At 67.1% G+C, this 114,764-nt stretch carries 106 protein-coding genes, 3 tRNA genes and 1 pseudogene (1 of these 110 running past the window's edge); 59 read left to right on the top strand and 51 right to left on the bottom strand.

The window, feature by feature from the left end; genetic code table 11:
• A protein-coding gene (locus AC1U2B_RS11805; protein ID WP_480216941.1) for an LLM class F420-dependent oxidoreductase crosses the window boundary here: on the bottom strand, positions 1-300 show its 5' portion. Its footprint begins 552 nt before the window's first position; the window shows 300 of its 852 coding nt (coding positions 1-300); it begins with the start codon at positions 298-300; the stop codon falls past the left edge of the window.
• Between the two features lie 184 nt (positions 301-484).
• On the opposite strand from AC1U2B_RS11805, the gene sfnG reads away from it, so the two are divergent.
• The 5 genes from sfnG to purH all read left to right on the top strand — a co-directional run bounded on the left by sfnG (position 485) and on the right by purH (position 6,478).
• Entirely contained in the window at positions 485-1,615 is a 1,131-nt protein-coding gene (gene sfnG / locus AC1U2B_RS11800; protein WP_043390781.1) for a dimethylsulfone monooxygenase SfnG, read from the top strand.
• A gap of 129 nt (positions 1,616-1,744) precedes the next feature.
• Positions 1,745-2,674: a DUF5336 domain-containing protein gene (locus tag AC1U2B_RS11795; protein ID WP_480216940.1), complete on the top strand. Its 930-nt coding sequence runs from the start codon at positions 1,745-1,747 to the stop codon at positions 2,672-2,674.
• Between the two features lie 76 nt (positions 2,675-2,750).
• Positions 2,751-4,274, top strand: coding sequence for a cell division protein PerM (locus tag AC1U2B_RS11790; protein WP_480216939.1), 1,524 nt, complete (start codon positions 2,751-2,753; stop codon positions 4,272-4,274).
• A 9-nt stretch (positions 4,275-4,283) separates the two neighbouring features.
• Positions 4,284-4,913 (top strand): phosphoribosylglycinamide formyltransferase, encoded by a 630-nt coding sequence (gene purN / locus AC1U2B_RS11785; RefSeq protein ID WP_260932779.1) that lies wholly within the window; start codon positions 4,284-4,286, stop codon positions 4,911-4,913.
• Entirely contained in the window at positions 4,910-6,478 is a 1,569-nt protein-coding gene (gene purH / locus AC1U2B_RS11780) for a bifunctional phosphoribosylaminoimidazolecarboxamide formyltransferase/IMP cyclohydrolase (protein ID WP_480216938.1), read from the top strand. Before purN ends, purH begins: the two co-directional genes overlap by 4 nt.
• Positions 6,479-6,541: 63 nt before the next feature.
• Here the strand turns inward: purH and AC1U2B_RS11775 are convergent, their stop codons facing one another.
• On the bottom strand, positions 6,542-7,960 hold the full coding sequence (locus tag AC1U2B_RS11775; protein WP_480216937.1) for a malate:quinone oxidoreductase: 1,419 nt from the start codon (positions 7,958-7,960) through the stop codon (positions 6,542-6,544).
• 84 nt (positions 7,961-8,044) lie between these two features.
• On the opposite strand from AC1U2B_RS11775, the gene AC1U2B_RS11770 reads away from it, so the two are divergent.
• On the top strand, positions 8,045-8,950 hold the full coding sequence (locus AC1U2B_RS11770) for a LysR family transcriptional regulator (protein WP_480216936.1): 906 nt from the start codon (positions 8,045-8,047) through the stop codon (positions 8,948-8,950).
• A gap of 67 nt (positions 8,951-9,017) precedes the next feature.
• On the opposite strand, the gene AC1U2B_RS11765 is transcribed toward AC1U2B_RS11770, so the two are convergent.
• Positions 9,018-10,031, bottom strand: coding sequence for an alpha/beta hydrolase (locus AC1U2B_RS11765; protein WP_480216935.1), 1,014 nt, complete (start codon positions 10,029-10,031; stop codon positions 9,018-9,020).
• A 76-nt stretch (positions 10,032-10,107) separates the two neighbouring features.
• On the opposite strand from AC1U2B_RS11765, the gene AC1U2B_RS11760 reads away from it, so the two are divergent.
• Both AC1U2B_RS11760 and AC1U2B_RS11755 read left to right on the top strand, forming a co-directional pair.
• A complete protein-coding gene (locus AC1U2B_RS11760; RefSeq protein ID WP_480216934.1) occupies positions 10,108-11,502 on the top strand; it encodes a sigma 54-interacting transcriptional regulator in 1,395 nt (464 codons plus the stop codon).
• Positions 11,495-13,462 (top strand): vWA domain-containing protein, encoded by a 1,968-nt coding sequence (locus tag AC1U2B_RS11755; RefSeq protein ID WP_480216933.1) that lies wholly within the window; start codon positions 11,495-11,497, stop codon positions 13,460-13,462. The genes AC1U2B_RS11760 and AC1U2B_RS11755 overlap by 8 nt, the downstream gene beginning before the upstream one ends.
• A gap of 137 nt (positions 13,463-13,599) precedes the next feature.
• Here the strand turns inward: AC1U2B_RS11755 and AC1U2B_RS11750 are convergent, their stop codons facing one another.
• From AC1U2B_RS11750 to AC1U2B_RS11720, 7 genes are all read right to left on the bottom strand, one after another.
• On the bottom strand, positions 13,600-14,187 hold the full coding sequence (locus AC1U2B_RS11750) for a DUF1707 SHOCT-like domain-containing protein (RefSeq protein WP_043390795.1): 588 nt from the start codon (positions 14,185-14,187) through the stop codon (positions 13,600-13,602).
• A 90-nt stretch (positions 14,188-14,277) separates the two neighbouring features.
• Entirely contained in the window at positions 14,278-15,045 is a 768-nt protein-coding gene (locus tag AC1U2B_RS11745) for an enoyl-CoA hydratase family protein (RefSeq protein WP_480216932.1), read from the bottom strand.
• An 11-nt stretch (positions 15,046-15,056) separates the two neighbouring features.
• Positions 15,057-16,220 carry an acyl-CoA dehydrogenase family protein gene (locus AC1U2B_RS11740; RefSeq protein ID WP_043390799.1) on the bottom strand — a complete coding sequence of 388 codons (1,164 nt, stop codon included), beginning with the start codon at positions 16,218-16,220 and terminating at the stop codon, positions 15,057-15,059.
• Positions 16,217-18,175, bottom strand: coding sequence for an acetyl/propionyl/methylcrotonyl-CoA carboxylase subunit alpha (locus AC1U2B_RS11735; RefSeq protein ID WP_480216931.1), 1,959 nt, complete (start codon positions 18,173-18,175; stop codon positions 16,217-16,219). The genes AC1U2B_RS11740 and AC1U2B_RS11735 overlap by 4 nt, the downstream gene beginning before the upstream one ends.
• Before the next feature lie 7 nt (positions 18,176-18,182).
• A complete protein-coding gene (locus AC1U2B_RS11730; protein WP_480216930.1) occupies positions 18,183-19,778 on the bottom strand; it encodes an acyl-CoA carboxylase subunit beta in 1,596 nt (531 codons plus the stop codon).
• A 31-nt stretch (positions 19,779-19,809) separates the two neighbouring features.
• A complete protein-coding gene (locus tag AC1U2B_RS11725) occupies positions 19,810-20,958 on the bottom strand; it encodes an acyl-CoA dehydrogenase family protein (protein ID WP_480216929.1) in 1,149 nt (382 codons plus the stop codon).
• Positions 20,955-22,655 carry an acyclic terpene utilization AtuA family protein gene (locus AC1U2B_RS11720; RefSeq protein WP_480216928.1) on the bottom strand — a complete coding sequence of 567 codons (1,701 nt, stop codon included), beginning with the start codon at positions 22,653-22,655 and terminating at the stop codon, positions 20,955-20,957. Before AC1U2B_RS11720 ends, AC1U2B_RS11725 begins: the two co-directional genes overlap by 4 nt.
• A gap of 218 nt (positions 22,656-22,873) precedes the next feature.
• Here AC1U2B_RS11720 and rpmF point away from each other — a divergent pair, with 218 nt between their 5' ends.
• From rpmF to mspA (AC1U2B_RS11675), 9 genes and pseudogenes are all read left to right on the top strand, one after another.
• The gene (rpmF, locus tag AC1U2B_RS11715) at positions 22,874-23,050 is read left to right on the top strand and encodes a 50S ribosomal protein L32 (protein ID WP_043401019.1); all 177 of its coding nucleotides are present in this window, start codon (positions 22,874-22,876) and stop codon (positions 23,048-23,050) included.
• A 92-nt stretch (positions 23,051-23,142) separates the two neighbouring features.
• Positions 23,143-23,829 carry a response regulator transcription factor gene (locus tag AC1U2B_RS11710; protein ID WP_133763290.1) on the top strand — a complete coding sequence of 229 codons (687 nt, stop codon included), beginning with the start codon at positions 23,143-23,145 and terminating at the stop codon, positions 23,827-23,829.
• A 53-nt stretch (positions 23,830-23,882) separates the two neighbouring features.
• Positions 23,883-25,370 carry a sensor histidine kinase gene (locus AC1U2B_RS11705; protein ID WP_260937882.1) on the top strand — a complete coding sequence of 496 codons (1,488 nt, stop codon included), beginning with the start codon at positions 23,883-23,885 and terminating at the stop codon, positions 25,368-25,370.
• A gap of 111 nt (positions 25,371-25,481) precedes the next feature.
• Complete coding sequence (locus AC1U2B_RS11700) at positions 25,482-26,924, top strand: S1C family serine protease (RefSeq protein ID WP_480216927.1); 1,443 nt, start codon at positions 25,482-25,484, stop codon at positions 26,922-26,924.
• Positions 26,925-26,938: 14 nt separating this feature from the next.
• Positions 26,939-27,463 (top strand): MogA/MoaB family molybdenum cofactor biosynthesis protein, encoded by a 525-nt coding sequence (locus AC1U2B_RS11695; RefSeq protein WP_133763292.1) that lies wholly within the window; start codon positions 26,939-26,941, stop codon positions 27,461-27,463.
• A 601-nt stretch (positions 27,464-28,064) separates the two neighbouring features.
• Positions 28,065-28,703 (top strand): porin MspA, encoded by a 639-nt coding sequence (gene mspA, locus AC1U2B_RS11690; RefSeq protein ID WP_480216926.1) that lies wholly within the window; start codon positions 28,065-28,067, stop codon positions 28,701-28,703.
• Positions 28,704-28,843: 140 nt separating this feature from the next.
• On the top strand, positions 28,844-29,482 hold the full coding sequence (mspA, locus tag AC1U2B_RS11685) for a porin MspA (protein WP_480216925.1): 639 nt from the start codon (positions 28,844-28,846) through the stop codon (positions 29,480-29,482).
• A 149-nt stretch (positions 29,483-29,631) separates the two neighbouring features.
• Positions 29,632-30,237 (top strand): annotated as a pseudogene (gene mspA / locus AC1U2B_RS11680) (porin MspA); the annotation flags it as partial.
• A gap of 88 nt (positions 30,238-30,325) precedes the next feature.
• Positions 30,326-30,964 (top strand): porin MspA, encoded by a 639-nt coding sequence (gene mspA, locus AC1U2B_RS11675; protein WP_480216924.1) that lies wholly within the window; start codon positions 30,326-30,328, stop codon positions 30,962-30,964.
• Positions 30,965-31,030: 66 nt separating this feature from the next.
• Here the strand turns inward: mspA (AC1U2B_RS11675) and mscL are convergent, their stop codons facing one another.
• The 4 genes from mscL to AC1U2B_RS11655 all read right to left on the bottom strand — a co-directional run bounded on the left by mscL (position 31,031) and on the right by AC1U2B_RS11655 (position 33,443).
• Complete coding sequence (gene mscL / locus AC1U2B_RS11670; RefSeq protein WP_480216923.1) at positions 31,031-31,417, bottom strand: large-conductance mechanosensitive channel protein MscL; 387 nt, start codon at positions 31,415-31,417, stop codon at positions 31,031-31,033.
• Positions 31,418-31,558: 141 nt separating this feature from the next.
• On the bottom strand, positions 31,559-32,224 hold the full coding sequence (locus tag AC1U2B_RS11665; RefSeq protein WP_480216922.1) for an SAF domain-containing protein: 666 nt from the start codon (positions 32,222-32,224) through the stop codon (positions 31,559-31,561).
• Between the two features lie 63 nt (positions 32,225-32,287).
• Positions 32,288-32,593 (bottom strand): FmdB family zinc ribbon protein, encoded by a 306-nt coding sequence (locus AC1U2B_RS11660; RefSeq protein ID WP_260973204.1) that lies wholly within the window; start codon positions 32,591-32,593, stop codon positions 32,288-32,290.
• A gap of 271 nt (positions 32,594-32,864) precedes the next feature.
• Complete coding sequence (locus tag AC1U2B_RS11655) at positions 32,865-33,443, bottom strand: 5-formyltetrahydrofolate cyclo-ligase (RefSeq protein WP_480217291.1); 579 nt, start codon at positions 33,441-33,443, stop codon at positions 32,865-32,867.
• A gap of 132 nt (positions 33,444-33,575) precedes the next feature.
• Here AC1U2B_RS11655 and AC1U2B_RS11650 point away from each other — a divergent pair, with 132 nt between their 5' ends.
• The 6 genes from AC1U2B_RS11650 (at position 33,576) to hchA (ending at position 38,980) form a co-directional block, all read left to right on the top strand.
• Positions 33,576-34,490, top strand: coding sequence for a UTP--glucose-1-phosphate uridylyltransferase (locus AC1U2B_RS11650; RefSeq protein ID WP_071287862.1), 915 nt, complete (start codon positions 33,576-33,578; stop codon positions 34,488-34,490).
• Between the two features lie 86 nt (positions 34,491-34,576).
• Positions 34,577-35,815, top strand: coding sequence for a molybdotransferase-like divisome protein Glp (gene glp, locus AC1U2B_RS11645; RefSeq protein ID WP_480216921.1), 1,239 nt, complete (start codon positions 34,577-34,579; stop codon positions 35,813-35,815).
• A 3-nt stretch (positions 35,816-35,818) separates the two neighbouring features.
• A complete protein-coding gene (locus AC1U2B_RS11640) occupies positions 35,819-36,472 on the top strand; it encodes a GNAT family N-acetyltransferase (RefSeq protein ID WP_043398871.1) in 654 nt (217 codons plus the stop codon).
• A gap of 193 nt (positions 36,473-36,665) precedes the next feature.
• Complete coding sequence (gene sepX / locus AC1U2B_RS11635; RefSeq protein WP_480216920.1) at positions 36,666-37,859, top strand: divisome protein SepX/GlpR; 1,194 nt, start codon at positions 36,666-36,668, stop codon at positions 37,857-37,859.
• Positions 37,860-37,908: 49 nt separating this feature from the next.
• Positions 37,909-37,981: transfer RNA gene (locus AC1U2B_RS11630), tRNA-Ala, on the top strand.
• A gap of 123 nt (positions 37,982-38,104) precedes the next feature.
• The gene (gene hchA, locus AC1U2B_RS11625) at positions 38,105-38,980 is read left to right on the top strand and encodes a glyoxalase III HchA (RefSeq protein ID WP_480216919.1); all 876 of its coding nucleotides are present in this window, start codon (positions 38,105-38,107) and stop codon (positions 38,978-38,980) included.
• Between the two features lie 13 nt (positions 38,981-38,993).
• On the opposite strand, the gene AC1U2B_RS11620 is transcribed toward hchA, so the two are convergent.
• The 6 genes from AC1U2B_RS11620 to AC1U2B_RS11595 all read right to left on the bottom strand — a co-directional run bounded on the left by AC1U2B_RS11620 (position 38,994) and on the right by AC1U2B_RS11595 (position 44,141).
• Positions 38,994-40,250 (bottom strand): MgtC/SapB family protein, encoded by a 1,257-nt coding sequence (locus AC1U2B_RS11620; protein WP_480216918.1) that lies wholly within the window; start codon positions 40,248-40,250, stop codon positions 38,994-38,996.
• 14 nt (positions 40,251-40,264) lie between these two features.
• On the bottom strand, positions 40,265-41,062 hold the full coding sequence (locus AC1U2B_RS11615) for an enoyl-CoA hydratase/isomerase family protein (RefSeq protein WP_480216917.1): 798 nt from the start codon (positions 41,060-41,062) through the stop codon (positions 40,265-40,267).
• An 80-nt stretch (positions 41,063-41,142) separates the two neighbouring features.
• Positions 41,143-42,057 (bottom strand): lysophospholipid acyltransferase family protein, encoded by a 915-nt coding sequence (locus AC1U2B_RS11610; RefSeq protein ID WP_480216916.1) that lies wholly within the window; start codon positions 42,055-42,057, stop codon positions 41,143-41,145.
• A 60-nt stretch (positions 42,058-42,117) separates the two neighbouring features.
• Complete coding sequence (locus tag AC1U2B_RS11605) at positions 42,118-43,503, bottom strand: MFS transporter (RefSeq protein ID WP_480216915.1); 1,386 nt, start codon at positions 43,501-43,503, stop codon at positions 42,118-42,120.
• 18 nt (positions 43,504-43,521) lie between these two features.
• Positions 43,522-43,893 (bottom strand): WhiB family transcriptional regulator, encoded by a 372-nt coding sequence (locus tag AC1U2B_RS11600; RefSeq protein WP_480216914.1) that lies wholly within the window; start codon positions 43,891-43,893, stop codon positions 43,522-43,524.
• The gene (locus tag AC1U2B_RS11595) at positions 43,890-44,141 is read right to left on the bottom strand and encodes a type B 50S ribosomal protein L31 (protein ID WP_043398883.1); all 252 of its coding nucleotides are present in this window, start codon (positions 44,139-44,141) and stop codon (positions 43,890-43,892) included. The genes AC1U2B_RS11600 and AC1U2B_RS11595 overlap by 4 nt, the downstream gene beginning before the upstream one ends.
• Positions 44,142-44,289: 148 nt before the next feature.
• Between AC1U2B_RS11595 and AC1U2B_RS11590 the strand changes: the two genes are divergently transcribed.
• Positions 44,290-45,288 carry an acetyltransferase Pat gene (locus AC1U2B_RS11590; protein WP_480216913.1) on the top strand — a complete coding sequence of 333 codons (999 nt, stop codon included), beginning with the start codon at positions 44,290-44,292 and terminating at the stop codon, positions 45,286-45,288.
• The gene (locus tag AC1U2B_RS11585; protein WP_480216912.1) at positions 45,288-46,124 is read left to right on the top strand and encodes a shikimate 5-dehydrogenase; all 837 of its coding nucleotides are present in this window, start codon (positions 45,288-45,290) and stop codon (positions 46,122-46,124) included. The genes AC1U2B_RS11590 and AC1U2B_RS11585 overlap by 1 nt, the downstream gene beginning before the upstream one ends.
• Positions 46,125-46,136: 12 nt before the next feature.
• Here AC1U2B_RS11585 and AC1U2B_RS11580 read toward each other — a convergent pair whose 3' ends face one another.
• Positions 46,137-46,838: an LpqN/LpqT family lipoprotein gene (locus tag AC1U2B_RS11580; protein WP_043398886.1), complete on the bottom strand. Its 702-nt coding sequence runs from the start codon at positions 46,836-46,838 to the stop codon at positions 46,137-46,139.
• Between the two features lie 148 nt (positions 46,839-46,986).
• Here AC1U2B_RS11580 and AC1U2B_RS11575 point away from each other — a divergent pair, with 148 nt between their 5' ends.
• A complete protein-coding gene (locus AC1U2B_RS11575; RefSeq protein ID WP_480216911.1) occupies positions 46,987-47,661 on the top strand; it encodes a DUF5642 family protein in 675 nt (224 codons plus the stop codon).
• Between the two features lie 10 nt (positions 47,662-47,671).
• The gene (locus AC1U2B_RS11570) at positions 47,672-48,328 is read left to right on the top strand and encodes a DUF5642 family protein (RefSeq protein WP_480216910.1); all 657 of its coding nucleotides are present in this window, start codon (positions 47,672-47,674) and stop codon (positions 48,326-48,328) included.
• Here AC1U2B_RS11570 and AC1U2B_RS11565 read toward each other — a convergent pair whose 3' ends face one another.
• Positions 48,329-48,940: an alpha-ketoglutarate-dependent dioxygenase AlkB gene (locus AC1U2B_RS11565; protein ID WP_043398896.1), complete on the bottom strand. Its 612-nt coding sequence runs from the start codon at positions 48,938-48,940 to the stop codon at positions 48,329-48,331.
• Positions 48,941-48,981: 41 nt separating this feature from the next.
• A complete protein-coding gene (locus AC1U2B_RS11560; protein ID WP_418003407.1) occupies positions 48,982-50,520 on the bottom strand; it encodes a dolichyl-phosphate-mannose--protein mannosyltransferase in 1,539 nt (512 codons plus the stop codon).
• Positions 50,521-50,543: 23 nt separating this feature from the next.
• Here AC1U2B_RS11560 and rsmI point away from each other — a divergent pair, with 23 nt between their 5' ends.
• Positions 50,544-51,398: a 16S rRNA (cytidine(1402)-2'-O)-methyltransferase gene (rsmI, locus tag AC1U2B_RS11555; protein ID WP_480216909.1), complete on the top strand. Its 855-nt coding sequence runs from the start codon at positions 50,544-50,546 to the stop codon at positions 51,396-51,398.
• 75 nt (positions 51,399-51,473) lie between these two features.
• On the opposite strand, the gene AC1U2B_RS11550 is transcribed toward rsmI, so the two are convergent.
• The 5 genes from AC1U2B_RS11550 to metG form a co-directional block, all read right to left on the bottom strand.
• Positions 51,474-52,661, bottom strand: a complete 1,188-nt coding sequence (locus AC1U2B_RS11550) for an aminodeoxychorismate synthase component I (RefSeq protein ID WP_480216908.1) — start codon at positions 52,659-52,661, stop codon at positions 51,474-51,476.
• Between the two features lie 13 nt (positions 52,662-52,674).
• Positions 52,675-53,589 carry an RNA polymerase sigma-70 factor gene (locus tag AC1U2B_RS11545; protein WP_480216907.1) on the bottom strand — a complete coding sequence of 305 codons (915 nt, stop codon included), beginning with the start codon at positions 53,587-53,589 and terminating at the stop codon, positions 52,675-52,677.
• Positions 53,586-54,755 (bottom strand): NAD(P)/FAD-dependent oxidoreductase, encoded by a 1,170-nt coding sequence (locus tag AC1U2B_RS11540; RefSeq protein WP_480216906.1) that lies wholly within the window; start codon positions 54,753-54,755, stop codon positions 53,586-53,588. The genes AC1U2B_RS11545 and AC1U2B_RS11540 overlap by 4 nt, the downstream gene beginning before the upstream one ends.
• 124 nt (positions 54,756-54,879) lie before the next feature.
• A complete protein-coding gene (gene gdhA, locus AC1U2B_RS11535; RefSeq protein ID WP_480216905.1) occupies positions 54,880-56,235 on the bottom strand; it encodes an NADP-specific glutamate dehydrogenase in 1,356 nt (451 codons plus the stop codon).
• Between the two features lie 9 nt (positions 56,236-56,244).
• Entirely contained in the window at positions 56,245-57,822 is a 1,578-nt protein-coding gene (gene metG, locus AC1U2B_RS11530) for a methionine--tRNA ligase (RefSeq protein WP_480216904.1), read from the bottom strand.
• Between the two features lie 25 nt (positions 57,823-57,847).
• Between metG and AC1U2B_RS11525 the strand changes: the two genes are divergently transcribed.
• The 7 genes from AC1U2B_RS11525 to AC1U2B_RS11495 all read left to right on the top strand — a co-directional run bounded on the left by AC1U2B_RS11525 (position 57,848) and on the right by AC1U2B_RS11495 (position 64,931).
• Positions 57,848-58,681 carry a TatD family hydrolase gene (locus AC1U2B_RS11525; protein ID WP_480216903.1) on the top strand — a complete coding sequence of 278 codons (834 nt, stop codon included), beginning with the start codon at positions 57,848-57,850 and terminating at the stop codon, positions 58,679-58,681.
• 128 nt (positions 58,682-58,809) lie between these two features.
• The gene (locus tag AC1U2B_RS11520; protein WP_480216902.1) at positions 58,810-59,937 is read left to right on the top strand and encodes a resuscitation-promoting factor; all 1,128 of its coding nucleotides are present in this window, start codon (positions 58,810-58,812) and stop codon (positions 59,935-59,937) included.
• Positions 59,934-60,854: a 16S rRNA (adenine(1518)-N(6)/adenine(1519)-N(6))-dimethyltransferase RsmA gene (rsmA, locus tag AC1U2B_RS11515; protein WP_480216901.1), complete on the top strand. Its 921-nt coding sequence runs from the start codon at positions 59,934-59,936 to the stop codon at positions 60,852-60,854. The genes AC1U2B_RS11520 and rsmA overlap by 4 nt, the downstream gene beginning before the upstream one ends.
• A gap of 66 nt (positions 60,855-60,920) precedes the next feature.
• Positions 60,921-61,889 carry a 4-(cytidine 5'-diphospho)-2-C-methyl-D-erythritol kinase gene (locus tag AC1U2B_RS11510; protein WP_480216900.1) on the top strand — a complete coding sequence of 323 codons (969 nt, stop codon included), beginning with the start codon at positions 60,921-60,923 and terminating at the stop codon, positions 61,887-61,889.
• A 291-nt stretch (positions 61,890-62,180) separates the two neighbouring features.
• A complete protein-coding gene (locus AC1U2B_RS11505) occupies positions 62,181-63,818 on the top strand; it encodes a fatty acyl-AMP ligase (protein WP_043398932.1) in 1,638 nt (545 codons plus the stop codon).
• Between the two features lie 150 nt (positions 63,819-63,968).
• Positions 63,969-64,391, top strand: coding sequence for a hypothetical protein (locus AC1U2B_RS11500; RefSeq protein ID WP_043398934.1), 423 nt, complete (start codon positions 63,969-63,971; stop codon positions 64,389-64,391).
• Positions 64,392-64,667: 276 nt separating this feature from the next.
• Positions 64,668-64,931 (top strand): hypothetical protein, encoded by a 264-nt coding sequence (locus AC1U2B_RS11495; protein WP_110788919.1) that lies wholly within the window; start codon positions 64,668-64,670, stop codon positions 64,929-64,931.
• 101 nt (positions 64,932-65,032) lie between these two features.
• Here AC1U2B_RS11495 and pth read toward each other — a convergent pair whose 3' ends face one another.
• The 8 genes from pth to AC1U2B_RS11455 form a co-directional block, all read right to left on the bottom strand.
• Positions 65,033-65,608: an aminoacyl-tRNA hydrolase gene (gene pth, locus AC1U2B_RS11490; protein ID WP_133763328.1), complete on the bottom strand. Its 576-nt coding sequence runs from the start codon at positions 65,606-65,608 to the stop codon at positions 65,033-65,035.
• 6 nt (positions 65,609-65,614) lie between these two features.
• The gene (locus tag AC1U2B_RS11485) at positions 65,615-66,277 is read right to left on the bottom strand and encodes a 50S ribosomal protein L25/general stress protein Ctc (protein WP_020099098.1); all 663 of its coding nucleotides are present in this window, start codon (positions 66,275-66,277) and stop codon (positions 65,615-65,617) included.
• Between the two features lie 150 nt (positions 66,278-66,427).
• The gene (locus AC1U2B_RS11480) at positions 66,428-67,297 is read right to left on the bottom strand and encodes an oxidoreductase (protein ID WP_480216899.1); all 870 of its coding nucleotides are present in this window, start codon (positions 67,295-67,297) and stop codon (positions 66,428-66,430) included.
• 24 nt (positions 67,298-67,321) lie between these two features.
• Positions 67,322-67,972, bottom strand: a complete 651-nt coding sequence (locus AC1U2B_RS11475) for an LpqN/LpqT family lipoprotein (protein WP_480216898.1) — start codon at positions 67,970-67,972, stop codon at positions 67,322-67,324.
• Complete coding sequence (arsC, locus tag AC1U2B_RS11470) at positions 67,969-68,310, bottom strand: arsenate reductase (glutaredoxin) (RefSeq protein ID WP_480216897.1); 342 nt, start codon at positions 68,308-68,310, stop codon at positions 67,969-67,971. Before arsC ends, AC1U2B_RS11475 begins: the two co-directional genes overlap by 4 nt.
• Before the next feature lie 2 nt (positions 68,311-68,312).
• A complete protein-coding gene (locus AC1U2B_RS11465) occupies positions 68,313-69,293 on the bottom strand; it encodes a ribose-phosphate diphosphokinase (protein ID WP_043398950.1) in 981 nt (326 codons plus the stop codon).
• 159 nt (positions 69,294-69,452) lie between these two features.
• A complete protein-coding gene (glmU, locus tag AC1U2B_RS11460; protein WP_480217290.1) occupies positions 69,453-70,841 on the bottom strand; it encodes a bifunctional UDP-N-acetylglucosamine diphosphorylase/glucosamine-1-phosphate N-acetyltransferase GlmU in 1,389 nt (462 codons plus the stop codon).
• A 125-nt stretch (positions 70,842-70,966) separates the two neighbouring features.
• Positions 70,967-71,038 (bottom strand) — tRNA-Gln (locus AC1U2B_RS11455).
• Positions 71,039-71,123: 85 nt separating this feature from the next.
• Between AC1U2B_RS11455 and AC1U2B_RS11450 the strand changes: the two genes are divergently transcribed.
• Positions 71,124-71,717, top strand: coding sequence for a TetR/AcrR family transcriptional regulator (locus tag AC1U2B_RS11450; protein WP_043398953.1), 594 nt, complete (start codon positions 71,124-71,126; stop codon positions 71,715-71,717).
• Here AC1U2B_RS11450 and AC1U2B_RS11445 read toward each other — a convergent pair whose 3' ends face one another.
• The 3 genes from AC1U2B_RS11445 to AC1U2B_RS11435 all read right to left on the bottom strand — a co-directional run bounded on the left by AC1U2B_RS11445 (position 71,718) and on the right by AC1U2B_RS11435 (position 75,248).
• Positions 71,718-72,239 (bottom strand): LppA family lipoprotein, encoded by a 522-nt coding sequence (locus AC1U2B_RS11445; RefSeq protein ID WP_260937880.1) that lies wholly within the window; start codon positions 72,237-72,239, stop codon positions 71,718-71,720.
• 65 nt (positions 72,240-72,304) lie between these two features.
• Entirely contained in the window at positions 72,305-73,873 is a 1,569-nt protein-coding gene (locus AC1U2B_RS11440) for an alpha/beta hydrolase (RefSeq protein WP_480216896.1), read from the bottom strand.
• Between the two features lie 127 nt (positions 73,874-74,000).
• Complete coding sequence (locus tag AC1U2B_RS11435) at positions 74,001-75,248, bottom strand: diaminopimelate decarboxylase family protein (protein ID WP_480216895.1); 1,248 nt, start codon at positions 75,246-75,248, stop codon at positions 74,001-74,003.
• Positions 75,249-75,355: 107 nt separating this feature from the next.
• Here AC1U2B_RS11435 and mfd point away from each other — a divergent pair, with 107 nt between their 5' ends.
• Together mfd and AC1U2B_RS11425 are read left to right on the top strand one after the other, a co-directional pair.
• Positions 75,356-78,985: a transcription-repair coupling factor gene (mfd, locus tag AC1U2B_RS11430; RefSeq protein WP_480216894.1), complete on the top strand. Its 3,630-nt coding sequence runs from the start codon at positions 75,356-75,358 to the stop codon at positions 78,983-78,985.
• Positions 78,982-79,929, top strand: a complete 948-nt coding sequence (locus AC1U2B_RS11425; RefSeq protein ID WP_480216893.1) for a nucleoside triphosphate pyrophosphohydrolase — start codon at positions 78,982-78,984, stop codon at positions 79,927-79,929. Before mfd ends, AC1U2B_RS11425 begins: the two co-directional genes overlap by 4 nt.
• On the opposite strand, the gene AC1U2B_RS11420 is transcribed toward AC1U2B_RS11425, so the two are convergent.
• The gene (locus AC1U2B_RS11420) at positions 79,917-80,609 is read right to left on the bottom strand and encodes an alpha/beta hydrolase (protein ID WP_480216892.1); all 693 of its coding nucleotides are present in this window, start codon (positions 80,607-80,609) and stop codon (positions 79,917-79,919) included. The two genes, AC1U2B_RS11425 and AC1U2B_RS11420, sit on opposite strands and share 13 nt — an antisense overlap.
• Positions 80,610-80,643: 34 nt before the next feature.
• Between AC1U2B_RS11420 and AC1U2B_RS11415 the strand changes: the two genes are divergently transcribed.
• Positions 80,644-81,594: a cupin domain-containing protein gene (locus tag AC1U2B_RS11415; RefSeq protein ID WP_480216891.1), complete on the top strand. Its 951-nt coding sequence runs from the start codon at positions 80,644-80,646 to the stop codon at positions 81,592-81,594.
• A 98-nt stretch (positions 81,595-81,692) separates the two neighbouring features.
• Positions 81,693-81,983, top strand: a complete 291-nt coding sequence (locus AC1U2B_RS11410; protein ID WP_480216890.1) for a hypothetical protein — start codon at positions 81,693-81,695, stop codon at positions 81,981-81,983.
• Here AC1U2B_RS11410 and efeB read toward each other — a convergent pair.
• From efeB to efeU, 3 genes are read right to left on the bottom strand one after another with little or no spacing between them, the layout of a single operon-like run.
• Complete coding sequence (gene efeB / locus AC1U2B_RS11405) at positions 81,956-83,275, bottom strand: iron uptake transporter deferrochelatase/peroxidase subunit (protein WP_480216889.1); 1,320 nt, start codon at positions 83,273-83,275, stop codon at positions 81,956-81,958. The two genes, AC1U2B_RS11410 and efeB, sit on opposite strands and share 28 nt — an antisense overlap.
• Complete coding sequence (efeO, locus tag AC1U2B_RS11400) at positions 83,256-84,416, bottom strand: iron uptake system protein EfeO (protein ID WP_480216888.1); 1,161 nt, start codon at positions 84,414-84,416, stop codon at positions 83,256-83,258. Before efeO ends, efeB begins: the two co-directional genes overlap by 20 nt.
• On the bottom strand, positions 84,413-85,309 hold the full coding sequence (gene efeU, locus AC1U2B_RS11395; protein WP_480216887.1) for an iron uptake transporter permease EfeU: 897 nt from the start codon (positions 85,307-85,309) through the stop codon (positions 84,413-84,415). The genes efeO and efeU overlap by 4 nt, the downstream gene beginning before the upstream one ends.
• A 250-nt stretch (positions 85,310-85,559) precedes the next feature.
• Between efeU and AC1U2B_RS11390 the strand changes: the two genes are divergently transcribed.
• The 5 genes from AC1U2B_RS11390 (at position 85,560) to AC1U2B_RS11370 (ending at position 89,756) form a co-directional block, all read left to right on the top strand.
• Positions 85,560-86,228, top strand: coding sequence for a lytic transglycosylase domain-containing protein (locus tag AC1U2B_RS11390; RefSeq protein ID WP_480217289.1), 669 nt, complete (start codon positions 85,560-85,562; stop codon positions 86,226-86,228).
• Positions 86,229-86,328: 100 nt separating this feature from the next.
• Positions 86,329-87,618, top strand: a complete 1,290-nt coding sequence (gene eno / locus AC1U2B_RS11385; protein ID WP_480216886.1) for a phosphopyruvate hydratase — start codon at positions 86,329-86,331, stop codon at positions 87,616-87,618.
• Positions 87,619-87,641: 23 nt separating this feature from the next.
• Positions 87,642-88,322, top strand: a complete 681-nt coding sequence (locus AC1U2B_RS11380) for an FtsB family cell division protein (RefSeq protein ID WP_043398981.1) — start codon at positions 87,642-87,644, stop codon at positions 88,320-88,322.
• Positions 88,315-88,806 carry a DUF501 domain-containing protein gene (locus AC1U2B_RS11375; protein WP_480216885.1) on the top strand — a complete coding sequence of 164 codons (492 nt, stop codon included), beginning with the start codon at positions 88,315-88,317 and terminating at the stop codon, positions 88,804-88,806. The genes AC1U2B_RS11380 and AC1U2B_RS11375 overlap by 8 nt, the downstream gene beginning before the upstream one ends.
• Entirely contained in the window at positions 88,797-89,756 is a 960-nt protein-coding gene (locus AC1U2B_RS11370; protein WP_480216884.1) for a Ppx/GppA phosphatase family protein, read from the top strand. The genes AC1U2B_RS11375 and AC1U2B_RS11370 overlap by 10 nt, the downstream gene beginning before the upstream one ends.
• A gap of 437 nt (positions 89,757-90,193) precedes the next feature.
• Here AC1U2B_RS11370 and AC1U2B_RS11365 read toward each other — a convergent pair whose 3' ends face one another.
• Entirely contained in the window at positions 90,194-90,949 is a 756-nt protein-coding gene (locus AC1U2B_RS11365; protein ID WP_480216883.1) for a cutinase family protein, read from the bottom strand.
• Between the two features lie 255 nt (positions 90,950-91,204).
• On the opposite strand from AC1U2B_RS11365, the gene AC1U2B_RS11360 reads away from it, so the two are divergent.
• The gene (locus AC1U2B_RS11360) at positions 91,205-92,032 is read left to right on the top strand and encodes a class I SAM-dependent methyltransferase (RefSeq protein ID WP_480216882.1); all 828 of its coding nucleotides are present in this window, start codon (positions 91,205-91,207) and stop codon (positions 92,030-92,032) included.
• Between the two features lie 2 nt (positions 92,033-92,034).
• On the opposite strand, the gene AC1U2B_RS11355 is transcribed toward AC1U2B_RS11360, so the two are convergent.
• Genes AC1U2B_RS11355 through AC1U2B_RS11330 form a run of 6 tightly spaced genes read right to left on the bottom strand, consistent with a single transcriptional unit; the run spans position 92,035 to position 100,142 of the window.
• Positions 92,035-92,715 (bottom strand): response regulator, encoded by a 681-nt coding sequence (locus tag AC1U2B_RS11355; RefSeq protein WP_043398993.1) that lies wholly within the window; start codon positions 92,713-92,715, stop codon positions 92,035-92,037.
• Complete coding sequence (locus AC1U2B_RS11350; protein WP_480216881.1) at positions 92,712-95,240, bottom strand: DUF4118 domain-containing protein; 2,529 nt, start codon at positions 95,238-95,240, stop codon at positions 92,712-92,714. The genes AC1U2B_RS11355 and AC1U2B_RS11350 overlap by 4 nt, the downstream gene beginning before the upstream one ends.
• 11 nt (positions 95,241-95,251) lie before the next feature.
• Entirely contained in the window at positions 95,252-96,211 is a 960-nt protein-coding gene (locus tag AC1U2B_RS11345; RefSeq protein ID WP_480216880.1) for a potassium-transporting ATPase subunit C, read from the bottom strand.
• 2 nt (positions 96,212-96,213) lie between these two features.
• Positions 96,214-98,382, bottom strand: a complete 2,169-nt coding sequence (kdpB, locus tag AC1U2B_RS11340; protein ID WP_043399003.1) for a potassium-transporting ATPase subunit KdpB — start codon at positions 98,380-98,382, stop codon at positions 96,214-96,216.
• Positions 98,383-100,053: a potassium-transporting ATPase subunit KdpA gene (gene kdpA, locus AC1U2B_RS11335; RefSeq protein ID WP_480216879.1), complete on the bottom strand. Its 1,671-nt coding sequence runs from the start codon at positions 100,051-100,053 to the stop codon at positions 98,383-98,385.
• Positions 100,053-100,142, bottom strand: coding sequence for a K+-transporting ATPase subunit F (locus tag AC1U2B_RS11330; RefSeq protein WP_020099126.1), 90 nt, complete (start codon positions 100,140-100,142; stop codon positions 100,053-100,055). Before AC1U2B_RS11330 ends, kdpA begins: the two co-directional genes overlap by 1 nt.
• A gap of 479 nt (positions 100,143-100,621) precedes the next feature.
• Here AC1U2B_RS11330 and AC1U2B_RS11325 point away from each other — a divergent pair, with 479 nt between their 5' ends.
• From AC1U2B_RS11325 to AC1U2B_RS11295, 7 genes are all read left to right on the top strand, one after another.
• Complete coding sequence (locus AC1U2B_RS11325) at positions 100,622-101,200, top strand: hypothetical protein (protein ID WP_480216878.1); 579 nt, start codon at positions 100,622-100,624, stop codon at positions 101,198-101,200.
• Positions 101,201-101,288: 88 nt separating this feature from the next.
• Complete coding sequence (locus tag AC1U2B_RS11320; protein ID WP_480216877.1) at positions 101,289-102,935, top strand: acyl-CoA synthetase; 1,647 nt, start codon at positions 101,289-101,291, stop codon at positions 102,933-102,935.
• Positions 102,936-102,942: 7 nt separating this feature from the next.
• Entirely contained in the window at positions 102,943-104,298 is a 1,356-nt protein-coding gene (locus AC1U2B_RS11315) for an acetyl-CoA hydrolase/transferase family protein (RefSeq protein WP_480216876.1), read from the top strand.
• 12 nt (positions 104,299-104,310) lie between these two features.
• Entirely contained in the window at positions 104,311-104,688 is a 378-nt protein-coding gene (locus AC1U2B_RS11310) for a hypothetical protein (protein WP_043984098.1), read from the top strand.
• Positions 104,689-104,838: 150 nt separating this feature from the next.
• Complete coding sequence (locus AC1U2B_RS11305) at positions 104,839-105,852, top strand: AurF N-oxygenase family protein (RefSeq protein WP_480216875.1); 1,014 nt, start codon at positions 104,839-104,841, stop codon at positions 105,850-105,852.
• 125 nt (positions 105,853-105,977) lie between these two features.
• Entirely contained in the window at positions 105,978-106,373 is a 396-nt protein-coding gene (locus AC1U2B_RS11300) for a YciI family protein (RefSeq protein WP_043984100.1), read from the top strand.
• Between the two features lie 7 nt (positions 106,374-106,380).
• Positions 106,381-107,634, top strand: a complete 1,254-nt coding sequence (locus AC1U2B_RS11295) for an RNA polymerase sigma factor (RefSeq protein WP_480216874.1) — start codon at positions 106,381-106,383, stop codon at positions 107,632-107,634.
• Between the two features lies 1 nt (position 107,635).
• On the opposite strand, the gene AC1U2B_RS11290 is transcribed toward AC1U2B_RS11295, so the two are convergent.
• On the bottom strand, positions 107,636-108,223 hold the full coding sequence (locus AC1U2B_RS11290; protein ID WP_260932482.1) for a hypothetical protein: 588 nt from the start codon (positions 108,221-108,223) through the stop codon (positions 107,636-107,638).
• Positions 108,224-108,440: 217 nt separating this feature from the next.
• Here AC1U2B_RS11290 and AC1U2B_RS11285 point away from each other — a divergent pair, with 217 nt between their 5' ends.
• The 6 genes from AC1U2B_RS11285 to AC1U2B_RS11260 all read left to right on the top strand — a co-directional run.
• Positions 108,441-110,066 carry a hypothetical protein gene (locus AC1U2B_RS11285; RefSeq protein WP_480216873.1) on the top strand — a complete coding sequence of 542 codons (1,626 nt, stop codon included), beginning with the start codon at positions 108,441-108,443 and terminating at the stop codon, positions 110,064-110,066.
• Positions 110,067-110,070: 4 nt separating this feature from the next.
• Entirely contained in the window at positions 110,071-110,844 is a 774-nt protein-coding gene (locus tag AC1U2B_RS11280) for a DUF2510 domain-containing protein (protein ID WP_480216872.1), read from the top strand.
• A gap of 138 nt (positions 110,845-110,982) precedes the next feature.
• Positions 110,983-111,056, top strand: a tRNA-Leu gene (locus AC1U2B_RS11275).
• A 117-nt stretch (positions 111,057-111,173) separates the two neighbouring features.
• Positions 111,174-111,989, top strand: a complete 816-nt coding sequence (locus AC1U2B_RS11270) for a mycofactocin-coupled SDR family oxidoreductase (protein WP_480216871.1) — start codon at positions 111,174-111,176, stop codon at positions 111,987-111,989.
• A 537-nt stretch (positions 111,990-112,526) separates the two neighbouring features.
• The gene (locus AC1U2B_RS11265; protein WP_480216870.1) at positions 112,527-113,159 is read left to right on the top strand and encodes a cutinase family protein; all 633 of its coding nucleotides are present in this window, start codon (positions 112,527-112,529) and stop codon (positions 113,157-113,159) included.
• Between the two features lie 554 nt (positions 113,160-113,713).
• A partial coding sequence (locus AC1U2B_RS11260) for a hypothetical protein (protein WP_480216869.1) occupies positions 113,714-114,764 on the top strand: 1,051 nt, incomplete at its 3' end.

Genomic DNA, 114,764 nt, shown 5'->3' with positions numbered 1-114,764 from the left:
CGATTTCGCGAGCGTGATCGGGTCGTGCTCGACCGGCAGCGCCACCGCGGTCGACAGTCGCACCCGCGAGGTGACCGATGCGGCGGACCCGAGCGCGACCCACGGGTCGAGTGTGCGCATGTAGCGGTCGTCGGGCAGGGTCTCGTCACCGGTGGTGGGATGAGCGGCCTGGCGCTTGATCGGAATGTGCGTGTGTTCGGGCACGTAGAAGGTGGTGAAGTCGTGATCGTCGGCCAGTTTGGCGGCGGCGGCGGGCTTGATGCCGCGGTCGCTGGTGAAAAGTACGAGCCCGTAGTCCATACGGTGAATTAGAACGTGTTTCAGTATGGGGCGCAAGGGTGGGTGGCCAGAAAGCCGAACAATGCGTATTACCTGGTGTTTTGGCGGAGACGGCAGCCTCGAGACGCCCGTGAACCGAGATGGAGATAACTTCATCGCGAACGTTACCCACGACGTTGGGCACAGCACTTGCTGACATGGGCGCATGACGACTGAACGCATCGCCGACCACGTCAAGTTCGCCTACTGGGTGCCCAACGTCAGCGGCGGCCTGGTGACCAGTGACATCGAACAGCGCACCGACTGGAACTACGAATACAACAAGAAGCTCGCACAAACCGCGGAGAACAACGGCTTCGAGTACGCCCTCAGTCAGGTTCGGTACGAGGCCAGCTATGGCGCCGAATACCAGCACGAGTCAACGAGTTTCAGCCTTGCCCTGCTGCTGGCGACGGAACGGCTGAAAGTCATTGCGGCCGTTCATCCGGGCCTCTGGCAGCCGGCTGTGCTGGCCAAGCTCGGCGCCACCGCTGATCACCTGTCCAACGGGCGCTTCGCCGTCAACGTCGTCTCCGGTTGGTTCAAGGACGAATTCACGCACCTGGGCGAGCCCTGGCTGGAACACGACGAGCGCTACCGCCGCAGTGCTGAATTCCTCCAGGTGCTGCGCAAGATCTGGACCGAGGACGACGTCGACTTCCGGGGCGACTTCTATCGCATCCACGACTTCACGCTGAAGCCCAAGCCGCTCAACACGGCCGACCGTCCCAACCCGGAGCTGTTCCAGGGCGGCAACTCGAGCGCCGCACGACGCAACGGCGGCTACTACGCCGACTGGTACTTCTCCAACGGCAAGGACTTCGACGGCGTGACCGAACAACTCGTCGACGTTCGCGACCACGCCCGCCAGGTTGCCCGGGAAGTCCGCTTCGGGCTGAACGGCTTCATCATCGCCCGCGATACGGAGAAGGAGGCGAAAGAAGTCCTCCGGGAGATCGTCGCGAAGGCGAACCGGCCTGCTGTCGAGGGGTTCCGTCAGGCCGTGCAGCAGGCCGGCAACTCCACCGGCGACAAGAAAGGCATGTGGGCGGACTCGAGCTTCGATGACCTGGTGCAGTACAACGACGGTTTTCGTACCAAGTTGATCGGAACTCCGGAACAGATCGCCGAACGGATTGCTGCCTACCGCAAACGCGGCGTCGATCTGATCCTCGGCGGCTTCCTGCATTTCCAGGAGGAAATCGAGTACTTCGGGGCCAAGGTGCTGCCGTTGGTGCGGGAAATCGAGGAGGCGGAACAGGACGCGGCGCAGGGTCCGGTTCGCGTCCCGGCCTGACGTGTCGGCAAGTTTGCTCAGCACCGTCGCGGCCGGTCAGGCCGGTGGTCAGCGCGCTCAACTCATGCAGGGCACCCTTAATGAAGTGCGCTAGCGTGGTTGGTCGAGTCGACAGGTACAGGAGAGGTCATGACGTACCAGCCCGGTAACCCCGGCTATCCGCCCGCCCAGCAGCCCAACCAGTTCGGAGGGCCGACCCAGCAGTTCAACCGCCTGCCCGAGCAGATCCCGGCTGCGCCCGCCGCGCCGGCCGGCCCGAGCAAACTGCCGGAGTACCTGACCACCGCGGTGGCGGCGCTCGGCCTGCTCATCTTCGGGTTCAACTTCGCGCCCCAGTTGGGTGCCGGCGGCCTCGACGCGGGCACCGGCAGCATCCTGACCCAGGCTCCGATCGTGGTCGCTGTCCTGGCCGCGCTGCTCGCCGGTGTCAGCCTGCTGCCGAAGCAGAAGAGCTTCAAGTCGTGGGTCGCCATCCTGTCGGTGCTGGCATTGCTGCTGGTCATCAACGAGATCGTGCAGGCGCCCAAGGGCATCGAGGTCGAGTGGGGCCTCTACACCGTGCTGGTGCTGTCCGTGCTGCAGGCCGGTAGCGCCGTGGCTGCGCTGCTGCTCGACGCCGGCGTCATCCAGCCGCCCGCGCCGCGCCCGCAGCCCGATCCGTACAACTACGGCGGACCGGCACAGGGCTACAACCCGCAGGCGCAGTACTACGGCCAGCAGCCCCAGCAGCAATACGGCCAGCAGACCGGCCAGCACTTCGGTCAGCAGGGCGGATACCAGCAGCAGCCGCAGAACGGCCCCATCGGCGGCTACACCGGTCAGCAGGGTGCGCCGCAGCACGGTGCCGACTCGGGCCCGCCGACCCCTCCGACCGGTTTCCCCGCGTTCGGTCAGCCGCAGTCGTCTGCCGGTCAGTCTCAGGCCCCGCAGCAGTCATCGGCCCCGCAGCCGTCGGCGTCTGAGGCCGTCGCCGGATCGTCGTCGTACGGCTCGTCGCCGAGCGTTCCGGGTGCTTCCGAGCCGACAACGACTTTCCAGCAGCCCCCGGCTCCGCAGTAATCGGGTCCGGCGTCGTCATAATCGCTAGGGCACTCGCAACCGGCGGGTGAGACCTGCGCGAGGAGTGACCCAGCTAGTGGATAACCGACCAGTCGGTACGCGCCAAGCGCGTGACCTGCTTCGGGTTGCGTTCGGCCCGTCGGGCATCGCCCTGGCGATCATCGCTGCGCTGACGCTGATCCAGCTGGTCATCGCCAATAGCGATCTGACCGGCGCGTTCGGCGCGATGGCCAGCATGTGGCTGGGCGTGCACGGCGTGCCGGTGTCGATCGCCGGCGCCGAACTCGGCGTGATGCCGCTGGCCCCGCTGCTGGCGATGGTGTGGGGCACCGCCCGCACCACGGCGGCGGCGACGCGGCCGGGTGCGTCGTGGTTCGTCGTCCGGTGGATCGTCGCGTCGGCCCTCGGCGGACCTTTGCTGATCGCGGCAATCGCGATCGCGGTGATCCACGATGCGTCGTCGGTGCTCACCGAGCTGCAGACCCCCAACGCCCTCCAAGCGTTCGGCTGCGTGCTGGCTGTGCACGCGGTCGGCGCGGCCATCGGCGTCGGCTCGCGGCTGCAGGGACGACTCCTGACCGACGCCCACCTGCCCTACTGGCTCCCCGAAGCGCTGCGCGCGGCGCTCGCCGGGGTGCTGGCGCTGCTCGGCTTGTCTGGGCTGGTCGCGGTCGGTTCGATGGTCGTGCACTGGTCGACGATGCACGACCTGTTCGGGATTACCGACTCGGTGTTCGGCCAGCTCAGCCTGACCGTGCTGTCTGCGCTGTACATCCCGAACGTCATGGTCGGATCCGCGGCGGTGGCCGTCGGCTCGAGTGTGCACATCGGGTTGGCGACGTTCAGTTCGTTCACGGTGCTCGGCGGCGACGTCCCCGCGGTGCCGGTGCTGGCCGCGGTGCCGTCACCTCCGTTGGGTCCGGTATGGGTGGCGCTGCTGATCATCGCAGCGGCCTCGGCGGTGGCGGTGGGGCAGCAGTGCGCGCGGCGCCCGGCCCCGTGGCCGATTGCGTTCGCGAAGTTGGCGGTGGCGTCACTGCTGGCTGCGGTGATGATGGTCATGCTCGCGATCGCCGGCAGTGGTCGCCTTGGCAACTTCGGTGAGCTCGGGGTGGACCAGACGACGTTCGGGCCGGGGGTGTTCCTGTGGTTCGTGTCGATCGGCGGTCTCACGGTGGCGATGGCCGGCGGCCTGACGCGTCGCCCGGAGCGGCCGGTGCCCGTCGCGCCGGTGGCAGAACCGCATGACGACGAACCGGCCGACGCCGAGATCGTCGAGGACGACGAACCCGTGACCGAGGTGCTGTTCGGCGACGTCCCGGCCGCTGCCGTGGATGTTGACGACGATTCGCATTTCGCGGGCGGCCCGGCGTTCGAGTCCGCCCCAGAGTCGGCACCTGAGCCAGCGCCCGAACCCGATCCTGAGCCGGTGGCCAAACCCGCCGAACCTCGGCGGCCGGCCCGTCCCGAACCGGACATGACCCCGGCGCCGGCCGAGGCGTATCAGTCCGGCACCACCGATCGCATCGGCGAACACATCGCCTTCGACCCTGACGAGGACCCTGAGGCGCATTTCGTCGTCGACGACGACGGCCACTAGGCTGCTCCCGTGCAGCAACCGCTCCGTGTGCCCCCGACTGCGCCGGCGCGGCTCGTCGTCCTGGCCTCGGGGACCGGTTCGCTGCTCGAATCGGTGCTGGCAGCAGCGGTTGGTGACTACCCGGCGCGCGTCGTGGCGGTCGGAACGGACCGGGATTGCCAAGCGTTGGAGATCGGCGCGGCGGCCGGTGCGGCGACGTTCACCGCCCGGTTGCGCGACCACGCCGACCGGGCCGCCTGGGATGTCGCGCTGACCGAAGCGGTCGCCGCCCATGAGCCGGATCTGGTGGTGTCGGCGGGCTTCATGAAAATCCTCGGACCGACGTTTCTGGCGCGCTTCCAAGGCCGGGTGCTGAACACCCACCCGGCGCTGCTGCCGTCGTTCCCCGGAGCGCACGCGGTGCCCGACGCCCTCGCGTACGGAGTGCGCGTCACCGGCAGCACGGTGCACCTGGTGGATGCCGGTACCGATACCGGGCCGATCCTGGCGCAGGAGCCGGTGGCGGTACTCGACGGCGACGACGAATCGTCGCTGCATGAACGGATCAAGGTCGTCGAGCGACGACTGCTGGTAGATGTGATCGCCGCGGTGGCCCTCCGCGGCGTGACGTGGAGTGGACGAAAGGCGGCCATAGGATGACGCGACGACCGATTCGGCGCGCGCTGATCAGCGTGTACGACAAGACCGGCCTGGCGGAGCTGGCCCGCGGGCTGCACGCGGCCGGAGTGACCCTGGTTTCGACCGGGTCGACTGCGAACACCATTGCTGCCGAGGGTATCCCGGTCACGCCGGTGGAGGAGGTCACGGGATTCCCGGAGGTGCTCGACGGCCGGGTCAAGACGCTGCACCCGCGCGTGCACGCCGGTCTGCTGGCCGACACCCGCAAGGCCGAGCACCTCGCCGCGCTGGACGAGCTCGGCGTCGAGGCGTTCGAACTCGTTGTGGTGAACCTGTATCCGTTCACGCAGACCGTCGCGTCGGGTGCTTCCGAGGACGAGTGCGTCGAGCAGATCGACATCGGCGGCCCGTCGATGGTCCGCGCCGCGGCGAAGAACCACCCGAGCGTCGCCGTCGTCGTGGACCCGCTGGGCTACGACGGCGTGCTGGCTGCCGTCAACGCCGGTGGCTTCACGCTCGAAGAGCGGAAGAAGTTGGCGTCGTTGGCTTTCCGGCACACCGCCGAGTACGACGTGGCCGTCGCTTCCTGGATGGGATCGGTGCTCGTGCCGGGCGATGACGAGGCGTCTGCCGCGGGCATGCCGGCCTGGCTCGGTTCGACCTGGCGTCGCTCCGATGTGCTGCGCTACGGCGAGAACCCGCATCAGAAGGCCGCGCTCTACAGCGACGACGCCGGCTGGCCGGGGCTCGCGCAGGCCGAGCAGCTGCACGGAAAAGAGATGTCCTACAACAACTTCACCGATGCCGACGCGGCATGGCGGGCGGCGTTCGACCACGAGGACATCTGCGTGGCGATCATAAAGCACGCCAACCCGTGTGGCATTGCGGTGTCGTCGATCTCGGTTGCCGATGCGCACCGCAAGGCGCATGAGTGCGATCCCCTGAGCGCGTTCGGCGGCGTCATCGCGGCCAACACGGCGGTGACCGAGGAGATGGCCGAGACCGTCGCCGACATCTTCACCGAGGTGATCGTCGCCCCCGCCTTCGAGCCGGGTGCCGTCGAAATCCTGAGCCGTAAGAAGAACATTCGCATCCTGGTGGCTTCCGAGCCGCAGCCCGGCGGCACCGAGTTCCGTCAGGTCAGCGGTGGTCTGCTGGTGCAGCAGCGCGACGCGCTGGACGCGGCGGGCGATGACTCTGCCAACTGGACCCTGGCGACCGGCACTCCGGCCGATCCAGAGACGTTGGCCGACTTGGTGTTCGCCTGGCGCGCCTGCCGTGCCGTGAAGTCGAACGCCATCGTGGTCGCCGCCAACGGCGCCACCGTCGGTGTCGGCATGGGCCAGGTGAACCGCGTCGACGCGGCGCGGCTCGCGGTCGAGCGGGGCGGTGACCGGGTGCGCGGTGCTGTTGCGGCGTCGGACGCCTTCTTCCCGTTCCCCGACGGCCTGGAGACCCTGACCAACGCCGGCGTGAAAGCCATTGTGCACCCGGGTGGTTCGGTCCGCGACGACGAAGTCACCGCTGCCGCTGCCGCCGCCGGGATCACGCTGTACCTGACCGGAGCCCGGCACTTCGCCCACTAGGTCTTGCTGACTGAGTGGCCAGGTCTGCACGCAGGTGACTCGTGCAGACCTGGCCATTTGGCGTTAGAGGCCCAGCGCCGGAGCGGTATCTCGATCGTGGAGTGCGCCGTTCATCTGCTCCTGCCACGATGTGGTCCATTGCTCGGGGAAACACCGCTGCAAGAGGTCGAGCATGATCGGCACGGCGGTCGAGGCTCCCGGCGATGCACCCAGCAGCCCGGCGATGGTGCCGTCGGCCGAGGCGACCAGTTCGGTTCCTGATCGCAATGCGCCGATGCGTTCGGCGTCCGGAGTGACCAGTTGGGCTCGCTGCCCGGCCGGCACCAGTTCCCAGTCCTGCGGGTCAGCGCCGGGGTAATACCGTTGCAGCTGTTTGATTTTCCCGCTGCGTGGAGTGAGCAGCTCGCAGATCAGGTACCGCACCAACGGCAGGCTCTGCGCGGCCGCGGCGGCCAGCACATGCAGGTTGTGCCACCGTAGCGTCGTGAAGAAGTCGGTGAGCCGGCCGCCTTTGAGGAGCTTGGTGCTGAATGTCGCATACGGGCCGAACATCAGGTAGTCCTCGCCATCGACCACGCGTTTGTCCAAGTGCGGCACCGACATCGGCGGGGCACCTATCGCGGCTTGGCCGTACACCTTGGCGTCGTGCTGAGCGACGACGTCGGGTCGCGAGCATCGGAGGAAGGCGGCGCCGACGGGCAGGACACCGTAACCCCGGACCTCGGGCAGGTGGGCGCGCTGCAGCAGGCGGAGGGCGAATCCGCCGGCACCGACGAACACGTGCCGCGCCCTGAACTGAAACCTGTTGCGCGAGTCTGTACGTCGGCCACTGACCAGCCAGGTGCCGTCGGGTTCCTGGGCCAGTCGGCGCACGTCGTGGTTGAGTCGGACCTCGCCGCCGTTCGAGGCGAGAATTCGGGTCAGCCCGCGGGTGAGCGCTCCGAAGTCGACATCGGTGCCGCCGGGGTGCCGGGTCGCCGCAACCGGCTGTTCCGAGCCGCGACCGGCCATCACCAGGGGTGCCCAGCGCGCGATCGTCGTGGGATCGTCGCTGAACTCGAGCTCGGCGAACAGTGGGTCGGCGCTGAGGGTTTCGAACCGCCGTCGCAGGTATGCCACGTCGTGGTCGCCGAAGACCACGTCCATGTGCGGGGTGCCGTGGACGAAGGTCGCTGGGTCCAGCAGGCCCTGCTCGACCAAATGTGCCCACCATTGGCGGGACAGCTGGAATTGTTTGGCGATCTCAGTGGCCGCCGCGCCGTCTGCGGGGTCTGGCATGTAGTTGAGCTCGCAGTAGCCGGAGTGGCCCGTGCCGGCGTTGTTCCACGGTCCGCTGCTCTCGGTTGCGATGTCGGATGCCCGTTCGATCAACATGATTCGCCACTCGGGCTCCAGCACACTGAGCATGGCGCCGAGCGTGGCCGACATGATGCCGCCACCGATGAGGAGGACGTCGGCGACATCGGGTTCAACGGTATTCATTGTTGCTCCTTGTCTCGATGAATCCAGCATCACTCCGACAACTTCAATCCGTCCAATGAATGTTTTGGCGATTACCATCCGAATATGGATCAATGGATGAGTCTGCTTGCGCCACAGCTACGGGCGCTCGAGGAGCTTGACTCCCAAGGCGGACACATGACCCGCGCCGCGGATAGCCTGGGGATTCCGCAGTCGTCGATGAGTCGACGTATCCACGCATTGGAGAAGACGCTCGGCGTTCAATTGCTCACCCAGGAGGGCCGGACCGTGCGCCTGACACCGGCAGCGGTACACCTGGCCGAGCAGACTCGGCGCCCGCTGCGGGAACTGGAAGCGATCGTCGAAACCATCGCCGGTGAAGCCGACCCTGAACACGGCACCATTCGGTTCGGCTTCCCCTTGACGATGGGGGCCGGCGTGGTGCCGAACCTGGTCACTGAATTCCACCGGCGCGCACCAGGAATCCGGCTGCAGATCAAACAGGCGCACGGCAGTGAATTGGCCGCCGACCTCAAGTCCGGGATGCTCGACGTGGCGGTGGTGATCCCTCCGCCCGGCGACGTCGAGCATGCAGTTATCGGCGGCCAACAGATCAGGGCCGTGCTACCCGCAGCGCATCCGCTCGCTGCCCGCCGTCGTCTCCGTTTGGATGAGCTGCACGACGAGACGTTCATTGCCAACCCGGCCAGCTATCACCTGCGCCAAGCGACTGAAAGCTGGTGCCGTGATGCGGGTTTCGTGCCGCACGTGCCGGTGGAGATCACGGAGTTCTCGACCATCCGCGAGTTGGTCGGACGAGGTATGGGAATAGCGCTGCTACCGCATGACGAGCACACTTCGCGCAAGGTTCGAGAAATCCCGTTGACGCCCAACACCTATCAGCGAGAAATCGCACTGGCATGGGCGTCGACCGCGGTCACTCCGGCAGCCCGCAGGTTGCTCACCTTCCTGCGGGCTGAATGGTCAATCGAGTCTGGTCGTCGTCGTTGACCCTGAGGCTATGGCGACAAATGTCGAGTGGCTCACGCCGCTGGCGCAGGGTCAACGCTGTTGAGGGCTAAGAAGCGACCTCGTCGTGCTTCTGAGTGGTGGCGTATTCGAAGAACGCGACGATCTCGGAGACGGCCTTGCGGGCGTCCGGGTTGACGTCGAAGCTCAGCTGGAACATGTGCATTGCCGCGTCCCACACCTGAACCCAGGCCTGGGCGCCGGCCGCCCGCAGTGCGTCGGCGAGCGCGAAGGAGTCGTTGCGCAGCATCTCGTTGGTGCCGATCTGCAGCAGCGTCGGGCCGAGGCCGTGCAGGTCGGCTTCGGTGGGCATCTGGGGCACGGGGTGGGTGCCGTTCTTCGTGGCGAAGACCGTGTAGATGTACTTCACCGCCATGAACGGGAACAGCACGTCGCGCGATTCCAGCATGGCGTTGTACTTCAGGTTCATGTCCGACGACGTCAGGGCCGACAGCAGCACCTGTGCCGCGGGCACCGGCAGGCCGCTGTCGCGCGCGGCGATCGCGGTGTCGGCGGCGATCAGGCCGCCCGCCGAGTCGCCGGCGAACACGATCTTCGTGGAGTCCACCCCGGAGGCCAGCACCAGGCGGTAGGCGTCGAGTCCGTCGCTCACGGCCTCTTCGATCGTGGCCTGCGGGGCCAGCCGGTAGCCGACGTTCAAAACCCGGGCGCCCGTCGCTGCGGAGAGCTTGCTGGCCCAGCGCCGGTGCGAGTTCAGCCCGAGGGTGATCAGCGCGGAGCCGTGGAAGTACACGATCACCCGATCGGAATCCCGTGCGCCGGGCGCGACGATCCATTCGGCCGGGCAATTGGGCAGTGCGATGGACGTCACCTCGGTGCCCGGCAACGGGCGGAAGACGCGGAAGGCGGGGTCGATGATGTCGTAGCGACCCCGCTGCACGAGCGCGGGACGGAACCGGTTGACGACCATGCCGACCAGCGTGAGCAGGGCAATTACCGGTCGGACGAACACCGCGGTCAGTCCGCCGAGCAGTCGGCTCTGCCACGCGGCGGGGCCGAACTCGAGGTCTGTGGGGCGGTTCGTCCAGTCGAGCGAGTTCACGATACCGAGGGTACTGGGTAAAGCTCCGGAGCCCAAGGTGCTGCCGGTCACCGAGCACCGTCGTAGCGTGGAGGTCGTGACATCACCTAACGACCTGCCAGCCGATCTGCCGAAGACCGTCGGCGCGTTGAAAGCGACCGGCCACCGGGAACGGGGCATCAAGACCGAAATCCGCGAGAACCTGCTGGCTGCGCTGGCTGACGGCCAGGATGTGTGGCCCGGCATCTTCGGCTTCGAGGACACCGTGCTGCCGCAGCTGGAGCGCGCGCTGATCGCCGGGCACGACGTCGTGCTGCTGGGCGAGCGCGGCCAGGGCAAGACCCGCCTGCTGCGCGGTCTGGTCGGGCTGCTGGACGAATGGACCCCGGTCATCGAGGGTTCTGAGCTGGGTGAGCACCCCTACTCGCCGATCACACCCGAGTCGATCCGCCGGGCTGCGACTTCGGGCGACGACCTGCCCATCACCTGGAAGCACCGCAGCGAGCGCTACACCGAGAAGCTGGCGACGCCGGACACCAGCGTCGCCGACCTCGTCGGCGACATCGACCCCATCAAGGTGGCCGAGGGGCGCAGCCTGGGCGACCCGGAGACCATTGCCTACGGCCTCATCCCGCGGGCGCACCGCGGCATCGTCGCGATCAACGAGCTGCCCGACCTCGCCGAGCGCATCCAGGTCGCGATGCTCAACGTGATGGAGGAGCGCGACATCCAGGTCCGCGGCTACACCCTGCGGCTGCCGCTCGACGTGCTCGTGGTGGCCAGCGCCAACCCCGAGGACTACACCAACCGTGGCCGCATCATCACGCCGCTGAAGGACCGCTTCGGCGCCGAGATTCGCACGCACTACCCGCTGGAGCTCGACGCCGAGGTCGGCGTCATCAAGCAGGAGGCCCACCTGGCCGCCGAGGTTCCGGGGTACCTGCTCCAGATTCTGGGCCGCTTCGCGCGGTACCTGCGCGAGTCGCAGTCGATCGATCAGCGCTCCGGTGTCTCGGCCCGCTTCGCCATCGCCGCGGCCGAAACCGTTGGCGCCGCGGCTCAGCACCGTTCGGCGATTCTGGGCGAACAGGATCCGGTGGCCCGGGTCGTCGACCTGCAGACCATCATCGGCGTGCTGCGCGGCAAGCTGGAATTCGAGTCCGGTGAGGAGGGGCGCGAGCAGGCGGTGCTGGAGCACCTGCTGCGTCGCGCCACCGCCGACACCGCACAGCGACTGCTCGGCGGCATCGATGTCGGTTCGTTGGTCGCTGCGGTGGAAGGGGATTCGCCGGTGACGACGGGGGAGCGGGTGTCGGCCAAGGACGTCCTGGCTGCACTGCCCGACCTGCCCGTCATCGAGGCGATCGCTGAGCGGCTCGATGCCCAGTCCGACGGCGAGCGGGCGGCGGCCGTCGAGCTGGCGCTGGAAGCGCTGTATCTGGCCAAGCGCATCGACAAGACCTCCGACGACGGCGAAACGGTTTATGGCTGAACACCTCTCGCGGTATTCGCGCTACACCGGCGGCCCGGATCCGCTGGCGCCCCCTGTCGACCTGAGGGAGGCGCTGGAGCAGATCGGCCAGGACGTCATGGAGGGCGCGTCGCCCCGGCGCGCGCTGTCCGAACTCCTGCGTCGGGGTACCCAGAACATGCGCGGTGCCGACCGGCTGGCCGCCGAGGCCAACCGGCGTCGTCGGGAGCTGCTGTCGCGCAACAACCTTGACGGCACCCTGCAGGAGATCAAGAAGCTGCTCGACGGGGCCGTGCTTGCCGAGCGTAAGGAACTGGCCAGGGCGCTCGACGACGACGCGCGGTTCGGCGAACTGCAGTTGGAGTCGTTGTCGCCGTCGCCGGCGAAAGCTGTACAAGAGCTGTCCGAATACGACTGGCGTTCAGCGGAGGCCCGGCAGAAGTACGAGCAGATCAAGGATCTGCTCGGCCGGGAGATGCTGGACCAACGGTTCGCCGGCATGAAGGACGCGCTGGAGAACGCCACCGACGAGGACCGTCAGGCTGTCAACGACATGCTCGACGACCTGAACAACCTCTTGGAGAAGCACGCCAAAGGCGAAGACACCCAACAGGATTTCCAGGATTTCATGGCCAAGCACGGCCAGTTCTTCCCGGAGAATCCGCAGAACGTCGACGAGCTGCTGGACTCCTTGGCGCAGCGGGCCGCGGCCGCGCAGCGATTCCGCAACAGTCTGTCGCCCGACCAGCGCGCCGAGCTGGATGCGTTGGCACAGCAGGCATTCGGGTCACCGTCGTTGATGAACGCGCTCGACCGACTCGACGGCAACCTGCAGGCCGCCCGCCCCGGCGAAGACTGGACCGGGGAGCGGAGTTTCACGGGAAACAACCCGCTGGGCATGGGGGAGGCCGCCCAGGCGATGGCGGACATCGCCGAGTTGGAGCAACTGGCGGAACAACTTTCGCAGAGTTACGCCGGTGCCCAGATGGACGACGTCGATCTGGACATGCTCGCCCGGCAGCTGGGCGACGAGGCCGCTGTCGATGCGCGCTCGTTGGCGGAGCTGGAACGCACCCTGATGAATCAGGGCTTCCTGGACCGCGGCTCGGACGGGCAGTGGCGGCTGTCGCCGAAGGCCATGCGCCAGTTGGGTCAGGCGGCGCTGCGTGATGTCGCGCAACAACTTTCCGGTCGTCACGGCGAGCGGGACACTCGTCGGGCCGGTGCGGCCGGCGAGCTGACCGGGGCCACCCGGCCGTGGCAGTTCGGTGACACCGAGCCGTGGAACGTCACGCGCACATTGACCAACACGGTGCTGCGGCAGGCGGGCACGGACCCCGACGGGCCGTTGCGGATCAGCGTCGACGATGTGGAGATCTCAGAAACCGAGACCCGCACCCAGGCTGTGGTGGCGCTGTTGGTGGACACCTCATTCTCGATGGTGATGGAGAACCGGTGGCTGCCGATGAAGCGCACCGCCCTGGCGCTCAATCATCTGGTGAGCACCCGGTTCCGGTCAGATGCGTTGCAGATCATCGCTTTTGGCCGGCACGCCCGCACGGTGTCCGCGGCCGAGTTGACCGGGCTGGAAGGCGTCTACGAACAGGGCACCAACCTGCACCACGCACTGTTGCTGGCCGCCCGGCACCTGCGTCGTCATCCCAATGCGCAGCCGGTCATCCTGGTCGTCACCGACGGCGAGCCGACGGCCCACCTGGAGCAGTACCGCAACGGGACCGAGACGTTCTTCGACTACCCGCCGCATCCGCGCACCATCGCCTTCACGGTGCGCAGCTTCGACGAGGTGGCCCGAATGGGCGCGCAGATCACCATCTTCCGGCTGGGGAGCGATCCAGGCCTGGCCCGGTTCATCGACCAGGTGGCCCGGCGCGTCGAAGGTCGCGTCGTGGAACCCGAATTGGACGGGTTGGGTGCGGCGGTGGTCGGTGACTACCTGCGGTCAAGGCGTCGTCGCCGCTGATTTCCTGCGTGCGTGCGTCCGTCGTTGCGCGGCCATACCCGGGGCGGTGTTCATTTTGGGGTCGCTCGCCACTGACGAGTGGCCCCGAAGTGCACGCGAAAAGCGGCGTGTTGCCGTACAAACACGGCCGCTCGCGGTTAGGCGGACTCGAGTGGCTTGCGCTTCTTGGACTTGATGCCGACGCGGCCCCACAGCGAGAAGCCGCGGATGGTGACGCGCGGGGCGCCGGGGGTGCCCTGCTGCCCGAGGTGGTCGAACGCGCCCATCACACCGACACCGTGCACGTCGACGTTGACCTCCGGCGGCAGCAGGATGGTCTGACCGCCGAAGATCGAGTACGAGTGGATCTCGACGTCCGGTGACGTGAAATCGGCGTACCGCAGATCGATGACGCCGCCGCCGAACAACGAGAACGACGTCAACCGCTGCGGCACATTCCAGCGGCCCCGCCGCTCGAATCCGCTCATGATCGCCAACAACAGCGTCGAGGGTGCGGGGTGGCACTCGCCGCCCGCTTCCCACGGCGCGGTGGTGATGTACGGCAGGTCGGAACTCAGCTTCGACAGTTCGGCGTACGTCTGCGCGGAATAGGCGCGGTTCAGCCGGTCCTCGTACTCGGACATCGGCAGCCGTCCCTGCGCGGCCGCATCGCTGAGGAGGTGAGCGACCTGTATCCGGTCGGTATCGACGACGCGCATCTGTGCGCGCGAACCTGGGGTGCTCATCAAGTCGAGCCTACGACTATCACAGGGACTTGCAAGGCTGATGTTGCAAACTGTGGCCGCATCGATGTCGGATCCGTTACGGGATGTGGATCACTTATTCCAGTTCGGCTGCCGCTTCTGGAGGAAGGCCATCATGCCTTCGCGCGCCTCGTCGGAGACGAACAGCTTCGCCGACTGCTTGGCCAGCTTCTCGGCGTCGCGGTCGAAATCGGCCAGGATCGACGCCGTGGTCAGCGCCTTCGACGTGGCCAGGCCCTGCGGTGAGCCCTTGGTGATCTCGTCCGTCAGCTTCGCGACAGCGGCCGGCACGTCGTCGGTCGCGACCGTCACCAGGCCGATCCGTTCGGCCTCCTCGGCGCCGAACTTCTCGCCGGTGACGAAGTAGCGGCCGGCCGCGCGGGCCGTCATCTTCGGCAGCAGCGTCAGCGAGATGATCGACGGCGCCACCCCGATCCGGGCCTCGGTGAGCGCGAAGGTGCTGGCAGAACCGGCGACCACCAGGTCACAGGCACCGATCAGTCCCATGCCGCCGGCCCGGACATGACCGTCGATCGCGGCGATCACCGGAATGGGCAACTCCAGTATCGATCGCAACAGGTGTGCTGCCTCCAGGGCCCGGGCGGTCGCGAGGTCGCCGGGGCTGCGTCCGGCCGCTTCACTCAGGTCAGCCCCGGCGCAGAAGGTGCCGCCGGTGTGGCCCAGCACCACCACCCGGACGCCGGGTTCGGCAGCGGCATCGGTGAGGCCCTGCCGCAACTGGTCCACCAGCGCGGTCGACATCGCATTGCGGTTGTGCGGTGAGTCCAGCGTCAGCCGGGCGACACCGCTTTCGACGGAGTAATGGACCAGTGCGGTCATGAGGTCCCTCTTTAGTACGAGCGGGGCAGACCCAGCGAGGTCTGCGCCACGAAGTTAAGCACCATCTCGCGGCTGACCGGAGCGATCCGTCCCAGTCGCGACGCCGTGACGGCGGCAGCGATGCCGTACTCCTTGGTCAGGCCGTTGCCGCCGAGCGACTGGACGGCCTGATCGACCGCGCGCACCGAGGCCTCGCCCGCGGCGTACTTGGCCATGTTCGCGGCCTCGGCGGCGCCGAAGTCGTCGCCGGCGTCGTACAGCGTGGCGGCCTTCTGCATCATCAGCTTGGCCAGCTCGAGCTCGATGTGAATCTGGGCCAGCGGGTGCGAGATGCCTTGATGGGCACCGACCGGGACTTTCCAAACCTGCCGGGTCTTGACGTACTCGGTGGCGATCCGGATGGCGAGGCGACCGGTGCCGACGGCCATCGCCGCACCGATGATCCGCTCCGGGTTCAGGCCCGCGAACAGCTGCGCGATGGCGGCGTCCTCGGAGCCGACGAGGGCATCCGCGGGCAGCCGCACCTCGTCCAGGAACACCTGGAACTGGCTCTCGGGGCTGATGATCTCCATCTCGATCTTGGTCCAGCTCAACCCGGGCGCATCGGTGGGCACCACGAACAGTGCCGGCTTCAGGTTGCCGGTCTTGTGGTCCTCGGTGCGCCCGACGACCAGCACGGCGTCGGCCTGGTCGATGCCGGAGATGAAGACCTTCTGCCCGGACAGGATCCAATCGCCGCCGTCGCGGCGGGCCGTCGTGGTGATGCGGTGGCTGTTGGAGCCGGCGTCGGGTTCGGTGATCGCGAACGCCATGGTGAACGAGCCGTCGGCGAGGCCCGGAACCCAACGCTTCTTCTGTGCCTCGGTGCCGTACTTGGAGATGATGGTGCCGTTGATGGCCGACGAGACCACCATCATCAGCAGCGGACAGCCGTTCGCGGCCATCTCTTCCATGACCAGGCTCAGCTCGTACATGCCGGCACCGCCGCCGCCGTACTCCTCGGGCATGTTGACGCCCAGGAGGCCGAGTTTGCCTGCCTCAGCCCACAATTCATCGGTGTGCTGGCCGGCGCGGGCCTTCTCCAGGAAGTAGTCCTGGCCGAACTTGGAGGCCATGCCGACGACGGCCTCGCGCAGCGCCTGGCGCTCTTCGGATTCGATGAAAGACACGGTCATTCTCCTTCGGGGGTTTCTACGCGGGCCAGCACGGCGCCGACATCGACCTGTTGGCCGGGTTGCACGTTGAGTTCGGTGAGCACACCGGAATCCGGTGCGGCGATGGTGTGTTCCATCTTCATGGCTTCCAGCCAGATCAGGGGCTGGCCGGCCGTGACCGCGTCGCCGACGGCCGCGCCGACCCGGACCACCAGACCGGGCATCGGGGCCAGGAGCGAACCTTGGGCCACCGCCGCGTCCGGGTCGGGGAAGCGCGGCTGGGCCACGAGATGCACCGCGCCGGCGGGAGAGTCGACGAACACGTCGGCGCCGTAACGGGCGACGTCGAACGAACGTTCAACACCATTGAGCGACAACACGACCCGAGTTGGGTCAGTGGTCACCACGGTGACGTCGTCGCGGTCGGGCAGGTCGACGCCGTCGCGCGTGAACCGGTACCGCACCTGGTGCTCGGCGCCGGCCGCGTCAGCGTACGAACGACTCTGGTAGCCCGACGTGAGGTTCCGCCAGCCGCTGGGTGCGGCGCCGAAAACGGTTGCCGCGGCGCGGTTGTGTGCCGCATCGGCCAGCGTCGCCGCGACCGCGGCCAACGTGACATCGGTGTCCGCCGGTGCCGCCAGTTCGGCCAGGCCGTGCGTGTCGAAGAACGCGGTGTCGGTGTCACCGGCCAGGAAAGCGGGGTGCCGCAACACGTTCACCAGCAGGTCGCGGTTGGTGCGCAGGCCGTGAATGCGAGCCCGGGACAGCGCGTCGGCGAGGATCGCCGCGGCCCGGTCACGAGTCGGCGCGAACGAGATCACCTTGGCCAGCATCGGGTCGTAGAACACCGACACGACCGAACCGTCGACGATGCCGGAGTCGAGGCGCGTTCCGGCTCGGCCCAAAAGGCTGAACTCGGTTCGGACGCCCGGCACCTCGAATCGGTGGACCGTACCGGCCTGGGGCTGCCAGTCCTTCGCCGGGTCCTCGGCGTAGAGCCGGGCCTCGATCGAATGTCCTTGCGTGGCGGGCGGTTCCGCGGCGAGCGCGCCGCCGTCGGCCACCTCCAGCTGCAGCTCGACCAGATCGAGTCCGGTGGTCTCCTCTGTGACGGGGTGCTCGACCTGCAGGCGGGTGTTCATCTCCAGGAAGAAGAAATCGCCGTTCGCATCGGACATGAACTCGACGGTGCCGGCGCCGGTGTACCCGATCGCGGTGGCCGCCAACCGGGCTGCCTCGAAAAGCTTCTCGCGCATCCCGGGGGTCCGCTCGACGAGCGGGGACGGTGCTTCCTCGATGACCTTTTGGTGCCGGCGCTGGATGGAGCACTCGCGTTCGCCGACGGCCCACACCGTGCCGTGCGCGTCGGCCATCACCTGTACCTCGATGTGGTGCCCGCTGGCCAGATAGCGCTCGCAGAACACCGTCGGATCGCCGAACGCGGACTGGGCCTCGCGCTGCGCCGCCGCGACTTCGGCCGGCAGCGCGGACAATTCGCGAACCACCCGCATGCCGCGGCCGCCGCCACCGGCGGACGCCTTGATGAGCACCGGCAGCTGGTCGGCGGTGACGGTGTCGGGGTCCAGCTCGGTCAGGACCGGAACCCCGGCCGCCGACATCAGCTTCTTGGCCTCGATCTTGGAGCCCATGGCCTGCACGGCCGCCACCGGCGGGCCAATCCAGGTCAGCCCGGCATCCTGCACCGCGGCCGCGAAATCCGGGTTCTCGGAAAGGAATCCGTAACCGGGATGGATCGCGTCGGCGCCAGATGCCTTGGCCGCGGCGATCAGCTGCACGGCATCGAGGTAACCGGTGCGACCTTCCAGGCGCACCCGATCGTCAGCTTCGGCGACGTGCGGCGCGGCAGCGTCGGGATCGGTGTACACCGCGACGGTGCCGATGCCGAGCCGACGGCAGGTGGCGAAGACCCGGCGGGCGATCTCGCCCCGATTGGCAACCAATACTTTCGTGATCATCTGATACTCACATCCGGAAGACGCCGAAGTTCGACGTCCCCTCGATCGGGGCATTGGCAATGGCGGACAAGCACATTCCCAGCACGGTGCGGGTGTCACGGGGGTCGATGATGCCGTCGTCGTAGAGCCTGCCGGACAGGAACGCCGGCAGCGACTCAGCGTCGATCTGCGCTTCGACGGCGGCCCGCAGCGCCGCATCGGCGGCTTCGTCGACCTGGCCGCCCCGGGCCTCGGTGGCCGCCCGGCTGACGATCGAGAGCACGCCCGCCAGCTGCGCACCGCCCATCACGGCGGACTTCGCACTGGGCCAGGCGAACAGGAACCGGGGGTCGTAGGCCCGGCCGCACATGCCGTAGTGGCCTGCGCCGTACGAGGCGCCGATGAGCAGCGAGATGTGCGGCACCTTCGAGTTGGAGACGGCATTGATCATCATCGAGCCGTGCTTGATCATCCCGCCTTCTTCGTACGCCTTGCCGACCATGTAGCCGGTCGTGTTGTGCAGGAACAACAATGGCGTGTCGGAGCGGTTGGCCAGCTGGATGAACTGCGTGGCCTTCTGGGACTCCTCGCTGAACAACACGCCGCGGGCGTTGGCCAGGATGCCGACCGGGTAGCCCCACAGGTTCGCCCAACCGGTCACCAACGAGGAGCCGTACAGAGGCTTGAACTCGTCGAAGTCCGAGCCGTCGACGATGCGGGCGATGACGTCGCGCGGATCGAACGGGATCCGCAGATCGGCGCCGACGATGCCGAGCAGTTCGTCTTCGGGGTACAGCGGCGGTACCACCGGCGCCGGCGTCGGGCCCTGCTTGTGCCAGTTCAGCCGGGCCACGATGCGGCGGCCGATGCGGATGGCGTCGAGCTCGTCCTGCGCGAAGTAGTCACCGAGACCCGATGTCCGGGAGTGCATTTCGGCACCGCCGAGGGACTCGTCGTCGGACTCCTCGCCGGTGGCCATCTTGACCAGCGGCGGCCCGGCCAGGAACACCTTCGAGCGTTCCTTGATCATCACCACGTGGTCGGACATGCCGGGGATGTAGGCGCCGCCGGCGGTCGAGTTGCCGAACACCAGCGCGATGGTCGGGATGCCCTCCGCCGACAGCCGGGTCAGGTCCCGGAACATCGCGCCACCGGGGATGAAAATTTCCTTCTGCGTGGGCAGATCGGCGCCGCCCGATTCGACCATCGAGATCACCGGCAGCCGGTTTTCGCGGGCAATCTGGTTGGCGCGCAGGATCTTCTTGAGCGTCCACGGGTTGCTGGTGCCGCCCTTGACGGTCGGATCGTTGGCGACGATCAGGCATTCGACGCCTTCGACGACGCCGATGCCGGTGACCAGGCTGGCGCCGACGACGAAGTCGCTGCCCCAGGCGGCCAGGGGGCTCAGCTCCAGGAATGGCGAGTCCTGATCGACGAGCTGCTCGATGCGCTCACGCGCGGTCAGCTTGCCGCGGGCGTGGTGGCGGTCAACGTATTTCGCGCCACCGCCGGCGACGGCCTTGGCGTGCTCGGCATCGAGCTCGGTGAGCTTGGCCGCCATGGTGGCGGCGGCTTCGGTGTACCCGGTCGACGCAGAATTGAGTGTGGATTTGAGCTGGGTCATGATGCGCAATCCGCTCCGCTACTTGCTTGTGTCACGATTGGAATCCCAACGTCTTGGCGGCCAGCGAGGTGAGAATCTCGGTGGTGCCGCCGCCGATGCCGATGATGCGCATGTCGCGGTACTGCCGCTCGATTTCCGACTCGGCCATGTAGCCCATGCCGCCGAACAACTGCACGCCGGCGTTGGCCACCCACTCACCGGCCTCGACGGCGGTGTTCTTGGCGAAGCAGACCTCGGCGATCAGGTTCGTTTCTCCCGCCAACTCCCGCTCCACCAGGTGGTGCGTGTAGACCCGGGCCACATCGATGCGACGGGCCATGTCGGACAGGGTGTTCTGCACCGACTGCCGCGAGATCAGCGGCCGGCCGAACGTCTCCCGGTCCCGGCACCACTGCACGGTCAGGTCCAGGCAGCGCTGCGCGCTCGCATACGCCTGGGCGGCCAGGCCGACCCGCTCGGAGACGAAGGCGCCGGCGATCTGCAGGAAGCCGGAGTTCTCCGGCCCCACCAAGTTGGCGGCCGGGACGCGGACGTCCGCATAGGACAGCTCAGCGGTGTCCGACGAGCGCCAGCCCATCTTCTCCAGCTTGCGGCTGACGGTGAAACCGGGCGTGTTCTTGTCCACCACGATCAGTGAAACCCCGCCTGCGCCAGGGCCGCCCGTGCGCACCGCGGTCACCACATAGTCGGCCCGCACACCCGAGGTGATGTAAGTCTTGGCGCCATTGATGATGAAATCGTCACCGTCGCGCTCGGCGCGCGTCGTCAGGTGTCCGACGTCCGAGCCGCCGCCGGGTTCGGTGATGGCCAGTGAGCCGATCATCTTGCCCTGCAATGTCGGTCGCACGTAGGTGTCGATCAGTCGCTGGTCGCCGGAGGCGATCATGTGCGGCGTGGAGATGCCGCAGGTGAACAGCGACGCGAAGACACCGCCGGGCACGCCGGCGTAGTGCAGTTCCTCGCAGACGATCACCGCGTCGGCGCCGTCGCCGCCGCCACCGCCGACAGACTCGGGCGCCTGGGCGCCCAGCAGACCGGCCGCACCGGCTGCCTCATGCAGCGAGCGGGGCAGCTCGCCGCTGCGCTCCCACTCGTCGACGTGCGGCAGGATCTCGCGTTCGGCGAACGCGCGCACGGTCTTTCGCAGCGCATCGCGTTCGGGCGTGGTCCAGATGCTCACGAAATCAATTCCTCCGGTATGTCGAGATGACGGGTTCGTAGCCATTCCCCGAGGCCCTTGGCCTGGGGGTCGAATCGGGCCTGGTACGCAACGCCTTCGCCGAGGATGCCCTCGATGACGAAGTTGATGGCGCGCATATTCGGCAGCAGGTGCCGGGTCACGGGCAGATCGGCGGCCTCGGGCAGCAGCTCGCGCAGCTTGTCGACCGTCAATGTGTTTGCCAGCCAACGCCATTGGTCATCGGTGCGGACCCAGACACCGACGTTGGCCGAGCCGCCCTTGTCGCCGCTGCGGGCCCCGGCGATGGTGCCAAGCGGCGCCCGGCGGGTCGGTCCGGCCGGCAGCGGCTCGGGCAGCGCCGGGTCGGCGACCGGACCCAGCGCCAGCGTCTGCGCCGAGGGTGCGATGTCGACCCGCGAGCCGTCGGCCAGTACTGCCGCATGAGGCACCAAGGCCGCGTCGACGTAGCCGGGCTTGAACAGGCCGTACACCTGGCCGTCGCCGGGAGGCGCCGTCGTCGTGAATCCGGGATAGCTGGCCAGTGCGAGTTCGACTGCAGCCGCGGAGAATTGGCGTCCGACCTTGGCCGGATCGGGGTCGCGCACCACACAGTGCAGCAGCGCGCTGGCGCGCTCCTCGGTGTCGCCGTCGGGATGATCGGTCCGGGCCAGCGTCCACTGCAGCTCGGCCGGCCGCACCGCGATGCTGGCTTCCAGCTGGCGCTGCAGCAGATCCGCCTTCGCCTCGATGTCCAGGCCCGTCAGGATGAAGGACGCCGCATTGCGGAAGCCGCCGATGCTGTTGAGCGACACCTTCAACGTGGGCGGCGGTGCTTCGCCCCGCACGCCGGAGATGCGCACGCGGTCCTCGCCGTCGGCGGCCAGCTCCAGCGAGTCGACCCGCAGGGTGGCGTCGGGATTGGCGTAGCGCGCCCCGGTGATCTCGTACAGCAGCTGCGCGGTGACGGTGTCGACGCTGACGCGGCCGCCGGTGCCGGGGTGCTTGGTGATCACCGACGAGCCATCCGCGGAGATCTCGGCCAGCGGGAACCCGGGGCGGATGAGGTCCGGAATCTCGGTGAAGAAGCTGAAGTTGCCGCCCGTGGCCTGGGTACCGCACTCGATGACATGGCCCGCGGCGATCGCGCCCGCGAGCGCGTCGTAGTCGGTGCGGGTCCAGCCGAAGTGCGCGGCCGCCGGTCCGACGATCACCGAGGCATCGGTGACCCGCCCGGTGACGACGACGTCGGCGCCGGAGTTCAGGCAATCCACGATGCCCCAGGCGCCGAGGTAGGCATTCGCCGACAGCGGGGTGCCGAAGCCCAGCTCGGCGGCGCGGCCGACGAGGTCGTCGCCTTCGACGTGTGCGACGTTCACCGACAAGCCGAGGCGCTCGGCCAGCGCCCGCACCGCCGCGGCCAAGCCGGCCGGATTGAGGCCGCCGGCGTTGGCGACGATCTTCACGCCCTGGTCCAGGGCCAGACCCAGCGACTGCTCCAGTTGGCGCAGGAAGGTCTTGGCGTATCCGAGGTCGGCGTTCTTGGCCCGGTCGCGAGCGAGGATCAACATGGTCAGCTCGGCGAGATAGTCGCCGGTGAGGTAGTCCAGCTCACCCCCGGCGAGCATCTCGTGCATCGCCGCCAGCCGGTCTCCATAGAACCCCGAGCAGTTACCGATCCGGACTGCTGGTGATGTCACACACACTCCCGTCGTTCAACCAACCGGTAGGGAGGTTAGTCGGTACTGACGGTACCGAGTCAAGGGGGTTGTGAGTTGCGTGTTGCCCGGTTGGGGCGACGTTTTGGAGCCTACGCAGGTCGGCGGCTATCCTGAGGTGCAATCGCCGCTGGCCTTGTTCGTTTGTTCGTGGCGCGGCTGACCGCAAGCAATTCCGTTTAGCAAGAGAGGTGCACATCATGGCTGTGCCCAAGCGCAGGATGTCGCGCTCGAACACCCGTAGCCGTCGCGCGCAGTGGAAGGCCGAGGCCACCGGCCTGGTCAGCGTGAACGTCGCAGGTCAGGCGCACAAGGTGCCGCGTCGCCTGCTCAAGGCCGCGCGTCTGGGTCTCGTCGACCTCGACCGCCGCGTCTGAACCATCTCGACTTTCGGTCGTAACGGTTTTTCTCGCGCCCTCGTGGCGCGTCTTCTCAGTCCGCTCTCAGATGGTGGGGTGAGACTGTGCCTGTGCGAATCCTTGTAGTCGACGATGACCGCGCTGTGCGTGAATCGCTGCGTCGGTCACTGACTTTCAACGGGTACTCGGTCGAACTGGCCCAAGACGGTGTCGAGGCGCTGGAGCGCATCTCCAGCGACCGGCCCGACGCTGTGGTGCTCGACGACATGATGCCCCGGTTGGACGGCCGTGGCGTCTGCCGTCAGCTGCGCAGCAGCGGCGATGACCTGCCCGTGCTGATGCTGACGGCCCGTGACTCGATCGACGAGCGGGTGGCCGGCCTCGACGCCGGTGCCGACGATTACCTGCCGAAGCCGTTCGCGCTCGAGGAACTCCTGGCACGGATGCGGGCGCTGCTCCGCCGGACCGGACCCGATGACCGCACCGAGTCGGCGGCGCTGACCTTCTCCGATCTGAGCCTCGACCCGGTGACGCGCGAAGTCACCCGGGGTTCCCGGTCGATCAGCCTGACCCGTACCGAGTTCTCGCTGCTCGAGATGCTCATCCACAACCCCCGCCGGGTGCTCAGTCGTAGCCGGATCCTCGAAGAGGTGTGGGGCTTCGATTTTCCGACGTCGGGCAATGCCCTCGAGGTGTACGTCGGGTACCTGCGCCGCAAGACCGAGGCCGAGGGAGAACCGCGCCTGATCCACACCGTGCGCGGCGTGGGTTACGTGCTGCGTGAGACCCCACCCTGATGCTCGGCAAGGTTCGCGCAACGGTGGACCGGAAGATGCGGGAGGTGCCGCAGATGCCGGTGACGACTCCCGATGGCGCGGTGCAGCACGACGCCAGCTCGGTGTCTCTGAAATGGCGCGTCATGCTGCTCGCGATGTCGATGGTGGCGATGGTCGTCGTCCTGATGTCGGTCGCGGTGTACGTCGTGGTGTCCAAGGCGCTGTATGGCGACATCGACAACCAGCTGCACAGCCGCGCGCAACTGCTCATCGAGAGCGGCTCCCTCGCCGTCGACCCCGGCAAGGCCATCGAGGGCACCGCCTACTCGGACGTCAACGCGATGTACGTGATCCCGGGACAGTCCATCTACACCGCGAACCAGCAGGGGCAGACCCTGCCGCTCGGCACGCCGGAGAAGGACGTCATCGCCGGCAAGCTGCTGATGTCGTTGCGTACCACCAACTATCAGCGCGTGCTGGCGGTGCACCTGCAGTCGGGTAATTCGCTGCTGATCTCCAAGAATCTGTCGCCCACCGCCGAGGTGCTCAAGCGTCTCGGCACCATTTTGCTCATCGTGGGTGGAATTGGCATGGCCGTCGCCGCCATCGCCGGTGGCACGGTGGCGCGTACCGGGCTCAGACCCGTGGCCCGATTGACCGAGGCCACCGAACGCGTGGCCCGCACCGATGACCTGCGTCCCATACCGGTGTACGGCAATGACGAATTGGCCAGGCTGACAGAGGCTTTCAACATGATGTTGCGGGCGCTCGCCGAGTCGAGAGACCGGCAGGCCCGCTTGGTGTCGGACGCCGGTCATGAGTTGCGCACGCCGCTGACCTCGCTGCGGACCAATGTCGAACTGCTGATGGCGGCCATGGCGCCCGGAGCGCCGCCGTTTCCCGAGGAGGAGATGACGGGTCTGCAGTCCGACGTCATCGCCCAGATCGAGGAGCTGTCCACCCTGGTCGGCGACCTGGTGGACCTGACCCGCGACGACGCCGGAGTGACGATCCACGAGCCGGTCGAGATGGCCGAGGTCGTCGACCGAAGCCTGGAACGAGTTCGCCGCCGCCGCAACAACATTGACTTCGACGTCGATATCGCGGGCTGGCAGGTGTACGGCGACGGGGCAGGGTTGTCCCGGGCGGTGCTGAACCTGCTCGACAACGCCGCGAAGTGGAGTCCGGCCGGCTCGGTGGTGCGGGTCCGGCTGGGACGCATCAGCCCGACGCACGCGGAGCTGGTGGTGTCCGACTGGGGACCGGGAATTCCGCCGCCGGAGCGGGCGCTGGTGTTCGAGCGTTTCTACCGGTCGACCACGGCGCGGGCCATGCCCGGTTCCGGTCTGGGACTGGCGATCGTCAAGCAGGTCGTGCTGAAACACGGTGGCGCACTTCGGATCGAGGACACGGTGCCCGGTGGCACGCCGCCCGGCACGTCGATCCATCTGGTGTTGCCGGGGCGTCCCTCCGGGTTGACCGCAACACACCGCCCCTCCGGGCTGGACGTAACGGGCGTGACCACGGAAAATGAACCTGCCCGGACGGGGGAGGAAGTCTAGGGTGCGGCCAGTGGTGTCTCAGTGGATTCTCAGCCCGAATGGGCACCGTTCGGTCATGTCGTTCGTTGTCCCGGCAACGGATCTGAAATACAGGAAGAGTGTCGACCAGTAATGACGAATCACCCGAGGTACTCGCAGCAGCCCGAGTCCGGTCGGCGTTCTGATTCCTATCAGTCCGCGCCCGGCTACGGCGCATCGCAGCAGCAGGGGTCGTCATACGACTGGCGGTACGCCACGCATCAGCAACAGCAGACCACCGGGCAGTACCCCACGGGCAGCTACCCCACCGGCCAGTACCAGACAGGCCAGCATCAGACCGGGCAACACCAGACCGGACAGCACCAGACCGGGCAGTACTCGACGCAGCAGTACGGTTCGCAGCCGTACGACCCGTACCGGACGGGACAGCACAATGGCCGGCCGTCCATCACGCCGCGGCCGCAGGGCCAGAACCGTTCCCGCACAGGGCCTTTGATCGCCGGTATGGCGGCCGTGGCACTGGTGTCGGCGGGTATCGGTGGCGGCATCGTGATGCTGGCTCAGCCCGACTACTCGAATAGTTCGACGTCGCTGGGCGGTTCGGCACGCGGCCAGCACGCGGGGAACGCGCCGATCGGTTCGGTCGAGCAGGTCGCCGCCAAGGTGGTGCCCAGTGTCGTGAAGCTCGAGACCGACATGGGCCGGTCGTCCGAAGAGGGCTCGGGCATCATCCTGTCCGCGGACGGGCTGATCCTGACCAACAACCACGTGGTGGCCGGCGCCAAAGATGCCCCGCCCCCAGGGGCTCCGCCGGTCCAGACCAAGGTCACGTTCAACACCGGTAACACCGCGACGTTCCAGATCGTCGGCACGGATCCGAGCAGCGACATTGCAGTGGTGCGGGCCAAGGGTGTTTCAGGTCTGACGCCCATCGCGTTGGGTTCGTCGTCCAATCTGGTGGTGGGGCAGCAGGTGGTGGCCGTCGGCTCGCCGCTGGGTCTGCAGGGCACAGTGACCGAGGGCATCATCAGCTCGCTGAACCGTCCCGTCGCTGCGGGTGGCGATGCCAAGAACCAGAACACCGTGCTCGACGCCATCCAGACGGACGCCGCGATCAACCCCGGCAACTCCGGTGGTGCGCTGGTCAACATGAGCGGTGAGCTGGTCGGTATCAACTCGGCGATCGCGACGCTGGGCGGGGATTCCGGCCAGTCGCAGAGCGGTTCGATCGGGCTGGGCTTCGCCATTCCGGTGGACCAGGCCAAGCGCATCGCCGACGAGCTGATCAAGAACGGCATTGCCAGCCATGCCTCGCTCGGCGTGCAGGTCGGCAACGACAAGGCCATCGACGGCGCCCGGATCGTGGACGTCACCAGCGGTGGTGCGGCCCAGTCGGCAGGCTTGCCCAGCGGTGTGGTGGTGACCAAGGTGGACGACCGGGTGATCAGCAGTGCCGATGCACTGGTAGCTGCGGTGCGCTCGAAGGCCCCCGGAGACAAGGTCACGTTGACCTACCTCGACAACGCGGGCAAACCACAGACAGTTCAGGTCACGCTCGGGAAGGCACAGCAGTGACGGGCACGGGGAGCATGTCAGAGGCGGGATATACGGTGACAGGCATGGAACAGGCAGGGGAATTGGCCGGGCGCGCGCTCGTCGTGGTCGTGGATGACCGGACGGCGCACGGCGAAGAGGATCACAGCGGGCCGTTGGTCACCGAATTGCTCGGTGAGGCCGGCTTCCTGGTCGACGGGGTGGTCGTGGTCCCGGCCGACGAGATCGAGATTCGCAATGCCCTCAACACCGCGGTGATCGGTGGCGTCGACCTGGTCATCTCCGTGGGTGGCACCGGAGTCAGCCCCCGCGATGTCACGCCGGAAGCCACTCGCACCATGCTCGATCGTGAGCTGCTCGGTATCGCCGAGGCGCTGCGGTCGTCGGGCTTGGCCGCGGGCATTTCGGACGCGGGGCTCTCGCGTGGCCTGGCCGGAGTCTCGGGAAGCACGCTGGTGGTCAACATCGCGGGCTCACGCGCGTCGGTGCGCGACGGCATGGCGACGCTGGGGCCGTTGGCGGCGTACATCATCGCGCAGCTGTCGAGCCTCGACATCTGAATAGCTGAGCTCCGCTTGGGGCTATCGGTCGAACGGAGTCGTTATGAGTTCGTCCAACATGAACAATCGGATTTGGCAAAAGTGTGAGCTTGATCACACTGCGAGGGGGCTGTGATGGGTGATACACGGCCCTCTCGCGACCTAGTTAACAAGGTGTTCGGTGACGTTCTACCGGACGTAACTCGCGATGAATGTAACGAGCAGTCCCCGTCTTCGGATGGTGATCGAGATCGCTGGCTACGGGACAACGTCCCGCCGCACCACCGCTGAGCACGTAGTTCTCACAACGGCTGGTCGCTGATTAGGTTAACTCCTGATTACGCCGGTCAATGGCGTCATTGAGACCATGTTTCCGCCCTGTTTCGGGCCCGCGGGGCGCTGAGGTCGGCCCTATCTCGCAGGTGGTTCCCAGCAAACTTTTCCAGCTCGGGAATATATGCGAGGTCTTTACGTCGTTCGCATTGCCGGACGGTGCGCGCGCCGATATCTTCCTCGTGTCAACGATGAGCAAAAGGTAAGAGCAACATGTGAGATTCACATGGAGGTCTTGCGACGGTCGCGCGGTCAGCTTGCTGGCACCGCCTACTGAGCTAGGGAGAATATGAAGGCATTCAGTCGGGTGCTGGTAGCACTGGTAGCAGCGCTGGCGTCGCTGTTCCTCGGAGCAGGTACGTCCCATGCGGGTCTGGACAATGAGCTGAGCCTGGTCGACGGCCAGGATCGGACATTGACGGTGCAGCAGTGGGACACGTTCCTCAACGGCGTGTTCCCTCTGGACCGCAACCGCCTGACCCGTGAGTGGTTCCACTCGGGCCGGGCAAAGTACAACTGCGCAGGGAAGGGCTGCGACCAGTTCGGCGGCACGTTGGAGCTGGGGTACCAGATCGGCTTCCCGTGGTCGCTGGGTGTGGGTATCAACTTCAGCTACACCACGCCGAACATCCTGCTGGATGACTTCAACCCGGCGACGCTGGCCGGCACGGGTGGTGGCGGCATCATCACGCCGAACCTGTTCCCCGGTGTGTCGATCTCCGCTGACCTGGGCAATGGTCCGGGTATCCAGGAAGTCGCGACGTTCTCGGTGGACGTGTCCGGCCCGGCCGGTGCCGTCGCCGTCTCGAACGCCCACGGCACGGTGACCGGTGCAGCCGGTGGTGTGCTGTTGCGCCCCTTCGCCCGCTTGATTGCCAAGACGGGTGACTCGGTGACGACATACGGCGATCCCTGGAACATGAACTAGCCGATATTCGGCAGCGCCTAGGGCTTATGCTTGGCGCCGATGACGCATTCGGGGCGGCGTCGACAGGATCAGGTCATCTGGTTCTGTCGGCGCCGCCCTGCGTCATTTGTCAGGACTATCGAGCCCAGAAGGTGAGAATCATGAAGGCATTCAGTCGGGTGCTGGTAGCGCTGGTAGCGGCGGTGTCGTCGCTGTTCCTGGGCGCGGGAACGTCCCATGCGGGGCTCGACAATGAGCTGAGCCTGGTCGACGGTCAGGATCGGACGTTGACGGTGCAGCAGTGGGACACGTTCCTCAACGGTGTGTTCCCCTTGGACCGCAACCGCCTGACCCGTGAGTGGTTCCACTCGGGCCGGGCGAAGTACAACTGCGCAGGGAAGGGCTGCGACGAGTTCGGCGGCACGTTGGAGTTGGGGTACCAGATCGGCTTCCCGTGGTCGCTGGGTGTGGGTATCAACTTCAGCTACACCACCCCGAACATCCTGCTCGATGACTTCAACCCCGGCACGCTCGCCGGCACGGGTGGTGGTGGCATCATCACGCCGAACCTGTTCCCCGGTGTGTCGATCTCCGCTGATCTGGGCAATGGTCCGGGTATTCAGGAAGTCGCGACGTTCTCGGTGGATGTGTCGGGTCCGGCCGGTGGGGTGGCGGTTTCCAACGCCCACGGCACTGTGACTGGTGCGGCTGGTGGTGTGCTGTTGCGTCCATTCGCCCGCCTGATCGCCAAGACCGGTGATAGCGTCACGACCTACGGAGAACCCTGGAATATGAACTAGGTGAGAGCAAATCGCACCTAGGCCTTATGCTAGGCGCCGACGACGCATTCGGGGCGGCGTCGACAGACCAGCTAGCTGGCCTTGTCGGCGCCGCCCTGCGTCTGCAAGGAACTTCATATGAACATCATCAAGCCCAGAAAGTGGGAACCATGAAGGCATTCGGTCGGGTGCTGGTAGCGACGGTCGCGGCGGTGTCGTCGCTGTTCCTGGGGGCGGGAACGTCCCATGCGGGGCTCGACAACGAGCTGAGCCTGGTCGACGGTCAGGATCGGACGTTGACGGTGCAGCAGTGGGATACCTTCCTCAATGGTGTGTTCCCTCTGGACCGCAACCGGCTGACCCGTGAGTGGTTCCACTCGGGCCGGGCAAAGTACAACTGCGCGGGCAAGGGCTGCGACGAGTTCGGCGGCACGTTGGAGTTGGGGTACCAGATCGGCTTCCCGTGGTCGCTGGGTGTGGGTATCAACTTCAGCTACACCACCCCGAACATCCTGCTCGATGACGTCAACCCGACCACGTTTGTCGGCGGTGGTGGCGGCATCATCACGCCGAACCTGTTCCCCGGTGTGTCGATCTCCGCTGACCTGGGCAACGGCCCGGGTATCCAGGAAGTCGCGACGTTCTCGGTGGACGTGTCCGGCCCGGCCGGTGCCGTCGCCGTCTCGAACGCCCACGGCACGGTGACCGGTGCGGCCGGTGGTGTGCTGCTGCGCCCCTTCGCCCGGCTGATCGCCAAGACCGGTGACTCGGTGACGGCGTTGACAGACCGAATCGGTCAGTCAACGCCGCCCCGTCGTTTTGCCGGGAGCATGACAGTGAAGAACAAGGCCCGGGAGTGGAAAGTTGACGGCGTTCGGTCGTGTTTTGGTGGCGGTATTGGTCGGGGTGTCGTCGTTGTTCCTGGCGGCGGGTACGTCCCATGCGGGTCTGGATGATGAGCTGAGCCTGGTCGACGGTCAGGATCGGACGTTGACGGTGCAGCAGTGGGACACGTTCCTCAACGGTGTGTTCCCTCTGGACCGCAACCGGCTGACCCGTGAGTGGTTCCATTCGGGTCGGGCAAAGTACAGCTGCGCGGGCACGGGCTGCGATGAGTTCGGCGGCACGTTGGAGCTGGGCTACCAGGTCGGCTTCCCGTGGTCACTGGGTGTGGGTATCAACTTCAGCTATCAGACGCCGAACATCCTGCTCGACGACGTGACTCCGGCGACGTTCACCGGTCAGGGTTTCGGCGGCATCATCACACCGAACCTGTTCCCCGGTGTGTCGATCTCCGCTGACCTCGGCAACGGTCCGGGCATCCAGGAAGTCGCGACGTTCTCGGTGGACGTCTCAGGCCCGGCCGGTTCGGTGGCGGTGTCGAACGCGCATGGCACGGTGACCGGCGCGGCCGGCGGGGTGATGTTGCGTCCCTTCGCGCGGCTCATTGCCAAGACCGGTGACTCGGTGACCACCTACGGCGAACCCTGGAACATGAACTGATCCGAGCGGCTCGAACCGACATACGACAAAGCCGCCGGCCAGTGGCCGGGGGCTTTGTCGTTTCCGCTACTTCTTGTCGAGCGGGTCTTTCTTGTCCAAGAGGTCGCGGATCTGCGTCAGCAGTTCGACTTCCTGCTTGATCGCATCCTCCTTGGCGGCGCGGAACCTGCTGTACGGCAGCACGACCACGAAGTAGATGACGGCGGCGACGAGGACGAAGTTGATCGTCGCGCTCAAGACCGCGTTCAGGTCCATGTAGTTGTCGCCGAGCAGGTGGATGCGCAGGACGCCGTACGAGTGGTCGCCCCCGGCGCCGATGCTGGAGATCAGCGGCTGGATCACCTGGTCGGTGAATGACTTCACCAGCGTGGTGAACGCGGCGCCGATGACCACCGCGACCGCCAGATCGACGATGTTCCCCTGTGCGAGGAACTCTTTGAAGCCCTTAAGCATGACTGCCCTCCCTGTGATACGAGCTGTACCCACGAACGGTAAGGCTGGCCTGGGCTGCGCGCAGGAAGCAGCGGCCTGATGGTCGCAACAGATGCGGTCTGGTGACGAAATCGAAATCGGCCGCCAGGGAAATTTTGCGGGTCAGTGCAGGGTGATGGTGATCGCCCGGTGCAGAGCCGCCCCGGCGACGGCGTTGGCACTGTGCCGCGGCAGGGCGACGAGCACAACGCGTTCGTCGCCGGTCGTCGGTGACTTGAGGCGTTCGGATACCAGCACCACCCGGGCGTCGGTGGCGATGACCTCGGCCGACGACTCATCCGCTGCCGGGCCGGTGCTCTCTGGTCCCGCCAGGACGTCCACGACGTCGCCTGAGCGCAGCAGCTCCGGGAGCGCGGCGTCGGCCAGATGCAGTGGCACCATGCGGGCGTCGGGTCCGGCGGCAGCGGCCGTGAGCCGGGAACCGAGCAACCGCACGTCGGTGATGACCTCACCGCGTCGGGCTGGAGCGGCCAGAGTCGAGCCGACCGCGGCGCTTGATTCGCGCAGTGCGCCGTCGGGAATGCTTGGTGTAGAACGGGATTCGACGACGACGTCGTCAACAGTCAATGCTGAGCCGGGGGACAGGTCATGCTTGGCGACGACGACGGCGACCTGTCCGTCCCGTGGGTCGGGGCGAAATTCGATGACGGCCGCGAGGACCACCAGGAAGCCTGCGGCGACTCGGCGCGCGGCGGTGGTCCTGGCCCAATCGGGCCGCAGTTTCTGTGTCAGTCGGCCGATCAACGGCGCGTCGAGTGAATCCCCCATGCCGCAACGGTAGGGATTTTGCTCGGGAAACACAGGCCGGAAGGCGTCCGGCCTGTGGATAACTCAGCTGGACGCTGCGGCGGCCGGTGCGGTCGACGTCGTGCTGCTCGACGAGGACGACGACGACGAGTCCGACGAACTAGAGCTCGACTCGCTCTTGGCCGGTGCGGCCGCGGTGCTGGAGCTCTTCGAATCGCGGCTGTCGGTGCGGTAGAAGCCGCTGCCCTTGAAGACCACGCCGACGGAACCGAACAGCTTGCGCAGTCGGCCCTGGCACTTCGGGCATTCGGTCAGCGCGTCATCGCTGAATGCCTGCACGGCGTCGAACCGGTTGTCGCACTCGGTACACGCGTAGGAATAGGTCGGCACGGAAACCTCCGAGGTCGTCAAACTTGTTGGCACTCTACCGGGCTAAGTGCCAAAACAGCTATTCGGTCCCGGGCATTCCCGGGACGGCGGGATCCGCGGACCGGTGACGGCGGCAATTGCTTCCGGGAGTAGGGCGGGACACATAGCATTGTGTGCATGACTGGCAACATCACCAAAGGCAGCGGCTGCGACAACCCGGACTGCACCTGCGAGGACTGCAACTGCGGATCGGGATGTACCTGCGGCAAGGACTGACGTCCTCCCGTACCTCCTAGATACCTAGCCTGACCAGCCCTGACCTCGGCGACAGGGCGTGGGTCATCGGCACGTCGTGCGGTTCGGCGGGCAGCTCCGGCAGCAGGTCGTCGTCGTACACCACCGCCACGAGTAACGCGTCCGGCGCGGCCAGCGACAGCGAGCGGTCGTAGAAACCCGCACCGCGGCCCAGCCGGACACCGGCACGGTCGACGGCCAGCGCGGGGATCAGAATCACACCGGCCTGCCCGATCGCGTCGGGCGGCAGATGCGGTGTAGCCGGTTCGAGCAGCCCGAATTGAGCCTCCGTCAGGTGCCCGGGCCGATACCAGCCCCAGCTCAGTGGGGCGTCGGGGCGGGTCACCGGTAACAGCACTCGTGCTCCCGCCTCGATCAGGGCGTCCAGCATCGTGGGCGAACCGGGCTCGGTGCCGATCGGCACGTAGGCACACACAATGCCCCCGGGATCCACCACTTCCGGCACTCGCAGTGTCAGGGCTTCGGCGTCCGCCTGCCGCTGCTCGGGGGTCAGGGCGCGACGTCGACGCAGGATGGCGCTGCGCAGGTCACGCTTGCCGGCCTCGGGACTCACGATTACCACGGTGTCATATTTGCTCTTGCGGTGTTGTACACCTGTCCAGGTAATGGCTACTTTGACGTTGCCGCCGACCCCACCAATGCGCACCTTGGTGGGGCGGATCGAGGCAATGCCGTTATCGTGTGAACAATGACGACACAGACTTCAGTGCCGATGCCGCGCACCGCGGTGGTCCCGGCGGCTGGTCTGGGCACGCGTTTTCTGCCTGCCACCAAGACCGTGCCCAAGGAGTTGCTGCCGGTCGTCGACACCCCCGGTATCGAGCTGGTTGCTGCCGAGGCCGCTGACGCCGGTGGCGAGCGACTGGTGATCGTGACCTCGGAGGGCAAGGACGGCGTCGTTGCGCACTTCGTCGAGGACCTCATCCTCGAAGGAACGCTCGAGGCGCGCGGCAAGCACGTGATGCTCGAGAAGGTGCGGCGGGCGCCCGCGTTGATCAAGGTGGAGTCGGTCGTTCAGGCCGAGCCGCTCGGCCTGGGACACGCCGTCAGTTGCGTCGAGCCGGTGCTGCTGCCCGACGAGGATGCCATCGCGGTCTTGCTACCCGACGATCTGGTGCTGCCGACCGGCGTGCTGGTGACCATGGCGAAGGTGCGCGCCAAGCGTGGCGGTTCCGTGCTGTGCGCCATCGAGGTGCCCAAGGACGAGATCAGCGCCTACGGCGTGTTCGACGTCGAGACGGTGCCCGACGCGGCCAACCCGAATGTGTTGCGCGTCAAGGGCATGGTGGAAAAGCCCAAGGTCGAGGACGCCCCGTCGCTGTACGCGGCGGCCGGCCGGTACATCCTGGACCGCGCCATCTTCGACGCGCTGCGGCGTGTGCAGAAGGGTGTCGGCGGTGAGATCCAGCTGACCGATGCCATCGCGCTGCTCATCGAGGACGGCCACCCCGTGCACGTGGTGGTGCACCGCGGGTCCCGACACGACCTGGGAAATCCCGGCGGCTACCTTAAAGCTGCGGTTGACTTTGCGTTGGAACGCGACGACTACGGCCCGGAATTGCGGCGGTGGTTGGTCGAGCGATTGGGTCTTGCCGAGCGCTGAGCGCCTGACACCGGCGGTACGGTTGGCCCGAACATGCGCGAGCATGTGGTCAGCCACGGTGTACGAGGTATCCAGAAAGGCGAGCTGTGCGTTCGGTTGAAGAACAGCAGGCCCGGGTTGCGGCTGCGGCGGTAGCGCCGCGACCGCTGCGGGTGGCGATTGCCGAAGCGCAGGGCCTGATGTGCGCCGAAGAGGTTGTCACCGAACGACCGCTGCCCGGGTTCGATCAAGCCGCCATCGATGGCTACGCGGTGCGCAGTGTCGACGTGATGGGTGCGGACTCCGGCGGCGACAGTGACGTCACTCTGCCCGTGGTCTCGACCATCGCTGCTGGTGAACGCACTCCCACCCGGCTGCAGCCGCGTCAGGCCGCACGGGTGCAGACCGGTGCGCCGATGCCGACCCTCGCCGATGCGGTGCTGCCGCTGCGCTGGACCGACGGCGGCACAGCGCGGGTCCGGGTCCTGCGCGGTGTGCGGTCCGGCGCCTATGTGCGTCGTACCGGGGATGACGTGCAGCCGGGCGACGTCGCGGTGCGTGCCGGCACCATCATCGGGCCGGCGCAGGTCGGCCTGCTGGCGGCCGTGGGCCGCGAACGTGTGCTGGTCCACCCGAAGCCGCGGCTGACGATCATCTCCGTCGGCGGTGAGCTGGTCGACATCTCCCGGACGCCCGGAAACGGCCAGGTCTACGACGTCAACTCCTACGCGCTGGCCGCTGCCGGCCGGGACGCCGGCGCCGAGGTGAACCGGGTCGGCATCGTGGACGGCGATCCCAAGACGCTGCGCGACGTGGTCGAAGGACAGTTGAGCCGGTCGGAACTCGTGGTGATCGCGGGGGCCGTCGGTGGTGCGGCGGCCGAGGGCGTGCGTTCGGTCCTCGCTGAGCTGGGGGAGATGGAGGTCGCCCGGATCGCGATGCATCCCGGGTCGGTGCAGGGCTTCGGAACGCTCGGACGTGACGGCGTCCCGGTCTTCCTGCTGCCGGCGAACCCGGTGAGCGCCCTCGTGGTCTTCGAGGTGATGGTGCGGCCGTTGATCCGGATGTCGCTGGGCAAGCGGCAGCCGATGCGGCGCGTCGTGCCGGCCCGCACGTTGTCTCCCATCTCATCGGTGGTGGGGCGCAAGGGATTTCTGCGTGGCCAGTTGATGCGTGATCAGGACACCGGCGAATATCTGGTGCAGGCGCTGGGCGGCGCGCCGGGCGCGTCGCATCTGCTGGCGACCCTCGCCGAGGCGAACTGCTTGGTGGTCGTGCCCACCGAGGCCGAACAGATCCGTACCGGCGAGTCCGTTGACGTGGCCTTTTTGGCGCAGCGCGGCTGAGCCGTGAACCTGTTGCGATCGAGTGCTGTGCATCCGGGCTGGCCGCTGTCGGTGGGCCCGATCCGCGTGCATGCCGGAGTGATCCGGTTGCGTCCGGTGCGGTTGCGCGACGGCGCGGTGTGGAGCCGGATGCGGCTGACCGACCGTGCGCACCTGGAGCCCTGGGAACCGGTCGGTGAGGTGGATTGGACTGCGCGCCATGCTGTTTCGTCATGGCCGGCGCTGTGCTCGGGGTTGCGGTCGGAGGCCCGGCGCGGGCGAATGCTGCCGTACGTCATCGAGTTGGACGGTGAGTTCTGCGGTCAGCTGACCATCGGCAATGTGACGCATGGAGCGCTGCGGTCGGCGTGGATCGGTTATTGGGTGGCACGCCAGTTCACCGGCGGCGGGATCGCGACGGCAGCGCTGGCGCTGGGCGTCGATCACGCCTTCGGTCCGGTCGGGCTGCACCGCATCGAGGCGACGGTGCGTCCGGAAAACGGTCCGAGCCGGTCGGTGCTGGCGCGGGTGGGCTTCCGCGAAGAGGGCCTGCTGCAGCGCTACCTGGAAGTCGACGGGGCGTGGCGGGACCATCTGCTGGTGGCCATGACGGTGGAGGAGATGTCCCAGTCGGCGTCATCGGCGCTGGTCAGGGATGGGCGAGCCGCCTGGGTTTGAGTGATTTGTGCACGGTTTTGCCCGGTAGGCGCGGCAAATCGTGCACAAATCGGAAAACGGCCGTGTTGCAGATGTGACATCTGTGGCTGATGTGCTTGTAAGTAGCGAATTACAGGTGTGTAATTGACCCTGGCGCGTCGGCTTCGGATGCGCTGGTCACCGACCTAATCTGATGGGGAAAGGAGCCGGCGACATGCCAAGCATCCCCCAATCCCTCCTGTGGATATCCCTCGTCGTGTTGTGGCTTTTCGTGCTGGTGCCGATGTTGATCAGCAAGCGCGAGAACGTCCGCCGGACGAGCGATGTCGCGTTGGCGACCCGTGTGCTCAACACGAACGGCAACAGCCGACTGCGACGCCGCAGCGGGCCCGCCACCGGTCACTTCAGCGACCCGCACTGGAAACAGGATGAGGACCTCACCGCGTTCGAAGAGGACTTCGCGCGCAGCGATGCGACCACCGACTCGATCCCGGTCGCCGACCCGGAAGCCGATTCACCGCGTTCGGTGGTGCTGGCCGATCAGGTCGTCGTCGAGGAATCGGCGTATCTCGATGTCGAGGTCGTCGAGATGGACTCCGGTGCGCTGCCGATCGGCGCCTCAGGGCGCATGAAAGCGGTTCCCGAGCCTGAAACCCACGAGCAGCCAACACTTTTCGACGACGTCGCGACGCCGACCATGGCGATCCGGACCGTTTCCGAGGCCGACTTCGAGCCGGAGGAGGCGCACACCGACGAGATGACGGCGGCGGACTTCGACGAGCCCGAGGCCGAGCCGACCACCGACGTCCACGAGGCCGTCGCGGCTGACGAGGCTGCCGAAGCTGTCGAAGCTGTCGCGGAACAGGCCGAGGAAGAGGCCGAGGACGGCACCGAACACGACTACGAGTACGTCGACGACACCTCGGGTGTCGAGGCGGTGTCGGAGGACGAGCCGAAGCTGGCCGACTCGATGTCGCACGCGCGCCGCAACCGCTACGAGTCGAAGGCCGCCGTCGCGGCCGCCGAGCGCAAGTACCGGTTCCGCAGCCGGATGCTGTCCGGCATGGCGGTGGCGATCCTGTTCACCGGTATCGCCGCCTACGCGCTGTCGCCCGGCATGTGGTGGGTGTGCGGCACGGTCAGCGCCATCTCCGTGCTGTACCTGGCGTACCTGCGCCGTCAGACGCGGATCGAAGAGCAGCTGCGGCGCCGTCGTGCCCAGCGCATGATGCGGTCCCGGCACGGCGTGGAGAACACGCAAGACGAGGAATTCGACGTCGTGCCGTCCCGGCTGCGCCGCCCGGGCGCCGCCGTCCTGGACATCGACGACGAGGATCCGATCTTCGAACACCTGGAATATGCCCGGATGGGCAGGGAGTACGACCTGCCCCGGGCGGCCGGGCAGTAAGTCGGTTTTTATGTGACGGACCGGTGCTGGTAGCCTTTGCATCCGGTAAGGGGCTATAGCGCAGTTGGTAGCGCGTCTCGTTCGCATCGAGAAGGTCAGGGGTTCGATTCCCCTTAGCTCCACAGAGATTGAAATGGGGCCGGTGAATACCGGCCCCATTTCTGTTCTGCGGACCTACCGCGATAGTCGGGAAGTTCATAGGCTGGCAGGGTCGTCCCACATCCCCGCAAGGTCAGGACACCGTCGTGAGCGAATCCGAACTGAGCAAATCCCCGACACCCGATCCGGCTGAGGACAACGCCTTCTTTCCCTCGGCGTACTCGTTGAGCCAATACACCTCGGACAGAACCGATTTCGGTGGCGTCCAGCATGCCGGCGCCTATACCGGCGGGCGGTGGAAGGTGCTGATGATCGCCACCGACGAGCGATATCTGCTGATGGACAACGGCACGATGTTCTCCACCGGGAACCATCCTGTCGAGATGCTGCTGCCGCTGCACCATCTGATGGCGGCGGGCTTCGACGTCGACGTCGCCACCATCACTGGGAACCCGGCCAAGCTGGAGCTGTGGGCGATGCCGGGCAAGGACGAGGCGGTGCTCCAGACCTATGCCGCGCTCAAGCCCCAGCTCAAGGAGCCGTTGAATCTTCGTGACGTGATCGCCGACAAGCTGGGCCCCGACTCCGACTACCTGGCGGTGTTCATCCCGGGTGGCCACGGCGTCGAGGTCGGCATCCCGTTCAGCCCCGAGGTCGGTCAGGACCTCGACTGGGCACTGGCCAACGACAAGTTCATCATCACGCTGTGTCATGGTCCCGCGAGCCTGCTCGCGGCCGCGATCGGCAAGGAGGACTCGCCGTTCAAGGGCTACAGCATCTGCGTCTTCCCCGACGCGCTGGACAAGGGGCCCAACAAGGACATCGGCTACCTGCCCGGCGGGCTGCGGCTGTTCATCGCCGAGGCGCTGGAGGACCAGGGCTTGAAGGTGGTCAATGACCAGATGACCGGACAGGTCCATCAGGACCGCCGGCTGCTCACCGGGGACAGCCCGCTGGCCTCGAACAACCTGGGTCTGCTCGCTGCGGATGCGTTGGTCGAGGCGGTGTCGACCGAGGGCTGACCGGCGATCAGAATTACGTCGCGGTCATCGTCAGGGCCAGGACGACTCCGAAAACCACTGCAGGCGGCGTCATCCCGGCGAGAAACCGAAGCCCGAACCGACGACCACCGGCGGTGAACGCCAGCACCATTTTGACGATCAGGTTGGAGCCGAGCGCGGCTGCCACGGCGACGAGTGCGGTATCGACGGTGATATCGCCCTTGGCGGCAAGGCTCGCGGCGGCCACCGCACCGGCGTGCGCATCGGCCAGGCCGGCGGCGAACGCGGCGAGCACAGTGCCCCCGGCGCCGAGCACATCAGCACCCCACCGACCGACCAGCAGCGCAAGGGTCAGGACGGCGGCGAGGATCAGCGCCGGCCGCAGTGCGAAAGGTCGGGTTGTGGGGGCTGCGACGGCGTCGTGGTCGGGGGACGGCTTGTCCTCGGTGAGCCGCCCAGCTCCTCGGTAGACGACGGCGGCGATCGCGACCAGCACGACGGCACCCGCGACGACGGGCGGCCATAGGCGCTTGAGCACTTCGGTATCGACCACGGCGATCACGATGAGCAGCTGAACAAAAGTGGCCAGGCTGGCCAGCAGAGCGCTGGCCAGGGGCGCCCGCAAGCTCGGTGTCGTGCGGCTGAGCCGCCCCATGGACGCCGTCGTTGCGCTCGCTGAGACGAATCCGCCCGCGATGCCGGTGATGAGCAGGCCGCGTTCCGGGCCGAGCGCCCGAACACCGATGTAGCCGACCCAGCCGATGCCGGTGAGCAGCACAACGAGGAGCCAGACCTTCTCCGGATTGAGGACGCCGTACGGTCCCAGCCCGCGATCCGGTAGCAGCGGCAGGATCACGAACGCGACGACGAGAAACTTGATGGCATCTTCCAGTTCGACCTCGGTCATGATGTCGCGGGCGAAACGATGGATGCGGGTTTTCGAGACGAGCAGACCGGCTACGACGACGGCGAGGGCCACGGCCAGCGCGGGGCGGGAATAGGCAAGGGCGCCAAGGAGGTACGCGACAAGTGCGGCTGTCGCCGTGGTGGTCCCTGGGTCTTCGTCGCTGGTGCGGAAGTAGGCGAGGGCGACGAGCGCACCGACGCCGAGAAATACCGCGACGACGGCCCATTGGCCGAAACCCGCTGCGACTGCACCGGCCAGCGACAGCAGCGCGAACGAGCGTGATCCTGCGGGAAGTTTGCGCGTGTGACTCCGCTCGCGCTCCAGGCCCAGCAGCAGCCCGATGGCGAGCGCTACCAGAAAGGGTTCGATCTGCTGCCAGCTCACGTAGGCCCCTGCGGCTATCGCGCCGACGGAAACTGCGGTGTGCGCTTCTCGCGTAGCGCCGTATAGCCCTCGACGACATCCGGTCCGAGGAACGTCAGCATCTCGTAGGCCGCCGATTGGTCGAAGATGGGGCCGGCATTGCGGAGCCAGTTGTTGAGTGCGCGTTTGGTGAGCCGGATGGCCTGCTGGGCGCCGGTCGCGAGCACGTCGGCCACCCGGAGTGCTTCGTCCAGAACCTCTTCGCGGGGTAGGGCTTTGGCGACCATGCCGATGCGCTCGGCCTCGATGCCGTCGATCATCTCGCCCGTCATGAGGTAGTACTTCGCCTTCGCGGTTCCGGCCAGCAGCGGCCAGATGATCGCGGCATGGTCGCCCGCTGCGACACCGAGTTTGACGTGCCCGTCGCCGATCTTGGCGTCTTCGGCGATGATCGCCACGTCGGCCAGTAGCGCGGCCACGGCGCCGGCGCCGACCGCGACGCCATTGATCGCGGACACGATCGGCTTGTCGCAGTTGATCATGTTGTAGACCAGGTCGCTCATCTCGTCGAGCATGTGCGAGACCCGGCCGTAGTCGCCGGCCATGCGTTCGACCATGGCCAGATCCCCACCGGCGCTGAACGCCTTTCCCGCGCCGGTGATCACGGCCACCCGGGTTTCCGGGTCGGCCGCGATGTCCTTCCAGATGTTGGCCAGTTCAGCGTGCATGCCCTCGTCGGCGGCGTTGTACTTTTCCGGCCGGTTGAGGGTGATCAGCAGGACGCCGTTGTCCCGGCGCGTCAGGGACAGCTGCTGGTAGTCGGTGAGTGCCATCTCGCTAAGCCTTTCTGCTGCATGCGGGTGCATACAGACCGATGGCAACTCACGTTACGGTCTCCCGACCGCCGTCGTGGTCAGCCCGCGCAGACGACGGCCTCGGGCGGCTGAGCTGCCCGCGACCAGGCCAACGGATTCAGGCTGCGATACGGATCCCCGGCCCGGACTTCCTGCAGGTCGGCCAGGATCTGTTCCAGCGCTTGCTGAGTCGTGGACTTGACGGTCTCCACCCACCGGGCGTGGTTGGTTCGGCTGGTCGGCGCGGTGGTGGAAATCGGCTCGCCGAATTCCAGATACATGCGCTGCGGGCGGGGGATCAGTGTCGGCCCGATGCCGCGCACCAAAGGCATCGCCATGTCGGTGCGGCCACCGAACCGCTCGCCGATGGACTGGCTGAGCCGGCCCAGCGGGCTGTCGCGTTCGATGAGGGGTTCGTAGACGTCGTCACTACCGACCAGGCCGACGGGCACGATCGGGTATCCGCTTTCGATGGCCACGCGCGCGAAACCGTTTCGGCCGTCCCATTTCAGCTGGTACTCCTCGCCCTTGAACTTGGGCATCTCGCGTCCGCCGCCGGGGAAGACCAGCACGGTCTCGTTGTGCCGCATCAGTTCCCGCGCGGTGTCGGGGTGGCCGACCACGCCGCCATAGGCGGCGACCAGATCGCCGCCGAAGCCCTTGGCCTGTGCCAGGCCCCGCTCGGCCAGGGGCCGTACTTGCACTCCGAGCTCGCGGCGGGTGAAGTACGGCATCAGCAGTATCTCGGCGAAGCCGAATGCGGTGTGATTGCCGACCAACAGGAAGCGTCCGTCTCGGGGCAGTCGGTCCAGCCCGGTGACGTATGGCCGGTACAGGTCCATCAGTGGGTCGAGGGCATCGCCGGTGGCGTCCAACACGTTTCGCAGTGTGCGGACGCGTTGTGGCGGATCCATGATGGCGGCGATCTCGTCGTCGGTGACGGTCGGTCGGCCCTGTGGCGGTCCGAATCCCATCGTTGCTCCCGTCGGTGTGGTGGTGTTGACACCACGGTACCGACAGTTTTGCTAGCTCAGCTAATATTTTCCTGTGAAGTTCGCAACCCTGTCGCGCGCCCTCCAGAGCACCGCGAGTCCCGCCGGGAGCAGCAACGCCGCGATCACCAGCAGGATGCGTTCGATCCCGGCTGCCGTCGTGAAGTGTTGGTGCTGAAGGACTTCCAGCACGGTTCCTGATACCGCGACACCGACGCCCGCGATCGTGACCAGCGCGGTGAGGGTGACGCCCGCTGCCTCTCCGGCGCGCTCGGGTGCGACGACCGTCTGCGTGGCCACGGTGGTGAAGGCGTACACCAGGCCCATGGTGAATCCGCAGATCGTCAACGCCGCGAGGTACGGCACCCAGTGCTGCGAAACAGCCAGCCCGGCAAGCGATACCGCCGCCGCGGTGCACCCGGCGCCCATGACCACGACCGGCGCGAACCGGGCGGCGATCCGGCCGGACAGCACGCCGCCCAGGGCGGCTCCCGCCGAAGGCCCGAGGAACGCGATGCCGGCAGCCAAGGGGGTGAGTCCGTGGACCTGCTGCAGGTTCATCGTCGACAGGAACACCGTCACGGTGTAGGCGACGTTCGCGGTGGTGCCCGCGATCACCAGGATGGCGAACGTCGGGTTCCGCAGCAGTGTCAGGTTCACCAGTGGAGCGCGGACCCGCCGCTCGACGGCGACGAACGCCGTCAGCACCACGATCGAGACGGCGAACGCGGTGACCGTCTGGGGCGACAGCCAACCCCATGTCGGCGCTCGGTCGAACGAGACGGTGAAAAGCCCGATGCCGGTGGTGATGAGAGCCAGCCCAAGGACATCGATCCGGCGGCCGGCGGTGTCGTCGGAGCTCTCCGGAATGGTCTTTGCACCGATGCCGAAGGCGATCGCGGACAGCGGCACCAGTAGCCAGAAGATCGCACGCCAGCCGAGTGTCTGGGTGAGCAGGCCGCCTACCAACGGGCCGGCGGCATTTCCCAGCCCGGCAATGCCGTACGCCAATCCGATTGCCTGACTGGACTTCTCGGCGGGAAACGCGTTGGTCAGCGCGCTGACCGAGACCGGGAAGATGAACGCCGCACCGATGCCCTGCAGCGCCCGAAACCCGATGACGGCAACGGCGGTGGGTGCCAGGGCGCAGCCCACCGAGGCGATGCCGAACAGGGCGATGCCACCGAGCAGCGCGCGGCGGCGGCCGAAGATGTCACCGATGCGGCCGGCCGGCACCATGAAGGCGCCGAGGGTGAGCATGTAGATGCTGACCACCCATTGCAGATCGGTTGTGGTGGAGCCCAAATCGGCTGCCATGCGGGGCAGCGCCAGATTCATGGCGAAGTAGTCGAGCTGTACGCAGAACAGCGCGGTCGAGACCGCCGTGAGGATCCACCGCGAGCGCACGGGACCAACACTGGGGGTCACGAGTTGACGATACGGCCCTCAGTGGTTGAACTCGGGCCTATTCGGGAACCCGCGCAACGCGGCTCGTTCCTTCGGTGTCGTCGCACCCCAGATGCCGTAGGGCTCACCGGCTTCCATGGCGTGGCCGAGGCAATCACGCAGGACGGGGCAGTGGTGGCAGATCTGCTTGGCGTGCTCTTCGTGCGCGATTCGCCGCGCGCCGCGGTCGTCATCACCGGTGTAGAACACCTCGGCCGGCAGTCCACGGCACCGGGCATGCAACTGCCAGTCCCAGGCTGCGGTGGTGACCGCGCCCCGCGTGTGGCMCGCGGGGCGCGGCCGGGGCCGGATGGTGCGTGAAGGAGAGCCGAATGTTTCGCCGGGGTAAGGGGAAACCTGCGGCAAGGTCATCGGCCGTACTTGCGATTGAACTTCTCGACGCGGCCGGCGGTATCCAGGATCTGGCGCTTGCCGGTCCACACCGGGTGCGAATCCGAGGTGACGTCGACGACGATCAGGGGGTAGGTGTGAACTCCGTCGGCGGTCTGCCATTCGATGGTTCGCGAACTGGTGGCGGTGGATCGGGTCAGGAACGTGCGTCCGGTGGTGGCGTCCTGGAAGACGACGGGGTGGTAGTCGGGGTGAATGCCGGCTTTCATGAGGACCTCCAGCGACTAAGTGAAAATCGTTTTCAATAAGGCGTGGCCGACGATACCTGAACCGCGCAGGCTTGTCGAAAATCGTTTTCAGTAAAGGGCGGTGTCAACGGCACCACGCGGCGTGCCGTCCGCCGGTAACGTTTCCGACGTGCCGGAATCGACGACGGATGAACTGGCCTCGCTGGGTTTCTTCTCCAAGTGCCGTCAAGAGGACCTTGACCGGCTCGCGCCCTTGCTGCGTCCGTTGACGGCCGAACCCGGCGAGGTGCTGATGACGCAGGGCGAACCTGCGCAGTCGTTCATCCTGATCAGCGCCGGCAGCGTCCGGGTGACGCACACCGCCCCCGACGGCGAACTCAGCGTCCACAACCTCGGCCCGGGCCTGATCGTCGGTGAGATCGCGCTGCTGCGGGGCGGCACCCGCAACGCCACCGTGCTGGTCACCGATCCGCTGACCGGATGGATCGGCGGACACGACGCCCTGACTGCCATGCTCGACGTCCCCTGCATGGCCGAGCGGCTGGTGCGTACGGCGCGCCAACGGCTCGCGGAGTTCATCACGCCACTGCCGGTGCGGCTGAGCGACGGCAGCCAGATGTTCTTGCGGCCCGTGCTGCCCGGCGACAACCCCCGAGTGCGCCAGGGGCCCGTCGAGTTCTCGACCGAGACCATGTACCGCAGATTCCAGACCGCCTACGAACCCAGTCCCGCGCTGATGGCCTACCTGTTCGAGGTCGACTACGTGGACCACTTCGTGTGGGTGCTGACCGACGGGGCGGAGGGGCCCGACGGCCCGATGGTCGCCGATGCGAGATTCGTTCGGCTGCACGAGAACCCGACTATCGCCGAGGTGGCCTTCATGGTGGGTGACGACTACCAGGGGAAGGGTATCGGAACCTTCCTGATGGATGCGCTGGTGCCCGCTGCCCGTGGCGCGGGCATCGAGCGGTTCGCGGCGCGAGTGCTGTCCGACAACTTTCCGATGCGCAAGATTCTGGAGCACTACGGTGCGACCTGGGAACGCGACGACCGGAACATGATCGTCACCGAGTTCGACGTGCCGACACCTAAGCAATTGTCGTTGTCGCACAAGCAGTATCGCGACATCTACACGCTGGCGCAGCACGTGATCAAAGCGGTCGGCTGATGACCGACTCGCTGTACTCCGGGCGTCCGCTGCTGAACAAGGACACCTCGGTGTGTATCTCGCTGGCCGCCCGGCCCAGCAACATCGGCACGCGCTTCCACAACTACCTCTACAACGAGCTCGGTCTGGATTTCATCTACAAGGCCTTCACCACGACGGACATCGCAGCGGCGATCGGTGGTGTCCGAGCCCTGGGCATCCGCGGCTGCTCGGTGTCCATGCCGTTCAAAGAGGGCGTCATCGCACTGGTGGATGAGCTGGAAGAGTCTGCGCGCGTGATCAATTCGGTGAACACGATCGTCAACGACGCGGGCCGGCTGACGGCCTGCAACACCGACTATCTGGCGATCGCGCGGCTCATCGACGAGCACGGCCTGAAGCCCTCGGAGACGCTGCTCATCCGCGGTAGCGGTGGCATGGCCAGCGCGGTGGCAGCGGCGTTCCGGGACAAGGGATTCGAGGCGGGCACCATCGTGGCCCGCAACCAGGAGACGGGCGGGTGGCTGGCGGACCGGTTGGGGTATCGCTACGCGGCAGACGCGTCAGGTGGCGCGGACATCGTCGTCAACGTCACCCCGATCGGGATGGCGGGTGGGGCCGAAGCCGACGATCTGTCGTTCGAACCGGAAGTTATTGCGAAGGCGCACACGGTGTTCGACGTGGTCGCCCTGCCATCGGAGACCCCGCTCGTGCGCGCGGCGCGGGCGGCCGGGATTCCGGTGATCACCGGCGCCGAGGTCATCGCACTGCAGGCCGCCGAACAGTTCGAGCGCTACACCGGGGTGCGGCCCACCGCCGAGCAGGTGGCCGCGGCCTCGGTGTTCTCCCGCGCGTGAACTGCGCCTGACTCAGGGCACAGTGATCTTCAGTGACTTGTCGATCGACGACGTCGCATCCATCAGCGGCGCGATCGTCTCCTTGGTGCCGCTGGCGTTGATCTGCAGCACGATCACGCCGTCCTTGGTCGGGATGGCCGCCGTCTTCTGGGCCATCAGCCGATCCTTGCCGTCCTGGTTGTACATGCCGCCGACCTGACACGCCTTGAAGCCGGCGAGCTTGGCGTCGCAGTTGGTGCCGGCGTCCTGCCAGTTGTGCAGGTTCTGCAACTCGCCGGGCGCGTACTCCAGCACCTCGTCGGCATTGCCGCCGGGCAACTTCGAGATCAGCACGATGATCGTCGGAGGGTCGGCCTTCATGGCCGGGTCATCGAATTTGCTTGCGCTCCACGCCCATTTCGGCGTCAGCGCGCCCGCGTCCACCCAGCCCGGCGGGAGCGGCATGGTGAGCGTCGGCGCACCGGGATCGCCGGGGTGCAGCTGCTGCTCGGTGATGTTCTTCTCGCGCAGGTAGTCCCGGATGGTCTTCTTCGGCGCTGCCGGAGCCGCCGGCGCGCCGGGCGCCGACGAGGTCGGTGCGGCCGCGGCGCTGGTGCTCGAGGCGCTGCTGGACGTCGACGACGGTGCCGGTTTCGAGCCCGAGTCGCATGCACTCGCGCCCAGCGCGCTCACCGTCACGGCCAGCGCAACGCCGGCCACCTTCATCGACACCATTTCCGTCTCCTGTCGTCGGATGCAGACTACGGGGCGGACGCGGCGGGCGGCGCGAGCTTTCGGCGGTGTGCCGCGTCCGCAAAAGATGCGTCGGCGTGGCACCGGGTATCTGCCACGGTCGGCGGGTTTGCCGTGCTATCAACAGCAAATGCGCGCATTCGCGTTGTCGGCAGCGGTTCTGCTGTGCGCCGCGTGCGGGTCGACCACCGAACCCGCGCGGCCGACCACCACTGCGGCCGCGAAGCCCGCCGATCCGGCCGCCATCGGTCGGATGCGCCGGCAACTGCCCAAGGAGCTGCAGGGCTACGAGTTCGGGGCGTTGCCCGCGCCCGCCGCGCCGACGACGTTCTGGGGCATGCCGTCCGGTTCGGTTGCGGACCCGGCGGACTGTGGCGCGTTGGTGGCGGCACCGGCTGACGGGGTGCGGGGCTGGTCGGCGTCAGGATCGGGCGGCATCGTGTACGTGACCGCCGCGCCGGGCGACGCCCCGGCGACAGAGCTGGCCGGCGACTGCCAGTCCTGGACATTGAGCACCGGCCGTGCGCGCGCGGCCGTCGACCGCACCGACGCACCCCGGATCGCCGACGCCCGGACACTGGGCATGACGGCGCACATCACCACCAGTGTCGAGAACGGCGCGCAAACCCATTCGCAGGCAACGACTCTGATCGCCTACGTCGATACGCTGGCGGTTTCGGTCACCATGGTGACCGATCCGGGGGCTGTCGCGCCCGCGCTGCCCGCGGATCTCCCGGCGACGTTGTTGGACGCGGCCGTGCGGTCGGCGCGGGGCTTGCCGGCCGTGGACGGGTCGGCCCGGTAGATTCGCCACAATGCGCAGAACGGTGCTCGCGGTGGCCTCTGCCGGTCTGGTGGCGGCATGCACGTCCCACGCCCAGGTGGTCGCCGACCCCGACATCACCAAAATCCTTGATCTGAAGGGCACTTTCGGGCCCGAATACCAGGTCAAGACGGTTGCGCCGACGGGTATCGACCCGCGCGCGTTCGCCCCGCAGACACTGCCCCCTGGCCTGAAATTCGAGCCACCGGACTGCGCCAAGTTCGCCTCCGGCATGGCCGTCTCACCCGGCGCCAAGGGCAACATGACCGCCGTCACCGCAGAAGGCCAGGGCAACCGGTTCGTCATCCTGGCGGTGGAGACGTCCGAACCGATCGCTCCGGCCGATCCGGGTGACGCCTGCAAGAAGGTGGCCTTCTCCGGTGCGGGGCTGCGGGGTCTGGTCGAAGAGGTACAGGCACCGGCCATCGACGGGGTCAAGACCGTCGGCACGCATCGCATTCTCGAGACGGTGGCCAACGGCAAGCCCGCCACCGGCCAGCTCTACAACTACGTCGCCGGTTTCGGCAGGTTCCTGGTGATCGTCACCGCCAACTCGCTCGTCGTGCCGGACCGGCCCGTCGTGCCGGTGAACACGCAGCAGGCGACGGAGCTGCTGACCAAGTCGGTCTCGACGGTCAGGGGCCAGTAACTAGCGCACGTCGCGTGGCCGGAACTGGATGCTGATCCGCGGTCCGGTGGGGCGGGCGGTCTTGGGTACCGCGTGCTCCCAGGTGCGCTGGCAGGCGCCGCCCATCACCAGCAGGTCGCCGTGGCCCTGCGGTAGCCGGACGCTGGTGCGCCTGCCGTCTGCGGCGGCAGTACGCGGGCGCAACGCGAAAACCCTTGTCGCCCCGAGGCTCAGCACCGCGACCATGGTGTCCTGGGTGCTGCTGCGGCCGATGGTGTCGCCATGCCATGCCACGCTGTCGGCGCCGTCGCGATACAGGCACAGGCCCACGGTGGTGAACGGCTCGCCGAGTTCGTGGGCGTAGGCGTCGTTGAGCCGCACCCGCAGCCGCGCGAGCCCGGGATGCGGCGCCCGCTCCCGGGCCAGGTCGTGGAAGCTGACGAGACGCGGTACGTCGAGCACCTTGTCGTACATCTGGCGCTGCTCGGCGCGCCACGGAATTGCGGTCAGCAGTTCGTCGAAAAGGGTGTCGGCGCCCGTGAGCCAGCCGGCGCGGACGTCGACCCAGGCGCCGTCGTCGAGCCACCGCCGTTCGGCATGGTCGAACAGCGAACCCTGAACCGCCAAGGACACCCCGCGATCCTATCGCACAGGCGTTCGATGCGCCGGAGGGATCACCGCCAGGAGGGCAGCACGATCTCCATGTTCCAGGTGGACGGCGAGATCGGCAGCCCGGTCAGGATCGGGTACATCCAGGCGAAGTTGGTGATCACCAGCGCCACGTAGAAGCAGACGACCAGGAGCCCGAGTGTTCGTCGTTCCGGTTCTGTCGATCGTGGATAGAGGATGTCGCCGAGGATCAGCGTGATCAGGATGATCAGGAACGGCGCCATGGGCGTCGCGTAGAAGAAGTACATCTGCCGGTCGATGTCGGCGAACCACGGCAGGTATCCCGCGGCGTAGCCGGTGAGCGCGGCCGCGTACCGCCAGTCGCGTCTGACGAACGTCCGCCACACGGCCCAGGCCAGCACCGGCACCGCGATGAACCACATGGCCGGCGTCCCCGCCAGCATGACGGCCTTGACGCACGACTGCGCGCCGCAGCCCGGCACGTTGTTGTTGTCGATGGCGTAGAGCACGGGCCGCAGCGACATCGGCCATGTCCACGGCTTCGACTCCCACGGGTGGTGATTGCCGGCGGCGTTGGTCAGCCCGGAATGGAAGCGGTAGACGTCGTGCGTGTAGTACCAGAGCGAGCGCACCGTGGCCAGTGGCCCTTCGCCGATGTTCCGGCCCTCCATGTGCCGGTCGATCGCGGTCTCGGAGGCGAACCACGGCGCGTAGGACGCCAGGTAGACGCCGACCGGGATGAGCGTCAGCGCCCACATGCCGGGCAGGACATCGCGCCGCAGCGCGCCCAGCCAGGGTCGCTGCACGCGGTACGCGCGCCGGGCCGCGATGTCGAACGCGACGGTCATCAGGCCGAAGAACACCATGTAGTAGAGGCCCGACCACTTCACCGCCAGCGCGAGCCCCAGCAGCACACCGGCACCGAAGCGCCACCACCGCACGCCGAGCCGCGGACCCCACACCGTCTCGGCGATGCGGCCTTCGGTCATCGCGACGTGCATGCGGGCGCGCACCTGGTCGCGGTCCACGAGGAGCGCGCCGAACGCCGCCACGATGAACACCGTCTGATAGACGTCGAGCAGGGCCGTGCGCGCCGAGACGAAGCTGACGCCGTCGGCGATGATCAGCAGCCCGGCGATGCCGCCCAACAGAGTCGAGCGCGTCATGCGCCGCACGATCCGCGCGACCAGCAACACCAGGATGACGCCGCATACCGCGCCCGAGAACCGCCAGCCGACGCCGTTGTAGCCGAAAATCCACTCGCCGATGGCCATCAGCTGTTTGGCGACCGGGGGATGCACCACCAGGCCGTAGCCGGGGTTGTCCTCGACGCCGTTGTTGTGCAGCACCTGCCAGGCCTGCGGCGCGTAGTGCTTCTCGTCGAAGATCGGGGTGCCCGCGTCGGTGGGTGAGCCCAGGTTCAGGAACCGGGTGATCATGGCCAGCGCGGTGATCACCGCGGTCATGGTCCAGCCGCGCAGCCGGTCGGTGGGGCCGAAATCGGCGGCGGGCGTCAGCGGCGCCGGACTGATCACGGGGACCTCGCGCTCGGCCTCGGATGCGTCGAGAGCGGGGGCGGTCACGTCAGCGATCGTAGGCTGTCCCGGTGACATCAGTTTCTGGTCCACTCGCGGACGCCGGTCGGCTGCTGCTCGCGGCCACTCCGTTGGGCCAGCCCGGCGACGCTTCGGCCCGCCTGATCGAAGCGCTGGGCAGTGCCGACGTGATCGCCGCCGAGGACACCCGACGGGTGCGCGCGCTGGCGGCGTCGCTGGATGTCCGTCCTGCTGGGCGCATCGTCAGCTTCTTCGACCAGAACGAGGCGTCCCGGGTGGCGGGGCTCGTCGAGTCGGTCGCCGCGGGGGAGACCGTGCTGGTGGTCAGCGATGCCGGGATGCCCTTGATCAGCGATCCGGGATACCGCTTGGTGGCGGCGTGCGCCGAGGCGGGTCTGCCGGTCAGCTGCCTGCCGGGCCCGTCGGCGGTGACGACGGCGCTGGCGGTGTCCGGGCTGGCCTCGGACCGGTTCTGCTTCGAGGGCTTCGCACCGCGCAAGGGCCGGGCAGCGTGGCTGGCCGGGTTCACGACCGAGCGACGGACGTGTGTGTTCTTCGAGTCACCGCGCCGCCTGGCCGAGACCTTGGCCGAGGCAGTGACCGCACTGGGGCCGGATCGGCGCGCTGTGGTGTGCCGCGAGCTGACCAAGACCCACGAGGAGATCAAGCGCGGGACGCTGGGGGAGTTGGCCGAGTGGGCCGCCGACGGCGTGCTCGGTGAGATCACCGTGGTACTGGCAGGAGCGACGCCGGTGGCGGACATCGGCGCGTTGGTCGCGCTGGTGCAGGAATTGGTCGACGACGGAGCGCGCGTCAAAGACGCCTGCGCTCAGGTGATCGCCGAGAACCCGGGTGCGCCGTCGCGCCGTGAGCTCTACGACGCCGTCCTCAAGTCCCGCGACTGACAGTTCTTCCGCGAGCAGACGCAAAACTGTCGTTTTCCCGCGAAATTCGACAGTTTTACGTCTGCTCGCGGATGGTCAGGGGCCGACGATGGCGGCGGCCTTGTGCAGGCACTCTTCCCACTCGCGGTCGGGGTCGGAGTCGGCGGTGATGCCGCCGCCGACGCCCAGGATCGCCGCGCCGTCGGCGTCGAATTCCACCGTGCGGATCGCGACGTTCAGTTCGGTGCCCGCCAGAGGTGACGCCAAACCAACGGTCCCGCAATAGATTCCGCGATCGTAGGGTTCCCATTCGGCGAGGAGTTCGCGGGCGCGGCATTTCGGGGTGCCGGTGACGGAGGCGGGCGGGAAGGTGGCGTCCAGGACCGCCGCCATCGGCGTCGCGGCCGGGACCTGTGCGGTCACCGTGGACACCAGATGCCAGACGCCCGGGGCGGGTTTGACCGCGAGCAGTTCGGGAACCCGGACCGACCCGGTGGTGGCGACACGGCTCAGATCGTTGCGAACCAGGTCGACGATCATGATGTTCTCGGCGACGTCCTTGACCGACGACGCCAGCTCCGACGGCGAATGATAAAGGGGGAGCGTGCCTTTGATGGGGCTAGAGGTGACGACCTCGCCGCGGCGGCTCAGGAACAACTCCGGCGACAGCGACGCCACCGCACCCCACTCGCCCGCGACGAACGCGGCCCGGGCCGGTGCGGTCCGCGCGACGGCATCGACGAAAAAGTCAACGGGCGCACCGGTTATCCGTCCGGTGAAGCGGGTACAGACGCAGGCCTGGTACACCTCGCCGGCGGCGATCGCCTCCAGGCAGGCCAGCACGCCGGCGCGGTGACTGGTGCGGTCCGGCTGACGCCAGTCAATCGAGTACGGCGCGGGCGCCGCCGGTTCCAGGTCGGCGAGCCATTCGGGAAGCGTTGCCCCGGAAAGGCTTTCGTACCACCAGTGCCCGGCCGCGTCCTGCCGGAGCACGCAATCCGACCAGCCGCCCGCGGCCATCGGTATGCGGCCGACACCGTCCGGGTACGACAGGTAGCCGAACCAGCCGCCGCCGATCACCTCGCCGGAACCCGGTGGCGCATCGAAGACTTCGGTGGCAGTCACCGGCTCGATGGAGACGCTCGGCGCGATGACGGCCGTCGCGCCGAACCAGTCACCCAGCAGCGCGGCCGGCGGGGGCAGGCTGCGCCGAGCGGCGGCGTCGGCGACAGCCTTCAAGACCCCCGGGGCGGCGCCCAGGTCGGCCAACCGCTCGACTCGCACGCCCCACAGCTTGTCAGACGGTGCGGCGGATCTCCCGCTCGACCAGCACTCCACCGAGCTTGTCGGGATTGCGCATGGCGTAGAAGTGGCTGATCTGGCCGTCCTCGATCTCGATCAAGATGATGCCCTCGAGGTGCTCGCCCAGGTACAGCACCAGCGCCGGGGCGTTGTTGTAGGTCGCGAGGTCGATGCGCGCTTCGTAGTCCGCGGCGCCGCGCATGAGCCCCAGCACCAGGCGCCCAACCCGGTCCGGTCCGTACACCGGCCGACGGGCGGCACTGACCTTGCCGTCGCTGTCGGCGGTCCAGGTGACATTCGGAGCCAGCAGCGTCATCAGGCCGTCCAGGTCGCCGGTCGCGGCCGCCGTCAGGAACTGGGTGGTCACCTCCGCCGATTTTTCGGTGTCGGGCGTGAACCGCTTGCGCCGGGCCTGCACATGCTCGCGCGCCCGGTGCGCCACCTGGCGCACCGCCGCGGTGGATTTGCCCACGGCCCCGGCGATTTCGTCGTAGTCGAACCCGAACACCTCTCGCAGCACGAACACCGCCCGCTCGTCGGGGCCCAGGGTCTCCAGGACCACCAGCATGGCCATCGAAACCGATTCGGCGAGAACGACATCCGACGACGCGTCGCGCTCGTCGAGCAGCAGTGGCTCGGGCAGCCATGGGCCGACGTACTCCTCCCGGCGCCGGGCGCCGGCCCGCAATGCGTTCAACGCCTGCCGGGTGACCAACTGGGCCAGGTAGGACTTGGTGTCCCGTACCGTCTCGAGATCGACGTCGGCCCACCGCAGATAACTGTCCTGCAGCACGTCGTCGGCTTCCGTTGCGGAGCCCAGGATTTCGTAGGCGATGGTGAAGAGCAGCGGCCGCAGGTGGGTGAACCGCTCGGCGTGTTCACCCCCTGCTGCTCCGGTGGAACCGGTCATGCGCTGACGGCCTCCGCCAGACGCTCGGCCCGCTTGCCACCCTTCATCACGAACACCGCGCTCGGCTTGTTTGCCGCGCGCCGGATGCCCCACAGCGTGCCCTTGCAGATGGCTTCCTTCAGCTTGGCGCCGACCCGTCCACCGATGTAGTAGTTCGTCGACGAATCGTCCTTGCGAGCGATCTGGATGGTCGCTGTGTGGCGGCCCAGGCTGACGCACGATCCGGCGAACACCGGGTCCAGCGCCGCCGGCTCGGTGCCGGCGATGCGGCTCAGCACAGTGCCCACGGCGGTCACGGTGAGCGGGCTCGAGGCCTGGCAGCTCATCCGCAGCGGCTGCCCCGACGGCGCGGCGGCGTCGCCGGTAGCCACGATCCGCGGATCGTCGATGCTGGTCAGGGTTTCGTCTGTCAGCAGCCGGCCCAGTTCGTCGGTGCGCAGCCCGCTGGCGGCGGCCAGCTCCGGGGTGCCGAAGCCGGCGGTCCACACCGTCACGGCGCTGCTGATGAAGCGTCCGTCGGCCAACGTCACCCGGTTGGCGGTGATGGAGCTGACGTCACCCTCGACGACCGTCACGCCCAGCTTGGCCAGGGCCTTGGCCACCGAGCGGCGTGCCGGTGCGCTCATCGACGGCGCCAGCTTGCTGCCGACCAGCACGACGTTGCGGCCGGCTTCGGCGAATTCGGAAGCGGCCTCGATGCCGGTCAGGCCGGCGCCGACGACCACCATCTGCGCGGACAACGGCACGTCCTGCAGCCGGGCTGCCAGCCGCTCGGCCTGCTCGAATTCGGCCAGCGGATAGGCGAATTCGGTGGCGCCGGGCACCGATGCCGGGACGGTTCCGGTGCTGCCGACGGCGTAGATCAGGTAGTCGTAGTCCAGCGTGTCGCCGGACGCCAGTTCGACGGTGCGGGTTGCGGCGTCGATGCGGGTGGCGGTGTCGACCACCAGGCGGACGTCGTCACCGAGCAGGGTGTCGTAGCCGACGGTGGCGTCGTAGTTTCCGGCCGCGTGCTGGTGCAGGCGGATGCGCTCGACGAACTTGGGCCGCGGGTTCACCAGGGTGACGGCCACATCGTCGCGCATCCGGACGCGATTGGCCGCCAGAGCGCCGGCGTAGCCGCCGCCGATGACGACGACGCGGTTGGGCTTCTGGTTTCCGGTCATCACTGCATCTCCTTCGGGTTGGTTATGCCCTCAAGACACCAGCGGCGCCCGGAATGTGACAAACCTACCCACAGATGTGGCCCAGATCACTCGACGCCGGCGTCGATCGCGGTCAACGCCCAGGTCAGACGACTCCGAGCGCCGACATCGCGTCGGCGACCCGGATGAAGCCGGCGATGTTGGCCCCGGCCGCGTAGTTGCCCGGCTGTCCGTACTCGTCGGCGGTGCTCAGGCAGCGGTCGTGGATACGGCCCATGATCTCGGCCAGCCGCTGCTCGGTCTCCTCGAACGTCCACGAATCCCGCGACGCGTTCTGCTGCATCTCCAGCGCACTGGTGGCGACGCCGCCGGCGTTGGCGGCCTTGCCGGGCGCGAACGCGACCTTCGCCTCGGTGAACAGCTTCACCGCCTCCGGGGTGCACGGCATGTTGGCGCCTTCGGCGACGATCCGGCAGCCGGACTCGATCAGCGCCTTCGCGTCGTCACCGTCCAATTCGTTCTGTGTGGCGCAGGGCAGCGCGATGTCGCACGGCAACTGCCAGATCGAGTTGTCTTCGACGAATTGCGCGCCGCCACCACGCATTTCGACGTACTCGGAGATCCGGCCGCGGCGCACTTCCTTGAGCTCCTTGAGGAGTTCGAGGTCGACGCCCTTCTCGTCCACGATGTAGCCGCTGGAGTCCGAACAGCCGATGACGGTGCCGCCGAGCGCGTGCACTTTCTCGATGGCGTAGATCGCGACGTTGCCCGACCCGGATACCACCACCTGCTTGCCGTCGAACGATTGCCCTGAGCTGCGCAGGATTTCGTCGACGAAGAACACCGTGCCGTAGCCGGTGGCTTCGGTGCGGACCTGCGAACCACCCCACGTCAGGCCCTTACCGGTGAGGACGCCCGACTCGTAGCGGTTGGTGATGCGCTTGTACTGACCGAACAGGTAGCCGATCTCGCGGCCGCCGACGCCGATGTCGCCGGCGGGGACGTCGGTGTACTCACCGATGTGCCGGTACAGCTCGGTCATGAACGACTGGCAGAACCGCATCACCTCGTTCTTGGAGCGGCCTTTGGGGTCGAAGTCCGACCCGCCCTTGCCGCCGCCGATGGGCAGGCCGGTCAGCGAGTTCTTGAAAATCTGTTCGAAGCCAAGGAATTTCACGATGCCCAGGTACACCGACGGGTGGAACCGCAGGCCACCCTTGAACGGGCCAAGCGCGGAGTTGAACTCGACGCGGAAGCCGCGGTTGATCTGCTCGGCACCGGCGTCGTCGATCCACGGCACGCGGAAGATGATCTGCCGTTCCGGCTCGAACAACCGGCGGATGATGGCGGTGTCGGAGTACTCGGGGTGCTGGTCGACGACCGGGCCCAGGCTGGTCAGAACCTCGTAGACGGCCTGGTGGAATTCGATCTCGCCCGCGTTGCGGCGGGTGACTTCCTCGTAGACGTCGTGCAGCCGCTCGTGTAAGCCGTTCTGCGCCATATTTTCTCGCTACTCCTTGGTCTCCGCTTGGTAGCGGGGAAAAACGCCCTCGGGTGTCGGCAGCACCGTTCCCGGTGCCAGTCGGGTACCGACGGCGCGGAAGTCCCGCGCCGAGGCGTCCTGCCCAAGAAGATCGAGCAGCTTCCCCCCTGATGCCGGCATCACCGGCTGTACCAGCAGCGCGGCGATCCGGACCGCCTCCAGCGTCGTGTATAGCACCGTGCCGAAGCGGGCCTGGTCCGACTCAGCGGGAGACTTGCGCAGCACCCACGGCTCTTCGGCCGAGAAGTAGCGATTGGCCGCGCCCAGCATCAGCCAGATCGCTTCCAGCGCCAGATGCATGGCCGGCACGTCGTAGTGGCCGCGCACGGTGTCCAGCAGATCATCGGCCTGCTTGAGCAACTCGAGGTCGGCGGCGGTGAATTCGCCTGGCTCCGGGACGATTCCGCCGAGGTTCTTGTTGACCATCGACAGCGAGCGCTGCGCCAGGTTGCCCAGCTCGTTGGCCAGGTCGGCGTTGATCCGGCCGATGATGGCTTCCTCGCTGTAGCTGCCGTCCTGGCCGAAGGACACCTCGCGCAGGAAGAAGTAGCGCACCTGGTCCAGGCCGAAGGCGTCGATGAGTGCGATGGGGTCCACCACGTTGCCCACCGACTTGCTCATCTTCTCGCCCTTGACGTTGATGAAGCCGTGCGCGAAAACCCGTTCCGGGAGCGCGATTCCGGCCGACATCAGGAACGCCGGCCAGTACACACTGTGGAACCGGATGATGTCCTTGCCGATCATGTGCAGGTTCGCGGGCCAGTACTTCTCGAAGGCCTCGCCCGCGGTGTCCGGAAAGCCAACGCCCGTCAGGTAATTCGTCAGCGCGTCCACCCACACGTACATGACGTGCTCGGGGTGGTCGGGGACCGGGACGCCCCAGTCGAACGTGGTCCGCGAGATCGACAGGTCCTTGAGTCCGCCCGAGACGAAGCTGACGATCTCGTTGCGGCGCACATCGGGGCCGATGAACTCGGGGTGCTCCTCGTAGTGCGCCAGCAGCCGGTCGGTGTAGGCCGACAGCTTGAAGAAGTAGGTCTGTTCCTCGGTCCACGTGACCGGTGTGCCGGTCTCGATGGCGAAGCGGCCGCCGTCCCGGACCTCGGTCTCGTCCTCGGCGAAGAAGCGCTCGTCGCGGATGGAGTACCAACCCGCGTAGGTGCCGAGGTAGATGTCCCCGGCGTCGTTCATCCGTCGCCAGATTTCCTTGGACGCCTCGTAGTGGTCGGCGTCGGAGGTGCGGATGAACCGGTCGAAGGAGATGTTGAGCTTCTCCTGCAATGCCTGGAACACGTCGGAGTTGCGATTCGCCAGCTCCGCCGCCGAGATGCCCTCGGCCGCGGCGGCCTCGGCCATCTTCTGGCCGTGCACGTCGGTGCCGGTCAGGTAGCGGACGTCGAAGCCGTCGAGCCGCTTGAACCGGGCGATCGCGTCGGTGGCGATGTACTCGTAGGCGTGCCCGATGTGCGGCGCGCCATTCGGGTACGCGATGGCGGTCGTGATGTAGAAGGGCCCCTGGGCGCCGGGGGAATTCTGGCTGCTCATGTTGCCCCCACCTTAAGGTGTCGCTGTGAGCGCCAAACGTGAGAAGCCGCCCGCCCCGGAACCGCTGCCTGGACTGGTCGACGCCCACACCCACCTGGACGCCTGTGGTGCGACCGATGCCGAGAGCATCCGCGTGATTCTGGACCGGGCCGAGGCCGTCGGCGTCGAGAAGGTGGTCACGATCGCCGACGACCTGGAGGCCGCCGAGTGGGCGGTCGGCGCGGCCCATGCCGATCCGCGCGTGTACGCCGCCGTCGCGCTGCATCCGACTCGCGCCAACGCCCTCGACGACGAGGCCAAACGCACCCTGGAGACCCTGGCCACCGATCCGCGCGTGGTCGCGGTGGGGGAGACCGGCATCGACATGTACTGGCCGGGCAAGCTCGACGGCTGCGCCGACGAGGCGACGCAGCGCGAGGCCTTCGCCTGGCACATCGACCTGGCCAAACGCGTCGGCAAGCCGCTGATGATCCACAACCGCGACGGCGATGCCGAGGTCCTCGACATGCTCAGGTCCGAGGGCGCGCCGGAGACTGTCATCTTCCACTGCTTCTCGTCGGACGCGGAGATGGCGCGCACCTGCGCCGATCACGGCTGGCTCATGAGCCTCTCTGGCACCGTCAGTTTCCGGAACGCCCATGCGCTGCGCGAGGCCGCCGCGATCATTCCGGCGGAGCTGCTGCTGGTCGAAACCGACGCGCCGTTCCTGACGCCACATCCGTTCCGCGGGGCGCCCAATGAGTCGTATTGCCTGCCGTACACGGTCCGTGCGCTGGCCGAGATCAGAGATTCTTCAGCGGCCGAAATCGCCGCCGTGACCTCGGAAAATGCTTCGAAAAGCTATGGACTGTATCATTAGTCCAGGTTGCCGCCTCCTGGGCATGTTCGTTACCGTTCTGTGATCAACCCGGTCGAGGTGGCTTTTATGTGGTCACCGCGGCCGCTGCTCGGGGCCATCTCGGGCCCAACAGACACGGGATTGACGCCTTGAATGTTCTGAACAAGTTGCATGATGCGCGCTCGCCGATGCTGCGCGGCGTGACCGGGGCCTTCCTCGCCACGCTGACCGTCGCCGGAGGGTTCGCCGTCGCGGCCCACAAGACCGTCACCCTCACCATCGACGGCGCACCGATGACGGTGCAGACCATGAAGACCCGCATCGGCGACGTCCTCACCGAGAACGGCTTCTCCGTCGGCGAGCGCGACGACCTGTTCCCCGCGGCCGACCAGGACGTGCACGAGTCCGACAACATCGTGCTGCGCCGCAGCCGCCCCCTCGAGATCTCGCTGGACGGCCAGAACACCCGTCAGGTGTGGACCACCGCGGCCACCGTGCAGGACGCCCTCAAGCAGCTGTCCATGACCGACACCGCGCCCGTCGCGGCCGACCGCGCCACCCGCGTGCCGCTGGCCGGCATGTCGCTTCCGGTGGTCAGCGCCCGCAACGTGACGATCGTCGACGGCGGCGTGCCGCGCCAGGTGCACCTGGCCGCCGCGAACGTGGCCGGACTGCTGGCCGTCGCCGGCGTGCCGCTGGAGCAGCGCGATTCCGTCGTCCCCGCCGCGGCCACCCCGGTGACCGAGGGCATGCAGATCGACGTGACCCGCATCCGGCTGCAGCAGGTCACCACTGAATCTCCGCTGGCCCCGACGATGAACACAGTGCCCGATCCGGCGCTGAACATGAGCCGCAAGGTGGTCGAGGATCCGGGCCAGCCCGGCACCCAGAACGTCACCTTCGCCGTCGCCACGGTCAACGGTGTCGAAACCGGCCGGCTGCCGGTCTCCAATCAGGTGCTGACGCCGGCGCGGGACGGCGTCCTGCGGATCGGCGCGAAACCCGGTACCGAGGTGCCGCCGGTGACCCAACCTGCCGCCTGGGACGCGCTGGCGCGGTGTGAGTCGACCGGCAACTGGGCCATCAATACCGGCAACGGTTTTTACGGCGGAGTCCAATTTGATCAGAACACCTGGGAGCGGCAAGGCGGTCTGCGTTATGCTGCGAGAGCTGATCTTGCGACACGTGAAGAGCAGATCGCGATTGCTGAAGTGACGCGAGCCCGCCAAGGTTGGGGTGCCTGGCCTGTTTGTAGCGGGAGAATTGGGGCACGATGACGATCCGGCTACTCGGTCGAACCGAAATCCGGCATCTGGCAAAAGAGCTTGATTTCCGACCGCGTAAAGCTTTCGGACAAAACTTCGTGCATGACGCCAATACGGTGCGCCGCATCGTGTCGGCCTCCGGGGTGAACCGGCAGTCCCACGTCTTGGAGGTGGGCCCGGGTCTGGGCTCGCTGACGCTGGCGCTGCTGGACCGGGGCGCGAAGGTGACGGCCGTCGAGATCGACCCGGTGCTGGCCCGCCAGCTGCCGACGACGATCGCCGAGCACTCCCACAGCGAGATCGGCCGGTTGACCGTGCTGAACCGCGACGTGCTCGACCTGGTGCCGTCCGACCTGGACGAGCAGCCGACCTCGCTGGTCGCCAACCTGCCGTACAACGTCGCGGTGCCGGCCATCCTGCACCTGCTCTCGGAATTCCCGACCATCCGCACCGTCATGGTGATGGTCCAGGCCGAGGTCGCCGAGCGGCTCGCCGCCGACCCGGGCACCAAGGACTACGGGGTGCCCAGCGCCAAGGTGCGGTTCTTCGGCAATGTCCGGCGCTACGGCATGGTCTCGCCGACGGTGTTCTGGCCGATCCCGCGGGTCTACTCGGGTCTGGTCCGGATCGACCGGCACGAGACGACTCCGTGGCCGACCGACGACAGCTTCCGTTCGCAGGTGTTCAACCTGATCGACATCGCCTTCGCGCAGCGCCGCAAGACGTCGCGCAATGCCTTCGCCGAATGGGCGGGTTCGGGCAATGCCTCGGCCGAGCGACTGCTGGCCGCCAGCATCGATCCGGCACGTCGCGGCGAGACCCTGGCGATCGCCGACTTCGTGCGGCTGCTGCAGCGTTCGGGCGAGCTGGACCGCGAGCAGCAGGCCTCCACTCCGGAGTCCGACCAGCAGGTCGACGCCAACCACTGAGCCTGTCTGACAGGGTTTCTCACCACTTGGTGTTGTGGCCCTCGCCGCGGGCGTTACTGTCGTGACGTGTCTGCGTCGGATGGAAATACCGCTTCTGAGTGGGTACCCACAGGTTCGGTGACCGTCCGCGTGCCGGGCAAGGTGAACCTGTACCTCGGCGTCGGTGACTGCCGCGATGACGGCTACCACGAGCTGACCACGGTGTTCCACGCCGTCTCCCTGTTCGACGAGGTGACGGTCCGCAACGCCGACCTGCTGTCGGTGGAGATGCTCGGGGACGGCGCCGAGGGACTGCCGACGGACCACCGCAACCTCGCCTGGCGGGCCGCCGAACTGATGGCCGAGCACGTCGGCCGGGCGCCCGATGTCGCCATCTCGATCGACAAGTCGATTCCCGTCGCCGGCGGTATGGCCGGCGGCAGCGCCGACGCGGCGGCCGTGCTGGTCGCGATGAACAATCTCTGGGAGCTGGGCGTGCCCCGGCGGGACCTGCACGCGCTGGCCGCCCGACTGGGCAGCGACGTGCCGTTCGCGCTGCACGGCGGTACCGCGCTCGGGACCGGCCGCGGCGAGCAGCTGGCGACCGTGCTGGCGCGCAGCACCTTCCACTGGGTGCTGGCCTTCGCCGAGGGCGGACTGTCCACGCCGAAGGTGTTCGCCGAACTGGACAACCTCCGGGCCGACGCCCGGGACGGTGGGCCGCCCTCGCTGGACGACCCCGAGCCGCTGCTGGCAGCGCTGGCGTCCGGCGACCCGCGTGAACTGGCGCCGCTGCTGGGCAACGATCTGCAGTCGGCAGCCGTCAGCCTCGACACCGGGCTGCGGCGCACCCTGCGGGCGGGCGTCGAAGCCGGGGCGCTGGCGGGCATCGTGTCCGGTTCGGGGCCCACGTGCGCTTTCCTGTGTGCCTCCGCGGAGCACGCGGTCGAGGTCGGCACCCAACTTTCCGGCGCCGGGGTGTGCCGGACGGTACGCGTGGCCAGCGGCCCGGTGCACGGCGCCAGGGTGGTACCGGCGCCCAGTCGGCAGGCCTGATCGCGGTGTGACTCAGCACTCAATTCGGCTAAGAGTTTGTTAGCTACTTAAGAGTCTCTTAAGATGATCGATGGTGTCTGCCAGCGGCCAGGCGTGGAACGCAATGGTTTCTCTCACCGGCGGTGTCGGTGAGGGATCGAGACGTGCCAGGGCAGCGTCGCCCGCGCACTCGGAGCCATCGATTCGAGATATAACCGCGGCCGAATTGTGCGTGCGCGCCTCTACAAGTGCGCCTGGCACCGGACGGACTATGGAACGACGGGCAGTGGCGCCTGACCTCAGGAGGTTGTCGTGAGCCGATTTACCGACAAGATGTACTACAACGCACGTACATCGCAGCGGGGCATGGTCACTGGTGAGCCGCACGAGCCAGTGCGCCACACCTGGGGCGAGGTCCACGAGCGGGCCCGGCGCATCGCCGGTGGCCTGGCCGCTGCCGGAATCGGTCTCGGCGACAAGATCGGCGTGCTGGCCGGCTACCCGGTGGAGATCGCCCCGACCGTGCAGGGCATCTGGATGCGCGGCGGCAGTCTCACCATGCTGCACCAGCCGACGCCGCGGACCGACCTGGCCGTCTGGGCTGAAGACACCATGAACGTCATCAGCATGATCGAGGCCAAGGCCGTCATCATTTCCGAGCCGTTCCTGGTCGCCGCCCCCGTGCTGGAAGAGAAGGGCCTGCTGGTCCTCAAGGTCGGCGACCTGCTGGAAGCCGAGCCCATCGACCCCGTCGAGACCGGCGAAGACGACCTCGCGCTGATGCAGCTGACGTCAGGCTCGACCGGCTCGCCCAAGGCCGTCCAGATCACGCACCGCAACATCTTCTCCAACGCCGAGGCCATGTTCATCGGCGCCGAGTACGACGTCGACAAGGACGTCATGGTCAGCTGGCTGCCCTGCTTCCACGACATGGGCATGGTCGGCTTCCTCACCATCCCGATGTACTTCGGTGCCGAGCTGGTCAAGGTCACGCCGATGGACTTCCTGCGCGACACCCTGCTGTGGGCCAAGCTCATCGACAAGTACAAGGGCACCATGACGGCGGCCCCGAACTTCGCCTACGCGCTGTTCGCCAAGCGCCTGCGCCGGCAGGCAAAGCCGGGCGAGTACGACCTCTCCACCCTGCGGTTCGCGCTGTCCGGCGCCGAGCCCGTCGACCCCGCCGACGTCGAAGACCTGATCGACGCCGGCAAGCCGTTCGGCCTGCAGCCGTCGGCCATCCTGCCGGCCTACGGCATGGCGGAGACCTGTCTGGCCGTGTCGTTCTCGCCGTGCAACGCCGGCCTGGTCGTCGACGAGGTCGATGCCGATCTGCTGGCCGCGCTGCGTCGCGCCGTGCCCGCGGCGAAGGGCAACACCCGTCGCCTCGCCTCGCTGGGTCCGCTGCTGCGCGACCTGGAGGCCCGCATCGTCGACGAGGACGGCAACGTCCTGCCCGAGCGCGGTGTCGGTGTCATCCAGCTGCGCGGCGAATCGGTCACCCCCGGCTACATCACCATGGCCGGTTTCCTGCCGACGCAGGACGAAAACGGCTGGTACGACACCGGTGACCTCGGCTACATCACCGAAGAGCAGAACGTGGTGGTCTGCGGTCGTGTGAAGGACGTCATCATCATGGCGGGCCGCAACATCTACCCGACGGACATCGAGCGGGCCGCCGGCCGCGTGCAGGGCGTGCGCCCGGGCTGCGCCGTCGCGGTGCGCCTCGACGCCGGTCATTCGCGTGAGACCTTCGCCGTCGCCGTCGAATCGAACGCCTGGCAGGACCCGGTGGAAGTGCGCCGGATCGAGCACCAGGTCGCGCACGAGGTCGTGACCGAGGTCGACGTGCGGCCGCGCAACGTGGTCGTGCTGGGCCCGGGCACCATCCCGAAGACGCCGTCGGGCAAGCTTCGTCGCGCGAACTCGGTGGAACTCGTCACCGGCTAGGTTTCGTGCACAGTCATGAAAAACCCCGATTTCCTCGGAAATCGGGGTTTTTTACGTTTTTCTCGCGGGCGGGGCTGCTCGCTTCGCTGAGCGAAAGCTGTGAGTGCCGGGTAATCTCGCTGAATTATTGACGAGAGGACCGGCGTATTCATGGGGCGTGTGATTGCGGCTGTGGTGGCGGTGTTCGGCGCGTGCGTCATCGCCGCGGTGCCGGCTTGCGCTGAAGCTCCAGCGGGCTTGGTCGAGGACACGAATGACATCGCCGCGGCGGTCGGCTCCGGGGTGCGGGGCAGCGACATCGTCGGCTTCTCGGCAACCGGGCCCGACGTCCCTGCTGCCTCCGCAGCGGTGATCGCGGCGTGTAAGCGTGCCGGTGCGGTCCAGTGCACCAGTGACGAGGTCACCAACGACCGGTTGTGCATCGTCAATGTCAACGCCCCTGAAACCGGTGTGGTGGCCGGCGGTGCCGGACGCACGGTCGAGGAGGCCCGCCAGGACGCGTTCAACCGGGCTGCAGCCAACAAGACGCCGCTCGATCCCGATTCCCGAACCTTGGCGTGGTCCTGCCCGTGAATCGAGTCACGCAGGTGACAACCGTTATGAATTCCGTTGCGCGGGATGGTTCCTCGACCATCCGGTGACCTTGCTCACCGGTTTTTCAGAGGTTGCCAGGTCAGCGTAATTCTATGAATCCCTTATATGTGAGTTCGTCATGAGTTAATGGCGCGGTCATCTGGCTGAAACATATAGTCGACCTAACATGCGTTATTGGAAGGCGTGTCAGTGGTTTTCAGCCCGTCGATTACGGACCGGAGACAGGCGACCTTCCCCGAATAGTGAGAAGGTGACATGACTCATCAAAGCAAGCGCAGGATGGTCGCTCTGCTGGTGGGCCTGGCCTCGGTCAGTGGCATCATGGCGCCTGTTGCAGGTGCCCGCCCGACCTGTCAGGACGCCGGAAGCCTCTCCACCTGCGAGACGAACGGCAGCGTGGCGATCAAGGCGACCCCGGGCATCCGCACTCAGGACACCACCCAGAGCTCCCGCGTGGGTGCTCAGGGCCGCCGGAGCTGCTACACCGATGCCGTTGACCGGCAACACATCTGCGGATAGCTCTGCTGGCGAACCTCCCGCGCACGCGGGAAGTACCCGCATGAGAAAACCCCCAAATTCCTTGGAGTTTGGGGGTTTTCGCGCTTTCTTGGGCAGATCGGCTACCAGGCGTGGACGGTGTTCTGCGCCGCCTCGACGCCGTGCTGCAGCAGCAATTCCGTTGCGTCGGAGGCTTGTTCGAGGATGGTGCCCAACTCGGGCCGTTCCTTCGAATTGAAGTTCTCCAGCACGAACGCCGCCGGGTCTTGCCGCCCCGGCGGGCGGCCCACGCCGATGCGGACGCGTTGAAAATCCTTGGTGCCCAGGGCGGAAGCAATGGAACGAAGACCATTGTGACCGCCCTCGCCGCCACCGAACTTGAGCCGGATGCGGCCGAAGTCGATGTCCAGCTCGTCGTGAATAACCACGATGTCGGCCGGCTCGACGGAATAGAACTTCGCCAAAGGCCCGATGTGCCTACCGGATTCGTTCATGTAGGTGCGCGGCTTGGCGAGCACCACGGACCGGCCTCCCAGCCGGCCCGTGGTGACTTCAGCTCCGGATTTCTTGTGCACCTTGAACCCTGCGCCGATGCGCTCGGCCAGGATGTCGGCAACCAGAAATCCAACGTTGTGCCGCGTTGTTTCGTAGCGCGGCCCAGGATTGCCCAGGCCGACCACCAAAAGCGGTTCGGCCAAAGCGAATTACTCCGACTCGGCAGCGGCCTCTGCGGCCGCCTCGCCCTCGGCAGCGGCCTCGCCCGAAGCGGCCTCTTCGCCGGAGCCCTCGGCCTCGAGGTCCTCAGCGGTCGGCGCCGCGACGACGTTGATGACCAGCACCTCGGGGTCGGTCACCAGCGTGACGCCCGCGGGCAGTTCGACCTGGCCGGCCAGGATCTGGGTACCGGCCTCGATGCCCTCGACCGACACGGTCAGCGACTCGGGGATCGACTGGACGTCGGCCTCGATCTGGATGGTGTTGGTGTCCTGGGCCACCAGGGTGCCGGACTGGGCGTCACCCTCGACGACGATGCTCACGTCGACGGTGACCTTCTCGCCACGCTTCACGACGATCAGGTCGGCGTGCTGGATGTTGCGCTTGATCGGGTGAACGACGACCTGCTTGGTCAGCGCGAGCTGCTCCTTGCCGGCGATGTCGAGGGTCAGCACCGCGTTGGTACCCGAGTTACGCAGCACGGCAGCGTACTCGCGGGCGTTGATCTCGAGGTGCTGCGGCTCGGTGCCGTGGCCGTACAGGACGACCGGCACGCGGCCTTCGCGACGGGCCAGACGCGAGGCGCCCTTGCCGGTCCGGGTGCGGACCTCAGCGGTCAGATTGTTCGAGGTGGGGGCCGCGTTCTTGGCCATGTGAATCGCTCCTGATGCCGTATCTACTGGGTGGCACGGCCAGGGCTGGGATATCAGCGCACATCAGTGCTGTGAAGTTCCCGTCGATAACGGTGGTCCTGGTGGACCTACCCTCGCCGTGATCGTCAGTCAGACTAGCGGAAACGCCCCTCAGAGCGGAAATTCAGTGGCGGTGAGCTGGGCAGACAGGTCCCAGAGGGCGGTCGCGGTGCGTGCTGACCGGCCGGCAGGCTTGATCAGCTGCGTCGGCCCGGTCGGCCCGCGGAAGCCGAATTTCGGGCCGACGAACGTGTTGCCCGGCAGGTCCTGCGACGCCGCGAACAGCGTCTGCTGGGCGCCGAAGGCGGCGGGGGTGGCGATCTTGTTGGCGGCGAGCCAGAACTTGTCGCCCAACTCGTTGCCGGTCTGGCCCTGCAGGTTGGTCGCCGAGTAGCCCGGGTGCGCGGTCAGTGCCCGCACGGACGAACCGGCCAGCGACAGCCGGCGCTGTAGGTCCTTGGTGAACAGCAGATTCGCCAGCTTCGACTGCCCGTACGCCAACCATGCCGAATACGGCCGCGACTTCCAGTTCAGGTCTTTCAGGCTGATGTAGCCCAGCATGTGCAGCTCGGACGACACCGTGACCACGCGGTCGGTGATCTTGGGCAGCAGCAGGTTGGTCAGGGCGAAATGCCCCAAGTGGTTCGTGCCGATCTGGCTCTCGAAGCCGTCCTCGGTCAGGGAGAACGGCACCGCCATGATGCCGGCGTTGTTGATCAGCACGTCGACCTTGTCGACACCGGCGGCGAACTCACTCACCGAGGCCAGGCTCTGCAGATCCAGGGGCCGAACCTCGACGTCGCCGGTCATGCCCGCGGCTGCGGCGTCGCCCTTGGCGGTGTTGCGGCAGGCGAGGATGACCTTGGCGCCCACGCGGGCCAGTTCACGGGCGGTGACCTCGCCGAGGCCACTGTTGGCGCCGGTGACGACGACGGTGCGGCCGGCGAAAGAAGGCAGGTCGGCGGCGGTCCATTCACTCATGACCGCGAGCTTAGTGCCGCAGCGCTACTTGGGGCCGACGGAGAAGCCCTTGATGATCGCCTCGATGTCGCCGGCCTGGTCCTTGGCCTGTTCGGCATACGTCGTGATGGTCAGCTGGATCAGGTAGTGGATACCCGGTCGCGGCGGGGCCGGCTGGGCGATCACGATCCGGTTGTAGGACTGCATCCGGCGGTTGTGCAGGTCGTAGCTGCCCTCGATCATCGCCGACGGGTAGCCCTGGAAGTCGTCACCCGAGCTGTAGAGCTTCTTGAAGTTCTCGGACAGCAGGGCATCGGCGTCGGAATGCTTGAGGGCATCCTTGACGTCGAAGTCTCCGGACAGCTGGAACACCATCAGCATCGCCAGGGGATAGGTGTCGTTCTTGGCGATCGTCACAGTGCCGGGCGAGTAATTGAGGTTCTTGTACCCCGTCCAGCCCTGCGGCCGGGGCAGCGTCACCTTGAGGTCGGTGAGCTGGTCGGGAATGACCTGCTTGCTCTGCACCCCGAGCTTGTTCAGGTAGTCCGGGAACGGAATCAGACTGGCCTTGTCCACCGGCGTCGTGCTGGTGGTCGGCGTCGTCGACCAGATCGACTTGTAGTCAGGCGTTTTCGTCTCGCACGCGGTGAGTGCCAGCGCCACCACAGCGGCGGCACAAACCCTGCGCAGGATCACAGAATCTCGCGGACCGCGTCGATCGGGCGGGCCAGCCGGGTGCCTTTGGTGGTGACGACGAACGGCCGCTCGATCAGGATGGGATGTTCGGCCATGGCGTCGAGCAGCTGCTCGTCGGTGGCGTCGGCCAGATTCAGCTCGGCGTAGAGGGATTCGCGCTTGCGTACCGCGGTGCGCACGTCGATGCCCGCATCTTTGATCATCGCCACCAGCTCGGCACGGGTCGGCGGCGTCTTCAGATACTGCACGACCTCGGGCTCGATGCCGTTCTCCCGCAGCAGATCCAGCGTCTTACGGGAGGTCGAGCACTTCGGGTTGTGGTAGATGCGGGCGGCCATTGTTAGGCAGATCCGTCGAAAAGGCCGGTGACCGAGCCGTTTTCGAACACCGCGCGGATGGTCGACGCCAGCAGCGGCGCGATCGACAGCACGGTCAGTGCCGGGAACTGCTTGTCCGGCGTGATGGGCAGCGTGTTGGTGACGATGACCTCGCGGGCGCCGCAGTCGGCCAGGCGCTGGGCAGCCGGGTCGGACAGCACACCGTGGGTGGCGGCGATGATGACGTCCTTGGCCCCGTCCTCACGCAACAGCTTGACCGCGCCGGCGATGGTGCCACCGGTGTCGATCATGTCGTCGGTCAGGATGCAGGTCTTGCCCTTGACTTCACCGACGACGCGGTTGGCCTTGACCTGGTTGGGGACCAGCGGATCGCGGGTCTTGTGGATGAACGCCAGCGGCACGCCGCCCAGGGAGTCGGCCCACTTCTCGGCGACGCGCACGCGGCCGGAGTCCGGGGAGACCACGACCAGGTCGGAGTCGCCGTACTTGTCGCCGATGTAGCCGCACAGCAGCGACTGCCCACGCATGTGGTCGACCGGACCGTCGAAGAAGCCCTGGATCTGGTCGGTGTGCAGGTCGACCGAGACGATGCGGTCGGCGCCGGCGGTCTTGAGCAGGTCGGCGATCAGACGGGCCGAGATGGGCTCGCGGCCGCGGTGCTTCTTGTCCTGGCGCGCGTACGGGTAGAACGGCAGGATCGCGGTGATCCGCTTGGCGGACCCGCGCTTGAGCGCGTCGATCATGATGAGCTGTTCCATCAGCCACTGATTCAGCGGCGCGGGATGGCTCTGCAGCACGAAGGCGTCGCAGCCACGCACCGACTCGTCGAAACGGACGAAGATCTCGCCGTTCGCGAAGTCCCGGGACGTCTGCGGGGTGACCTCGATGCCGAGCTCTTTGGCGACCTGTTCGGCCAGTTCGGGGTGCGCGCGCCCCGAGAAGAGCATCAGATTTTTGCGGTTGTCGGTCCAGTCCGTGGCCACTGTGTGCTGCTTTCGCGGTGGGGGATCGATACGTCGTAATGGTACTTGTCGGTAACCAGGAACCGTTGCCGGGTTACCGGAACACCAACAGCAGACTTCGAGTGTGAGTGCTGTGCACGGATTCGGCACCGTTTTCGTGCATCGCCCTCACCGGCGTCATCAGCCCTGTTCGCGCGCCTTGCGCGCGGCCTCCGCGGCCTTCGACTCGGGCCGCTTGCGCTCCACCCAGCCCTCGATATTGCGCTGCTCACCTTTGGAAACGGCCAGCGCTCCGGGTGGCACGTCCTCGCGGACCACGGTGCCGGCGCCGGTGTAGGCACCGTCGCCGACGGTCACGGGTGCGACGAACATCGTGTCCGAGCCGGTGCGCACGTGCGAACCGATGGTGGTGCGGCTCTTGTTCTCGCCGTCGTAGTTGACGAAGACGCTGGACGCGCCGATGTTGCTGTACTCGCCGATGTCGGCGTCCCCGACGTACGTCAGATGCGGCACCTTGGTGCCGGTTCCGATCTTGGAGTTCTTGACCTCGACGAACGCGCCCAGCTTGCCGTCGGCGCCCAGCTCGGTGCCCGGCCGCAGGTACGTGAAGGGGCCGACGGTGGCGCCGGCACCGATGACCGCCAGCTGCCCGTGGGTGCGGATCACCTCGGCGCCGTCACCGACCTCCATGTCGGTCAGTGTGGTGTCGGGGCCGATGACGCACTTCGCGCCGATGTCGGTGGCGCCCAGCAGCTGGGTGCACTGCTTGACGACGGTGTCGCGGCCGATGCTGACGTCGACGTCGATCCAGGTGGTGCCCGGGTCGATGATCGTGACGCCCGCGCGTTGGTGACCGGCGATGATGCGGCGGTTCAGCTCGGCGGCCACCTCGGACAGCTGCACCCGGTCGTTGACGCCGGAGACCTGCGCGCTGTCGTCGACGTGGTGGGCCCGGACGATCTGGCCGTCGCCGCGCACGATCGAGATGGCGTCGGTGAGGTAGAGCTCCTGCTGGGCGTTGTCCGACCGCAGCCGGCTCAGCGCCGAGCGCAATGCTGTGGCGTCGAACGCGTACACCCCGGAGTTCACCTCGCGGATGGCGCGCTGGGATTCGGTGGCGTCGGCCTGCTCGACGATGCCGATCACCTCGTGGTCCTGCGTGCGCAGGATGCGGCCGTAGCCGGTGGGGTTGGTGACGGTGGTGGTGAGCACCGTCGCGGCCGCGGTGGCGGTGGCGTGGGTGTCGACGAGGTTGGCGAGGGTGTCGGCGTCGAGCAGCGGAACGTCACCTGCGGTGACCACGACTGTGCCGGCGAAGTCGGCGGGGAGCGCGGACAGGCCGCAGCTGACGGCGTGCCCGGTGCCGAGCTGCTCGTCTTGGATGGCGACGGTGACGGTCCGGCCGAGTCCGCCCGCGATCTCGTGCACGTGTGCGGTGACCCGCTCGCGTTCCTTGCCGACGACCACGACGAGGTGCGTCGGATTGACCTTGGCCACGGCGTGCAGCGCGTGCGCGAGCATGCTGCGGCCGGCCAGCGTATGCAGGACCTTCGGAATGTCGGAGCGCATCCGGGTGCCTGACCCAGCGGCCAGGACGATGACGGCGGCTTCGCCTCGAGTCACGTACGCCTCTCTCTACGCGATGTCGCGCTTTGCTGCTTGGCGCTGTGCCGATAGTCGCTCGGCAAGCCTCGCTCCGTCGCCAGGACTCGAACCTGAACTATCTGAACCAAAATCAGAGGTGCTGCCGATTACACCACGACGGATTGCTCGCCAGAGACTCTAGTGCAAGCGGATACGCTGGCGACCATGGCAGCGGCGGAGAACGGAGCGCGCAGCCCTCGTGCGCGCATGACCGGCAGTGAACGCCGTCAGCAGCTGATCGAGATCGCGAAGTCGCTGTTCGCGGAGCGCGGCTACGACGGCACGTCCATCGAGGAGATCGCGCAGCGCGCCAATGTCTCCAAGCCCGTGGTCTACGAGCATTTCGGCGGTAAGGAAGGCCTGTACGCCGTCGTCGTCGACCGCGAGATGTCCGCGCTGCTCGACGGCATCACGTCGTCGCTGACCAACAACCGGTCGCGGGTGCGGGTCGAACGGGTGGCGCTGGCACTGCTGACGTACGTCGAGGAACACACCGACGGCTTCCGCATCCTGATCCGCGACTCGCCGGCGGCCATTACGTCGGGCACCTACTCGACGCTGCTCAACGACGCGGTCAACCAGGTCAGCTCGATCCTGGCCGGCGACTTCTCCCGCCGCGGGCTCGACCCGGAGCTGGCCCCGCTCTATGCGCAGGCGCTCGTCGGCTCGGTGTCGATGTCCGCGCAGTGGTGGCTGGACACCCGCGAACCGAAGAAGGAAGTGGTCGCGGCGCACCTGGTCAATCTGATGTGGAACGGCCTGACGCATCTCGAGTCCGACCCGGAACTGCACGAGGGCTGACTACTTCGGGGCGGCTTCGCGGGCTTGCCGCTTGTCTTCGGCGGTGAGGTAGCAACCGGTCGTCACCTGGAGCACCGTGGCGACCTGTGCGCCGAACGCCAGCCGGCCGTCCTCGCTGTCGGTGATGATCATGTCGGTCGCCTGGTCGCCGACGGGATTCTGACTGCGGCTCTCGACTTTGGTGTAGCCGTACTTGGCGGCGACGTCGATGACGGCCTGCGAAATCCGCTGCCATTGGTCGGCCGGTATCGGCATTTTTGCCACCCAGTTCCGGCCGAAGTACCGGCTGCCTTTGGTTGATCCGTAGTCGCCGCAGATCACCGAGGTCTCGTTGCGGTTCGGGAACCACTGGGATCCGGGCATGACGCGCGTCAGTTCGGTGATGATGTCGCCGATCATGCGGTCGCGTTCGGCGAGGACTTCCTCGGCGTCGCGGCGAGCCAAAAGGGGCTGCAATTCGCTTGCGGTGCCGTAGCCGTAGTCGTCTTTTGCCCGACCCGTGTACGACGTCGACCCGAACATCTCAGACACCGGACCGCATCCCGTGAGTACCGCCGCGAGCATGAGTGCTATCGATAGCCGCCACATCAATCCTCCACTTTGACGAATCGGTTGTCCTGGCCCAGTCCTGCCATGACGACGGCCTGGTTGTAGAGCGCCGTGGTGTCGACGAACGAGTACTTGCTGTGTCCCGTCGATTCACCGCGCGGTCCCAACGGTGTGGTCTCGGCGTTGGTCGACAGATCGATGAAGCCTGGCAGGTCCGACGGAATGGTCGAGCCATACCGGCCGAGGTTGGCGACGACGTCGTTCTTCGCGTGTTCGACGTACACGTGACCCTGGGTCAGGTGCAGGTCTGACGGTGTCGTGTCGTGGAGATACTGCATGGGGTTGGTCTCCAGGCCGGGCGAGCCCATGAAGACGACGTCGTCGGCGGCCGTCCCGCGCTGCAGCGCCTCGCTGGCCAGTGTCGAACCGTAGGAATGGCCGAGCACCGTCAGATGCGGGTCGGCGTCGCGGGAACTGTCGAGGCCGTTGATGAACGACGCCAGCTTCGGCGCGTTGTCGTTCGCGTAATGGGCGCTGGCAGCTTCCCCGACGTTCTCGGGCGGCTCGTAGCCGAGCCAGGCGACGGTCGCGACGGTCTCGTTGGTCTTGCCGGCCTTCTCCAGCACGCGCTGTGTCTCGGTGCGCAGCCAGCCCGCCTGTTCGACGTAGGTGGGCAGGTCGTTGCCCTCGCCGGGCTTGTCGTACGTGACTGCGCCGGTCCCCGGCACGTAAACGCTGACATGATCAGCAGTGTCGACATCGCCCAGCGCGACAGCCACTTTCGGATGCTCGCCGTCGAAATCCAGCACCAGCAGATGGCTGTCGGGCTTGGCCAGGGCTTTGTCGATCTCGGAGATGGTGCCCTTCTCCTCGCCGGTCAGATTCGGGTCATTGCGTAGCTTGGCCAACCGATTGCGGTTGGCCTGGTCCCGTGCGGCGCCGGGTACGCCGTCGAGATTGCCGATCCACTCCGGCCGCTCGGCGATGACCCGGTCCTGTTCTTCCTGGCTCAGCCCGTCCCACCACTTGTTCACCTCGGTATCGGTGGCGCCATCCGGTGGCTTGAGGCTGTCGAGCTCACGACCTGCGGGTGACGCCGGTGGGTCGCCGAAGAAGTTGCTCCGGGCGCTGCCGCTGCCTGCGTTGTCGAGGGCGGCAGCGGTGGCTTCGTCGACAGCGGTGGCTTCGTCGACAGCGGTGAACTGCTGCAGCAGGCTCTTGAGGATCGAGGTGTAGACCGCGGCGAGTTCTGGGGTGAATGTCTGGCCAGAGCCGGTAGCGGAGGCGGTGCCGTCATCGCTGACGGTGCCGCCGAGTGCGAAGACCTGCTGCACCATGCCGATGATGGTGCCGCGCAGCGCGGTCAGGCTGGTTCCGGCGGACTCCAGCGCCGACTGCATGGCGGTGAGCCGCGTCTTGAGCGCCTCGTGCTGCTGAACCAGCGAGTCGCCCTTGGCCTTCGCGGCGTCGGCGGCGGTGCCTTCCCAGCCGTCGCCAAGCTGATGCAGCGCTCGCTGTTCGTCGAAGATGAGCTCATCGAGCTGCTTGACCACACCGCGTAGCTGCGCCGCACCATCGGCCAAGCGTGCTGGGTCGGAAGCCTTCACCGCGGATATGGTCACCGACACTCGGCAGTCGCCCCCGACCGTGCTGCCATGCCGTCCCCCCGGACTGTGAATTCCCTGTCAACAACCTAGCGCCTCGCGCAGCGGGTGGCTGACGGGAATTCGGCGGCTAGCCGCAGTCGCGCAGCAGCAGGTCCGCGGTGGTCTCCCGGCGGATCAGCGGCCGCACCCGGCGCTCGCACACGGCGATGACCGGCGGCCGGGTCGTCATGGTGAAGTTCGACGCGGTGCTGTGGTGATACGCGCCGGTGCAGGCGGTGGCGAGCAGGTCGCCGGGGTGGACGTCGTCGGGCAGATCGAGGTCGTCGGCGATGGCCGTGCCGTCGCGGCCGACGATCGTGGACTGGCGCGTGGGCCCGAGGGGGTGCCGGTTGGCAAGGGCCACAGTGTAATTCGCGATCGGTGCGGAGTTGGGGTGGCTGCCGTCGACGGTGATGACGGCGCGTCCGTCGGTGCGCGCCGATACCGACTGCACCCGGTGCAGCGTCACCCCGGCGCGTCCGCTGATCGCCCGGCCGGGTTCGACGACGAGCCGGGGGCGGGGGAACCGGTTCGCGGCGCAGGCGGCGTCGAGGGCGTCTTCCAGGAAATCGGCGAGTGCTGCGACATCGAGCTCGGGTTCCCCGGTCCGGTAGGCGATGGCGTGCCCGCCGCCGATGTTCAGCTCGGTGAGCACGACGCCGTGGGCGGCGCGCACGTCAGCCATGGTGTCGACCAGCCGGCGGACGGCCTCGACGTAGACCTCCGGCTCGGCGATCTGCGTGCCCAGGTGGCAGTACAGCCCGACCAGCGGCAGCTGCGGGGTGGCCAGCGCCCGGTGAACCATCGGCAGCACGTCGACACCGGGCAGGACCTGCAGCAACATCGCCTGCGGCCGGCGCGCGACGCCGGCCAGATAGGCCATCTCGATGGGGGAGTCCAGCACGATGCGGCCCACCCCGGCGCCCGCGGCCGTCGCCAGCTCGTCGACCGACTTGCCGCTGCCGTGGACCACGATGCGCGCCGGGTCCATGCCGCCGGCGAGGGCCGTGGCCAGCTCGGCCGTCGAACACACCGCCATGCCGAGGCCGGCATCGTGCACCCAGCCGGCAACGGTCCTGGTCAGCAGGGACTGGGCGGCGTAGACCACCTCGACACCGCGCAACGTGGCGCGGTAGTGCTGCGCGCGCGTGCGGAAATCGGTCTCATCCAGAACGTATGCGGGCGTGCCGAACTCGTCGGCGACGTCGGTGAGCGCCACCGACCCGATGCAGAGACGTCCCAAGGCGTCGACCTGGGTGGTCAGCGGCCAGATGGTGGTGTCGATGCGCGGGCGCATGGCGCCCCGCAGGGACGGCAGGATGTCGAGCAGTGTCATGGCTCCAGCCTGCGCCCGGAAATGCCGGGTGAGCGTCCCGTTGACGATCCTTTGACGGGACCGTGCCCAATATTGACGAAGTCCTGCGAACTACAATCGGGGGCATCATGACCTCCCCGGGGCAGCAATCGATCCAAACCCCGTTGGCGGGGCTCGTTCAACTCGCACTCACCGATCCTGGCCTGCAGGAACTGACGCGGCAGGCCGCCGAGGGCGTCGCCGAGCAGGCTTTGGTCGGTCCGGTCAGTGCCCGGCTCCCGGTCGCCGCGGCGCTGGCTGCCGCCGGCCCGGTGCTGGTGGTCACGGCTACCGGACGCGAGGCAGACGATCTCACCGCCGAGCTGCGGGCCGTCCACGGCGATGCCGTGGCGCTGTTCCCGTCGTGGGAGACCTTGCCGCACGAGCGGCTCTCGCCCGGTGTCGACACCGTCGGCGCCCGGCTGACCGTCCTGCGCCGGCTCGCGCGGCCGGACGACACCCGGCTCGGTCCGCCACTGCGGGTCGTGGTCACCACGGCCCGGTCGCTACTGCAGCCGCTGGCCGGCGGGGTTACCGACGCCGAACCGGTGACGTTGACCATCGGCGGCGAAGCCGACTTCGACGACACCGTGACACGGCTCGTCGAGCTGGCCTACAACCGGGTCGACATGGTCGGCAAGCGCGGCGAATTCGCCGTCCGCGGAGGCATTCTCGACATTTTCACCCCGACCGCCGAGCACCCCGTGCGCATCGAGTTCTGGGGCGACGAGGTCACCGAGATGCGGATGTTCTCGGTGGCCGACCAGCGGTCCATCCCCGAGATCGCCGTCGAGACGATGATCGCGGTGCCCTGCCGCGAACTGCTGTTGACGCCCGACGTCCGCGAACGTGCCGCCGAGATCGGGGCGAGCCTGCCCAGCAGCGACAACCAGGTCACCGGCAGCATCGCGGACATGATGGCGAAGCTCGCCGAGGGCATTCCGGTCGACGGTATGGAAGCGCTGCTTCCGGTGCTGCGTCCGGGCGACCTGGCGTTGCTCACCGACCGGCTGCCGGCCGGTGCGCCGCTGCTGATCTGCGACCCGGAGAAGGTGCGGACCCGCGCGGCCGATCTGATCAAGACCGGCCGCGAGTTCCTGGAGGCCTCGTGGTCGGTGGCCGCCGTGGGCGGCGACGCGCCGATTGACGTTGAGCAGCTTGGTGGTTCGGGATTCCGGGACTTCGTGGAGATCCGGGAAGCCGCGGCCGCCGGTGGTCACCCGTGGTGGACGCTGAGCCAGCTGGCCAACGAAACGGCGGTCGAGGTCGACATCCGGCCGGCGCCGTCGGCCCGCAGCCAGCAGAGCCTCGAAGAGATCTTCGCGATGTTGCGGGCGCACATCGCCACCGGCGGACTCGCCGCGGTGGTCACCCCCGGTACCGGTACCGCGCACCGCGTGGTCGAGCAGCTCAGTGAATCCGATGTCGCCGCAACGATGTTGGAGCCCGGCGCGGTGCCGAAGGTCGGCGTCGTCGGGGTGCTCAAGGGTCCGCTGCACGACGGTCTGGTGCTGCCCGGCGTCAACCTCGTCGTCATCACCGAGACCGACCTGACGGGCAACCGGGCCGCGGTCACCGACGGCAAGAGACTTGCCGCCAAACGGCGCAACGTCGTCGACCCGCTGGCGTTGACGGCCGGCGACCTGGTGGTGCACGACCAGCATGGCATCGGCAAGTTCGTCGAGATGACCGAGCGGGTGGTCGGTGGCGCCCGGCGCGAGTACCTGGTGCTTGAGTACGCGTCGGCCAAACGCGGCGGCGGGTCCGACCGGCTGTACGTGCCGATGGACTCGCTGGACCAGTTGTCGCGGTACGTCGGCGGTACGGAGCCCACGCTGAGCCGGCTCGGCGGCAGTGACTGGACCAACACGAAGACCAAGGCGCGCAAGGCGGTTCGCGAGATCGCCGGCGAGCTGGTGTCGCTGTACGCCAAGCGGCAGTCCGCGCCGGGCCATGCGTTCGCCCCGGACACCCCGTGGCAGAACGAGATGGAGGACGCGTTCGGCTTCACCGAGACCATGGACCAGCTGACCGCCATCACGGAGGTCAAGGCCGACATGGAGAAGCCGGTCCCCATGGACCGCGTCATCTGCGGCGACGTCGGCTACGGCAAGACCGAGATCGCGGTCCGCGCGGCGTTCAAGGCGGTGCAGGACGGCAAGCAGGTCGCGGTGCTGGTGCCGACGACGCTGCTGGCCGACCAGCACCTGCAGACCTTCGCGGCCCGCATGGCCGGGTTCCCGGTGACGGTGAAGGGACTGTCCCGGTTCACCGATCCGGCCGAATCCCGTTTGGTGATCGAGGGTTTGAAGGACGGTTCGGTCGACGTGGTGATCGGCACCCACCGGCTGCTGGCGACCGGCGTCACCTGGAAAGACCTCGGTCTGGTGATCGTCGACGAGGAGCAGCGGTTCGGCGTCGAGCACAAGGAGCACATCAAGTCGATGCGCACCCACGTCGACGTGCTGACCATGAGCGCCACCCCGATCCCGCGCACCCTGGAGATGAGCCTGGCCGGCATCCGGGAGATGTCCACCATCCTCACGCCGCCCGAGGAACGCTTCCCGGTGCTGACTTACGTTGGGCCGCATGACGATAAGCAGGTCGCCGCGGCGCTGCGGCGCGAGCTGCTGCGCGACGGGCAGGCGTTCTACATCCACAACCGGGTGAAGTCGATCGACAGCGCCGCCGCCCGGGTGCGCCAGCTGGTGCCCGAGGCGCGCGTCGTGGTGGCACACGGGCAGATGCCCGAGGAGCTGCTGGAGAAGACCGTCGAGGGCTTCTGGAACCGCGATTACGACATCCTGGTGTGCACCACGATCGTCGAGACGGGCCTTGACATTTCGAACGCCAACACGCTGATCGTCGAGCGGGCCGACACCTTCGGCCTGTCGCAGCTGCACCAGTTGCGTGGCCGGGTGGGCCGCAGCCGCGAGCGCGGGTACGCGTATTTCCTGTACCCGCCGGAGGTGCCGCTCACCGAGACCGCGCACGACCGGCTGGCCACCATCGCGCAGAACAACGATCTGGGCGCCGGTATGGCGGTCGCGATGAAAGACCTCGAGATTCGCGGTGCGGGCAACGTGCTCGGTGTCGAGCAGTCCGGGCACGTCGCGGGCGTCGGCTTCGACCTGTACGTCCGGTTGGTCGGCGAGGCCGTCGAGGCCTACCGCGCTGCCGTGGACGGGAAAACCATTGCGGCCGTTGAGGAAGCGAAGGAGGTGCGGGTCGATCTGCCGATCGACGCGCACCTGCCGCCGGACTACATCGGCAGCGACCGGCTGCGGCTCGAGGCCTACCGCCGGTTGGCCGCCGCGTCCGATCACGCGCGGGTGGCGTCGGTGGTCGAAGAGCTGGTGGACCGCTACGGGCCGCTGCCCGAACCCGCGCAGCGGCTCGTCGCCGTGGCCCGGCTGCGGTTGCTGTGCCGCGAGTACGGCGTCACCGAGGTGACCGCGATCTCCGACTCGACCATCCGGTTGACGCCCCTGACGCTCATGGACTCCGGGCAGCTGCGACTCAAGCGGATGTATCCGGGTGCGAACTACCGGGCGACCACGTCGACGGTGCAGATTCCGATTCCACGGGCCGGTGCCGGCGTGGGCGCACCGCGTATCCGCGACCTGGAACTGGCGCGCGCGGTGGCCGGACTGCTGCTGGTGCTCGACGGGAAAGCGCCCGGTGACGTAGATATAACCGACCTGGGGGGTAACGCATGACGGTGGTCCTGGTCGATCCGCGCCGCCCGTCGCTGATGCCGATCGACGCGCTGGTCCTGCTCACCGGCGATGTGCAGTACACCGAGGAACTGCCGGTCAAGGTGCCGTGGTCCCTACCGTCGGGCCGGCCGGCGTACGGCGAGTCCGACAATCCGGCGCCGGTGCTGCTGTCTTCCGATCCGGAGCATCCCCAGGTGCGGGCCCGGCTCGCCGCGGGCGAGAAGCTCATCGCGGCAGACGGTTCGCAGCCCGGAGAGCGGCTCATCGACGCCGTCACGATGATGGACAAGCTGCGCAGCAACGGTCCGTGGGAGAGCGAGCAGACGCACGACTCGCTGCGTCGCTATCTGTTGGAAGAGACGTACGAGCTGTTCGACGCGGTCCGGGGTGGCAACGCCGACGACGTCCGCGAGGAGCTCGGAGATGTGTTGCTGCAGGTGCTGTTCCACGCGCGCATCGCCGAGGACGCGCCGCTGCACCCGTTCGGCATCGACGACGTCGCCGACACGCTGATCCGCAAACTGGGCAACCGCGTGCCGGCAGTGCTTGCCGGACAAGAGATTTCGCTGGAAGACCAGATCGCCCAGTGGGAAGAGCGTAAGTCGCTGGAGAAGGCCGCGCGGACGTCGTGCATGGACGAGGTGCCGACGGCGCTGCCGGCACTGGCCCTGGCGCAGAAGCTGATCGAACGGACCGGCACGGCCGGGTTGCCCGCCGATCTGCTTCCGGCCGGACTGACCTCGGTGACCCTGGCACCCGACGTCGACGCCGAAAGCGCTTTGCGCACAGTGGCTCTGGAATTCATCGACACCGTGCGGGCGACCGAGCGCCGCATCGTCGCCGCCCGCCGCGGCGACGAAGTGGCGGTGGAATTGGATGCCGCACCGCTGGGTGCGGTGTCAGCAGACGAGTGGCGGGAGCACTGGCCGGCTCAGGACGTCTGAGTCGCGGCCTCGTCGATGAGGTCGGCCACGGCGGTCGCTTGGGAGGCGAGCGACGCGTGGCTGGCGTCCAGTTCGATGATCTTGCGCGGGTTCATCCGTTGCGCCATGCGGCGTTCGTTGTCCGGGTGGATCATCCGGTCCTGGGTCGACACCTGGTACCAACTCGGCTTGGACCGCCAGGCCGGTGCCGTGACGGTGTCGCCGAAAGTCGATGCCAGCGGGGCCTTTTGGGTGACGGCCATGACGAGTGCGTCGTCAGCGGACAGGTCCTGACAGAAGCTCTCGTGGAACTTGTCCTGGAGGACCCAGAGGTAGCCGTCGGAGTCGGGTGCGAGGTTGGCGGCCGCAGCGGGCGGCAGCTCCTGGGTGATCCCTCCCGGGCTCTCGCCGGCATCGGGCGCGAAGGCCGCGATGTAAACCAGGGCGGTCACGTTGGGCAGGTCACCGGCTTCGGTGATGACGGCACCGCCGTACGAGTGCCCGACCAGGACGACGGGGCCGTCGACCTGGCTGACCATCTTGCGAGTGCGCTCGGCGTCGTCGGCCAGTGAGGTGAGCGGGTTCTCCACCGCGTGCAGCGACGAGTAGCCGCGGCGGTTCAGTTCGACGATCACGTTGGCCCAGTGGGCCGCACCGCCCCAGAATCCGTGGACCAGGACGACTGTTGGTTTTTCGGTCATGCGGTGACAGTATTTGGACGATGAGGCAAGTTCAATGACTGATACGGCGTCAAACTTTGCTGATTCACCGGTTTCTGGATCGGATGCGTTCTCCGAAATCCTCGACGCCGTCCGCCTGCGCGGCCAGGACGTCGTCCGTTATGCGCCCCGATCCGTGCCGTTCAACATCGCGATGCCGGGGCAACGTCTGCTGCACATCGTCGAGCACGGCGACGTCCGGTTGCGGGTGAGCGGCGACGGTCCACCGGTCATCCTGTGCGACGGCGACCTCGTACTGCTGGCCCGGGGTGACCGGCACCAGCTGCAGGCGGGGCCCAACGTGCCGGTTCGCGGCCTAGCCGACACGGACCGCTACGTCGACGGAGATGAACTCCCGCAACAGGATTCACCACGCTGGGTGACCGGGACGTTCGCGCTCGACGAGGCCGTCGCCGATCCGCTGTTGTCGGTGCTACCCCCGGCGATCGTGGTGCCCGGGCGCGGCGTGGACCGTGAGTGGCTGGAGGTCAGCCTGCGGCTGCTGGTGGCAGAGGTTGCGGCGCCGCGGCCCGGCTCGGCGGTGATGATCTCGCGCATCCTGGACCTGCTGTTCATCCACACCCTGCGCGCGTGGTCGCGGGACGCCTCGGCGCCGTCTGGCTGGCTCACCGCTGCGTTGGATCCGGTACTGGGCCAAGTGCTTTCGGCTGTTCACCAGGATCTGGCCAGGCCGTGGTCGGTCGCCGAACTCGCGCAGATGGCGAACTTGTCGCGGACCGCCTTCGCCGAGCGGTTCACCCGGCTGCTGGGGCGCCCGCCCGCCGCCTACCTGATCGATCGCCGGCTGGACCGGGCCGCCCAGCTGCTGCGAACGGATACCGCGTCGGTGGCCGCGGTCGCCGCGGCGGTGGGCTACACCTCCGAGGCCGGTTTCAGCCGGGCGTTCAGCCGACGCTTCGGCGCCCCACCGCTGCGCTGGCGGAACACCGCCGGCCGCGCCGGCTGACGTCTCCCACACCCAGAACTTGGGATCGGTAGCCGAACGGCCCCGGTGTGATTGCTCCAACGACGCCGATCAACGAGCGTCCAAAGAGAGGAATCACCGTGAAGATCGTGCCCGCCGTCATCGAACAGCACGTCAACCGCTTCGATCGCCAGCAGAGCCTGATCATCGCGATCAGCACTGGCCTGCTGGCCTTCTGGTCGGGCTACCGCGTGGCGTGGTCGCTCTACCTGACCCTCGCCTACGACTTCCTGTTCGGCTCGCTGGTCTTCCAGATCGCGCTGTGGGGTGTCATCGGTGGCGCTGCGGCGGTCGCGTCGCTCGCGTTCTACAACCGCTACCGCACCGCCGAGCAGCCCGACGCTCAGCCGAGCAGCGTCGAGCCCCAGTAGTCCGACGAACCATCACGCACACCTGGCGGGCAGGCGAAGATGCCGCTGCCGGTGTGCGTGATGTATTCGTTCAGGGCATCGTTGTCGGACAACGACCTCTGCATCGGGATGAACGACTCGGCCGGGTTGCGGACGAACGCGATGAAGAACAGCCCGGCGTCCAGGTGGCCGAAACCGTCCGAGCCGTCGGTGAAGTTGTAGCCGCGGCGCAGAATCTTCGCCCCTTTGTTGGCCTCCGGCGAGGCCAGCCGCACGTGGGAGTCGAGGTCGACCAGCGGCGCGCCGTCGGCACCCTTGCTGTCGAAGTCCAGCGGGGTGAACTCGTCGGTGTACCCGTTGGGTGCGCCGTTGCCCTTCTGTCGTCCGATGACCCGCTCCTGCTCCGCCAGCACGGTGCGGTCCCAGGATTCGATGAGCATCCGAATGCGGCGGCTGATCAGGTAGGAGCCGCCCGTCATCCAGGCCGGTCCGTCGCCGTTGGCGATCCAGACGTGCTGGTCGATGGCGGACGTGTCCTCGGCCTTGAGGTTGTTTGTTCCGTCCTTGAACCCGAACAGATTTCGCGGCGTGGACTGGGTGAGAGTCGTCGACGAGGTGCGGCCGAAACCGAGCTGCGAGTACCGCACGGCAACGGTACCGAAGCCCACCCGAGCCAGGTTGCGGATGGCGTGCACCGCGACCTGCGGGTCGTTGGCGCAGGCCTGCACGACGATGTCGCCGCCGCAGCGCTTCGGGTCGAGCTTCTCGTTGCGGAACTTGGGCAGGTCGACCAGGTGCGCCGGGCGCTGGGCGTCGATGCCGAACCGGTCCTTGCCGTCCTTGCGGAAGAAGCTGGGGCCGAAGCCGATGGTCACGGTCAACGCGGAGGGCGAAAGACCAAGGGCCTCACCGGTATCGGCCGGCGGTGCGTATGGATTGAGCCCGATGGCCCCGTGTGCGACGGCCTCTTCGCCGAGCGTCATGCGCTCGGCCATCTCGGTCCACTTCTTCAGCATTGCCACCACGTCGGCCTTCTTGTCCGTCGTGACGTCGAAGGTGGCGAAGTGCATGCGGTCCTGCGCGGCGGTGACGATGCCCGCCTGATGGGTGCCGCGGAACGGCACCGGGTTGCGCAGGTTGTTGTCGACCACTGCCGCGGACGAGCGGGCGGCCAGCGCGCCGGTGGCGGCGGCGCCGACCACAGCGGCCGTCACTCCGGCTGCGCCGAACAGTTTGCGTCGGCTGAGGCCGCCCTGCTCGGTCACGGTCGGTTCATTGGTGCCCGGCTGGGGCTCACTGCTTGGCGATGACACCCTGCACCTCGCTGACCTCCTTGCTCAGGGCATCGACCGCGCGCGAAAGTTCTTGCCGCTCAGGCTCGGTCACCTTGTCGTAGGAGATGAAGCCGTCGCCCTGGCGCCACTTGTTCAGCAGCTTCTGGACGTTCTCGAAGGCGGCGTCGACGTCCTTGCCCAGCTGCGGGTTGCGCTCGTCGAGGATCGGGTCCACCGAGCCGACCGCGGTCCGCGAGCCCTCGATGTTGGCCTGGATGTCCCACAGGTCGGTGTGGCTGAAGATGTCTTCCTCGCCGGTGATCTTGGTCTTGGCGATCTCGTCGAGCAGCTCCTGCGCGCCACCGGCGATCTTGGTGGAGTCGATGGTCCACTTGGGATCCTTGACGCCGGCTTCGAGCTCCTTGACGTCGGCGACCAGCTGGTCGGCCAGCGCGTTGGCGTCAGGCTGCAGTCCGGTGACCCACAGCTGCTTCTCCAGGACGTGGAAGCCGGTCCACTTGTCGCCTGGCTTGACGTCGGCTTCGCGCAGGTCGATCCGCGGGTCCAGGTCGTCGGGGAACGACTCGGCGACCGGCTCGATGCGCTCGTAGAAGGTGCGGGCCTTCGGGTACTGGGCCTTCGCGGCGGCGACGTCACCCTTCTTCACCGCGGCGGCGAACGCCTCGGTGGCGGGCACCAGGGCGGTGGTCTGGTCGATGACGTACTTCTTGTAGAACTCCGCGGCGTCCTTGAACTTGCCGGAGTCGTCGATCTTGACGGTGTCGCCGGTGACGGTGAAGTCACCGCGGATGCCGTCGCCGACCATGCCGGGCTTGCACGCCGTCTTGTAGGTGCCGGCTTCAGGCAGCTGCACGATCAGCTTGCGCTGCAGGCCGGGGGAGACGTTCTCGATCTCGCCCATCACCTTGTCGCCGGGGCCGTAGACGTAGAACTCGGTGACCTTGGTGCCGTTGTTGGTGACGACGAACGTGCTCGGGCCCGTCTTGGCCGACGTCGCCGACAGCTTGCAGGCGTCGTCGGTGGCGGTCACGGTGATCTCGCCGGAGGCGGACTTGTTCTCGTCCGACTTGGAGGTACACGCGGAGACCGCGGTCAGACCGGCGAGCAAGGCGGCGGAGGCGGCCAGGCCGGTCTTGACGTTCAGGGCAGCGAGATTCACGAAGCGGACCTTTCGAGGGTGGCAGCAGGGGTGGGTTTGGCTGCGACAGGTCGCAGGAACAGCGTCAGGACGACCAACAGGTAGGCCAGCCAGCAGACGAACTGCAGGACAGATGGGGTGGGGCTGATGTTGAAGATGCCCTGGATCGCCTGGCCGTACCACGACGACCAGTTGAAGACTCCCGTCAGATCGAAGGCCCTGGCGCCCAGGCCGGGCAGCCAGCCGACGGTCTGCAGCGCGTGGATCGCGTAGGACAGGATGCCGGCGGCGACGACGACCAGGAAGGCGCCGGTGTATTTGAAGAACTTCGCCAGGTTGATCCGCACCGCACCGGCGTACATGCCGTAGGCGAAGGCGACGGCGATGAGCAGGCCGATCAGCAGCCCGGCCAGCGGCCATGCCGTCGAGGCGCTGGCGTAGCCGACCATGAACAGCGCCGTCTCGACGCCCTCGCGGCCGACGGCCAGAAAGGCCAGGGTGGCGACGGCCCAACCGCCGGTCTCCAACGCGCGGGTCATGTCGCCGCGCAGGTCACCGGAGATGGTGGCGGCGGCTTTGCGCATCCACAGCACCATGGTGGTGACGATGATGACGGCGACCAGCGACGCGACTCCGGCGATGGCCTCGGCCGCCAGTCCGGAGATGGTGTTCTCGCTGAGCTGGATGGTGAGGAAAACGCCGATGGTCATCGCGATGGCGCCGGCGACTCCGAGCCAGACCCACTTCAGGGCGTCGCGGCGGTCGGACTTCACGAGGAACGCGATGAGGATGGTGACGACGATCGCAGTTTCGAGGCCTTCACGAAGGCCGATCAGCAAGCTGCCAAATAGCTGTGAGGAAACGCCGGGGCCCGCGGCGACCAGCGATGTCGAGACCGCGAAAGTGGTGGTCATCCGCAATCCTTAGATAGACTAAACGGCAACACAGGGTTGCCTTGCCAAAGCAAGGCAAGCCAACCTTATCAGCGGATCGGCTGCATCGTTGCTACGTACCGGAAAGCTTGCGCTCCGGGGTGCACTCAGCTCGGCATGCGACGATGACAGGGCGACGAATCCGTCGAGAATCTCAGTGCATGGGGGAGTACCGGTGTTGCGAGCGCGTTGGCTGCGGGCGAGCGCTGTCGTCGCCGCGACGGCGCTCCTGATGGCCTCGAGCTGCTCGTTTCAGCCCGGCTACCTGCGCGGAGTGCCGCCGCCGGCCGGGCCTGCCGTGCCGCCGATCAACACCCACGTGAAGGGCCGGGGCGCCGATCAGCTGCGCGACTGGGCCGAGCACCTGGCACCGCCGCTGGGCATTCCGGCCATGGCGCTGGAGGCCTATGGGTACGCCGCGCGCGTCGCCGAGGTCGAGAACCCCAAGTGCCACATCGCGTGGACGACGCTGGCGGGCATCGGCATGGTCGAGAGCCACCACGGCACCTACCGCGGCGCGACCATCGCCCCGAACGGTGACGTGACGCCCCCGATCCGGGGCGTGCCACTCGACGGAACCATGAACAACCTGCGGATTCCGGACTCCGACTCCGGCAGCATGGACAGCGACGACGCCGTCGACCGCGCCATGGGACCCATGCAGTTCATCCCGGACACCTGGCGGTTGTACGGCGTCGACGCCAACAACACCGGCTTCGCCAGCCCCGACAACATCGACGACGCGGCGCTGTCGGCGGCGGGTTACCTCTGCTACCGCGGTAAGGATCTGTCCAGCCCGCGCGGCTGGATGGACGCGCTGCACGCGTACAACATGTCCGACGACTACGCCCGCGCCGTGCGGGACTGGGCGACGGCATATGCGAACGGGCACCAAAGATAGGTAGCCAAGATCGGTACCCGTAGCTGCCGCACTTCCGGTCTTGGCACCGTTTAGGCTGATGGGCGTTCGCACGAGTCCGTGACGCCAAAGGGAGACCCAAGTGCCAATCATCGAACAGGTCGGAGCCCGCGAGATTCTCGACTCTCGGGGAAATCCGACGGTCGAGGTCGAGATCGCACTGACCGATGGAACGTTCGCCCGTGCGGCCGTGCCGTCGGGTGCGTCGACCGGTGAGCACGAGGCTGTCGAACTGCGTGACGGTGGCCCCCGCTACCTCGGTAAGGGTGTCGAGAAGGCCGTTGAGGCCGTGCTCGACGAGATCGCTCCCGCGGTCATCGGCCAGGCTGCCGACGACCAGCGCATCATCGACCAGGCGCTGCTGGACCTGGACGGCACTCCGGACAAGTCGCGCCTCGGCGCCAACGCCATCCTCGGCGTCTCCCTGGCCGTGGCGAAGGCCGCTGCCGACTCCGCCGGCCTGCCGCTTTTCCGCTACATCGGCGGCCCGAACGCCCACATCCTGCCGGTGCCGATGATGAACATCCTCAACGGTGGCGCCCACGCCGACACCGGCGTCGACGTCCAGGAGTTCATGGTCGCTCCGATCGGTGCCCCGACCTTCAAGGAATCGCTGCGCTGGGGCGCCGAGGTCTACCACTCGCTCAAGTCCGTGTTGAAGAAGCAGGGCCTGTCGACGGGCCTCGGTGACGAGGGCGGTTTCGCGCCTGACGTCGCCGGCACGTACGCCGCGCTCGAGCTCATCAGCACCGCCATCGACGCCACCGGCCTGAAGCTGGGCAGCGACGTGGCCCTGGCCCTCGACGTCGCGGCCACCGAGTTCTACACGGACGGAACGGGTTACGCCTTCGAGAAGCAGACCCGCACCGCCGAGCAGATGGCCGAGTTCTACGCCTCGCTGCTCGACTCCTTCCCGCTGGTGTCCATCGAGGACCCGCTGTCCGAAGACGACTGGGATGGCTGGGTGGCGCTGACCACCGCGATCGGTGACCGCGTCCAGCTCGTCGGCGACGACCTGTTCGTCACCAACCCGGAGCGCCTGGAAGAGGGCATCGAAAAGGGTGCCGCCAACGCGCTGCTGGTGAAGGTGAACCAGATCGGCACGCTCACCGAGACTTTGGACGCTGTCGCCCTGGCGCACGCCAACGGCTACAAGTCGATGATGAGCCACCGCAGTGGCGAGACCGAGGACACCACCATCGCCGACCTGGCTGTCGCGTGCGGCTGTGGCCAGATCAAGACCGGTGCCCCGGCCCGCAGCGAGCGTGTCGCCAAGTACAACCAGCTGCTGCGCATCGAGGAGACCCTGGGCGACGCCGGGCGGTACGCCGGCGACCTGGCGTTCCCGCGTTTTGCGGTGGAAGCCAAGTAGTTTCGCGGGTCTGACCTACCGATATGGCCGATCCCAAACGGCGTTCCCCCGCCTCTCGCCCCGCCAAACCCGGCGAGGCGAAGCGGGGGCGCGCCGGGAACGGCACGTCGGCCGCCAAGGCGGGTAACCGGCCCAAGGCCGAGCCCCGGCGGGTCCCGGAAAATCTGCCCGTCCCCGTCACCGAGCCCATCCGGCAGGCCTACACGGAGTCGGTCGAGCACCATGCCGAGCAGCGGCTGGGGTCCGCGGCGCGCCGGGCGGCGATTCTCGCCGTCGTGGTGTGCGTGCTGACCCTGACCATCGCCGGACCGGTGCGCACCTTCTTCGCGCAGCGCACCGAGATGCAGCAGTTGGCCACGGCAGAGTCCCAATTACGTTCGCAGATCAGCAATTTGGAGCAGCAAAAGGTGAAGTTGGCCGACCCGGTGTACATCGCCGCGCAGGCCCGTGAGCGATTGGGCTTCGTGATGCCGGGCGATATCCCGTATCAGGTGCAACTGCCTCCCGGTGCCGTCGCGACGCCCGTCGCGCCCGCGCCGTCGCCCACCGCGAAGAGCAACCAGCCCTGGTACACCGCGCTGTGGCACACCATTGCCGATCAGCCGCACGGCCTGACGCCGACGCCGGCGGTCGTTCCGCCCGGCCCCGATGGCGCCGTGCCCTCGACTGACCAGCCCGCACCTCAGGCGCCGCCCGGTGGTTGACGCTGCTGATCTGGAAGCCGTTGCGGCCCAACTGGGGCGGGAACCGCGTGGGGTCCTGGAGATCGCCTACCGCTGCCCCAACGGCGAACCCGGCGTGGTCAAGACCGCACCGCGGTTGCCCGACGGAACTCCTTTTCCCACCCTGTATTACCTGACCCATCCGGCGCTGACGGCTGCGGCCAGCCGGCTCGAGTCGTCCGGGCTGATGCGGGACATGACCGAACGTCTGCAGGCATCCGAAGAGTTGAGCGCGGCGTATCTGCGGGCGCACGAGTCGTTCCTGGCCGAGCGGGACGCCATCGAGTCGCTGGGGACGACGTTCTCCGGCGGCGGGATGCCGGACCGGGTGAAGTGCCTGCATGTGGTGATGGCGCATTCGTTGGCAAAAGGCCCGGGCATCAACCCCTTTGGCGATGAGGCGCTGGCGTTGTTGGCGGTCGAACCGGCGATGGCCGGGATTCTGGATCCGAAGGTGTGGGTGTGAGTTCGCGGGTCGCGGCAGTGGACTGTGGCACAAACTCCATCAGACTTCTGATCGCTGATGTCGCCGACGGTCGGTTGCGTGACGTCCATCGCGAGATGCGGATCGTCACCCTCGGTGAAGGTGTCGACGCCACAGGCGAATTCGCGCCCGCCGCGCTGGCCCGGACCGAAGCCGCGCTGGCCGACTACGTCGACGTGATGCTGGCGCACGATGTGTCCAAGGTGCGGATGGTCGCGACCTCCGCGGCCCGGGACGCCGGCAACCGCGACGAGTTCTTCGCGATGACGGCCCGGCTGCTGGGCCGGGTGATGTCGGGCGCGGTGGCCGAGGTGATCACCGGGACCGAGGAAGCGGCGTTGTCGTTCCGCGGCGCCGTCGGCGAATTGGACCCGGCGACAGGACCTTTCGTGGTCGTCGACCTGGGCGGCGGTTCGACCGAGGTGGTGCTCGGCGGGTCCGGTGCCGCGGTCGAGGACGTGGTGGCCAGCTTCTCGGCCAACATCGGCTGCGTGCGGCTCACCGAGCGATGCCTGCAGACGGATCCGCCCACCGCCGACGAGGTGGCGGCGGCGCGTGCTGTGGTGCGCGAGAAGTTGGCTGAGGCTTTGGACGTCGTGCCCGTCGAAGGTGCCCGCACCTGGGTCGGCGTGGCCGGCACATTCACCACGGTGGCCGCGCTGGCCCTGGGCCTACCCGAGTACGACTCCGAGGTAATTCACCTGTCCCGCATCGGAATTCCCGATGTCGTCAAGGTGTGCGACGACCTGATCGCGATGCCACGGGCGCAACGTGCCGAACTCGGCCCCATGCACCCGGGCCGGGTGCCGGTGATCGGCGGCGGGTCGGTCGTCGTCGAGGAATTGGCCCGCGAATTCGGTCAGCGGGCGGGGATCGCGGAATTGGTGGTCAGCGAGCACGACATCCTGGACGGCATCGCGCTGTCTGTCTGACGCCGAGCGTGGGGGTTTCCGCGGAAATTCGATGAAAATCCCTCGTCAACCCCCACGGTCGACGGTCGAGATTTCTAGTTAGACCTTGCAGTTCGGGCGGTTGTGGCAGTGGTGTCCGTCGCGGCATGCGTTGCACTGACAGCCGCACGTCGACACGTTCTTGGTGGAAACCTTCATTACTGTTCACCCCTGATTGTCTCGGCTTATCGAGATATGACTACTTCACCATAGTTCGATCAGGGTGCCGCGTGAAGGTCGCGGAGGAGACTGGTCGATGTCCGGGTGCTACGGCGAGTGTGACGGCCAGCGCGGTGACGCGCGCGAAAAATCAACGCTAAGCGCCACGTTCGGCGTAGGAGCCTGGGCAACGTCATAACAGACCGGCGGCCGGAATCAGTCCTCGTGAGACTGACTTCCGGCCGTCGGCTGGGGTTGATTCAGTTGGCTGTGTCGTCCGAGGTCTGGACGATGGGCGCGGCCGGAGCGGCGGGGGCACCCAGCTGGCGGGCGACGAAGTCCGCGGCCTGGTTGGCCATGCCGTTGAACTTGTAGGCGCTGTGGGCGGAGCGGTCCATGCCGCCACCGCAGATCGGGTCGCCGGGGGCGCACAGCTGGATGGTCTTGCCGGCGTACGCGCCGCCGATGTTGATGGCGGGGGCGCTGCGGTCGGCGACGCTCAGCACGAACGGGCTCGGGGTGCCGAACAGGACCACTGCGGCGACGTGCGAGGCGACCGAGGAGGGCATCGGGCCGCTGATGCCGGCGGGCAGGACGAACCCGGCGGGCACGCTGCTCATGGTGCTGTAACCGGCGACGGCGGCGCCCTGCGAGTAGCCGCCGATGACGATCTTGGTGGCGGGGCACGAGGCGGCGATGGACTCGATGCGGTTGGTGGCGTCGGCGACGCCCTCGGCGGCCTGGCCGAAGTCCAGGGAGGCGGGGTAGTTCACGCCGTAGGCGTCGATGTTGCGGCCGGGCATGCGGGCGTTCAGTGCGTCGACGAAGGCTTGGCCGGTGGCTCCGACGCCGGGGCCTTCGAAGGTGCCGCGGGCGAAGACGACCTCGACGTTCGCACAGGAGTCGTCGGCGGCGCTGGCGGTGGCGACCGGGCCGGCGATGGCGCCGACGGCGATCGTGAAGGCGGCCACGGCGGTCAGTGCCACCTTGTTGGCCACGTTACGAATGGCGCTCATGTTGTTTCCCCGTCCTTGAAGTTCTAGTTGCCTGGTATAAGCCGAACGGGGGTGCTGCGATTCCGCCTGCCCGGTGTGACGTACCGCATATCTAGGGTGGCTAACCATTAGGGATGATCTGCGGGCTCTGATGCGTTGGGTTCTTGCCGCGCAAATCAGGGTGCCGTCGTTCGCGTCACGGGGAGCGCGTGTGGTCGGCCAACTGACGGATAAAAATCAGTCGAACTGCACGCGCCGAGCTGTAAGGATGAAGCCGTGATCGACGACTGGCGCAGCATCAATCTGGCGAACTGGGAGGCGCGGGTGCCGCTGCACACCGCACTCGATGGCTACGACCTGGCTGACTTCGACGACCCCGAATACCTTTCGGCCGTAGTGCGTTACGACTTGCCGCGGCTCGGGCAGCTCGACGGCCGCGACGTGGTGCACCTGCAGTGCCACATCGGTACCGACACGGTATCGCTGGCCAGGCTCGGTGCCCGCTCGGTAACGGGGCTGGACTTTTCGCCGGCCGCCCTGGACGCGGGCCGGGACCTGGCTCGTCGGGCCAACGCCGACGTGCGCTTCGTCGAGTCCGACGTGGATGGTGCGGTCGGGGCGCTCGGCGCGGGATGTTGCGACGTTGTCTACACCGGCATCGGCGCCCTCTGCTGGTTGCCCGACATCCGTCGGTGGGCGGCTGTCGTCGCCGAGCTGCTGCGGCCAGGGGGCCGGCTGTTCATGCGCGAGGGACACCCCGTGATGTGGGCGATCTGCGACCCGCGGCCGGACGGTCTGCTGGTGCTGGAGTATCCCTACTTCGAGGATGGCGGAACGGTTTTCGTCGAACACGAGAGCTACGCCGGCTCGGGTGTCGTCACCGCGCCCGAGTCGGTCAGCTTCAACCATGGTCTCGGGGAGATCTTCACCGCGCTCACCGAGGCCGGGCTGACCGTCACCGCGCTGGAAGAACATCGCGAGGTGCCATGGAATCCGTTGGGGGATGCGATGATCCTCAGCAGCGACTTCGAGGAGGAATACGTCCTCGCCGGCGAGCGTGACCGGATGCCGATGACCTACACCCTGCAAGCAGTGAAAAGCTGACGCTACTCCTGGAAGCGGTACCCCATCCCGGCCTCGGTCAGCAGGTGCTTGGGGTGTGATGGGTCGACCTCGAGCTTGCGGCGCAGCTGCGCCAGGTACACGCGCAGGTAGTGGGTCTCCTTGGCGTACGCCGGACCCCACACCTCTTTGAGCAGTTCCTCGCGGCCCACCAGCTTGCCGCGGTTGCGCACCAGCATCTCCAACATGCCCCATTCGGTGGGGGTCAGGTGCACCTCGTTGCCGCTGCGGGTCACTCGCTTGGCCGCGAGATCGACGGTGAATGAGGATGTTTCGACGACGGGCTCGTCGGTCTCGGATGCCGCCGCGCCGCGCCGCACGGCGGCCCGCAGCCGGGCCAGGAACTCGTCCATGCCGAACGGCTTGGTCACGTAGTCGTCGGCCCCGGCGTCGAGGGCCTCGACCTTGTCCATCGAGTCGGTGCGCGCCGACAGCACGATCACCGGAGCCGTGAGCCAGCCGCGCAACCCGGCCAGCACGTCGATGCCGGACATGTCGGGCAGGCCGAGGTCCAGGATCACCACGTCGGGTTTGTGTTCGGCGGCCGCCTTCAATGCCTCGGCGCCCGTGGCTGCGACGGTGACGTCGTACCCGCGCACCGACAGGTTGATCCGCAACGCACGCAGAATCTGTGGTTCGTCGTCGATGACCAGAACCCGTGTCACACCCGATCCTTTCCCGCGGCTGCCAGGTCCACCACGACGGTCAGCCCGCCGCCGGGGGTGTCGGTGGCAGAGATGGTGCCGCCCATTGCTTCGACAAAACCGCGCGCGACCGAAAGACCAAGTCCCACACCGGTGCTGTTGTCGTGGTCGCCGAGGCGCTGGAACGGCGCGAACAGCTGCTCCTCGGCGCCGCGGGGGATGCCGGGCCCCTCGTCGACGATGGTGATCAGCACCCGGTCGCCGACCTGTCCGGCGTTCACCCGCACCACGCTGCCCGCGGAGTAGCGCAGCGCATTGTCGATAAGGTTGACCAGCACCCGCTCCAGCAGGCCCGCATCGGCCAGTGCGACGGCGTCGCCGGCTTCGACCTTGATTCGCTCGAGCCCACGGTGCCCGTAACCGGTTGCGCCCCGGCTGATTCCGAGCAGCGCCCGCTGCACGACCTCTTCCATGTACACGCGCCGCAGCTCCGGTTTCACCACCCCGGCGGCCAGCCGCGAGGAGTCCAGCAGGTTGCCCACCAACGCGGTCAGCTGGTCGACGGATTCCTCGACGGTGGCCAGCAATTCGGCGGTGTCTTCGGGGGAGAAGCCGACGTCTTCACTGCGCAGGCTCGACACCGCGGCCTTGGCTGCGGCCAGCGGGGTGCGCAGGTCGTGGCTGACGGCGCTGAGCAGCGAGCGGCGCAGTTCGTCGGCCTTGGCGATGGCTTCGGCGCGGCCGGCTTCCTCGGCCAAGGCACGCTGGCGCACCAGTCCCGCCGCCTGCCGGGCGACGGCGCCGAGTACCCGACGGTCGCGCGCCTCGGTCTTGCGGCCGGCCATCAGCAGCCAGTATTCGTCGTCGCTGACCTCGATCGCGGTGTCGGCGGAATCGACTGTGACACAGGGTTGTGCGCCGACGCACGCGACGATGCCGTCCTCCTCGTGCAGCAGGCTGACGGCCCGTTGCGCATAGGTCTCGCGGACGCGTTCCAGCAGCGTGGTCAGGTCGGCGCCGCGCAGCACGCTGCCGGCGAACAGGGCCAGCAGCTCGGCTTCCTGTGAGGCGTGCCGGGCTTCCCTGGACCGTTTGGCGGCGCCGTCGACCAGTGCGGCGACCGCCACCGCGACGGCCAGCAGCACCACAATGGTCAGGGCACTGTCCGGATCCGCGATGGTGAAGCTGTACCGCGGGGCGACGAAGAAGTAGTTGAGCAGCAGCCCGGACAGGACTGCCGACAGGGCGGCCGGGGCCACGCCGCCGAGCAGCGCGACGATCAGCACACCGATGAAGAACACCGCGCTCTCGCCGCCGATGTGCAGGAACGGATCCAGCAGCGCGGTGATGGCGGTGATGATGGCCGGCACGACGACAGCGGCCAGCCAGGACGCCAGGTGCCGCTGCCCGCGGGTCGCCGTCGACCAGGACCAGCCGGGCTGGGACTGCTCATGGGTGACCATGTGCACGTCGATTTTGCCGGAGTTCTGGACGGTCTTGGCGCCGATGCCCTCGTCGAATAGCCGGGCCCAGCGCGACCGTCGCGATGTGCCCAACACCAACTGGGTGGCGTTCATCTCTCGGGCGAAATCCAGTAGGGCACTGGGGACGTCACCGTCACTGCCGCCGACGACGGTGTGCAGGGTGGCGCCGAGACTGGTCGTCAGCTCACGTACCTTGCCCATCTGCGGCGCGGAGACTCCCGTCAGTCCGTCGCCGCGGACGACGTGCACCACCATCAGCTCGGCGCTGGATTTGGAGGCGATGCGGGACGCCCGCCGGACCAGGGTCTCTGATTCCGGGCCGCCGGTGACCGCCACGACGACTCGTTCGCGGGCTTCCCAGGTATCCGAAATATTGTGCTCGGCACGGTATTTCGCGAGCGCGGCGTCGACCTGGTCGGCCAGCCACAGCAGTGCCAGTTCGCGCAGGGCGGTGAGGTTGCCCTGCCGGAAGTAGTTGGACAGCGCCGCATCGACGCGTTCGGGTGCGTACACGTTGCCGTGGGACAGCCTGCGGCGCAACGCTTCCGGGGTGATGTCGACCAGTTCGATCTGGGCGGCGCTGCGCACCACCGAGTCCGGCACCGTCTCCTGCTGCTCGATGCCGGTGATCTGGGCGACGACGTCGTTCAGGCTCTCGAGGTGCTGGACGTTGACGGTGGAGATGACGGTGATGCCGGCGGCGAGCAGTTCCTCGACGTCCTGCCAGCGCTTGGCGTTCTTGCTGCCGGGCGTATTGCTGTGCGCCAGTTCATCGACCAGCACCACCTCGGGGTGGCGGGCCAGCACCGCCGGGACATCCAGCTCGGCGAAGGTCCCGCCGCGGTAGTCGATGAACCGCGGCGGGATCCGTTCGATGCCCTCCAGCGCCTCGGCCGTCTTCTTGCGGCCGTGCGTCTCGACCACGGCCGCGACCACGTCGGTGCCGCGCTCGAGCCGGCGGCGCGCCTCGCCGAGCATCGAGAAGGTCTTGCCCACGCCGGGGGCCGCACCCAGGTAGATGCGTAGCTCGCCCCGCTTGTCCGGCACTTCCATGTACCCCATTGTCCAGTAGGTCAGCTGGTTGCCGGACGAAGTCCGGCAGATGACCCGAGCGGGTATCGCTTGTCCAACGCGAGATTCAGCTGCAGGACGTTGACCCGCGGCTCACCCATGAAGCCCAGGGCACGGCCACTGGTGTTGTCCTGCACCAGAGCCCGGACCTGGTCAGCCGAGATGTGTCGGACCTTGGCGACCCGGCCCACCTGCAGGTCGGCGTAGTCGACCGAGATGTCGGGGTCCAGTCCACTGCCGCTGGCGGTGACGGCGTCGGCCGGAACCTGCGGGTCGGCCGACGCCGAACCGCGGATCGCGACGATCTGCCCGGCGGTGTAATCCTCGCCGTACTTGGCGCATTCGACGCGCACACCCTCATAGGTCGTGGCGAACGGCGTCGTGGTCGTGTCGCACGGCTGGTTCACACTGACCACCTTGGTGGGATGCGTGACGTTGCCCGTGGCATCGCGCGGACCGATCACCGACAGCACCGCGCCCACGCCGTCCGAGGTGCAGAACGGACGTGCCCCGGCGTTGTGGTCCAGGCCCTCGGTGTCCGCGACGCCGTAGCTGCGCGTGCACACCTGGGTCAGCAAGCTCGGCTTGAATCCGGCATCGCTGGCCGACTTGCCGGCCTTGATCTCGGCCGGGTCACCGGGCGTGTCGACAATGCTCTCGGGGCCGAGGTTGCTCGCGCCGCTGGCCATCGGGTCGTACCCGGTGCCGGCGGCCGACGGCCGACCCTGGAAATACTGCGGCAGCACATTGCCTTTGGCGTCGGTGAACAGCTGGCCGATGAGGGAGCTGCCGACGACCTTGCCGCCCGCGGTGACGAGCGAGCCCTCGGCCTTGTCCTTGAGCCCGGGGAGCTGGGCGATGGCCCAGACGAGCACCGGGTAGGCCAGACCGGTGATGACGGTCAGGACCAGCAGTGCGCGCAGGGCGGCAGCGTGTACGCGAATCAGGTTGCCAATATTCATGATTAAGACATCCCCGGGATGAACTGGATGAGCAGGTCGATGAGTTTGATGCCGATGAACGGGGCGATGATGCCGCCGAGGCCATAGACATACAGGTTGCGGCTCAAGAGCTTTGACGCACTGCTGGGGGTGTATCGGACACCGCGCAGCGACAGCGGGATCAACGCGATGATCACCAGGGCGTTGAAGATCACCGCGGACAGGATCGCCGACTGCGGGCTGTGCAGCCGCATGATGTTCAGCAGATCCAGGCCGGGGAACAGGGCCACGAACATCGCCGGGATGATCGCGAAGTACTTCGCGATGTCGTTGGCGATGGAGAACGTGGTCAACGCGCCGCGGGTGATCAGCAACTGCTTGCCGATCTCCACGATCTCGATGAGCTTGGTCGGGTCGGAGTCGAGGTCGACCATGTTGCCGGCCTCTTTGGCCGCCGAGGTGCCGGTGTTCATCGCGACGCCGACGTCGGCCTGGGCCAGCGCGGGGGCGTCGTTGGTGCCGTCACCGGTCATCGCGACGAGCTTGCCGCCCGCCTGTTCCTTCTTGATCAGTGCCAGCTTGTCCTCGGGCGTGGCTTCGGCCAGGAAGTCGTCAACCCCGGCCTCGTCGGCAATCGCCTTGGCGGTCAACGGGTTGTCGCCGGTGATCATGACGGTGCGGATGCCCATCTTGCGCATCTCGTCGAACCGCTCCCGCATGCCTTGCTTGACGACGTCCTTGAGGTGGATCACGCCGAGCACTTCGGCCTTGCCCTGCTGAATGCGACCGACCACCAACGGGGTGCCGCCCGCCGCGGAGATGCCGTCGACGATCTCGCCCAATTCGAATGGCACGGTGCCGCCGTGGCCCCGAATCCAGTCGGCGACGGAGTTGGCCGCACCCTTGCGCAGCTGCTGGCCGTCGTGCAGATCCACGCCCGACATGCGGGTCAGCGCCGTGAACTCGATCCAGGTGGCGTCGGTCAACTCACCCGGGGTACGGGCGCGCAGGCCGTAGGTTTCCTTGGCGTACACCACGATCGACCGACCCTCGGGGGTCTCGTCGGCGAGGCTGGACAGCTGCGCCGCATCGGCGAGCTGCTCAGCGGTGACACCGGGCACCGGGAGGAAGCCCGACGCCTGGCGGTTGCCGAGGGTGATGGTGCCCGTCTTGTCGAGCAGCAGGGTGTTGACGTCGCCGGCGGCTTCGACGGCGCGGCCGGACATGGCCAGCACGTTGCGCTGCACCAGCCGGTCCATGCCGGCGATACCGATGGCGGACAGCAGTGCACCAATTGTGGTGGGGATCAAACAGACCAGCAGCGAGACCATCACGATGCCGGTGACGCCGAAGGCATCGAGCGCCTCGGTGTCGGGCACGCCCGGGTTGTTGGCCTTCGAGTAGATGGCCAGCGGCTGCAGGGTCGCGACGGCGAACACGAAGATGATCGTCAACGCGGCCAGCAGGATGTTGAGCGCGATCTCGTTGGGGGTCTTCTGCCGGTTGGCGCCCTCGACGAGCGCGATCATGCGATCGACGAAGCTCTCGCCCGGCTTCTGGGTGATCTGCACGACGATCCGGTCGGACAGCACCGTGGTGCCGCCGGTGACGGCGCTGCGGTCGCCACCGGATTCCCGGATGACGGGGGCTGATTCGCCGGTGATTGCCGACTCGTCAACGGAGGCAATGCCTTCCACCACGTCACCGTCGCCAGGGATGACCTGCCCGGCCTCGACCACGACGATGTCGCCCTGCTGCAGCAGCGGAGCGGCGATCTCCTCTTCGGTTCCGGCGCTGCCCGGCGCCCAGCCGACCAGCTTGCGGGCCATGGTGTCGGACTGGGTCTTGCGCAGGCTCGCGGCCTGCGCTTTGCCGCGGCCTTCGGCAACAGCTTCGGCCAGGTTCGCGAAAACGACTGTCAGCCAGAGCCAGAACACGATCAGCCAGGCGAACCAGCTGGGCTCCAACGCGGCCAGGACCGTCGACCAGACGGCGCCGATCTCGACGATCAACATCACGGGGTTGCGCCACAGGGTGCGCGGGTCCAGCTTGCGCAGGGCGTCCGGCAGCGACTTCCACAGCATCTTGGGGTCGAGCAGGCCGCCTTGCACGCGGCCCTTGCTCTTGGCGCCGTGGGCCTGTGCGGGGTGGTCGGGGTCAGCGATCCCGACGGTTGCGGTGTTGGTGGACATCTAGTGGATTCCTTCAGCAAGGGGGCCGAGCGCGAGGGCCGGCAGGAAGGTGAGGGCGACCAGGATCAGCGTCACGCCGGCGACCATGCCGACGAACTGCGGACGGTGCGTCGGCAGCGTGCCGATCGACGGGGGAGTGCTGCCCTGCTTGGCCAGCGAGCCGGCCAGCGCCAGCACCAGGATCATCGGCAGGAAGCGGCCGATCAGCATCGCCAGGCCCAAAGCCGTGTTGTACCAAACGGTATTGACCGAGAGGCCTGCGAACGCCGAGCCGTTGTTGTTGGCCGCGGAGGTGAAGGCGTACAGCACTTCGGACAGGCCGTGCGGGCCCGCGTTGAGCATCGCCGCGCGTTCACCCGGCAGGGCCATGGCAAAAGCGGTGCCGGTCAACACGATCAGCGGGGTCACTAGGAAATAGCTTGCCGCCAGCTTGATCTCACGTGGAGTGATCTTCTTGCCCAGGTACTCGGGGGTGCGCCCCACCATGAGGCCCGCCACGAACACCGTGATCACCGCGAGGATCAGCATGCCGTACAGGCCGGACCCGGTACCGCCCGGTGCGACCTCACCGAGCTGCATGTTGAACATCGTCATCATGCCGCCGAGCGAGGTGTACGAGTCGTGGAACGAATCCACCGCACCGGTGGAGGTCAGCGTGGTGGCGGTGGCGAAGACTGCCGAATTGGCCACGCCGAAGCGCTGTTCCACGCCTTCCATCGCCGACCCGATGGCGGTGGGCACGGTGCCGTGGTGCTGTCCTTGGAACAGCATCATGAGGCTGCAGCTGATCAGGGCGAGCGTGGCCATCACCGCGACGATCGCGTAACCCTGCTTGCGGCTGTCGACCATGCGGCCGAAGGTCCGCGGCAGGGAGAACGAGATCACCAGCAGCAGAAAGATTTCCAGCCAGTTGGTCCAGGCGGTCGCGTTCTCGAACGGGTGCGCCGAGTTCGCGTTGAAGAAACCGCCACCATTGGTACCCAGTTCCTTGATGACTTCCTGGCTGGCCACTGGGCCACCGGTGATGGTCTGCTGGGCGCCGGCCAGGGTGTCGACGATCTGGTCGTGCAGGTGGAAGTTCTGGATCACGCCACCGGCGATCAGGATCACCGCGGCAATCACCGCGAGCGGCAACAGGATTCGGATGGTGCCGCGCACCAGGTCGACCCAGAAGTTGCCCAGTTCGGTGGCGTGCCTACGGGCGAACCCGCGGACCAGTGCGACGGCCACGGCCATGCCGACGGCGGCCGAGACGAAGTTCTGCACCGACAGGCCGGCCATCTGGACCAGGTGGCCCTGGGTGGTCTCGCCCGAGTAGGCCTGCCAGTTGGTGTTGGTGACGAAACTGACGGCGGTGTTCCACGCCAGGTCGGCCGTCATCGGGGTGGCCGGGTTGTTCAGGTGCAGCGGCAGCAGGCCCTGCACCAGTTGGAAGGCGAACAGGAACAGCAGGGAGATGGCGGAGAAGGCCAGCGCGCTGCGGGCGTAGGCGCCCCAGTTCTGTTCGGCATGCGGATCGGCGCCGATCGCCTTGTAGATGAGACGTTCTGCGCGCGAGTGCTTTTCCGACGTGTACACGCGGAACATGTAGTCGCCCAACGGCACATGGACCGCCGCGAGCGCGACGATGAGTGAGAGCAGGAACGTGATGCCTGCGGCGGTGGGGCTCACTAGAACCGCTCCGGAAAGAGCAGCGCGGCGACGAGGAACAGTGCGATCACCAGACACAGCACCAGGCCGATGGCGTTGGCGTAGTTCACAGGCGTTCCACCGCCTTCTGGATCAGGCCGAGCACCGCGAACAATGCGATGGTCAGCACGACGAAAATCGCGACAGACATGTTGGCTCCGTTCGGGCGCGTCTCGGCGGCGCCCACGAGGCGAAGTAAACGCCGCCACGGTGGGTCCGGCTCTGGTCTTGATGCTTTCCTTACGGGCTCCGCGCGTTCATTTACGGAGTCCTTGCGGGCACGGTGACATGGGTCATATCCGGGGAGCATTTCCGGGCGCGAGCTGGCTGAACTGGCCGGAGTTTTACCAGGTCAAAAGGGTGAGTCTGGCAATTTTGGCTGGTGCCCACAGGTGGTGCCCAGCGTCTTTACACCCTGGAGGCAAAGGGGTCGAGTGGCGTTAAGAAGCCGCAAGTTTTTGGTGCGGTCACATCAAGACTCTGGCAGAGCCGGCCGTTGTCGCTGGTGACACGGGTAAGCCTGGAGAAACACACCGCTTTTGGAGGTCTCATGTTGCTGTCCGCTGTACCGGGCATTGAAATTGCCTGCCCGGCAGCGTCGTTATCCGCGTCGGATGTCGCTCGCCGGGTGGTCCGCGGCGGACTTCTGGTCAGCGCTGTTGGCGGGCGGGAGCTTGATGCGGTACTTGCCGTCGGCGTGGCACCGGGGCGGATCGGTGTGCACTGCGACGACCTCACCGATGATGAGATTCTGTGGGCGGCGCGTATGGGTATAGGCCGACTGGTGATTTCGTCGGCACACCAGGCCGACGTGCTGTCTTCCTGCGCGGGCCTGGGCCTGCGTGGAGTGTGGCTACAGATGGGATGCGGTGTATCGGTCCTACGCGGGCGTCCCGGGCTGTGTATCGCCGGCCTCGAGGCTGATTGCGACGGAGCCGAGTGCACGGCAGTGGTCGACAACCTGATGGGCGAACTGGCCGACATCCGCTGGCACGCTCTTGTTGGGCGATTGGGGATTTCGGGTCTTTGCTTGGACCGCGACGCGGTCGACGAGATCGATGACGCAGTGACCGAGGGGTGCATCAGGTACCGGCTGCCACGGCCGCAGTTGACGTTGTGTAGTGCCTAGCTCCGGGTAGGTGGTGTCCTCGAGGCGTTCTACCGGCTAACGTGCCAGTCGTGTGGGGTCGATCACCCCTCAGACTCGGGAGGTTTTGGTGTTCGACGTCGTCGGTGGAGTGCTGCAGAAGCTGGGCCGTGTCGGGGAGTCCGTGAACGCGGTGAAGCGGCTCGTTGAGACCGGATTTCTGGATCTGTCCAACCCTGGAGTGATGGTGGAGACCGCCAAGAACGCGCCGGTATTCGGTCCGCAGGCGTCCATGGCCATCCAGGGCGGGCGCAAATACGCGGACCTGCCCGCGCTCGTCGATGAACGCGGCACCTTGACCTACGGAGAGGTGAACGACCAGTCCTGGGCGTTGGCGCGCGGGCTACAGGGCCTGGGCGTGACCGAAGGCTCCGTCGTCGGGCTGCTGTGCCGGGACCATCGTGGTCTGGTCCTTGCCATGGCGGCGTGCGGAAAGCTCGGGGCCCGGCTGGTGCTGATGAACACCGGGTTCGCCAAACCGCAGTTCGCTCAGGTCTGCGAGCGCGAAGGCGTCAAGGTGGTGCTGCACGACAGCGAGTTCCTCGGACTGCTCGATGCCCTGCCCGCGGACATGCCGCGCGGGTTGACGTGGGTCGACGAGGGCGTCGACGTGCCCGAGTCGATGCTTACCCTGGACGCCATCATCGCGGCCAACTCCATCGAGCCGCTGCCCGCGCCGAGCAAGGCGGGTGGATCGGTCATCCTCACCAGCGGGACGACGGGCCTGCCGAAGGGTGCACCCCGCAGCTCGGTGTCGCCCTTGGCGACGGCACAGATCATCGACCGAATTCCGTTCCCGCGCAAGGGAACCATGGTCATCGTCTCGCCCATCTTCCACAGCACCGGGTGGGCCACCTACACCGTCGGCGCCGCTCTGGGCAACAAGGTGGTGACTGCCCGGCGCTTCAACGCCGAGCGGACCCTGCAGCTCATCGCCGAGCACAAGGCGCAGATGCTGGTCGCGGTGCCGACGATGCTGCACCGGATCGTCGAACTGGGACCCGAGGTCATCGGCAAGTACGACACCTCGTCGCTGAACACCATCCTCATCGCCGGGTCGGCGCTGAGCCCGGAGCTGTCCAACCGGGTCCAAGACACCTTCGGCGACGTGCTCCACAACTTGTACGGCTCGACCGAATGCGCCATCGCCAGCGTCGCCACCCCGGCCGAACTGCGTCTCGCCCCGGGCACCGCCGGACGGGCGCCGGTGACGTGCGAGGTGGTGTTGTACGACGAAAACGACCAACGCATCAAGGGAAACAACCGTCGCGGCCGCATCTTCGTCCGCAACGGCGCGCCCTTCGCCGGTTACACCGACGGCCGGACCAAGCAGATCATCGACGGCTACATGTCCAGCGGCGACATGGGGCATTTCGACGACCACGGGCTGCTGTTCGTCGACGGCCGTGACGACGACATGATCGTCTCCGGTGGCGAGAACGTCTTCCCGCAAGAGGTCGAAGAACTCCTCGCGGAGCGGGACGACATCTTTGACGCGGCCGTGGTCGGCGTCGACGACGTCGAGTGGGGCAAGCGCCTGCGGGCATTTGTCGTGTTGCAGCCGGGAGCTGCGCAGGACCCCGATGAGATCAAGGCGTTCGTCAAGAACAATCTGGCCCGGCACAAGGTGCCCCGCGACGTGGTGTTCATCGATGAGTTGCCGCGCAACACAACCGGCAAGCTGCTGCGCCGGGTGCTGATCGAGATGGACGTCTAGGGCAGCGATGCCAACCGAACTCAGTGCCGACCAGGCGGCTGCCCGGCTGGGGCCGGTCGACACGATCGGGATCACCCTGGGTCCCGGCCAGCCGCCGGCTGTGCTGCGGGCGCTCGGTGCGCGCCAGGACTGGACGAACCTGCGAGTGTTCGGCGCGCTGTTAGCCGTTGGTACCGAACTGTTTTCGCGACCGGGCGTGCACTACGTGTCCGGTTTCTTCGGCCCGATCGAGCGGGCGCTGCGGGACATGGGCGCTGACATCGAGTTCGCGGCCGCGGACTTTCGCCGGTTCGCCCCACTGCTGGAACGGCAAGCGCCGCGGGTGATGACGACAGTGGCGACGCCACCCGATGCCGACGGTTGGTGCTCGCTGTCGTTGCACGCCGGCGGAACCATCGACGAGTTGCGCCGCGCCGGCGCCGACCCGCAACGTCTGCTCATCGTCGAGGTTTCCGACGCCTACCCAAGGACTTTCGGCTACGGCTCGCACCGTCACTCACTGCACGTCGACGAGATCGACATTCTGGTGCGCTCGACCGACGCCCCGCTGGCCCTGCCCGGGGGTGATGTGCCGCCGACGGAGGTTGAGCGGGCGATCGCGCAGCACGCCGTCGGCTTCATCGGTTCGGGGGCGACGCTGCAGACCGGAATCGGCGCAATTCCCAATCAGATTGCCACCTTGCTGGCCGAGGGCGACGGCAGCGGGTACGGCCTGCACACCGAGATGTTCACCGACGGCTGCATGCACCTACATCGCGCCGGCAAGATCAGCAACACCGGCAAGGGACAGTACGACGGAGTCAGCGTCACGACCTTCGCGTTCGGGTCGCAGGAGCTCTACTCCTGGCTCGACGACAATCGCGATGTCGCGTTCTTGCCCGTCGACATCGTCAACTCGCCGGAGGTGATCGCCGCCAATACCGACATGGTCTCCATCAACGGCGCGCTCGCGGTGGACATTCAGGGGCAGGTGACTGCCGACACCATCGACGCGGGACAGTTCAGCGGAATCGGCGGCGCGGAGGACTTCGTCGCCGGGGCCGGGCTGGAGCTGTCGGACCGCTCACTCATCTGTCTGCCTTCGACTTTCGTGAAGGACGGCCAGCTGCGGTCGCGGATCGTGCCGTGGTTCGGGCCCGGCGCCGTCATCACCACGCCGCGGCACCAAGTCGACGTCATCGTCACCGAATACGGTGCCGCGGAACTGGAAGGCAAGACCGTCCGGGAACGCGGTGAGGCGTTGGCTGCGATCGCGCACCCGCAATTCCGCGACGCGCTTCTGGCAGCGGCACTGCGCGCCGCGAAGGGGCGTTCTCCGGTCGAGAACTACGCCAATCTTCCGGCGCAGCCGCAGAACTCGTGATTCACTGCCGCCATGACGAGCAGCGACCAGCCGTGGTGGATTTCCGCGCCCGTCGCTGAACTCGCGGCGGCGATCCTGCCGTTGTTCGGATCATCGTCGTTCGACAGTGAGCGCGGAGCGATGACGGACGTCGTGTCATGGCTGCGAACCGGCGCCCGGGCTCCACGCGGAATGTTCTCCGCGGGCATCTCGTCGCGCGGTGATGTGTTTCAGAATCCCGACCTGCGGGCGGTCGCCGAGGCCATGCAACTGCTCGAACGCTCGGGTCTGCTGCTGCGGGTCTTGGTCCCGTCGAGTCATTCCAGCTTCGACGTCGGGCTGACCCGGCTCGGTTGGCAGGCCGTCCAGACCGGCACCGTCAGGCAGCACCTCGGGCTGGGCGACCTCTAGCCGAGCGTGAAGAAGATCGTCAGCATCCGCCGATTTTTGACCATCGTCTTCACGTTCGGCGGTAGAGCGACCCTTGACAATCATATGGGACCGGGGGTCCCATATGACTGGGTGAGCAACGGTGCTCCGATGCGTAGAAGAGGCGACGTCATGGCTGTTACGAAGATGGTCCGCAGGTGGCGCGCTGGGATGGACGTGGGCGCCGACATCGACTACTGCGCAAATCTGGAGACGCTCTCAGCAGGTTCTGTGCGCCGAAACTTCAATCCGTATCTGGATGTTTCGTGGGATTCGCCGGAGTTCCGGGTGACGGCGAACGACCCGCGCTGGGTGCTGGCCAAGAGCGACCCCATCGGCATGAGCGCCTGGTACCAGGCGCAACCGCTGGAAAAGCGGATCGCGATCGGCATGTGGCGCCAGGCAAACATCGCCAAGGCCGGTCAGCAGTTCGAGAGCATGCTCATCCGCGGGCTCCTCGCGTACACGTTCTGGGTGCCCAACGGCAGCCCTGAGTACCGGCATTGCCTGCATGAAGCGGTGGAAGAGGGCAACCACACCCTGATGTTCCAGGAGATGGTGAACCACGTGGGCGTGGACGTCCCGGGTCTGCCGCGCTGGGTCAAATGGCTCAACTGGGCCTTCCCGCTGTTCGCGAGCCCGATGCCGACGTTCTTCTTCATGATGGTGCTGTGCGGCGAGGAGCCGATCGACCACATGCAGAAGTCGATCCTGCGCGAGGATGGTTCGATCCATCCGATCATGGAGCGCGTCATGGCCATCCATGTGGCCGAGGAAGCACGACACATCTCGTTCGCGCACGAGTTCCTGCGTCGGCGCATCCCGGAGATGCGGCGGCTCAACAGGTTTGGGCTGTCGATCATGTATCCGCTGGCGTTCCGTCTGGCTGCGTCGTTGATCGCCAAGCCACCCCGCTCCTTCTGGCGTGAGTTCGAGATTCCCAAGGCGGTCAAGAAGGAGATCTTCTGGCGAGCGCCGGAATCCAGGACGATGCTGCGCGAGATCTACGGTGACGTGCGCATGCTCGCCGAAGACACCGGCCTGATGAACCCGATCGCCAAGATCCTGTGGCGCGTCCTGCGGATCAACGGCCCGGCGTCGCGTTTCCGCAGCGAGCCGGCCCGGCACGCCGCCGTCACCGTGTAGGCGGTCGCGCCCAGATCGCGATGAACTTTCGCTCGATCGCGAGTCATTTCCGTAGCAATGTCGAAAACGGCCCCGTCCGTTCGACGTGTGTGTGAAGGATTGACTCGACGACGAAAGGTCACGCAATGCGCTACATGGGTTTGGTCATCATGGATCCCAACCAAGGTCCGCCGCCGCAGGAACTGGTGGACGCGATGGGGGAGTACGTCGCCAAGAATGCCGCTGATGGCATCTTCCTCGATGGCGGCGGTCTGGGGCAGGGCGAGGGTCGGGTCGGCTACGAGGTGCGTTCCGGGCAGCTGAGCAGCACTGACGGGCCGTTCACCGAAGGCAAGGAGATCATCGGCGGCTACGCGATCCTGGAGTACCGCAACCCGGCCGAGGCCGCCGAGGGCTGCCGGCAGTTCACCGAGCTGCATCGCCGGTACTGGCCGGAATGGGAAGGCCGGATCGAACAGCACCTGATCGAAGGCCCCGCGGACACCGGATGTCCCGCAGGCGCGCCGGAACCGGGCGCCTGACATTGCGGTGACCCGTACCGGAGGTGCCGGCTCGACCGGCGCCGACGCAGTGACCGCCGCCTGGCGCGCCGAATCGGCACGCCTGGTGGCGGCGCTGGCCCGCATGACGCGCGACATCGACCTTGCCGAGGACGCCGCGCAGGACGCACTCGTTGCGGCACTGGAGGAATGGCCCGACCGCGGGATTCCCGCGAACCCCGCCGCGTGGCTCATGACGGCGGCCAAGCGCCGCGCCATCGATCACATCCGGCGTGCGGAGACACTGCGCCGCAAGACCGAGGAAGTCGGGCACCGGCTGGAGGAGGTCGACATGCCGGATTTCGAAGGGCAGCTCGACTTCATCGAAGACGACGTGCTCCGGCTGATGTTCCTGACTTGTCACCCCGAGCTGTCGGCGGCGTCGCGCGCGGCGCTGACGCTGCGGCTGGTGTCGGGACTGAGCACCGCTGAGATAGCCCGCGCCTTCCTGGTGCCGGAATCGACCATGGCACAACGGATCAGCCGCGCGAAGAAGAGCCTCGTCGGCGTGGACATGGAGCTGCCGGCGGGGGCCGACCGCGTCGACCGTATCGACGACGTTCTCGCCGCCATCTACCTCACGTTCAACGAAGGCTATGTGGCGACCGCCGGTGAGGATTGGACGCGCCCCGATCTCTGCTTCGAAGCGATCCGGCTGGCGCGCATGGTGGCCGCCATGGTGCCGGACATTCCGGATTCGCTTGGGCTGCAGGCACTTGTCGAACTTCAGGCATCGCGGATTCCTGCGCGTACCGATCGCGACGGAGCGCCCGTCTTGTTGGACGATCAGGACCGCGCCCGGTGGGATCATCTGCTGCGGCGCCGCGGCCTGCAGGCACTGGCCCGCGCGGAGAAGCTCGCCGCGACAGGCGCACCCGTCGGGACGTACTTCCTGCAAGCGTCGATCGCGGCGTGCCATGCCCGCGCAATCCGGGCCGAGGACACTGATTGGCATCGGATCGCCGACCTGTACGACGTGCTCGCTTTCGCCGCCCCTGGTGCTGTTGTCGAGGTCAATCGTGCGGTGGCCCACGGCCGTGCGCATGGCGCGGAAGCCGGGCTGGCGGTGCTCGACGCGCTCGGCCCCGATCCCATGCCCAGATCGCCGCTGCCGCACGCGGTGCGCGGAGACCTGTTGGAGCGCTTGGGCAGAACCTCCGAGGCGTCGGCAGCGTTCACTCAGGCCGCCGACCTCAGCACCAATGAGGCGGAGCGCTCACTGCTGCTGGGGCGTGCTGAATGACCTAGGCCGGTTTCTTGGTCAGGTCGGCGTTCTCGTCCTCCTGGATCGGCACGCCGTCCTTCTGCGAGATGGATTCGATCGATCCGATCGAGGTGTTCAGGTCGGTGATGCCGCTGGCGTCGCCGCCCTTCAGCTTGTCGAACGCGGCCTGGACGGTGTCCCCGAGCTTGTCGAGCGGCGCGATGATCGCCTTGCACAGCGTGGGGTCGGCCTGCACGTCGGTGGCGGCCAGCCGGACTTCACGCTTCACGAACAGCGCCGAGAGGCCGCCCTTGATGAAGGCCTTGATGCGTCCGTCGGCGCCCTTCTTGAACGTGCCGGCCTGGAACGGTTTCCACAGCCAGCGGTGGAACGCGCCGAAGGCCAGGCCGCTGTGCGCGACGAACTTGGTCTTGGCGAACGACGTGGTGGCCTGCGCCGGGCAGGTCTGGGAGATCGGCGCGGCGTCACCGGCGTCGCCCGACGGGTCGGCGGGGATCGAATCCGATGTGGTGTTTCCCTGCGCGGCTTCTTGTTTGTGCCCACAGCCGCCCACCAGCAGGACGACGGGGATGACCAAGACGGCGATCAGACGGACCAGCGTGTTCACGGGTTGCCTCCAGCAAAAGTTGGCTCGTTTCCCAGGTTCGGCGCGAAGCTAGCAGCCAAACCTGGGTGTTTGGTGGCAACGGCTTGACGTCCTGATGCCTGCTCTGGCTGCGGCACTTCACCTCTCCGAGCGACCTACCTGAGAAACGAGTACTGCAGTACTCGTGATGGACAGGCGCCATCGTCGGATGCTTCCAGGTGAGAGGAGGTGAGCCGCCATGGGTGCGCTACGTTCTCGCCGCTACTCGCGGCGCGCGGCAGGTGCGCTGGCCCGCGGATGCGCGATCTCGTTGGCGATCCTGTTCGGGGGCGCGGGCGTGGTCTTCGCCGATCCGTCGTCCACAACTACCGCGCCTACAACGACTGCGCCCACGACGGCCGCTCTACCTGCATTCAAAGCGCTACCACCGGTCATCGCGGCACCTGTGCCGGCCACGGACCAGGTCACCCTCGCACTTGAGCCCACCCACAGTGGCGCGGGAGCTCAGGTCAAGGCCACCGTCACGGGCTTCGACTATTGCCTGGACGCCCCGCACCTGCTGTGGGATGGGCAGGCGCTATCTGCCGGTCTGACGTTCACGGTGCCGGACGGCCCGGCCGGTGCGCACAGAGTGACTGCGGTGTGCAGACTCCTGGATGGGGCCCGCACGGTGGCTCCGGCGACGTTCACCGTCGACGCGACCGAGAAGCCCACTCTCACATTGGATCCCGGCAAGGGGCCCGCCGGCTCGCAGGTGACGGCTACACCCAAGGGCTTCGGGACGTGCCTCGACGCGCCGCACCTCCAGTGGGACGACCAGCCTTTGGCCGCCAAGGCCGTGGACCCCGCCATTGGCAGCCTGGCGTTCACCGTTCCGGATGGCCCGGCAGCCTCACACACCGTCAGCGCCGTATGCGGGACCCTGCGTAAGGCATCAGTGGTGGCGTCCGCGCCCTTCATGGTGGTCGAAACCCCGAAACCCACTTTGACTTTGAGTACCCCGAAGGGACCCGCGGGCTCGGCATTGACTGCGACAGGTACGGGCTTTGCCTGCCCGGACAGTGGCAGCGTGCTGTTGTTCTGGGACGGTGACAGATCTCCGGCGACCAAGGCCCCGTCCGGCACTTTCCGTGTCCCGTTCGGCGTTCCCCCGGCGGCGTCCGACGGCGAGTACACGGTGCTGGCCGCCTGCGCCGGCGATCCCGACGTCGCAGCCAGTCAGCAGTTCACGGTCGTCAGCCCGGTGACGAACCAGGGAACGCCGGCGGCGTCCATCTCGCTCGATCCGACACAAGGGCATGGAGGCGACGCGGTGCAGGTCGTCGGCTGGCAGTTCAACTGCGCCAACCACGAACGGACGGTGGGGCTGTCGTGGGATGGCGCCCCACCCCGGTTCAACGTGGCTGTCGATGGGCTCGGCGAATTCACGACGTGGTTTGCCGTCCCAAGCGATGCCGCAGTCGGCAGTCATACCGTGCGCGCCTCCTGTCCGGATGGATCAGCTTGGGACACTGGAGAATTCACCATCGTGACCCTAGGTCTGCCGGTGCCGCCACCTATCACGACACCGCCGGTGTCACCGCCTCCCATCATCCCGCCGCCGCCCCATAAATGGTGGCCGGTCGTCGTGGTCGCTGGTGTCATTGCGGTACTCCTGTTGGCCGCGGCCGTCCACTTCGGCCGGCGCGCACTTCGGCCCCCGCGGGTCCGGGTCATCACGCGGCCCTGTGGTCCGGCGGTCGTCAGGCTGCGTGAGAGGCCGGCGGCCGACGAGATGACGTACGCGATTCAAGTGGCGGTGCATTCCCGGCCCGATGTCGTGAGCTTGAGAGGGGTGGATGATGAGCACATCCGCGTTGACTGAGACGGTGACCGTTCGAGACCTCCTGTATGGCGATGCGCCGGTCGAACCGACTCAGGCGCTGGCCGACTCGCTGCAGCAGAGTGGGACGGTCAGCAACCTCGTTGCCCGCTTTCCCGGCGTTTCGTCTCTCGTCGAGAGCGAGGTGGCCAAGGAGATCGATGACCTCCTGTCGCAGAGCTTGCTTGATCTGGCCGTCGACGGATGGAAGAAATTTGCAGAGCTCATGGACGCCGCCCGCCGGACGGGCGACAACCCGGCGGCCCGGGAGACCGTGAAGCTGGTGACGCACCGGATCGAGTTCAGCCACCCGTGGACCGTCGAGGTGTTGGTCAACGGCAAGTCGGCCGGCACCCTCGAGGTCGAGTTGGCGGTCTCCTTGGACATGGACCTGATGGTTCTCGTGGTTCAGCGCGGTCGGATCACGGCCATCGAATCCGGCCGAGGCATCGTCACCGCGGCATTGGAGATCGCGCAGACCGAGGTCGTCAAACGCCAGGGCCGGTTCAACTTGGGCGGCGAAATCCCGCTTGGCCGTGGGCTGATGCTGGCCGAACCCATGGCGACTGCTGCCTCGGCCGACCGCGCTGTGGTCACCAATGCGCAATCACCGAGTGCGAACTGGTACCCCGATCCATTGCGCCGGTACGAGTTTCGCCGATGGGACGGGACGCGTTGGACTGACCAAGCCTCGACCAAGGGCCGCGTGGCGTCCGATCCCATTGTCGGTGAACATGTTCCGAGGCCCTGCGACGCAACTCCGGTGACACGGCTGCACTGAGACGTGGCGCTCGGGGAGACCGAGTGCGTCCACGGCGGCGGTGACGCGGCCGGCTTCGATAGGCGCAATGCTCGGCCTGAGGTACGTCGAGATCTGCGCAGGCGCTAACGTCGTGTCCGCGCGGTCTGGGTGAGCGCCGCCCCCATAGCCCAATTGGCAGAGGCAGCGGACTTAAAATCCGCCAAGTGTCGGTTCGAGTCCGACTGGGGGCACTCGACTGTGGCGCTGCGACGGCAGTACCCGCGCCGTCGGCTCTAGCAAATCCCCATCGCCGAGCGTTTACTGATCCCACGGCGTTTCGGTGGCATCAGCAAGACCCGGAGGTTGCCATGGGCCTTCTCGACGGCAAGGTCGTCTTCGTGACCGGAACTGCGCGGGGCATGGGGCGAAATCACGCGATACGACTCGCGCGTGAAGGGGCCTCGGTCATCGGGATCGACATCGCGGCCGACGTCACGCCGCGCAGCGGGTGTCCCGGCCCCCGCGAGGCGGACCTGCACGAGACGGTGCGCCTCGTCGAGGCCGCGGGCGGCAAGTGTCTGATGGCGGTCGCCGACGTCCGGGACTCTGCGGCCATGGATGCCGTGCTCAACGAAGGCGTCGACAGGTTCGGCGGACGTCTCGACGTCGTCGTCGCCAACGCGGGTATCAGCACCTGGGCGCGCTTCTGGGAGATGCCGGACGACGAGTGGCAGACGATGATGGACGTCAACCTCACCGGCGTCTGGCGCACGATGAAAGCCGCTGTCCCGCATATGATTGCAGCGGGCAATGGTGGCTCGATCATCAATATCAGCTCGGTTGCCGGAATCAAGTCATTGCCGGGCCAGGCTCACTACAGCGCTGCCAAGCACGGAGTGGTCGGACTGACGAAGTCGGCGGCCATCGAGCTCGCCGAGTTCAAGATCCGGGTCAACTCCATCCACCCGTGGGGCGTCGACACCGTGCTTGCTGCGGATCCGACCGTCGGCACGTTGCTCACTGATCACCCGACCTACCTGATGTCATTCGGCTGCATGCTCAGCGACCCATTTCCCGCGACTGTCGACGACATCTCCGACGCGGTGATCTACCTGGCGTCGGATTTGTCGCGTGCCGTCACCGCAACGCAATTGACTGTCGATATGGGTGCCACGAAGGTGTGATCGCCGCTCTGTGGATGTAGCCCCACTAGTAACTCGATCTATCTGCGACTAGATATCGCTCTTTGGGCTATGGCGCTGCGCCGGTAGGCGGACGATCGTAGAGAGTGTCAACAAATCACAATCTCAGCCACGAAGGCCGAGGCCGTGCGCCGGCGTGGTGGGCACGGAGAGAAGGCGCCATCATGATGTACGCAGAGTACGAAATGGCGGCATTGGTGGTGCTACTGGTTGGCGCCGGGTGCGAGGTGGTGGCGACCAATCTGCGCCGCGCCCACCCCACTCGGATGCCAGCCCGAAAAGCGGCACCGCCGATATCGAAAACTCATGGAACCCATTCGGTATCAAGGGATCATCGGGCCGGAGGTTCGGTTGATGCGAAGGGCCTGCGGCTGGCCATGGAACGGTCGCACGACAAGCGCGCGCAACGGCGCCGGGAGAAGAGAGAATTCCAAGCCTGGCTGGACATCACCTCGCGTCCAATGTAGTGACGGATCAAACGCGTTGCGTAGCCGTGCCACCGCCCTACGATCGGTAAGTATGACCCGCAAGCTCCCCCTGCTCATGGCCCTCGCGGCCCTTGCCCCAGCCGTTCCGGCATTCATCGCGACACCCGCCGCAGCAGCACCCTGCCCCGACATCCAGGTCGTGTTCGCCCGCGGCACCACGGAGCCGCCGGGCCTGGGCAGTGTGGGCCGCCCGTTCGTGGACGACCTGCGGGCCCGGGTGGCGCCGCATTCTGTTGAGGCGACGGCGGTCGATTACCCGGCGAGCAACGACTTCGCCCAAAGCACCCCGGCCGGCATCGACGCAGCGCGTTCGGTCATCGAGTCCACCGCGGCCAACTGCCCGAAGACCAAGATGGTGCTCGGCGGCTACTCGCAGGGTGCGGCGGTGATCGAAGGTGCCACCAGCGCGGCGCCGCCGCAGGTCGCCGGTCACGTCGCCGCCACCGCACTGTTCGGTGCGCCGCGCACCGGTTTCGCGAGCATGCTCGCCGGCGGACAGCTGCCGGAACTGGCGCCGCAGTATGTCGCCAACTCCATCGATCAGTGCGCCCAGGCCGATCCGATCTGCTGGGAAGGCGGAGGCTTCGACCCCGGCGCTCACGGTTCCTACGTGCAGTCCGGAAAGGTCACGCAGGCAGCCGATTTCGCAGCGAGCAAGATCTAGGGCCGAGCTAACCGAATGACACAAGCACTACCCGCGATCCCGTTGGAACTGCTTCAAATTCTCTGACCTTCAGCGACTCCGTAGTCCTCACACGGGGAGCACGGCGTTCATCGATGTCGGCCCGTCGATCCATGCGCGCACCGACCCCACTCCTTCGTCGCGCCACCTTGCCCTGCTCCGTGCCCATCAACCAGGCCGCCCACACCGCAGCTGCCTTCTCCTCTGTGCCATTGCGACGGCCGGCGGGCTCGTTCCCGATGACGATGCCGTGGGCATACCTGAATCGTCGATCCACGATCAGGAGCCGTCTGGGTTCTAGAACGATTCATGTCCGAAATATCAACATCTTTGCGCTAATAGTTTTATGTAGTTAATTGTCTTGGATGGTTAACTTTCCGCTGTTGAATTTCAATATGGAATAGCGAAAGTGGTGCACAAAAATTCGCAAAGTTTGTGGCGAAATTGGCCCCACGCAGTGATCAATGTGAAGTAATTTGCGGGTGCAGGTTACCGATTACTGAGGGGGAGTTTTGCAAACAATTACGCGGACCAGCATGACGAGCGGGGTGGCACTGATCGGAGCGAGTGCCATCGCGCTGTCACCGATAGTGGTGGCACCGCAGCAGGTGCACCTGCCGGCGATCCCGGTGTCGAGCCTCGCGACGACGTTGACCGCGTCGGTCAATCCCATCAGCGAATGGGCGAAGGTCCTCACGACAACGTTCAACAACGTTTCGGCCCTCGGCCAGCAGGTGTGGGCCGACCCGGCTCCCATCCTGAAGCAGATCATCATCAACCAGCTCGGCTACGCGAACACCATCGCCACTGACCTGGGCGCCGCCGGCAACAGCTTCGTCACTGCCGTGAAGGCACTTCCGCCGGCTTTCCAGCAGGCAGCTCAACAACTGGCCGCCGGCCAGATCAGTGGAGGCCTGAACACGGCATACACCGCCATGCTCAACTTGGTGATAAGCCCCGGCTTCGCATTGCTACAAGGTCAGATGCTCAACATCCCCGGCCAGGTCATGCAGCACATCACCGACGTCGTCAAACTAGGCCCCGCTCTTCTTGTCGGTGTGGGCTTTTCTGCGCTCGGCATGGTTGGCAGCGTCGAGAGCGCGTTTGGGGACACAGCGCAAGCGGTGTACGACGGGGTGCGCGCCGGCAACTTCGGGGCGGCTGTGAACGCGATCGTCAACGCCCCGGCCGTGCTCACCAACGCCTTCCTCAACGGGTACTCACCGGCGACGGGATTATGGGGGCTTCTGACCCCGGGAGGTGGCTTGCTCCCGGTACTGGCGGTCGCCGTTCGCCAAGCCATCGCACAAGCGCTGGGCGCACCGGTGCCGCCCGCGGCGAAGGTGGCCGATACTGCACCGTCCGCTGTTCCGTCGGCTGCTTTGTCGGGTGCGACGGTCACGCTGGGCGCGGAGAAGGTGACGACGCCTGAGGCCGTGAAGGTCGCGGCGACGAAGACCTCGGAGACGAAGACCTCGGAGACGAAGACTCCGGCGGCCGAGACCACCCCGGCAGAGCCCGCCGCGACGGCGCCAGCTGCAGGGGCACCTGCCGCGTCGTCGCCCGAGACACCTTCCCCCGCAACCG

It is taken from the genome of Mycolicibacterium sp. P4_G11 (assembly GCF_056555145.1).
Note: the sequence above shows the minus strand (reverse complement) of the source record. Positions and strands in the feature narration are given on the sequence as shown.

What these genes read in the sequence shown, in the direction of transcription:
- sfnG (WP_043390781.1), top strand. Translation starts at nt 485, where the DNA reads ATGACGACTGAACGCATCGCCGACCACGTCAAGTTCGCCTACTGGGTG.
- AC1U2B_RS11795 (WP_480216940.1), top strand. Translation starts at nt 1,745, where the DNA reads ATGACGTACCAGCCCGGTAACCCCGGCTATCCGCCCGCCCAGCAGCCC.
- purH (WP_480216938.1), top strand. Translation starts at nt 4,910, where the DNA reads ATGACGCGACGACCGATTCGGCGCGCGCTGATCAGCGTGTACGACAAG.
- AC1U2B_RS11775 (WP_480216937.1), bottom strand. Translation starts at nt 7,960, where the DNA reads ATGAATACCGTTGAACCCGATGTCGCCGACGTCCTCCTCATCGGTGGC.
- AC1U2B_RS11770 (WP_480216936.1), top strand. Translation starts at nt 8,045, where the DNA reads ATGGATCAATGGATGAGTCTGCTTGCGCCACAGCTACGGGCGCTCGAG.
- AC1U2B_RS11755 (WP_480216933.1), top strand. Translation starts at nt 11,495, where the DNA reads ATGGCTGAACACCTCTCGCGGTATTCGCGCTACACCGGCGGCCCGGAT.
- AC1U2B_RS11750 (WP_043390795.1), bottom strand. Translation starts at nt 14,187, where the DNA reads ATGAGCACCCCAGGTTCGCGCGCACAGATGCGCGTCGTCGATACCGAC.
- AC1U2B_RS11745 (WP_480216932.1), bottom strand. Translation starts at nt 15,045, where the DNA reads ATGACCGCACTGGTCCATTACTCCGTCGAAAGCGGTGTCGCCCGGCTG.
- AC1U2B_RS11740 (WP_043390799.1), bottom strand. Translation starts at nt 16,220, where the DNA reads ATGACCGTGTCTTTCATCGAATCCGAAGAGCGCCAGGCGCTGCGCGAG.
- AC1U2B_RS11735 (WP_480216931.1), bottom strand. Translation starts at nt 18,175, where the DNA reads ATGATCACGAAAGTATTGGTTGCCAATCGGGGCGAGATCGCCCGCCGG.
- AC1U2B_RS11730 (WP_480216930.1), bottom strand. Translation starts at nt 19,778, where the DNA reads ATGACCCAGCTCAAATCCACACTCAATTCTGCGTCGACCGGGTACACC.
- rpmF (WP_043401019.1), top strand. Translation starts at nt 22,874, where the DNA reads ATGGCTGTGCCCAAGCGCAGGATGTCGCGCTCGAACACCCGTAGCCGT.
- AC1U2B_RS11705 (WP_260937882.1), top strand. Translation starts at nt 23,883, where the DNA reads ATGCCGGTGACGACTCCCGATGGCGCGGTGCAGCACGACGCCAGCTCG.
- AC1U2B_RS11700 (WP_480216927.1), top strand. Translation starts at nt 25,482, where the DNA reads ATGACGAATCACCCGAGGTACTCGCAGCAGCCCGAGTCCGGTCGGCGT.
- AC1U2B_RS11695 (WP_133763292.1), top strand. Translation starts at nt 26,939, where the DNA reads ATGTCAGAGGCGGGATATACGGTGACAGGCATGGAACAGGCAGGGGAA.
- mspA (WP_480216926.1), top strand. Translation starts at nt 28,065, where the DNA reads ATGAAGGCATTCAGTCGGGTGCTGGTAGCACTGGTAGCAGCGCTGGCG.
- mspA (WP_480216925.1), top strand. Translation starts at nt 28,844, where the DNA reads ATGAAGGCATTCAGTCGGGTGCTGGTAGCGCTGGTAGCGGCGGTGTCG.
- mscL (WP_480216923.1), bottom strand. Translation starts at nt 31,417, where the DNA reads ATGCTTAAGGGCTTCAAAGAGTTCCTCGCACAGGGGAACATCGTCGAT.
- AC1U2B_RS11665 (WP_480216922.1), bottom strand. Translation starts at nt 32,224, where the DNA reads ATGGGGGATTCACTCGACGCGCCGTTGATCGGCCGACTGACACAGAAA.
- AC1U2B_RS11650 (WP_071287862.1), top strand. Translation starts at nt 33,576, where the DNA reads ATGACGACACAGACTTCAGTGCCGATGCCGCGCACCGCGGTGGTCCCG.
- sepX (WP_480216920.1), top strand. Translation starts at nt 36,666, where the DNA reads ATGCCAAGCATCCCCCAATCCCTCCTGTGGATATCCCTCGTCGTGTTG.
- AC1U2B_RS11615 (WP_480216917.1), bottom strand. Translation starts at nt 41,062, where the DNA reads ATGGCACTCACCGACTACCAGCAGCTGTCCCTGACGCGCCGGGACAAC.
- AC1U2B_RS11610 (WP_480216916.1), bottom strand. Translation starts at nt 42,057, where the DNA reads ATGGGATTCGGACCGCCACAGGGCCGACCGACCGTCACCGACGACGAG.
- AC1U2B_RS11595 (WP_043398883.1), bottom strand. Translation starts at nt 44,141, where the DNA reads ATGAAAGCCGGCATTCACCCCGACTACCACCCCGTCGTCTTCCAGGAC.
- AC1U2B_RS11585 (WP_480216912.1), top strand. Translation starts at nt 45,288, where the DNA reads ATGACCGACTCGCTGTACTCCGGGCGTCCGCTGCTGAACAAGGACACC.
- AC1U2B_RS11580 (WP_043398886.1), bottom strand. Translation starts at nt 46,838, where the DNA reads ATGGTGTCGATGAAGGTGGCCGGCGTTGCGCTGGCCGTGACGGTGAGC.
- AC1U2B_RS11575 (WP_480216911.1), top strand. Translation starts at nt 46,987, where the DNA reads ATGCGCGCATTCGCGTTGTCGGCAGCGGTTCTGCTGTGCGCCGCGTGC.
- AC1U2B_RS11570 (WP_480216910.1), top strand. Translation starts at nt 47,672, where the DNA reads ATGCGCAGAACGGTGCTCGCGGTGGCCTCTGCCGGTCTGGTGGCGGCA.
- AC1U2B_RS11545 (WP_480216907.1), bottom strand. Translation starts at nt 53,589, where the DNA reads ATGACCGGTTCCACCGGAGCAGCAGGGGGTGAACACGCCGAGCGGTTC.
- AC1U2B_RS11540 (WP_480216906.1), bottom strand. Translation starts at nt 54,755, where the DNA reads ATGACCGGAAACCAGAAGCCCAACCGCGTCGTCGTCATCGGCGGCGGC.
- gdhA (WP_480216905.1), bottom strand. Translation starts at nt 56,235, where the DNA reads ATGGCGCAGAACGGCTTACACGAGCGGCTGCACGACGTCTACGAGGAA.
- metG (WP_480216904.1), bottom strand. Translation starts at nt 57,822, where the DNA reads ATGAGCAGCCAGAATTCCCCCGGCGCCCAGGGGCCCTTCTACATCACG.
- rsmA (WP_480216901.1), top strand. Translation starts at nt 59,934, where the DNA reads ATGACGATCCGGCTACTCGGTCGAACCGAAATCCGGCATCTGGCAAAA.
- AC1U2B_RS11500 (WP_043398934.1), top strand. Translation starts at nt 63,969, where the DNA reads ATGGGGCGTGTGATTGCGGCTGTGGTGGCGGTGTTCGGCGCGTGCGTC.
- AC1U2B_RS11495 (WP_110788919.1), top strand. Translation starts at nt 64,668, where the DNA reads ATGACTCATCAAAGCAAGCGCAGGATGGTCGCTCTGCTGGTGGGCCTG.
- AC1U2B_RS11485 (WP_020099098.1), bottom strand. Translation starts at nt 66,277, where the DNA reads ATGGCCAAGAACGCGGCCCCCACCTCGAACAATCTGACCGCTGAGGTC.
- AC1U2B_RS11480 (WP_480216899.1), bottom strand. Translation starts at nt 67,297, where the DNA reads ATGAGTGAATGGACCGCCGCCGACCTGCCTTCTTTCGCCGGCCGCACC.
- arsC (WP_480216897.1), bottom strand. Translation starts at nt 68,310, where the DNA reads ATGGCCGCCCGCATCTACCACAACCCGAAGTGCTCGACCTCCCGTAAG.
- glmU (WP_480217290.1), bottom strand. Translation starts at nt 70,841, where the DNA reads ATGCGCTCCGACATTCCGAAGGTCCTGCATACGCTGGCCGGCCGCAGC.
- AC1U2B_RS11450 (WP_043398953.1), top strand. Translation starts at nt 71,124, where the DNA reads ATGACCGGCAGTGAACGCCGTCAGCAGCTGATCGAGATCGCGAAGTCG.
- AC1U2B_RS11445 (WP_260937880.1), bottom strand. Translation starts at nt 72,239, where the DNA reads ATGTTCGGGTCGACGTCGTACACGGGTCGGGCAAAAGACGACTACGGC.
- AC1U2B_RS11435 (WP_480216895.1), bottom strand. Translation starts at nt 75,248, where the DNA reads ATGACACTGCTCGACATCCTGCCGTCCCTGCGGGGCGCCATGCGCCCG.
- mfd (WP_480216894.1), top strand. Translation starts at nt 75,356, where the DNA reads ATGACCTCCCCGGGGCAGCAATCGATCCAAACCCCGTTGGCGGGGCTC.
- AC1U2B_RS11425 (WP_480216893.1), top strand. Translation starts at nt 78,982, where the DNA reads ATGACGGTGGTCCTGGTCGATCCGCGCCGCCCGTCGCTGATGCCGATC.
- AC1U2B_RS11420 (WP_480216892.1), bottom strand. Translation starts at nt 80,609, where the DNA reads ATGACCGAAAAACCAACAGTCGTCCTGGTCCACGGATTCTGGGGCGGT.
- AC1U2B_RS11415 (WP_480216891.1), top strand. Translation starts at nt 80,644, where the DNA reads ATGACTGATACGGCGTCAAACTTTGCTGATTCACCGGTTTCTGGATCG.
- efeU (WP_480216887.1), bottom strand. Translation starts at nt 85,309, where the DNA reads ATGACCACCACTTTCGCGGTCTCGACATCGCTGGTCGCCGCGGGCCCC.
- AC1U2B_RS11390 (WP_480217289.1), top strand. Translation starts at nt 85,560, where the DNA reads ATGGCCTCGAGCTGCTCGTTTCAGCCCGGCTACCTGCGCGGAGTGCCG.
- AC1U2B_RS11380 (WP_043398981.1), top strand. Translation starts at nt 87,642, where the DNA reads ATGGCCGATCCCAAACGGCGTTCCCCCGCCTCTCGCCCCGCCAAACCC.
- AC1U2B_RS11365 (WP_480216883.1), bottom strand. Translation starts at nt 90,949, where the DNA reads ATGAGCGCCATTCGTAACGTGGCCAACAAGGTGGCACTGACCGCCGTG.
- AC1U2B_RS11350 (WP_480216881.1), bottom strand. Translation starts at nt 95,240, where the DNA reads ATGGGGTACATGGAAGTGCCGGACAAGCGGGGCGAGCTACGCATCTAC.
- AC1U2B_RS11345 (WP_480216880.1), bottom strand. Translation starts at nt 96,211, where the DNA reads ATGAATATTGGCAACCTGATTCGCGTACACGCTGCCGCCCTGCGCGCA.
- kdpB (WP_043399003.1), bottom strand. Translation starts at nt 98,382, where the DNA reads ATGTCCACCAACACCGCAACCGTCGGGATCGCTGACCCCGACCACCCC.
- AC1U2B_RS11325 (WP_480216878.1), top strand. Translation starts at nt 100,622, where the DNA reads ATGTTGCTGTCCGCTGTACCGGGCATTGAAATTGCCTGCCCGGCAGCG.
- AC1U2B_RS11315 (WP_480216876.1), top strand. Translation starts at nt 102,943, where the DNA reads ATGCCAACCGAACTCAGTGCCGACCAGGCGGCTGCCCGGCTGGGGCCG.
- AC1U2B_RS11310 (WP_043984098.1), top strand. Translation starts at nt 104,311, where the DNA reads ATGACGAGCAGCGACCAGCCGTGGTGGATTTCCGCGCCCGTCGCTGAA.
- AC1U2B_RS11305 (WP_480216875.1), top strand. Translation starts at nt 104,839, where the DNA reads ATGGCTGTTACGAAGATGGTCCGCAGGTGGCGCGCTGGGATGGACGTG.
- AC1U2B_RS11300 (WP_043984100.1), top strand. Translation starts at nt 105,978, where the DNA reads ATGCGCTACATGGGTTTGGTCATCATGGATCCCAACCAAGGTCCGCCG.
- AC1U2B_RS11285 (WP_480216873.1), top strand. Translation starts at nt 108,441, where the DNA reads ATGGGTGCGCTACGTTCTCGCCGCTACTCGCGGCGCGCGGCAGGTGCG.
- AC1U2B_RS11270 (WP_480216871.1), top strand. Translation starts at nt 111,174, where the DNA reads ATGGGCCTTCTCGACGGCAAGGTCGTCTTCGTGACCGGAACTGCGCGG.
- AC1U2B_RS11265 (WP_480216870.1), top strand. Translation starts at nt 112,527, where the DNA reads ATGACCCGCAAGCTCCCCCTGCTCATGGCCCTCGCGGCCCTTGCCCCA.